A 115,343-nucleotide genomic window follows, 5' to 3' on the forward strand; every position below is an offset into this window, starting at 1 on the left:
GACGCTGACCGGCACCGGGCCGGTCGACCGCGCAGGTGCCGGCCACCTTGCGCCGGCGGGCCTGCGGGTCGACCGGCGGGCGGTGACCCGCAGGACCCTCCGACGCCTCAGCCGGCCTGGGCCGGCCGCCAGGCCGGGTCACGGCCGGTCAGACCGACGAGCCGGTCGAGCAGTGGCGCGTCCGACGGCACCGGCACCGCCGCGGCGAACAGCCGCGGATCGCCCGCCGGGTTCTGCGCCACCATCGTCTCCACCCAGGCGTAGGCCGGCTTCACCAGCTCCGGATCGAACGACACGGTCTGTCCGGTGGCGACGGCGAGGTCCCACGCGTGCACGATCACCTCGTCGAGCGCCACGATGCCGGCCACCTCGCCCGGCAGGTCGACGCCCCCGGCCCGGGTCATCCCGGTCCAGGCCGCCTCGGCCCGCCACGCCTGGGCCATCTCGGCCAGCCTGGCCGGCACCCCGGTCCGCCAGTCCGGGCCGAGGTTGGCGGCACTGGCGCGCGGGCCACCCTCCAGTGGCGTCTTGGCCGCCGCCATGGTGAAACCGAGCGCCAGCCCACCCACGTGATCGACGAGGTCACCGACGGTCATCTCCGGACAGGGCGTGGGGCCGGACAACTGGTCGTCGCGGATCGCCGCGACGACGCGGGACAGGACGGTGGTGGCGGGTTCCAGGTCGAGCATGGTGCCTCCGATCGACACAGATGATGTTGTCGATTATGGACGCACATCCGCGTTCCGGGGCCCGGCCGACTGCACGGTGCTATCCGGTGACGCTGGCCGCGCCACCGTTGGTGTCGCTCATGATCACGTTGAGGTGGATCGGCCCGGAGTGGTACCCCGAGTAGTTGACGACGGTGAGGGACCAGGGCACCTCGCCGGCGGCGCACGACGTGGACGTCGACCCGCTGGCGAACACCAACGGGTCGTACTGCACCGTGAACGCGGCGACGGTCGCCTGGGCGGTCGGCGCGGAGCAGAGCACCGTGCCGGTCATCGTGTGCTCGTACGTGGACGACTGCCAGAAGCCGGTGAGGGTGACCTGCGCCTGGGCGGCCTGGGCCGGTGCGGCGACGGCGAGACCCGCCACCACCGGCAGCATCACGATCAGGGCGCGACGCACAGCTCGAACGATCATGGCTCGTCTCCTGACGGTCCGGACGGGAAATCCCGGCGACCCAGGGTAACCCGACGGGGTCGGCGCGCCACCCACTGTGAAGAAGGGACGGATCGACCGCCCACCCCGGTCTCCGGCGGGCCCCGGTCACCGCGGCTGCGGTGACCGGCCCCCGTCCCGGGCGGCCCCGGCACTTCCCCGCCGCCGACGTACCCGCCAGACCACCAGGGCGACCCCCAGCAGCGGCACCGCACCCGCCAGCAGCATCGGCCGCGCCAGGTCGGACCACGGCGTACCGGCATCCCGGCCCGCCGGCACGACGGCCGGCGCGGACACCGACGCGACGGCGGCCGGGGTGGCCCCGGGTAGCGGCTCACCGGGCTCGACCAGCCGGCCGACGGTGGCGTCCCGGGGCAGCGCGAAGCCCCAGTCGAGCAGCGCGGCCCCCTGCTGCCAGCCACGTAACGGCCGGGGCTCGGCGTTCAGCAGCGCCACCACCAGCCGCCGCCCATCGCGTTCGGCCGCCCCGACGTAGGTGTGCCGGGCCAGGTCGGTGAAGCCGGTCTTGCCGCCGAGCGCCCCCGGATACCGGTACACGAGCTGGTTCTCGTTCTGGATCTGGAAGCCCTTCGCCAGCCGCCCCTGGGCGGGCACCTGGGTCCGCTCGGTCAACGCGTACCGGCGGAAGGTGGGGTCGGCGAAGCAGACCCGGGCGATCAGCGCCAGGTCGTACGCGCTGGTGAACTGGCCGGGACCGTCCAGCCCGGACGGGGTCACCGCACGGGTCTGGTACGCGCCGAGCCGGCGGGCCTGCTCGTTCATCGCCCGTACCCCACCGGCCGCGCCCTGGCCACCACCGCCGAGCCGGGCCAGGGTGTTGGCGGCGTCGTTGCCGGACTGGAGCAGCAGCCCGAGCCAGAGCAGCTCCACCGGGTACCGACCGCCCTCGACCAGCCCGACGGCCGAGCTGCCCGGCTCGATGTCGAGGTCGGCGGCGGTCACCGTGACCACCTGGCGCGGGTCCAGCCTGGGCAACAGGGTGGCGGCGAGCAGCAGTTTCTGCACGCTGGCCGGGGTGCTCGGCTCGTGCGGGCCGCAGCCGCCCAACACCGCGCCGGTCTCGAGGTCCGCGACCAGCCACGAGGTGGCGGTCAGCGCCGGGGGTGCCGGTACGCCGGGCGGCACGACCAGGCCCGCCGTGGCCAGCGCCGGCCCACCCACCGCGCGTTCGTCGGGACCGACCACCGGCGGTGCCGGGCGGGGTGGCCGGGACACGTCCGGGGCGGGTGTCGTCGGGCACGGCACGACGGTGGCGACCGACCGCGCCGGCGGTGTTGGGGTGGGTCCGGCCACGGCCGGGGCGGACCCGGCCATGAACCGCGCCGGCGGGGCGGCCCCGGCGACGGCCGGGGCGGGCGCGGCAGCGGCCAGGACGACGACGCAGGCGGCCAGGGTGCGGCGGGGTGCCGGTCCGGTCATGTCCCGGACGGTACCGGCAGGGCCGCCCCGGCACCCGGACGACACCCGGCGGACGGGCGGCCACCAGCTCATCGGCTATGTTGGCGCGGCCGTGGGCGCAGACGAAGGGAGCAGACGATGAACGGGGAGCCTTCCCGTCGGATGGCCGAGGAGCGGGACGCCGCCGATCCGCTGGCCGGACTGCGCGACCGGTTCGTGATCGCCGAACCGGACCTGATCTACCTGGACGGCAACTCGCTGGGGCGGCTGCCGGCGGCCACCCCCGACCACCTGGCCCGGGTGGTGCGGCAGGAGTGGGGCACCGACCTGGTCCGGTCCTGGTCGACCTGGATCGACTGGGGGCGACGGCTGGGCGACACGCTCGCCGCGCACGTGCTCGGCGCCCGCCCCGGTGAGGTGGTGGTCTCCGACTCGACCTCGGTGAACCTGTACAAGCTGGCCGCCGCCGCGCTGGACGCCCGGCCGGGGCGGCGCACGATCCTGGTCGACGCCGAGGAGTTCCCCACCGACCGGTACCTGCTCCAGGGGCTCGCCGAGCAGCGCGGCCTCACCCTGCGGACGCTCCCGTCGGATCTCGACGAGGGGCTGACCGTCACCGACGTCCGGGACGCCCTGGACGGGGACGTGGCGCTGGTGGTGCTCTCCGCCGTCTCGTACCGCTCGGGCAGCCTGCTCGATCTGGGCGCGGTGACCGCCGCGGCCCGGGAGGCCGGGGCGTACGTGCTGTGGGACCTGTCGCACGCGGCCGGCTCGGTGCCGGTGGAGCTGGCCGCCAACGGGGTGGACCTGGCCGTCGGCTGCACCTACAAGTACCTCAACGGCGGGCCGGGCGCGCCGGCCTTCCTGTACGTGCGGCGGGAGTTGCAGGGCGGGCTGCGCCAGCCGATCCAGGGCTGGTTCGGCCAGCGTGACCAGTTCCGGATGGGGCCGAGGTACGAGCCGGCGCCGGACGTCGACCGGTTCCTGGTCGGCACCCCGCCGATCCTCTCCCTGGCGGCCCTGGAACCGGCCCTGGCGGTGTTCGCCGAGGCCGGCATCGACCGGCTGCGCGCCAAGGGCATGGCGCTCGGTGAGCTGATGGTCGACCTCGCCGACGCCTGGCTCACCCCGCTCGGCTTCACGCTGGCCTCGCCGCGTGACCCGCGCCGGCGGGGCAGCCACGTCTCGCTGGCCCATCCGGACGCGTTGCGGATCTCCCGGGCGCTGATCAGCGAGGCGGGGGTGGTGGGTGACTTCCGGACCCCGGACCGGCTGCGGCTCGGCCCGGCACCGCTGTACACCCGGTTCGTCGACGTGTGGGACGCCCTGGACCGGCTCCGCGACCTGGTGGCGCGCGGGGTGCACGAGCAGCTGCCGGTGGCGTCGCCCCGGGTGACCTGACCGGCGACGGAACCCGCCGACCTGCGACGCCACCCGGCTGACCTGCGGCGATGCCCGCCCGGCCGGCAGCGACACCCGTTCGTCCGAGGCCGCCCGGTCGATCGACCGGGCGGCCTTCCCATGCCCGCACGGCCCCGTTCTGACTTTTGTCATGAGTACCCGTGCGCCACGCACCCGGCGTCGTGACTAAGCGCACTGGAGCCGACACTGTCCCGTCAACGAGACTCATTGCATCGCCGGGAACGAGGGAACCGGCCCGGGACGCGGGAGGGGGTCAGACGATGGACGAGCGCTACGACAGCTACTGCGCCGCCGACCGGACGTTCTACGACTCGCTCGGCAACGCCACCGACGGGCTCACCTTCGTCAGCGGGCGGCCCGCCCCGGCCGGTTGGTCTGCCGAGCCGACCGGCGACTGGATGATCTACGCCCCGGAGGGCGGCACGCTGCCGCAGCAGGGCTGGAAGATCCACGTCTCGGCCGGCGTCGGCAACGCCGAGCGGGTGCTCGACGCGGTGTGGGACTACTGCGTACCCCGGGGGCTGGCGTTCAAGTTCCTGCGCAGCCCGCGCATCGTGCTGCTGCGCAACTCCAAGTACGCCTCCCGGGCGGCGAGCGGCAAGTTCGTCACCGTCTACCCCCGGGACGAGGCGGAGCTGGAGCTGGCCTGCAAGGAGCTCGACGAGCTGCTCGCCGGCGAGACCGGCCCGTACATCCTCAGTGACCTGCGCTACGGCGCCGGCCCGGTGTACGTCCGCTACGGCGGCTTCGCCGCCCGCTACTGCCTCTCCGCCGACGGCCAGACCGTACCGGCCATCGCCGACGACACCGGCACCCTGGTGCCGGACCGGCGGGACCCGGTCTTCCACGTGCCGGCCTGGGTGACGCTGCCCGACTTCCTCGCCCCGCACCTGGCAGCCCGGAACGCGACCAGCACCACCGACCTGCCGTACCGCATCGAGAAGGTGATCCACTTCTCCAACGGTGGTGGCCTCTACGTGGGCCGGGACACCCGGACCGACACCCCGGTGGTGCTCAAGGAGGCGCGGCCGTTCGCCGGCCTGGACTCCGACGGCGTCGACGCGGTCGCCCGGCTGGAGCGAGAGGCGGACATCCTGCGCCGCCTCGCCGACCTGCCGCAGGTGCCCCGGGTGCACGACGAGTTCACCCTCGGCGAGCACCGGTTCCTGGCCCTGGAGTTCATCGAGGGACGCGCGCTCAACAAGGTGCTGGTCGACCGGTACCCGCTGATCGACGCCGACACCGGCGAGACCGAACGGGCGGCGTACGCCCGCTGGGCGCAGGACGTCTACGCCCAGGTCGAGGCCACCGTGTCGGCCATCCACGAACGCGGCATCGTCTACGGCGACCTGCACCTGTTCAACATCATGGTGCGCCCGGACGACCGGGTCGCCCTGGTCGACTTCGAGGTGTCCGCCCCCGAGGCGGAGGGCCACCGGCCCGGCCTGCGCAACCAGGGCTTCGCCGCCCCGCGCGGGGTCACCGGCACGGCGGTCGACCGGTACGCCCTGGCCTGCCTGCGGCTGGCGCTGTTCCTGCCGCTGACCCAGTTGGTCCGGCTCTCCCCGGCGAAGGCGGCCCACCTGGCCGACATCATCACGGAGAACTTTCCGGTCCCCCGCTCCTTCCTGGAGCCGGCGGTCCAGGAGATCACGAACGCGGCGACCCCGGAGAGGAATGGGGCGGGGTCGTCGGGACGGAAGGCGGCCGGGTCCGGCCCGGTCACCGGTGACGCACCTGACGGTGGCCCACTGCCGGACCTCGCCGCCGACCCCTGGCCCGCCGTCCGGGACCAGCTCGCCAGGGCCATCCTGGCCAGCGCCACCCCGGGCCGCGACGACCGGCTGTACCCCGGTGACATCGAGCAGTTCCGCAGCGGCGGGCTCAACCTCGCCCACGGCGCGGCCGGCGTGCTGCACGCCCTGGCGGCGACCGGCGCGCAGGTCCCCGCCGACCACCAGGAGTGGCTGGTCCGCCGGGCGAAGAACCCGCCGTCCGGGACGCGACTGGGCTTCTACGACGGCCTGCACGGGGTGGCGTACGCGCTGGAGCGGCTCGGCCGCCGGGCCGACGCGCTCGACGTGCTCGACATCTGCCTCCGGCAGCCGATGGACGGGCTGGACCACAGCCTGCGCAGCGGCCTGGCCGGGATCGCGCTCAACCTGGCCGACCTGGCCGGTCGCACCGGTGAGAGCAGCCTGCTCGACGCCGCGCTGAAGGCCGCCGACCGGGTGGTCGACCAGCTCGCCGACGACCCCGGCCCGGACCTCAGCGGTGGCCCCCACCCGTACGCGGGGCTGCTGCGGGGCCGCAGCGGACCGGCCCTGCTGCTGGTGCGGCTGTACGAGCTGACCGGCGACCCGACGCTGCTGGCGCACGCCGGCACGGCCCTGCGGCAGGACCTGCGCCGCTGCGTGGTGCGCCCCAACGGTGCGCTCGAGGTGAACGAGGGCTGGCGCACCATGCCCTACCTGGGGCAGGGCGGCGTCGGGATCGGCCTGGTCGTCGACCAGTACCTCGCCCACCGCGCCGACGAGGGCTTCGCCCGGGCCAGCGCGGCGGCGTACCGGGCCGCCCGGTCCCCGATGTACGTACAGACCGGGCTGTTCGCCGGTCGGGCGGGCATCGTCGCGTACCTCGCGGCGACGGCCCGTACCCCCGAACAGCGGCGGGACCTGCAAGCCCAGGTCGGCCGGCTGGTCTGGCACGCGATGCCGTACGCCGACGGGGTGGCCTTCCCCGGCGAGCAGTTGCTGCGGCTGTCGATGGACCTGGGCACCGGCACCGCCGGGGTGCTGTTCGCCCTGGGCGCCGCCCGGCACGACCAGCCGCCGACGCTGCCCTTCCTCGCGCCGCTGGCCGGCGCATCGAGACTCCCCCGTTTCCCGGGGGCGATCCACCACACCGACACCCCAGAAGGAGGTGAATAGACATGGCGCTCCTCGACCTCCAGGGCCTCGAGATGGCTCCGGCCGACCGTACCGGCGGCACGAGCGGGGCGAGCCTGCTGCTCTGCGGCGACAGCTCGCTCTCCCTCACCACCTGCAACTGAGCAGGGCACTAAGCGAGCCCCGGGCGGGTAGACGTACCCGCCCGGGGCGCACGCGTGTCGGGAGGACGAATGGGGACGCGACCCAGCGGGGACCGGCTGCTGCGCCGCTCGGTACGGCTCGGCGGCGGGTGGACCGCCACCCTGGTCGGGGTCGCGCTGCTCGGGTCCACCGCCGAACTCCTCCTCCCCGCCGCCCTCGGGCTGGCCGTCGACGCCGCCCTCGGCAGCGGATCCCGCTGGTGGCCGGTGGCCGCCTGCGCCCTGGTGGCGCTGCTGATCGTCACCGACACCCTCACCGACCTGGCGACCGGCTACGGCGCGGCCCGGGCCACCGCCCGGCTCCGCGGCCACCTGCTGCGCCACCTGTTCCGGCTGGACGTCCGGCAGACCCGCCGGCACACCGTCGGTGACCTGGTCGCCCGGCTGGTCGCCCAGGCCGCCGACGCCGGTCAGGCCGGCAACGCCGTGGTCCTCGGCCTGATCGCGGTGCTCCCACCGTTGGGCAGCGTCGTCGCGCTCACCATCCTGGAACCGGTCCTCGGGGTCACCCTGCTCGCCGGACTGGCTCTGCTCGCCGTACTGATGCGGGCCTTCGTCACGGACGCCTCCGCCGCGACCACCGCGTACCAGCGGGTCCTCGGCGGGATCGCCGGCCGGCTGGTCGAGTCGCTCAGCGGGGCCCGGACCATCGCCGCCGCCGCCACCGCCGACCGGGAACGCGACCGGGTACTCGCCCCGCTGCCCGAACTGGCCGGGCACGGCCGACGGACCTGGGTGTTGCTGGCCCAGGCCGGCGCGCGGACCGCCGCAGTGGCCCCACTGCTGAACCTGGCCGTGATCGCGGTCGGCGGGTACGCCCTGACCGTCGGCTGGCTCACCCCGGGTGAACTCGTGGCCGCCGTCCGGTACGCGGCCCTCGGCGCCGGCCTGGGCGCGGCGGTGGCCGCCCTGAACCGGCTGGTCCGCAGCCGGGCCGGGGCGCAACGGGTCGCCGACCTGCTGGACCTGCCGGTGACCCCGGACGGCGACCGGCGGCTCCCCCGGGGCTGGGGCGCGGTGAGCCTGCGCGGGGTGTGCGTCCGCGCCGACGACGGCCGGACCATCCTGGACCGGATCGACCTGGACGTGCCGGCAGGCGGCACCCTGGCCGTGGTCGGGGCGTCCGGGTCGGGCAAGTCCACCCTGGCGGCGGTGGCCGGTCGGCTGCATGATCCGGATGACGGTGAGGTGCTGCTGGACGGGGTGCCGCTGCACCGGATCGCCCCGGCGGAGCTGCGCCGCGCGGTCGGGTACGCCTTCGAACGGCCGGTGCTGGTCGGCGCGACCGTGCACGAGGCGGTCGGCCTCGCCCTGCCCGTGGAGGTGGCCCGCCCACCCGACGACGCCCCGGCCTCCGCGCCGGTCCTCGCGGCGACCCGGGCCGCGGCGGTCGCCGACTGCGTGGCCCGGCTGCCCGACGGCTTCCGTACCCCGCTGGACCGGGCCCCGCTCTCCGGTGGCGAGGCGCAGCGGCTGGGCCTGGCCCGGGCGTTCGTCGCCGAACGGCTGCTGGTGCTGGACGACGCCACGTCCAGCCTGGACACCGCCACCGAGCACCGGATCACCCAGGCGGTGACCGGCCACAGCGGTGGACGTACCCGGCTGGTCGTCACCCACCGGGCGGCGACGGCGGCAACGGCCGACCTGGTCGCCTGGCTCGACGATGGACGACTGCGCGCGCTCGCACCGCACCGCCGGCTGTGGGCGGACCCGGCCTACCGGGCGGTCTTCCTGGCCGGGGACGGGACGCGGTGAGCGGGCCGGTCCGCTCCTCCCCGGTCCGCTCCCCCACCGTCGACGGGCCGCCGGCCGACGGCCCACCTGTCGAGGAGCCACCAGTCGACGGGCAGGCGGTCGGGGAGCCGCCGGTCGGGGTACGGCGGGAGACCTGGCGGGCGCTGCGCGCCCGACGCTCGGCGCTGGTCCGGTTGGCCGGTTGGTCGGTCGCCGAGTCGCTGCCGGCGCTGCTCTCCGGGTACCTGGTCGCCCGCGCGGTCGACCAGGGTTTCCTGGCCGGCCGGTTCGTGCCGGGGCTGGCCTGGCTCGGCCTGCTCGCGGGTACCGTGCTGGTCGGCGCGGCGGCCACCGGCCGGGTGTACCGGGCGCTCGGCGCGGTGGTCGAACCGTTCCGCGACGAACTCGCCACCCGGGTGGTGTCCGGCGCGCTGCACGCGGCGACCAGGGGTGGGGGGCGGACGCAGCGCGCCGCGGTGGCCCGCCTCACCCAGCAGGTGGAGGTGGTCCGGGACACCTTCGGTGGCCTGCTGATGGTGGTCCGCGGCTTCCTCTTCGCGGCCGTCTCGGCGCTGGTCGGCCTGCTCGCCCTGGCCCCGGTGGTGGCCGCCCTGGTCGCCGGGCCGCTGCTGGTCGGTCTGCTGGTCTTCGTCGCCGGACTGCCGGCGATGGTGACCCACCAGCGCCGGTACGTGCGGGCCGGTGAGACGCTCGGCGAGTCGGCGGCCACCGCGCTGGCCGGACACCGCGACGTGCTCGCCTGCCGGGCCCGGGACCGGGTGGTCGCCGAGGTGGACGCCCGGGTCGCGGCGCAGGCCGCCGCCGAACGGACGGTGGCCCGGTTGACCGCGCTGCGCAGCCTCAGTCTCGGCCTGGGCGGCTGGGCGCCGTTGGCGGTGCTGCTGCTCGCGACGGGGTGGCTGGTGGACCGGGGGGTGAGCACCGGCGCGGTGCTCGGGGCGTTGATCTACGTCTCGACCGGGCTGCAACCGGCGCTGCGCGCCCTGGTGCAGGGGGTCGGCGGCGGCGGGCTGCGCTACGTGGTGACCCTGGAGCGGATCCTGCGCACCAGCCCGTCGTCGACCGCCCCGCCGCCCCGCGACCGGGACCACCCGACCGCCCCACCACCAACCCCGGCCCGGCCGACCATCCCAGCGCCAGCTCGGGACCGGCTGGTCGCGCCGGGCGGGCCCGCGGCGGCGGTCCGGGTCCGGGACCTGACCTTCCGGTACGGGCCGCAGGCCCGGCCGGTGGTGGCGGACTTCTCGCTGACCCTGGCCCCCGGCGAGCACCTCGCGGTGGTCGGCCCGAGTGGAGCCGGCAAGTCCACCCTGGCCGCGCTGGTCGCCGGGCTGGCCCGCCCGGAGGCGGGCACCGTGGAGATCGCCGACACGCCGGTGGGCAGCCGGTCGGCCGACGAGTTGGCGCGGCTCCGAGTGCTGGTGCCCCAGGAGGCGTACGTGTTCACCGCTTCCCTCGCCGACAACCTGCGTTACCTGCGCCCGGACGCGGACGACGCAACCCTGGACGCGGCCCTGGACCTGCTGGGCGCCCGGCCGCTGGCCGACCGGCTGGGTGGGCTCGCCGCACCGGTGGAGCCGGCGGTCCTCTCCGCCGGGGAGCGGCAGGTGATCGCCGCGGTACGGGCCTGGTTGGCCACCGCCCCGCTGGTGATCCTGGACGAGGCGACCTGTCACCTGGACCCGCGCGCCGAGGCGGTGGTCGAGGAGGCGTTCGCCCGCCGGCCCGGCACCCTGATCGTCGTGGCGCACCGGATCACCTCCGCGGTACGGGCCGACCGGGTGCTCGTGATCGACGGGGAACGCCCCCTTCTCGGTGACCACCGGGGCCTGCTGAGCAGGTCCGCGACCTACCGGGAGCTGGTCGGGTACTGGGATGAGGTGCCACCCCCGGTCCCGGCCAGCTCCTGAGCGGTCAGATCCAGCCGGCGTCCCGGGCGACCCGCACCGCCTCGACCCGGGTCCGGGCGCCGGTCTTGCGGCTGATCCGGCCCAGGTGGTTGCGGACGGTGCCCGGGGAGAGCCCGAGCGAGCCGGCCACCTCGGCGACCGTCGCCCCGGCGGCGGTCAGTTCCAGGATCTCGGTCTCCCGGCCGGTCAACGGGCTGTTCGCGTTGAACGCGGCGAGCACCAGTTCGACGTCGACCACCGTCTCGCCCCGGGCGAGACGGCGGACGCTGTCCACCACCCGGTGCGGCGACACGTCGTTGGCGAGGACACCGACCGTCCGCCGACCGGTGAGCATGTCGTGCAGCCCGCGGACCCGAGGCCGGTCGACGAGCAGCAGCATCGGACAGGGGCCGACGGCGCCGGGTCCGTGCCCGGCGATCAGGTCGAGGTCGACCACGGCCACGTCAGGCAGTCGCGCCCAGAGCATCTGCTGGACCTCGTCACCACGGTCCACCTCGGCGACCACGCTGATGTCGTGCTCCGCGGCCAGCACCATGGCCAGTGCGCCGCGGATCAGGGTGCCGTCGAGGGCGAGCAGGGTGCGAATCACGTATGTCCTCCCGAATGAAGGCCAACCGGAAAGGTCGAGTTAACACAGAATTACGCGCATGTAACGCGCCGCAGGCAGGGTGCACCGTCCATCCACAGTGGATTCGAAACCAGCACGCCCCCCGGCAGGATCGCCATCCCTCCCGATCGGACACTACAGGGTCATCCGATCGGTTGGAACCATCGTCCATTCAGATGACCGAGGGTACGACCGATCGGACATCAGGGACGCTTGCCACCCCTCGTACCAACCACCCGAACAGCTCGGGAAACACCCACCGGGGGATGGTCCACGCAGGCCGACCATCCCCGGCACGTCCACCCCGGACGCCGGTCCGGCACCAGGTCTACAACCACCCGTCGCGTTGGGCGTGGCGAATGGCCTCCACCCGGTTACGGGCTCCGGTCTTGCGCAGGATCGCCGACAGGTGGTTCCGCACCGTCCCGTGGGCGAGGAAGAGCCGCCGCGCGATCTCCTTCAGCGGCAGCCCCTCGGACGCCGCCCGCAGCACCTCCAGTTCGCGTGGGGTGAGCGGGCAGGTCGGTGGACGCAGCACGGCCACGGCCGCCACCGGGTCGATCACCCGTTCTCCGGCGGCCAGCGAACGGACCATCCGGATCAGGTCCTCCAGGGGACCGTCCTTGCCGATGAAGCCCCGCGCCCCGGCCGCGAGCGCCGCCTCCAGCACCGACGGGCTCCACCGGTAGCTCATCGCCAGGACGGCCGCCATGGGCGCGTGGACGGCGATCTCCTCGATCACGTCGAGCACGCCGGGCGACTTCGGGGCCAGATCCAGCACCACCACGTCCGGCTGGTGGCGACGCACCACCGCCGGCAACTCACCGACGTCCGCGACATCGGCGATGACCTCCATGTCCTCCTCGACCGCCAACACGGCGCACAGCGCGCCACGCAGCAGACCCATCTCCTCAACCACAACAACGCGGATCACCACGTACTCTCCGATCTCGGGTACGCGTCGCATCGGCCACCGCACCGACTCCGGGCTACGGAGGGCGGGGCCGGGGCGCACGCGAAGGGGTACGGCCCTCGAGGGCCACGGCGCGTCCGAACGGACGGTCGGGGCCCGGGTGGCCCGTCGCCCGCCCGGGACGGCTCGATGACGAACCGGGGCCGGTCGACGGGGTGGGCGTACTCAGCCGGGGCGGACGGTCACCGCAGGAGATCGGCCCCGCACGGGAACGAGGGACGCTTCCGTGGCGGCGGCTTGGCCGGGCGACGACGTCCCGTCCGTCTCCGGTGGCAGGGCCTGCCCGGGACGGGCACCACTGTCGGCGGTGGCCCGGTCCTCGGCCGGACCGGTCGGGCCGACCGGACGAGGGCCGGGACCGTCGGTCGAGATCGGCGCGGAGCGACCCGTGGGCGCGGTGGACGGCACCGCCGGACACAGCGACCCGGCAGTCGACGTCGACACCGCGGCCGACGTCGGGTGCCGTGGAACGGCGACAGCCATCGTGCTCAGCGGCGGCGACCCGGTCACCGGCACGGCCACCGGGCCGACCACCGGCGCCACGGGCACCAGCGGGCCCTGCTCCACCGGCAGTGGCGTGACCACCGGTGGCGGCGTGACCTGAGGCGGCACCGGCGACCCGGTGGGCGGCGCCGGGGAGAGCACGTCCCCGGGCAGCCCGAGGATCGGCGCGAGCACGGCGTCGACGAGCGGGGGCAGCACCCCGAGAACAGGCCGCAGCACGCCGTCCACGATCACGTCGACGAGACCCGGCAGCAGGGGCGGCAGCCCGCCGGGACCGGGTGGGCCCGCAGGTGGCAGGGCATCGACCAGGCCCGGACGGGTCAGCGGCAGTTCCACCGGCGGGACCGGCCAGCCGCTGTCCGGCCGGAGATCGGGCAGGAGGCCGCTGTCCGGCCGGAGATCGGGCAGGAGGCCGCTGTCCGGCCGGAGATCGGGCAGGAGAGGCACGGTCGGTGCCCGGGGCACGGTGGGCGACGCGGGAGGCTGAGTCGGCGTCGGCACGCCGGGCCCGATGGGCTCGACCGGCCGGGGAGCGCCGTCGTCCGGCGCAGCCGGCGGGCCGACCGGGGCCGACGGCTCGGCCGGAACCGACGGCTCGGCGGGGGGCTTCGGATCAGCGGGGGCCGGCGGGCCGACTGGGGCCGGCGGCTCGGCCGGAGCCGGCGGATCGGCGGGGAGCTGCGGGTTCCCGGGGGCCGGCACGCCGTCCGGATCCGGGCGGGACGGGAGGACCCGGTCGAGCCCCGCCACCACCTTCGGCACCAGGCCGTCCGGACGAGGTCGGGCCGGTCGGGCCGCGTCGGACCGGCCCGGGATACGCACCGGTCCGGCTTCCGCCGGACGCTCCGCGCCCCTGGCCCAGTCGGCCGGCGGGCGACGCGAGGCGGCCGACCGGTCGGCACGCCGGGGCTCGCTGGCGGCAGGCCGGGGCTCGGACGGAAACGGCGTCGACCGGTCGCCGGGCGCGGTCGGGTCCGGATCGCCCTGGCCCCGGACGTCCACCCGATCGACCAGGCCGGTGACCCGTGCCAGGCCCCGACTCCGCTCGCCGGCGTCGGCGTGGGCCGGCTCACCGCCGAGAAGCACGCTGCTCAGCAGCACCGCACCGGCCACGGCCACGAGGAACCCGACCCAGCGGACGAGCCGGAGCGGCACCGCCCGGCCGGGCAGGGCCACGCTCCCCGGCGACGGGGTCGACGTGCGGGTGGTTGCGGAACGGTGCAACGGGGATGGCCCTTCCGGCGGGAACGTCGGCACATCCTAACTTCGTGATCGGCCGGTCGCACTCGGCAAGGTTGCCGGTGACGGATAGCCGACCGGAGACTTCCCCGCCGGCCGGGCCGGCCGGCCGGGCGATGGAATCCGGTTTCGCCCACCCCGACAGGTTGCCGTCGCCGCAGGTCAGCCCGATGTCGGACGGCTCACATCGGACAGCGCGGACGGTTCGCCCGGGAGGCAGCACCGTCCACTGTGTCGAACCGGCGACCTCGCGGCCGGGACGGTCGGGTGCCGGCCTCCGGGGCGGGAGACCGGCACGGTCGGCAGGGATGCGAGCGGTTGCGCCGCAGGCCGGTTCAGCTACCGCCCCGGGCCCGCACGGCGGCGGCGACCACCTCGGCGACGTGCGACTCGGTGGCCTCCTTGTCGACGCCGAGACCGGTGAGCACCCCGGAACCGCCCTCCTGTTCGAGCAGGGCGAGCAGGATGTGCTCGGTGCCGATGTAGTTGTGCCCCAGCCGGAGCGCCTCCCGGAAGGTCAGCTCCAGCGCCTTCTTCGCCTCGGCGTTGTACGGGATGAGACTGGGCACGTCCGGCACCGCCGGCGGCAGCGTCGCGGCCACCGTCTGCCGGACGGCGTCCAGGGTGACGCCCTGCGCGACGATCGCCTGAGCGGCCACCGCGTCCGGCTCGGCGAGCAGGCCGAGCACCAGGTGCTCCGGACCGATCTGCGGGTTGCCGGCGGCGCTGGCCTCGTTGTGCGCGGCCATCACCACGTTGCGGGCCCGCGGGGTGAACCGGTTGAACCCCTCGCTCGGGTCCAGCGTGCTCTCGCCTCCCTTCGGGACGAAGCGCTTCTGCGCGGCCTGTTTGCTGACCCCCATGCTCCGGCCGATCTCGGTCCACGACGCGCCGGAGCGCCGGGCCTGGTCGACGAAGTGGCCGATCAGGTGGTCGGCGAGGTCCCCGAGGTGGTCGGCCGCGACCACGGCGCTGGAGAGCTGGTCGAGGGCGTCGCTGTGCACTTTCTTGATCGCCTCGATCAGGTCGTCGAGGCGGATGGGGTTGGGCGTCTTGCCGGGATCCGTCATGCGTCAACCATAGGTTGACGACCCGCTTCCGTCAACTCAAGGTTGACGAAATGCTCGAGTGTGCCGCGAGAATCAGGGGTGGCGCAGGCCGTCCCGGTGTGACACGTTCGGGCGCGGAGATCCGCGACGGGACGGGAGGCGTACACGTGTCGCTGCTGTCGGGGCTGACCCGGTCGCCGGACGCGCATCCGGACCTGGTCCGGGTGGGTGACCGCACCATGTCCGGCGAAACGCTGCTGCGGTGCGCCACCGCCGTCGCCGACCGGCTGGCCGGCGCGCCCCGGGTCGCGGTGGAGGCCACCGCCAGCCTGGAGACCGTGGTCGCGGTGGTGGGCGGGCTGCTGGCCGGAGTGGCCGTGGTGCCCGTACCCCCCGACTCGGGGCCCCGGGAACGCGCGCACATCTACCGCGACTCCGGCGTACCCGCCCTGCTCGCGCCGGCCGGCACGCCGGTCGACCCGGACGGGCCGCCGGTCGTCCCGGTCGACCTGGCCGACCGCTCCGACACCACGTACCCGGAACCGGACGACGACCGCCCGGCCCTGGTGCTCTACACCAGCGGTACCACCGGCGCGCCCAAGGGCGCGGTCATCGGGCGGAGCGCGGTCGCGGCCTGCCTCGACGCGCTCGCCGACGCCTGGGCCTGGACCCCGGACGACCTGCTGGTACACGGCCTGCCGCTGTTCCACGTGCACGGGCTGGTGCTCGGCGTGCTCGGCCCGCTCCGGCTCGGCGGCCGGCTGCACCACGTGCAACGCCCCGACCCGGTCCGGTACGCGGGCGCGGGCGGCTCCCTCTACTTCGGCGTACCGACGGTCTGGCAGCGGGTCGGCGCGAACCCGGCCGCCGCGCGGGCGCTGCGCGGGGCCCGGCTGCTCGTCTCCGGCAGCGCCGGTCTGCCGGCGGCGGTCTTCGACCAGCTGCACGCGCTGACCTCGCACCGGATCGTCGAGCGGTACGGCATGACCGAAACCCTGATCACCGTCAGCACCCGCGCCGACGGCCCCCGCCGCCCCGGCACCGTCGGGCACCCGCTGCGTGACGTACGGACCCGGCTGGTCGACGAGACCGGCGCGGACGTGCCGGCCGACGGATCCTCCCTCGGCGAGCTGCTGGTCAGCGGGCCCGGCCTGTTCCAGGGATACCTCAACCGACCGGACGCCGACGCGGCCAGCCGGACGGCCGACGGCTGGTTCCGCACCGGCGACGTGGCCACCGTCGACCCGGACGGCTGGCACCGGATCGTCGGGCGGGCCTCCACCGACCTGATCAAGAGCGGCGGGTACCGGATCGGCGCCGGCGAGGTCGAGGACGCCCTGCTCGCCCATCCCGGCGTCACGGAGGCCGCCGTGGTCGGCACCCCGCATCCGGACCTCGGCCAGCAGGTCACCGCGTACGTGGTCGCCGACGGGGTGACCGGCGCGGAGCTGATCGACTTCGTGGCCCGGCAGCTCGCCGTGCACAAACGGCCCCGTCAGGTGCACCTGGTGGACGGGCTGCCCCGTACCCCGCTCGGCAAGGTGCAGAAGTCACGGCTCACCGGCTGACCGCACCCCCGGCCGGGGCGACCGGTTCGGCGTGCCGGGTTGCCGGACGGCCGCTGTCAGCCGGGTCCGGCCGGGTAGGCCCGGGTCTCGGCGGCCTTGACCGCGGCCCAGACCGGCTGGCCGGGGCTGAGCCGCAGCTGCGCGGCGGCAGCCGGGGTGACGTCGGCAGCCACCGGCAGCGGACCGTCGAGCCGTACCCGCAGGTTGTCGCCGTGGCGCTGGATGCCGACGACGGTGGCCGGCCAGGTGTTGCGGGGGCTGCCCTCCGGCCGGCTCGGGTGCAGCGCCACCGCGGCCGGCGGGAACGCGACGAAGGCGTCCCCGGCCACCCGGTCGACGGTGGTCAGGGTGAACGCGTCGCCGATCCGTACCTGATGCCCGCTGGCCTGCCCCCGGTGCAGGTTGAGCCCGACCAGCCGGGCGACGTAGTCGGTGCGGGGGCGGGCGGTCACCGTCACCGCGTCCCCCTCCTGCACCACCTGCCCACCCTCCACGATGACCAGCCGGTCGGCCAGCACCAACGCGTCCAGCGGATCATGGGTGACCAGCAGCGTCGGGCCCGGGTGCGCGGCCAGGTGACGCTGGAGTTCGGCCCGGGTGTCCAGCCGGGTCCGCGCGTCCAACGCGGCGAGCGGCTCGTCGAGCAGCAGCGCCACCGGCCGTACCGCCAGCGCGCGGGCCAACGCGACCCGTTGCGCCTGCCCGCCGGAGAGCTGCCGGGGACGGCGGTCGGCGTACCCGGCCAGCCCGACCCGGGCCAGCCAGTCCCGGGCCGAGGCGCGGGCGGCCCGCCGGTCCAGGCCCTGCCGCCGCAGCCCGAACGCCACGTTGTCCACCGCGCTCAGGTGCGGGAAGAGCAGATAGTCCTGGAAGACCACGCCGATGCGGCGGCGCTCCGGCGGTGTCCACACCCGCCCGGCGGGCCGGTCGACGTCCCGCCCGTCCAGGGTGACGTGCCCGTCGGTGAGGGCCTGCAACCCGGCCAGCGTACGCAGCGCGGTGGTCTTGCCCGCGCCGTTCGGGCCGAGCAGCGCGACCACCTCCCCGGCGGCGACCCGTAGCCGCACGTCGAGCCGGAAGGTTCCCCGGTCGACGACCAGGTGCGCGTCCAACGACGGTCCGGTCGCCGGCCGGGGGCCCGACGGGGACGGGCCGGTCGCCGATTGGGACTGTCCGGTCACGGACGGGGACGCGCCGGAATCCGGCTGGGACGGGTCGGTCATGAGCTGGTGATCCAGCGGTCGCGCAGCGCGGCGAGGATGGTGACCGAGACGGCGAGCAGGACGACACTGAGCACGATGGCGGCCTCCAGGTCGGTCTCCAGGGCCAGGTAGACGGCGAGCGGCATGGTCTGGGTGGTGCCCGGATAGTTGCCGGCGAAGGTGATCGTCGCGCCGAACTCGCCGAGCGCCCGCGCCCAGCAGAGCACCGCGCCGGCGGTCACCCCGGGCGCGACCAGCGGCAGCGTGACGTGCGTGAAGGTGGTCCAGCGACCGGCGCCCAGGGTGGCGGCGGCCTCCTCGTAGCGGCGGTCCGCGCCCCGCAGCGCCCCCTCCACGGCGATGACCAGGAACGGCATCGCCACGAACGCCTCGGCCAGCACCACCCCGGCGGTGGTGAACGGCAACGTGATCCCGAAGGTGGCGTCCAGCCAGCCGCCGAGCAGTCCACGCCGGCCGAAGACCAGCAGCAGCGCCACCCCGCCCACCACCGGCGGCAGCACCAGCGGCACGGTGACCAGGGCGCGGAGCACCCGCCGGCCGGGGAACTCCACCCGGGCCAACACCCAGGCCAGCGGCACCCCGAGCAGCAGGCAGAGCCCGGTCGCCAGGGTCGCCGACACCAGCGACAACCGCAGCGCGGTGAGCACCGCCGGCTCGGCGAGCCGCTGCGGCAACTCCGTCCAGGGAGTCCGGACCAGCAGCCCGACCAGCGGTGACACCAGGAAGAGCAGGCCCAGCACGGCCGGTACCAGCAGCGCGACCGGAACCCGCCGGCCGGGTGCCCGCACCTACGGGACCTGGAAGCCGGCGGCGGTGAGCGCCGCCCGTCCCCGCGCGGACCGGACGTGCTCGACGAACGCGCGGGCACCCGACGGGTTCGGCGCGTCGGCGAGCACGACCACCGGATAGTCGTTGACCGCGCCGGCCGACTCGGGGAACTCGACCCCCTGCACGGTGTCGGTACTGCCCACGTCGGTGCGGTACACCAGTGCGGCGTCCACCTCGCCCAGCGTCACCTTGGACAGCGCGCCCCGGACGTCCTGCTCCAGGGTGACCGGGGTGAGCGGCACGCCGGCGGCGTCGAGCGCGGTGCGGGCCGCCGCCCCGCAGGGCACCTGCTCGGCGCAGAGCGCCACCTTCACCCCGGGTTTCACCAGATCGGCCAGACCGGCCACGCCGGCCGGGTTGCCCTTCGGCACGGCGATGACGAGCTGGTTGCGAGCGAAGACGACCGGCTCGCCGTCGCCGTGGCCGGCGTCGGTGACGGTACGCATCGGGGCCGGCGCGGCCGAGGCGAACACGTCGGCCGGCGCGCCCTGGACGATCTGGTTCGCCAGCGCCGAACTGCCGGCGAAGGTCAGCCGTACCGTCGTGCCGGGACGGTCCCGTTCGAACTCCTCGGCCAGCGTGGTGAAGACGTCGGTCAGCGATGCCGCCGCGAACACGGTCACCGTGTCGTCGGCGTCGTCGGCCGGACCACCGCCGCACCCGGCCAGCAGCGTCACCGCCACCAGCCCGGCCAGCATTCCGCGCATCCTCACGAGCCCGCCCTCCCCCGCGCGGTCGAGGCGCGCTCCACCACCACCGTGGTCGACTTGATCACGGCCACCGCCACCGAGCCGACCCGCAGGTCCAGCTCGTCGACCGCCTCCCGGCTCATCAACGACACGATCCGGAACGGGCCGGCCTGGATGTCGACCTGCGCCATCACCGTGTCCGTGGTGACCGCGGTGACGATGCCGCGCAGCCGGTTACGGGCCGAGGAGAACTCGGCGCGCTCGTCCGGCTCGGCGGCCTGGGCGCGCACGAACGCCGCCAGCACGACGCCGTCGATCACCCGGTGGCCGTGCTCGTCGCGCGCGGCGGGCAGCCGACCGCCGTCCACCCAGCGGCGCACGGTGTCGGCGCTCACGCCGAGCAGCCCGGCCGCCTCCCCGATCCGGAAGCTCGTCACCGGGCCACTCTAACGCTCGCAACAGCCACCGTTAAGACCCGTTTCCCATGGCGGACGACGCACTTTCAGTCACACAAGGCTCGCAGATGCGCGAACGACAGCCCACCGAGGTTCCCGTGAAGCCGGCCCCGCCTCCGGCTCGCCCCGGCACCATGAGGTGGTGTGCCGACTGCCAGGAGGAGGACGCCATGAGCACAGGGGACCCGTTGATCGACGCCACGGTCAACGACGTCGTGTCGACGGCACAGCACCGGGACGAGCTACGGAACTGGCTCGACGGACTTCCCGGGGACGGCCGCCAAGCACTGAGCCTCGATCCGGACCGGCTGCGGGATGCGCTGACCGAGCATCTGCGGGCCCACCCCGAGCAACGGGCGGATCTCGCCGCGCTCGTCGGCAGGCCCAGCGACCCTGACAACTCCACCGAAGACCGCGAGGAAGGGCTGGTGTCCGGCGAGGCCGCAGTCTCGACGTCGGCCTCCGACCGCATCCTGCCCAGTGGCATGTCGTCGGCGCCCCACGGACCTGCCAGCTCCGTCCCTGGCCTCGGATCTGGTAGCTGACGTTGGACCCGAGCGATGACCAGGACGCTGCCATCCGCACCCCGGACTATCTGGCGGATGAGATCGTCGGCCTGATCGGGGTCATCACCCGGCTCATGCTGTTCGGTTTCCTGCTCGCCCTCGCGGTCATCGCCGAGCGGGCCTTCCGCCAGGCCGGCGGAAATGTGGCGGTGGCTCAGCTGACCGTCCCCGTCACCTGGGCTTTTACTCCCTTCGTTCTGCTGACATGTGCACACTACGTTTACGCCGCCTCGCTGCTGCGGAGCATCCGCGAGTATCGCGACCGGGAGTCGGAGCCAGAGAAGCGAAACGGCCTGTTTCGTCGGGTGAGCAGCCAGACGGGTGTGTTCACGCTGGGCCTCCGCCCGGCACAACCAGACAAGGGCAGACGCGTCTACCAGAGAAGCTTCAAGGATCCGTCGATGGGGCTCGAGGTAAGCGGGGCGATACTTCTTGCCGGCGCTACGATCCCATGGCACCTCACCCCACCCGGCACACTGACGCTGGCGTCCGGTTGGCCGTCCTGGCTGGCATGGGCCGCTGCCGCTGTGACGGTCGTCCTCAACTGGCTGCTCGTGTCGACCTGGGTCGCCCGGCTGTCAGAGATCGTCACTTTGCCACCGGCATGCTCCAGCCCTCGCCCCTACCGGTCGTGAACCGCCCTGGCCCTTTGACGCGCCAGCAAAGCTCGCAGGTACGACGGTTCACTCCCGCCCGGCGACAGCCACGGTGACCTCCGGAATGAGCGGGGTACCGGCCGCGTCGAGCGGAAGCACCACGACGCTGTCCACCCCGGGTGGCGGGACGGGCACCAGGGACGTCCCTGCGTCGACCAACCCGCGTACGGTTCCGCCCGTCGACCGGACCAGGATCGACCGGGCACCGACCGCCGGCACCCGGACCACCAGGCCGCCGAGGATCTCGGTGGCGTCGTACCGGTCGCCGCCGCCCCCGGCGCCGACCCCCGCCTCGGTCCGGCCCGACCGCCGCTGCTCGACGTACCACCCGGACGTGCCGGTCCACAGCCGCAACTCGCGGTCGTCCGCCAGCGTCAGCGTGCTGGTCAGCCGGTACCCGTCGGGCGGCTGCCAGGCCCGCGCCGGGGCGTCCGGCGGGTCCGGAACGGCGAGGACCACCGCGAGGAGCAGCAACCCGACCGCCAGCAGCCCGAAGGCACGCCCGACGAGCGATCGGACATCGACTTCCATCGCCCTATCCTGGCACCGTGCTGCCCGCCGACCGAAGCCGATGGCAGGGGCAGCCGGGAAGCTGCCGAAGGAATGTCGACTCCGGAGTTCACGGAGGTGACTCCGTTCGCCTCTTCAGTAGGACGACACGCGACGATCCCTGAACGAGCGGAGTGCAGCAGTGGACGTGACGGCCTGGGGGTGGATCGGCCTGGCGGTGCTCGCCAAGGCCGGCACGGTGACGGCACTGTGGATCCGGCTCCGCTGGCGGGTACGCCAGGAGCAGGCCCACGGCGAGACCCTGGTGGCATTGGCGGCGGCGCTGCCCGCCGGAGGTCAGGTACGTGACCGGCGGGCCGACGGGTCCGGTTGGACGCTGACCGTCCCGGCCGGGCAGGAGGTGAACCGTCGTGGTTGAGCGCACCAGCGCATCAGCCCGGGACACCGACGACCGGTCGGCACCCCCGGTCGGGCAGCGGCGGGACGCCCTGCCAGCGGAGACGGTCGCGGCGTTCAGCGCCTTCTACCGGGACGAGGTGGGGAAGCTGGTCGCGTTCCTGGTGTGGCAGGGCGCATCGGTGGCCGACGCGGCCGACGTCGCCCAGGAGACCATGCGACGCGCCCTGGAACAGTGGGTCACCATCCACCGTCCCGGCCCGTGGACCCGGCGGGTCGCCTCCCGGGAGTACGCCCGGCGGGTGGCCGGACTGCCGGAGGTGCCCGCCGACGACCTGACCGACCGGAACCCGCTGCTGCGCGCCCCCGCCTCCGAGATCGCCGCCTGGGAGGCCCGGCAGGAGGAGCTTCGCCTGCTCGGCCACCTGCCCGGCCGGCAACGGCAGGTGATGGCCTGGACGTTGGAGGGCTACCAGCCAGCCGAGATAGCCGAGCAGTTACGGATGACCCCGGAGGCGGTCCGCAGCAGCCTACGGAAGGCGCGACGGACGCTGGCCGCCGTGTGGCGCGAGGAGTCGGGCCGGCCATGACCGGCGGGGGAGGAAACATGCACCAGGACATGCCGGCGGTCGACACCACGTTCCGTAGGCTGGAACAGCAGGTCACGCCCCTGATCGACGTCGAGGCCGGGCTACGTGACCTGCTGCTCCCGGCCCGGTACGCCGAACTGGCCGGTGCGATGGCCCACGAACTCGACACCGAAGCCGGCCTCGCCGACCTGCTCGAATCCAGCCCGTCCGACGGTCCGACGCCCACGGTCGCCCACCGGGCTCATGCTGCCCGTAGCGTCCCCACCTCACGCCGGGACGGGAGTGGACGCGCGGGCGACCACGCGGATCGGGTCACCATGGTCGTCAGGGAAGTCCGGCTCGTGGCCCAGCAGTTCCGTCAACTCAGCGGGATGGCCCGGCGAGTACTCGGCGGAAGCGGCGTCGCGGACCGCCAGTCGACCCGGCTGGACCTGGCAGGCCGCTCCCTGGCCCGCCTGGCAGACCGGGTCGAACTGCGGTCGATCTCCCAGAAGGAGATCGCGAACACCTTGAACGACGTGAAGCAGGCGCTGAAGCTGCTCCCGACAAGCCGTCGCAGCACCATGGGGATCAACCCGGAGGCACTGCGGTATCACGCGGACATTCTCGATGTGGCCAGGCAGGTCGACGCCCTGGCACCGAGGATCACCCGCCTCTTCGACAGCGCAACGGACTCCGTCGGCACCAACCGTTGAGGAGTCACATCGCACCACCACCTGTCCCCGGCAGCGCCACCAGAGCACAGTGACGTCGGAGCGTAGTCGCGGGTGTACCGTCCGAACCGGAGGTGAGCGAGGTATGCCGAAGAAGGCCGACACGATCGGTGCCCGGATCCGGTACTGGCGTCTGCGCCGCAACGGAATGACCCAGGCGGTCCTGGCCGGGCTGGCTGGAGTCAGCCAGTCCTACGTCTCGCAGGTCGAGTCCGGCCGCAAGACCATCGACCGCCGCTCCACACTGGTCGCCATCGCCGCCGCCCTCCAGGTCACCGTGGCCGACCTGCTCGGCCAGGGCGCGGAGCCCGGCGACCCGGCCCGCGACAACGCCGCCGAAGCGGTCCCGGCGATCTGGTCCGCTCTCATCGAGATCGAAGACGGCGAACGCCGGCCGTCGACGCGTGCACCCGCCGACCTGGCCGCCGGCATCACCCGTAGCGATCAGCTACGGACGGACTCCCACTACCCGGCGATGGCCCGGCTGCTTCCCGGGCTGCTGGTCGAGGCAGCCGCCGTCGGCGGTACCACGCTCGCCCGGGTGGCGTACCAGGCGTCGACCTGCCTACGGCATCTCGGGTACCGGCACCTGGCGCTCAACGCCGCCCGGATCGCGGTCGCCGCCGCCGAGGACGCCGAGGATGCGGCCTGGCTCGGAGCGTCCCGTTTCGCGTACACCCAGAGCCTCCCGATCGAGTCCGCCTCGCTCGCGGCGCGGGCCGCCGACCGGTCGGTGGCGGCGCTCCAGGCCGACGCCGGGGACGAACGGGTCCGGCAGATGCTCGGTCAGCTCCATCTGTCGGCGGCGCTGACCTCGACCGTGAGCGGTCGACCCGACCTCGGCCGCGACCACCTCGCCGAAGCAGCCCGCGAGGCGGCCACGCTCGGCGACCCCCAGGACGGTGCCGGCTTCAACGGATGCGGATTCGGGCCGACCAACGTAAAGCTGTGGGAGATGTCGATCGCCGCCGAGCTGGGCGACTCCGGGCGGGTGATCGAGGTGTCCCGGACCGTCCGACCTCGGGCTCTCGTCGCGTCGATTCGCCATCAGTCGTACTGGCTCGACCTCGGCCGCGCGCTGGCGGACAGCGGACAACGGGACGCCGAGGCGTTGGCCGCCTTCGTCCAGGCTGAACGGGCGGCACCGGCACCGTTCGCGCTCAACCCACTCGCCCGGGACGCGATCGTCGCGATGGTGCGCCGCGCCAAGCGCCGCGCCGTTCCCGACGAGCTGCGCGCACTGGCCGGCCGGATGAGCATCAACCTGGCCACATAGCCGCAGGCAATCACTTCATCACCCAAAGGCCCTACCGTCCGTTCGAGCGGAAGGTGGAATGCCTTCCTCGGGGCTGGGCGTGGGGTGTCGATCCGTCACGGATCGGCTGGCGCGCCCCCGGCGACAGAGGTAAGAGATGGGTGAACAGCACGACGCCGTACGGCGAAGCCGGGGTGAGCAGATCGAGGCGGCAGAACACGAGGCCGCGAAACAGCGGCTGCTGGAGCTGGCCGAGACGGAACGCATACCGGTGGAGGAAACCACCCGGGCGGTGCCGGACCGACGGTGGCGGCGTGGTCTCGGGTGAGCTGCCCGTGGGGCGTCGGGTGGCGACGGCGCTCGGTCTGACCCGGTGACCGGGCCGTTCCTGTCCCCCGCGCAGCTCCGTAACCGGCTGACCCTGGCTGCCCGCCGGGTGCTGCGCACCCACCGGACGGCCCCGGACGGGCGGTGCCGGGTCTGCCGGGTGCCGGACTGTCCGGCGGCGGTGGCCGCCCGCGACCGCCTCGGGCGGGCCGACCCGTCCGGGGAGGCCACCGAGCACCGGCAGTAGCGTGGTGCCAGGTAATTGCCAGCCGGAGGGAGCTTGCGGTGTCGGACGTCGACGCGCTGGTCGGTGCCGCGCTCGCGGCGGCCCGTGGCAGCGACGTGCGGCAGGCGGAACGGCAGCTCGACCGGCTGGTGGTCGACGATCCGGCGGCGGTGGACGCGGCGCTGTTCGGGCGGCTGGTCCGCGCGGTCGGCCGGCTCTGGCCGCGCGGCTGGCAGCCGGTCGACGTGGCCCGGATCGTCACCCGGCGGGCCGGCGTGCGGCCGGGCCGGCTGCTGGCCGACGTGCTCGCCGCCGACCGGCGCGACCACGGCAACGTGCCGGCCTGGTGGGACGAGCAGCTGCGCGGCCTGGACGCCGCGGTCTGGTGGGACGACGACGCCGGTCACCTGGCCGGCTGGGCGGCCCGGGAACGCCTGGACCGGGTGACCGCGCTGCGTGAGGTGGTCGAGGTGCTGGCGGTCCTGGAGTCGTTGCCGCCGGTAGCGGTGCTGCGGCCACCGCCGGGAGCCGCCGCCCCGGCCCCCGCCGGCCCGAGCGGGTCACGGATGCTGGACCGGGTCCGGGCGTTGCTGGCGAAGGCGGAGTCGACGTCGTACCCGGCCGAGGCGGAGGCGCTGACCGGCAAGGCGCAGGAGCTGATGGCCCGGCACAGCATCGACCAGGCCCTGCTGGCCGCCGGCCCGGCCGACCAGCCGGGCGGTGTTCGGCTCGGCACCGACGCCCCGTACGCGGGGGCGAAGGCGCTGCTGGTGCAGGAGGTCGCGGCGGCGAACCGGTGCGAGTCGGTCTGGTCCGACGATCTGGGGTTCACCACCGTGCTGGGTTTCCCGGCCGACCTGGAAGCCGTCGAGGTGCTCTACACGTCGCTGCTGGTGCAGGCCACCTCGGCGATGCTGCGCGGCCGGGCCGAACGCCGCCGGGCGAGCAGCCGGCGTACCCGCGAGTACGACGAGTCGTTCCTCAACGCGTTCGCCCTGCGCATCGGTGAGCGGCTGCGGGCGGCCACCGAGCGGACCAGCCGGGAGGCGGCCCGCGCCGAGGGCGGCGACCGGTTGCTCCCGGTGCTCGCCACCCGCTCCGACGCGGTCCGGCAGCGGGTGGAGACGCTGTTTCCCGGGGTGACCCGGGGGCGGCTGACCATCCGGGACGCCGAGGGCTGGACCTCCGGCACCGCCGCCGCCGACCGGGCCACCCTGGCCCCGGGCGGTCGACCGGCCCGGCCGGTACGCGGGAGCGGTCGACGGTCCGGGCCGTCGCGGTGAACCCGGCCGGAGCCGTTCGGTGAGCCGGTGCCGGGCGGGGACGGCAACCGCCCCCGCCCGACGGCTCAGTGTGCCGCGCCGATACCGGCGGCCTCCTCGCGGGCCCGACGCTCGTCGCCGCTGATGGTGTGCAGCGGCTTCTCCTTGATGAACAGCACGGCGATCAGGGCGAGGAACGCGATCGGCGCGCCCACCAGGAACAGGTCGGCGGTGGCGGTGCCGTAGATGTCGGCCACGATCGACCGGACCGGTTCGGGCAGGGTGGTGATGTCGGGTACCTCGGTGGAGCCGCCGCCCCCGGCGGCCGCCGGGCCGAACTTCTCGGTCATCAGGGAGGTGATCCGGTTCGCCAGGACCGCACCGAGGGCACTCACCCCGATCGCGCCGCCCATACTGCGGAAGAAGGTCAGCGCGGAGGTGGCCGCCCCGAGTTCGTGGGCGGGTACGTCGTTCTGCGCGGCGAGGACCAGGTTCTGCATGAGCATGCCGACGCCGACGCCGAGCACCGCCATGTACACCGACAGCAGGATGATGTTGGTGTGGGCGTCGATGGTGCCCAGCAGCGCCATCCCGACGGTCATCGTGCCGGCCCCGCCGACCAGGTACATCTTCCACCGGCCGTACTTGGTGATGAGCTGACCGGCGACGGTCGACGAGATCAGCAACCCGAAGATCATCGGGAGGCTCATCAGGCCGGCCACGGTGGGCGACTTGCCCAGCGCGATCTGGAAGTACTGCGACAGGAAGACCGAGCCGCCGAACATCGCCACACCGACCAGGACGCTGGCGATGGTGGCGAGCGACACCGTCCGGTTGCGGAACAGGTCCAGCGGGATGATCGGCTCGGCCGCCCGCGACTCCACGTACACGGCCGCGCCGAGCAGCGCCAGGCCGCCCAGCACCATCAGGGCGGTCCAGCCGGACGCCCAGGCGAACTTGTTGCCGGCCAGCGAGGACCAGACCAGCACCGTGGAGACGCCGGTGGTGATCAGGGCGGCACCGGCCCAGTCGATGCGGACCTGGCGGCGGACCACCGGCAGGTGCAGGGTCCGCTGGAGCAGCACGATCGACAGCAGGCTGAACGGCACGCCGATCAGGAAGCACCAGCGCCAGCCCAGCCAGGAGGTGTCGACCAGGACGCCGCCGATGAGCGGGCCGGCGACGGTGCCGACACCGAAGACCGCGCCGAAGATGCCCGCGTACCGGCCCATCTCGCGGGGCGGGATCATCGCCGCCATGACGATGGTGGCCAGGGCGGTCATCCCGCCGGCCCCGATGCCCTGTACGACCCGGCTGACCAGCAGCACCTCGACGTTCGGGGTGAGCCCGGCGATCAGCGAACCGACCACGAACAGGCCGAGGGAGAGCTGGATCAGCAGCTTGCGGCTGTACAGGTCGGCCATCTTGCCCCACAGCGGCACGGTCGCCGTCATGGCCAGCAGTTCGGTGGTGACGATCCAGGTGTAGACGGTCTGGCTGCCGTTGAGGTCGGCGATGATGCGCGGCAGCGCGTTACCCACGACCGTGGAGGCCAGGATCGACACGAACAGGCCGACCATCAGGCCGGAGAGGGCCTGGAGCACCTCGCGGCGGGACATCCGCCCGGCGACGACGTCGGACACGCCGGCGGGCGGCGCGGAAGCCTTCATGAGTTCCCCCAGTCAGATTGCGGAAGAAAGGTCCCCGGGTCGGACAACGCCGGGGGCGGTGCCGGTGTCACGTACCGGCGGGTGGTGGTGGCAGGCCGGCGGCGAGCGCGGCGAACGCCTCGTCGACCAGGTCGGTGAGGGCGCGGGTGCCGCCGCTGCGGACCCACTGGCCCATGCTGACGCGCAGCGCCGCACCGGCGACGGCGGAGACGAGCGCCGGGTGGTCGTGGTCGGGGGGCAGGCCGAGCCGGGTGGCGAGGGCGGCGGCGATGGCCCGTTCGTTCTGGGCGCCGCCGCTGACCAGGCGGGGCAGCAGGGTCGGGTGGCACTCGACCACCCGCATCCGGAGGACCCACAGGTCATGGTGGGCCTGCATCTCGTCGAGCACCTCGGCCAGCGCGGTGCGCAGCGCCGCGAGCGGCGGAACCTGCGGGGGTACGGCGGCCAGCCGCGTCACGATCCGACCGCCGTCGACCAGTTGGTCGCCGATGATCGCCTCGTCCTTGCTGGGGAAGTAGTTGAAGAAGGTACGGGGCGAGACGCCGGCCGCCTCGCTGATCTCGTCCACGGTGACGTGGTCGAGCCCTCGCTCGGCGACCATCCGTAACGCGGTCAGGCTCAGTGTCGCCCGGGTCTGCCGTTTGCGGCGGTCCCGACGCCCCTCGGTGGTCACGGCATGACGGTACGAGCAAAGTTGCAGAGCCTGCAACTTAGTTGTTGCGGTGTGACCGGGATCCCATCCCGGGCGCGCCGCCCCCTCCCGACCGGGACCCGGCCGTCAGCGTTTGCGGGCCACCCCGGACCAGTAGTAGACCGCCTCCGGGTCGGCCGGCGGGTCACCCTCGGGCCGCCAGGCCGGCACCGGCACGATCCCCGGCTCGACCAGGTCCCACCCCTCGAAGAAGCGCGCCACCTCGGCCCTGGTGCGCGGCACCAACGTCATCCCGTTGCCGGTCGCGGCGGCCACCGCCGAGGCGACCGCCTCCGGGTTGAAGTCCGGCGTCGGATGGGTGATCGCCAGGTAGCTGCCGGAGGGCAGCGCGTCGGTCAGCACCCGGATCCGGCCCACCGGGTCGTCGGCGTCACCGAGCAGCATGAGGATCGCGATCAGGGTCAACGCCACCGGCCGGTCCAGGTCGAGCGTGCCGCCCCGGGCCACCTCGGCCAGGATCCGTTCCGGATGCCGCAGATCGGCGTGGATGTACTCGCTGCGCCCCTCGGGGTGGCTGATCATCAGGGCCCGGGCGTGCGCCAGCACGATCGGGTCGTTGTCGACGTACACCACCCGGGTCTCCGGGGCGACCGCCTGGGCCACCTCGTGCAGGTTCGGCCGGGTGGGGATGCCGGTGCCGACGTCCAGGAACTGCCGGACTCCGGCCTGGGTGACCAGGTAGCGGGCCATCCGGTGGACGAAGCGGCGGTTCTCCGCGGCCATCATCCGGAGCGTCGGGATGGCCTCCAGCATCGCCGCGCCGGTGGCCCGGTCGACGGCGAAGTTGTCCTTCCCGCCGAGCCACCAGTCGTAGATCCGGGCGGAGTGCGGAACCGAGGTGTCCACCCCGGACGGCGCCGACTCCGCCCGGCCTCCGGCGTCAATACCCGACACACTCGCCTCCCCGGGGATGACCTGACTGACACAGGCAGACTAGAGGATCCCTCACGATCGGCTCCGTCCCGATCGGACCCGCCGCGCCGGTGCCGGCGGGGACGACGCCGACCGCCACGGTGTCGTACCGGTCTCCTACAGTTCCGCCCGTGCCAGTTGATCGTTGGTCCACCGCGCAGGTGCTCGCCCTCGCCCCCGACCCCGCCGCCGTCAAGGGCGCCCGCAGTGTCGGCGGCGCCGCCAAGTGGTCGGCGTCCGGGCTGACCGGCGAGGTGCTGTGGGGGCTGTGCAAGGGCAGCGGCAAGAACCCGTACCAGGTCTGCGTCGACCTGGCCGGTCCCGCGTACCGCTGTTCCTGCCCGAGCCGGAAATTTCCCTGTAAACACGCCCTTGGGCTGCTGCTGCTCTGGGCCGAGACCGGGGCCGGCGACGCGACCGCGCCGGACTGGGTGAACGAGTGGCAGGCCGGGCGGGTGGCCCGCGCCACGCGGGCCACGACGCCCCGGTCCACCACCGGGCCGGCCGACCCGGCCGCTGCCGCCAAGCGGGCCGAGCAACGCGCCACCCGGGTCACCGCCGGCCTGGACGAGCTGCGGCGCTGGCTCGACGACCAGGTGGACCAGGGCCTGGCCGGCACCGAACGGACCGGGCACCAGCCCTTCGAGGCGATGGCCGCCCGCCTGGTCGACGCCCAGGCCCCGACCGTGGCCGGCGCGGTACGCCGGCTCGGCCGCGGCGTCGGGGTCGGCCCGCACTGGGCCGACCGGATCCTCGGCGAGCTGGGCCTGATCCGGCTGCTGGTGACCGCCCACGACCGGCTCGACGCGCTCCCCGCCGACCTGGCCGCCACCGTGCGCGCCCGGGTCGGCTACCCGACCGGCAACGAGGAGGTGCTGGCCACCCCGCGGGTACGGGACCGCTGGCAGGTGCTCGGTCAGGTGGAGAGCAGCGACGACAAGGTCACCACCCGACGGATCTGGCTGCGCGGGGCCCGGAGCGGACGGTTCGCCCTGCTGCTCGCCTTCGCCGCGCCCGGTCAGGCATTCCCCGCCGACGTGGTGCCGGGCACCGAGGTCGACGCGGATCTCTGCTTCTATCCGGGCGCGTTGCCGCTCCGGGCGGTGATCGCCGAACGGCACGGCACCCCGGGTCCGCTGGCCGCACCGACCGGCGCGACCGACGTGCGCGCCGCCCTGGCCGGGTACGCTGCCGCGCTCGCCGCCGAACCCTGGCGGGAGACCGTGCCGGTGCTGCTGGGTGGGGTCGTCCCCACTGGCGACGGGCACCTGGTCGACCCGGCGGGCGACGGGTTGCCGCTGGTCGCCCGCCACGACGAGCCGTGGTGGCTGCTGGCCGCCTGCGGTGGTCGTCCGGTCGACGTGGCCGGCGAGCTGGGGCCGGCCGGGCTGCGTCCGCTGGCCGCCTGGGCGGACGGGTGCTACCTGCCGGCCGCGCCGGGCGCTCCGGTCGGCACCCGGGGTCGGCACCGCCCCGAGCTGCCCACCGAGCTGCTCTCCGCCGCCCTGGTCGGTACGGCCCGCCGCCCGTGGTCCGGTCCGACCACGGTGTCCGGTCGGGCCATCGGCGTCGGCGGGGACGGCGGCGCGGGCACGGTGCTGGAGGCCGCCGCCGTGGCGGTGACGTACCGGCGGGCCGGGACGGCACCGGCGGCCGGGCTCCGTCCGGTGCCGGCCGCGCCGGCCGAGTCGACGCCGCCGTTGCCGGCCGCGCCGGCGGCCCGGTTGCGCCTGCTGCTCGCCGAGGGGGCCGCCCCCGGCGGCGCGCAGACCCAGCAGGATCTGCTCGCCGAGTGGCTGCGCCTGGCCGACCGGCACGGCGGCCTGGTCCCTCCGGACACCCTGCCGGCGCTGCTGGACGCCGGCCGGCGCAGCCGCGCGCTGCGGCCCCTGCTGAACCGGCTCGGTGGTCGGCGCGGACGGTGGCTGGCCGGCCTCCGGTCGGACTGGGGCTACCTGTGGGACGAGGCCCCGACCGGGGACACCCTGCCGGCCGACGGCACCGACGAGGACTGGACCACGGGCACGGCCGCCGAGCGGCTGGCCCACCTGGCCCGGCTGCGGGCCCGCGACCCGCGGGCCGCCCGGGAGCTGCTGGCTGCCGGTTTCGCCCAGGAGAACGCCACCGACCGGGCCCGGTTCGTGGCCGCCCTCGAGGTGGGCCTCTCCCCCGCCGACGAACCCTTCCTCGAACGGGCCCTCGACGACCGACGCAAGGAGGTCCGGGAGACCGCCCTGGACCTGCTCCGACGGCTGCCCGACCCGGCGTTGCGCCGTCGGATGGCGGAACGCGCCCTGGCCTGCGTCCGGCCGGACGGCGACGGGCTCGCCGTCGTACCGCCCCGGGAGTGCGACCCGGCGATGCGCCGCGACGGCGTGGACCCCCAGCCGCCCCGGGGTGTCGGGGTCGGGGCCTGGCTGGTGGAGGAGGTCCTGGCCCACACGCCGCTGTCGACCTGGACCGTCCTGCTCGGCCGGTCGCCGGCGCAGGTGGTGGCGGTTCCGGCGCGCGACGACTGGGGGCCGGTCCTGCGTCGGGGCTGGGCCCGGGCCGCCGCCGGGGAACGCGACCCCGCCTGGGCGGACGCGCTGGTCGGGGTGGCCGGCCCGACCGGTCGGCAGCGCGACCAGTTGCCGGACGCGTTGCTCTGGCCGCTCTACGAGGTCCTGCCCGCCGGACAGCTCGGTGAGCTGATCGCCGACGCCCTCCAAGGCGACCCGAACCGGGCCAACCGGCTGCTGCGGCTCCATCCCGGTGACTGGTCGGCGAACCTGACCGGCACCGTCGTCGACGCGATCGAGAGCCGGGCCCGGCGGACGGACAACCACTGGCACCTGACCGAGCTGTGCCGGCTCACCGCCGTCCCCGCGTCCCCCGCCCTGGCCGACCGGGTCGGCCGGCTCGCCGAGGAGCTGGAGCGCGACGGCGCCGGCCCGACCGCGGTCCGCGCCGTCGCGCAACTGGCCGCCGTCCTCGCTTTCCGTTCCGAGATGCACAAGGAGTTCCGTTGACCGCGCTACGACCCCACGCCGAGCAGCAGTACGCCGACGAGCTGGCCGGGCTGGCCGCCACCGACGACCGGCCCCGTCCGCCCGGCTGGCGGCTCTCGCCGCAGGCGGTGGTGACCTACCTGCTCGGCGACGGTGCCAAGATCACCCCGAAGTACGTCGGGCCCCGCCGGCTGATGGAGATCGCCGTGGCGACCCTGGCCACCGACCGCGCGCTGCTGCTGCTCGGCGTGCCGGGCACCGCCAAGACCTGGGTCTCCGAGCACCTCGCCGCCGCGATCAGCGGCGACTCGACGCTGCTGGTGCAGGGCACCGCGGGCACCGCCGAGGAGGCCATCCGGTACGGCTGGAACTACGCCCGGCTGCTCGCCGAGGGCCCGTCCCCGGCGGCGCTGGTGGCCAGCCCGGTGATGCGGGCGATGGAGACCGGCACGATCGCCCGGGTGGAGGAGCTGACCCGGGTCCCGTCGGACGTGCAGGACGCGCTGATTACCGTGCTGTCCGAGAAGACCCTGCCGGTGCCGGAGCTGAACACCGAGGTGCAGGCGCAGCGCGGTTTCAACATCATCGCCACCGCCAACGACCGGGACCGGGGCGTCAACGAGTTGTCCAGCGCGCTGCGCCGCCGGTTCAACACGGTGGTGCTGCCGGTGCCCGCCTCCGCCGAGGAGGAGGTCGACATCGTCACCCGGCGGGTGGCGCAGCTCGGCCGCTCGCTCGACCTGCCCGAGGTGCCGGCCGCGGTGGAGGAGATCCGTCGGGTGGTGACCGTGTTCCGGGAGCTGCGCACCGGGCTGACCGAGGACGGCCGGACCAAACTGAAGTCGCCCACCGGCACGCTCTCCACCGCCGAGGCGATCTCGGTGGTCACCAACGGCATGGCCCTGGCGGCGCACTTCGGTGACGGGGTGCTGCGCCCCGGGGACGTGGCCGCCGGCATCGTCGGTGCGGTGATCAAGGATCCGGTCTCCGACGCCGTGGTGTGGCGGGAGTACCTGGAAACCGTGGTCCGCGAACGCGAGGACTGGCGGGCCTTCTACCGGGCAGCCCGCGATGCCTGAGCAGCTCTACGGCATCCGCCACCACGGTCCCGGCTCCGCCCGGGCCGTGGTGGCGGCCCTGGCCGAGCAGCGCCCCGACATCCTGCTGGTCGAGGGGCCACCGGAGGCCGACGAGCTGCTCCGCTGGGCGGCCGACGACCGGCTCGAACCGCCGGTCGCCCTGCTCGGGTACGCCACCGACGATCCCCGCCGGGCCGGGTTCTGGCCGTTCGCCGTCTTCTCCCCCGAGTGGCAGGCGATCCGGTGGGCGGTCCGGCACGACGTGCCGGTGCGGTTCTTCGACCTGCCGTACGCGTACCGGGTCGGCGCGTCCGACGCGACGCCGGGGGCGAACCCGGAGCCGGGGTCCGACACGACGCCCGGGCCAGGGTCCGGCGCGACCCCAGGGCCCGACGCGACGCCGGGGTCCGGTCCGGGGCCGCTGGCGGAATCCGGGCCGGCGGCCGGACCCGGGCCGGACGGGTCCGCTCCGAGCGCCGGGCCGGGACCCGGGGACGCGTCCCCGCCGGACGACGCAACCGGCCCCCGGCACCGCCCGGTCGACCCGATCGGGGAGCTGGCCGCGGCGGCCGGCTACGACGACCCCGAACGATGGTGGGAGGACGTCGTCGAGCACCGGGGAGCGCCGGCGTTCCCGGCCATCGCCGAGGCGATGGCCGCGATCCGCGAAGGAGCCGACGAGGACCCGGACGACCTGCTCCGTGAGGCGCACATGCGGACGGTGCTGCGGCAGGTGCGCCGCAGCCACGACAACATCGCGGTGGTCTGCGGCGCCTGGCACGTGCCGGCGCTGACCCGGAAGGTGCCGGCCAGTGCCGACGCCGCGCTGCTCAAGGGCCGCCGCAAGACCAAGGTCACCTTCACCTGGGTGCCCTGGACGTACGGACGGCTGGCCTCCTGGCAGGGGTACGCCGCCGGGGTCCGCTCCCCGGGCTGGTACCACCACCTGTTCACCTCGGTCGACGAGGTGGTGCCCCGGTGGCTGGTCGCCGCCGCCGGCGTGCTGCGCGACGAGGGGGTGCCCGCGTCGTCCGCGCACGTCATCGAGGCCACCCGGCTGGCCGAGACGCTGGCCACGCTGCGGGGACGGCCGCTGGCCGGGCTGACCGAACTCACCGACGCCAGCGCGGCGGTGCTCTGCGAGGGCGACCCGCTGCGCCTGGCGCTGATCGACCGTCGGCTGGTCGTCGGCGAGCGGCTCGGCGGCGTACCGGAGGACATGCCGGCGGTGCCGCTGGCCCGCGACCTGGCCGCGCAGCAGAAGAGCCTGCGGCTCAAGCCGGAGGCGCTGGAACGCGAGGTGGATCTGGACCTGCGCCGGGACACCGACCTGGGCCGCAGCCGGCTGTTGCACCGGCTGCGGGTGCTGGGGGTGCCGTGGGGTGAGCCGGACGGCCGGCGACGCGGTTCCGGCACCTTCCGCGAGCAGTGGCGGCTGCGCTGGCAGCCGGAGTTCGCGGTGCGGCTGGTCGAGGCGAGCGCCCACGGCACGACGGTGGTCTCCGCCGCCACCGCCGCGGTGGCCGCCGCGGCCCGGGAGTCCGGCAGCCTCGCCGAGGTCACCGCCCTGGTCGAGGTCTGTCTGCTGGCCGACCTCGGGGACGCCTATCCCCCGGTGCTGCGGGCCCTGGACACCCGGGCTGCCCTCGACGCCGACGTGGCGCACCTGATGGCGGCGGTGCCGGCGCTGGCCCGCACCCTCCGCTACGGCGACGTGCGGCGCAGTGAGCTGGGTGGGCTGGCCACGGTGACCGCCGGGTTGCTGGCCCGGATCCGCGCCGGCCTGCCGGCCGCGGTGGGCGGACTGTCCGACGACGCCGCCCGGACCCTGCGCGGGCACGTGGACGCGGTGCACGCCGCGGTCAACCTGCTCGACGACGACGCCGGCCGCGAGCGCTGGCTGGACACGCTCGTCTCGCTCGCCGACCGGGACGACCTGCACGGGCTGCTCGCCGGCCGGCTGGTGCGGCTGCTGTACGACGCCGGTCGGCTGGAACGCGCCGAGGTGCGGCGACGGATGGGGCTGCCCCTGACCGCCGGGGTCGCGCCGGCCGACGGTGCCGCCTGGGTGGAGGGTTTCCTCGGTGGCGGCGGTCTGCTGCTGGTGCACGACGACGCCCTGCTGTCGCTGGTGGACGAGTGGCTGGCGGGCATTCCCGCCGACTCGTTCACCGAGGTCCTGCCCCTGCTGCGGCGGACCTTCGGCGGGTTCGCCGCCGGTGAACGCCGGGCCATCGGTGACCGGGTGGCCGGTACCGACCGGACGGCCGCCCCGACGGTCGCCGCCGATCTCGACCACGACCGGGCGGCGGCGGTCCTACCCACGCTCGGCATCCTGCTCGGACGGGAGATTCGATGACCACCTCCACTCCGACCGGTCCCGGCCTGGACGGGTCGTCCCGACGGGCCGACGAGGCCGCCGAACGGGAGCGGCTGCGCCGGTGGCGGCTGGTGCTCGGCGGAGCCGCCGAGGGTGCCTGCGGTGGCGTCACCGGGAGCGACGCCGCGATGGACGGGGCGCTGGCCGCCCTCTACGACGGTGCCGACGAGGGTGGCGGGTCCCGCCGCTCGGCCGGGCTCGGCGGTTCGGCGCCCCGGGTGGCGCGCTGGCTGGGCGACATCCGCGAGTACTTCCCGTCGACGGTCGTGCAGGTGATGCAGGCCGACGCGATCGAGCGGCTCAACCTCACCCGGCTGCTGCTGGAGCCGGAGATGCTCGCCGCGGTCGAGCCGGACGTGCACCTGGTGGGCACCCTGCTGTCGCTCAACCGGGTGATGCCGGACCAGACCAAGGACGCCGCCCGCCAGGTGGTGCGCCGGGTGGTGGAGGAGCTGGAACGGCGGATCGCCCAGCAGACCCGGGCGGCGGTGACCGGTGCGTTGAACCGGGCCACCCGGATCAACCGGCCCCGGCACGCCGACATCGACTGGGACCGGACGATCCGTGCCAACCTCAAGCACTACCAGCCGGAGTACCGCACGGTGGTACCCGAACGGCTGGTCGGGTACGGGCGACGCACCACGGCGGTGCAGCGGGACGTGGTGCTCTGCGTCGACCAGTCCGGCTCGATGGCCGCGTCGGTGGTCTACTCCGGGGTGTTCGCCGCGGTGCTGGCCTCGATGCGGTCGCTGCGTACCTCGCTGGTGGTCTTCGACACCGCGGTGGTGGACCTGACCGACCAGCTCAGCGACCCGGTGGAGGTGCTGTTCGGCACCCAACTCGGCGGCGGCACCGACATCAACCGGGCGATCGCCTACAGCCAGCAGTTGATCACCCGGCCCCGGGACAGCATCTTCGTGCTGATCAGTGACCTGTACGAGGGTGGGGTACGGGAGCAGATGCTGCGCCGGGTGGCGGAGCTGACCGCTGCCGGGGTCCAGGTGGTCGTCCTGCTGGCGCTCTCCGACGAGGGTGCTCCGGCGTACGACCGGGAGAACGCCGCCGCGCTGGCCGCCCTCGGGGTGCCGGCCTTCGCCTGTACGCCGGACGCCTTCCCGGATCTGATGGCGGCGGCCATCGAGCGTAGGGACCTGGTGGCCTTCGCGGAGCGCTTCGCCGACCGCTGACCCCTCCGGTGGGACCGTCCGCCGTGCCGACCCGGCCCGCCCCGGTCCGGTCACCGCCGGTCCGGGGCGGTGGACCGGGGCGGTGGACCGGGGCGGTGGGCCGGGGCGGTGGGCCGGGGCGGTGGGCCGGGCCGGTGGGCCGGGCCGGTGGGCCGGGCCGGTGGGCCGGGCCGGTGGGCCGGGCCGGTGGGCCGGGCCGGTCAGTGGGCCGGGCCGGTCAGTGGGCCGGGCCGGCGGAGGGTTCGCCGGGCGGGGCCGGCGGGACGGTCCGGAACACCGGCAGTGAGCGGACCGCACCCAGGTAGGGCGTCCCCTCGGTGTAGCCGGTGCCCGGGGCCTCACCGAGCATCCGGACCGCCAGCCGGTGGTGGGTACGCCGCCAGGTGGTCAGCGCCGCGGCGAACCCGCCCATCCGGTCGGCGACCAGCGTCCGCGCCGCCGGGGTGAGCAGGCCGCCGTCCACCGCCCGACGGTACGCCTGGTCCAGGGTCGCCTGCCCACCCAGCACCTGCCGCCGGACCTCCGGCACGGACCGGTAGGCGGCACTGCCGAGACGGTCCGGGTCGGGGGTGCGGCAGAGCGACTCCACCAGCTTGTAGCTGTGCGACTGGATCGCGCTGGCCCCCTCGGTGTAGGCGCGGAAGGTACGGAACGACTCCGGTTGCATGGTGGCGAGCAGGGAGAAGAGCGGCCCCGCCTCGGTCAGCGCCTCGGTCGCCCGGACCAGGTGGCCGGTGGCCAGGGCGGCGGATCCGCCGGCCAGCGCGGTACGGGCCGCCCGCAGCAGGACGACCAGCAACGCGAAGGTGGACTCGTACATCTGGAGCACCCGGATGAAGAGGTACTCGTCGTGGATGACGTACACCGGCAGCATGGACAGCCGCAGGTCGAGCCGTTCCGCGTCGGTGACCTCCACCGCGGCGCGAAGGTCGTCCGCCGCCGCCAGCGGATCGGTCACGGTGACCCTGCGGTCCGGGTGGCAGCGGGCCAGCGCCGGACGGGCGGCACGTACCGCCAACCGGAGTCGCTTGGCGAGTCGCGCCCGGTCGGGTCGCTGCACCGGCAGCAGGTCGGTGGCTCCCGAGTGCGCGGCCAACTCGAACTGGATCAGGTCGACCAGCAGGTGCAACAGGCGTCGGTCCCGGTCCCGCGCGGCCTCGTCGGGGGCCGCCCCGGTCGGCGCAGCCAGGATCGGGAGGGCGAGGTAGGTGTGGTAGTCGTAGCAGCCGTCCCATTTGTCCAGGGCGATGTCCAGGAACCGCCGTAACCGGAGCAACCCCGGACCGGACCCCACCGGCAGTTTCGCGCGGGCATGGTCGAGCGCGGCCAACACGTCCTTGGTAACGAAATGTTTACCGACCCGGAGATATTCGGCGACCACCGCCGGGTATGGGAATTCGGCCGGATCGGCTGGACCGGACAACCAGCATTCCACATCGCGCACGAACGTCACCTCGTAATCGACCACGGGCCGATTCAGCCCGCCGGGGCAAGGACCACCGCAATCCACTCCGGCGGTCCGGACACGCACCAGCCACACATCGGTAAGGAAGCATCGCTGCCGCTGGCGGACAGGAACCGCCCGGCTGCTCAGCACCGAATCCCTTCTGCGACAGGTTCGGCCTGGACCGGACCGCACTGAGCTGAACGTCCACCGAAGCAGAGAAATCACGGCCCGAGAGTCGGGCATCCAACGAGCAGACAACATACCGAGCCGCACATCGGTGCGCAAGAACGTCAATCGAAAGGCCGGCGAATAAGTCCGTTATGAATGCTTCGGACTCGCCGTGGTATCACGATTCGCCGCCAATGTCCTGTCAGGACCATCCGGCGTGGATTGACCTCGGGGCACGACCCGGCGCGAGGGGGCCAGCCGACGAGCTGGCGACGACCGCCGGACCCGTGACGGCCGAGTGGACGTGTGCCGGCCGGGCGCACAGCCGCCGGACGCGCGACCGGCGGACGAACAGCCGCCGGACGAGTGACCGGCGGGCGGATGGCGGCCGGGCGGCCGCGCAGCAGGTCAGTGCGGCGCGGCGCAGCAGGTCAGCGCGGCGCGGCGCAGCAGGTCAGCGCGGCGCGGCGCAGCAGGTCAGCGCGGCGCAGCAGGTCAGCGCGGCGCGGCAGGTTGGCGTGGCAGGTCAGCGGCGCAGCAGGTCGGCGTGCGCGGCGCGCAGCCGGGCCAGCGTCGGGTCGCCGCTCAGGACGCCCCGGCGGTCGAGTTCGGCCCAGACCTCGGCCAGAGCGTCGGTGACCGTCCGCAGTTCGGCGGCGTGCCGCTCGGCACCGCGCCGGTGCAGGTCGTCGAGGCGGCGGGCCCAACCGGCGCTGACCGCCGCGAGCCGTTCCGCGTCGGCGCGGGCCTGCGCGGCGGACCGGGCGGCGGCGGCCGGCACGATCGCGGCGACCGGTCGGGGATCTCCGTCGCGGGTGAGCACGGTGACGGTGTCGGTCAGCTCGGCCATCGCGACGAGCTGGGTCAGCCGGGTACGGGCCTCGCGCAGGGGCAGGGTACGCGGCTGGTCGTGGGGGTGAGCCAGGGCGGGAACAGCCATACCGACATGGTGCAACCGGGGTACGACATCTAACGCCGTGACTGGGTCCGGCACCGGCGGAACCGGTCCCGTTTGGGCGGGGGCGATCGCGGAAAGACTGACCGGCATGAACTGGGCACGTCGAGCCGTACCCGCGGTCACCGCCGCCGTGGCGGCGCTGGCCGCACGCGACCTGTTGCAGCGCGACCACGCGCTGCTGCGCAACTTCCCGCTCCTCGGGCACGCCCGCTACCTGCTGGAATCGATCGGGCCGGAGCTGCGGCAGTACATCGTGGCGGGCAACAACGAGGAGCGGCCCTTCACCCGCGACCAGCGGCGCTGGGTGTACGCCTCGGCGAAGAAGCAGAACAACTACTTCGGGTTCGGCACCGACAACGACATCGAGTACACCCCGGGTTATCCGATCATCAAACACCGGACCTTCGGTCGGGCCGTCCCGCCGTCGACCCCGACTGCCGGACACGACGTGTGGCTGCCCTGCGCCAAGGTGCTCGGGGCGGCCCGGGGGCGGGCGAAGGCGTTCCGCCCCGACTCGGTGGTGAACATCTCCGGGATGAGTTTCGGCTCGCTGTCCGGCAACGCCGTCGCAGCGCTCAACGAGGGCGCGGCCCTGGCCGGTTGTCTGCACAACACCGGCGAGGGTGGCCTGTCGCCGTACCACCGCCGGGGCGGTGAGCTGGTCTTCCAGCTCGGCACCGCGTACTTCGGTTGCCGGGACGAGCACGGCCGGTTCAGCCTGGACCGGCTCAAGGACCAGGTGGCGGGCGCGCCGGTACGGGCGCTGGAGATCAAACTGAGTCAGGGGGCCAAGCCCAGCCTCGGCGGGCTGTTGCCGGCGGCCAAGGTGTCGGCGGAGATCGCCGCGACCCGGGGCATCCCGGAGGGGCGGGACTGCGTCAGCCCGTCCCGGCACGCCGAGTTCTCCGACTGCGACAGCCTGCTGGACTGGGTCGAGCTGCTCGCCGCCGAGACGGGACTGCCGGTCGGGATCAAGTCCGCGGTCGGCGACCTGGACTTCTGGGAGGAGCTGGCCGACCTGATGCGGGACACCGGCCGTGGGGTCGACTTCGTCACGGTCGACGGGGGTGAGGCGGGCACCGGGGCCGCGCCGCTGATCTTCACCGACTCGGTCTCGCTCCCCTTCCAGCAGGGCTTCGCCCGGGTCTACCGGACGTTCGCCGAGCGCGGCCTGCACGAGCGGGTCGTCTTCGTCGGGGCGGGCAAGCTGGGGCTGCCGGACAACGCGATCGTGGCCTTCGCGCTCGGCTGCGACATGGTGAACGTCGGCCGGGAGGCCATGCTGGCGATCGGCTGCATCCAGGCGCAGAAGTGCCACACCGACACCTGTCCCACCGGCGTCGCCACCCAGAACGCCTGGCTGGCCCGGGGGCTGGACCCGGCCCGCAAGGCGGTACGGGCCGCGAACTACCTGGGTACGCTGCGCCGGGACCTGATGAAGGTGGCCGAAGCCTGCGGGGTGGAGCATCCGGGGTTGATCGAGTCCGGGGCGGTGGAGCTGCTCGACGGCCGGACCTCCGCCACTCCGCTGCCCGAGGTTTACGGGTACCGGCCGGAGTGGGGGCTCCCGTCGGCGGCCGACCGGGCGGAGATCGTCCGGCTGATGACGGCGGAGGTGCCGCAGGGCGGCAGCGCACCGCCGTCAGCCACCGCGCAGCACTGAACCGCGCCCCCGTCAGCGGGAGGGCGCGCGCCGGAAGCGCGCGGGGTGTGCCGGGAGCGCGCGCAGCTGGCCGGGGTGGGCGGGCCGCCCACCCCGGCACAGGGTCAGCTCGCCTGCAACGTCACGTCGTCGACGACGAAGCTGGTCTGCAGGGACGCGTCCTCGGTGGCGGTGAAGGTCAGGGTGACGGTCTGCCCGGCGTACCCGGCCACGTCGAAGGTGCGCGCGACGTAGCTGCTGCCGGCGTTCAGGTTCGAGTACGTCGCCAGCGTCGCGCCCCCGATCTGCACGGTGAGCCGGTCGTACACCCGGGTGCTGGTGGTCTCGGCGGTGTCGATCCGCAGGTGGAAGGTGAGCGGGTAGCTGGCGCAGCCGGCCGGCAGGGTCAGCGTCTGGGACAGCGTCTCCGTGCTGGTGCCGCCGTTGCCGCCCAGCCACGCCTTGTACGACCCGGTGCGGGCCGGCCGGGACGTCGAGCTGGTGATCACCCCGGTGGTGCCGGTCCACGGGGTGGTGCCGGTCTCGAAGGAGCTGTTGCCGACGAGCTGTCCGCCGGCGCAGGTGCCGGGGGTGCCGCTGCCCACCGCGAGCTGCCAGATGGCGTACGCGACGCCGTCGGCGGACCGGTCGAGGTGGGTCGCGCTGACGTTGCTGGTGGTGTCGCAGGCCCGGTGGTAGCAGGGGTCGTACGAGGAACCGGCGGTGCCGCCCCACTTGGCGGCCTGGGTGCTGCTCTTGCGGGCGCTGGCCCCGGCGGCGTACCCGGAGGTGGGGATGCCGGCCTGCTGGAACGGGTAGTCGTCGGAGCGGCCCTGGCCCTCGACGTTCTCCTCCGGTTGGATGCCGAGCGAGTCCCAGTACGCCTTGAGCGGCGCGGCGGTGGTGGAGGTGATCCGGTTGATGAAGTATCCGCCGTTGGTGGAGCCGACCATGTCGAAGTTGTAGTACCCCTTGAGGTAGCCGCGCTGGGTGGCGCTGAGCGAGTTGACGTAGAACTCCGAGCCGTTGAGGCCCTGCTCCTCGTCGGTCCACCAGGCGAACCGCACCCGCTTGGTCATGGTCGCCGGCCGCTGCGCGGCGAGGACCAGCGCGTTCTCCAACAGGACCGCCGAGCCGGAGCCGTTGTCGTTGATGCCGGGCCCGGCGGAGACGCCGTCGAGGTGGGCGCCGAACATGACCACCTGGTCGGTGGGGCCGGCCGGCCACTCGGCGATCAGGTTGTTCGACCGGTACACGCAGCTGGTGCAGGTCTGTTCGGTGACCGTGTAGCCGGCCGCCTGGAGCTTGCCCTTCACGTACGCGACGGAGGCGGTGTGGCCGGCGGACCCGGCGCGGCGGTGGCCGCCGTTGCTGGTGGCGATGGTCTGGAACTGGGTCAGGTGGGCCTGCACGTTCGCCACGGCGATGTCCGGGGCGGCGAGGACGGCGGGTGGGGCCGGAGCGGCGGTCCGTGCCGGCGGGGACGCGACGGTCGGCGGCGCGGCGGGGATCGTCGTGATCGCGGCGCCGACGACGAGCGCGACGGCCGCGCCCAGCGTTCTGCCTCTCATGGGCCCTCCCGGGTGCGTTGGTGACCAAACACTTACATGCATCAATCTCTCGGTCAATCGGCGGTACGGTCGGTCCGACACCCGCCTCCGGTGCGGCACCGGCCCCGCCGGCCCGGCCTACACTGGCGGCATGGGGTGCACGGGGTGACCGGTCGGACCGCGCCGTCGGCAGCGCACCGGCACGTCTGCTGGCGCTACGACGACCACGCCGCCCTGCACGCCGAGGCCCACCGTTTCCTCGCCGCCGGGCTCGCCGCCGGCGAGCAGGTCTGGTACGTCGCGCCCGGATCGGACCCGTTCGGCGAGCGACTCCGCGCCGACGCCGTGTTCCGGGACGCGCTGGGCCGCGACGCCGTCCGGCTGGTGGCCATCGAGTCGGCGTACGGCGCCGACGAGGTCATCGACCCGGTCACCCAGGTACGCGCCTACGCGGCGGCCACCGAGGCCGCCCTGGCCGCCGGGCACACCGGCCTGCGGGTAGTCGCCGACGCCACGCCGCTGGTCCGCACCCCGGCGCAGCTCGACGCGTTCGCCCGGTACGAACACCTGGTCGACCGGTACCTCAGCGCCGCGCCGATGTCGGCGATGTGCGCCTACGACCGCCGGGTCCTGGGCGACCGGGCCGTCGCGGAACTGGCCTGCCTGCACCCGGAGACCAACGTCGACGACATCCTCTTCCGGCTGCACGCCGGTGCGGCGGGAGACGCCCGCCCGGTGCTCGCCGGCGAGCTGGACGCCTCCAACCACGACCTGTTCCGGACCGCGCTGCGCCGGGCCGCGCCACCCGCGGTCGACGGCCGGCTCGTGGTGCAGGCGACCGACCTGAGCTTCGTCGACCACCGCTGCCTCATCCACCTGCGCGAGCACGCCCGCTCCCGGGGAATGGACGCCGTCCTGCTGCGCACCTCCCGGTCGGCCGCCGCACGGCTGGCCGAACTGCTCAACCTGCCCGGCGTACAGGTGGAGGTGGTCCGGTGAGGCCCGGCCCCGGCGCCGGCCACCGCGGCCACATCCACGAGGCGGTCTGCTACGACTCCGACGACGAACTGCTCGCCGTGGTGCTGCCCTTCCTGCTCGGCGGGGCGGCGGCGGGTGAGCCGACCATCGTCTCGTTCGGGGACCGGCACGCCGCGCTGATCCGGTCGGCGCTGCCGGCCGGCGCGGCGGTGGAGTTCCTCTCCGGCGGGGCCGTCTACGCCCGGCCGGCCGCCGCGATCCGGGCGTACCGGCAACTCCTCGCCCGGCACGTCGCCGCCGGTGCCCGGCAGGTCCGTGTCCTGGGCGAGCTGCCCCCGGCCAGCCTGGGCCCGACCTGGGACTGGTGGGCCCGGTACGAGTCGGCCGTCAACCACGCGTACGACGACTTTCCGGTCTGGACCATGTGCGCGTACGACCGCCGGATCACCCCGGCCCCGGTGCTCGCCGACGTGCTGCGGACCCACCCCCGGCTGGCGCTGCCGGACGGCCGGCACGTGGTGAGCGAGGCGTACGTCGATCCGTTGGTCTACCTGACCGAGCCCCGGCCGGTGCTGCCGGACCCGATCCAGCACACCCCACCGGTGACGGACCTGACCGGGCCGACCGCCGCGACGGCCCGCGCCGCCATCGGCCTCGCCGACCGGGGCCACCTGCCGGCCGACGACGTCGAGGACCTGGTGGTGGCGGTGAGCGAGGCGGTGACCAACGCGGTGCGGCACGGACGTCCACCCGTCCGGTTCCGGCTGTGGAGCGGCCCGGACCGGATCGTCGCCGCGATCAGCGACGGTGGCGACGGGCCGAAGGACCCGTTCGCCGGCCTGCTCCCCGCCGGCACCGGCGCGGCCGGCGGGCTCGGCCTCTGGATCGTCCACCAGTCCTGCAACCACGTGACGATGCACCGGGACGCCGACGGCTTCACCATCCGGCTGACCGCCGGCAACCCGCACACCACCGCCTGACGCCGCCGTCGGACACCCGACAGCACACCGGGTACCCGTACTCAGGACCGCCGGCGGCGGGCCGGGTGCACTGGACCGCATGAGCCAGTCGCCCCCGACCCGCCACTGGGCCATCGTCGTCGCCCTGCTGACCGTCCTCTGGTTGGTGGCCGCGCTGCTGCTGCTCGGGTGGCTCGTCGCCATCGGCCTCGAAGGCTGGGCCGACCGGCACGGCGACGACGCGGCCCGGGCCCGGGAGATCGGTCGGCGTGGCAGCGCGGTGCTGCTGTCGCTCTACCTGACGGTGGCCGGCGGTCCGGTCGTGGTCGCCGTCGTGGCGTTCGCCGGGCGGCTCGTCCGCACCGCGACGGTCTACCTGTCCCTGGCTCTCGTCCTCGGCGCGGGCGGGCTGCCGATCGGGGCGGACGCCGCCCGGGACCTGAGGCCGCCGCCCCCGCCGGTCCCGGCCGGACCGGGCGGCTGCCAGGAACACAGTGGCGGCGACACCCGCTGTCCCGGGGGCTGACGGCCCGGATCCCGGGCGGCGGGCGTGGGCGTGTCGGACGGTTCTGCCATCATCGTCTGCGATGACCGCCGTCCCGCCCGCCCCGCCGACCGCGCCCGTGCGCGGCGCGACCCTGGAGGCGGTGCTGGAACGGGTCACCTACGTCAACGAGGAGACCGGCTACACCATCGCCCGGGTGGCGACCGACCGCTCCGGCACCGACCTGCTCACCGTGGTCGGGGCGCTGCCCGGCGTGCAGCCGGGGGAACGGCTGCGACTGGTCGGCCGCTGGGGGTCGCACCCGAAGTACGGCCGGCAGTTCGAGGTGCACAGCTGTACCAGCGTGCTGCCCGCCACCGTGCAGGGCATCGAACGCTACCTCGGCTCCGGCCTGATCAAGGGGATCGGGCCGAAGATGGCCGCCCGGATCGTGGCCGCGTTCGGCGCGGACACCCTCGAGGTCATCGAGAACGAGCCGGGTCGGCTGATCGAGGTGCACGGCCTGGGCCGCAAGCGCACCGCGGCGATCGGCGCGGCCTGGCAGGAGCAGAAGGCCATCAAGGAGGTGATGGTCTTCCTCCAGGGGGTGGGCGTCTCCACCTCGCACGCCGTGCGCATCTACAAGCAGTACGCCGACAGCGCGATCTCGGTGGTGCGGCACGAGCCGTACCGGCTGGCCGCCGACATCTGGGGCATCGGCTTCAAGACCGCCGACAGCATCGCCCAGGCGGTGGGCATCCCGCACGACAGCCCGCAGCGGGTGCAGGCCGGCATCCGGTACACGCTCTCCGAGGCCGCCGACAACGGTCACTGTTACCTGCCCGAGCCGAACCTGATCGCCGACGCCGCCGGCATCCTGGGCGTGCCGGCGACGCTGGTCGCCGAGTGCCTGACCACGCTGGCCGCCGAGGAGGGGGTGGTGCGGGAGCCGGTACCGAACCCGAGCAGCGGGGACGGCAGCATCCCGGCGGTGTACCTGGTGCCCTTCCACCGCGCCGAGTCGGCGCTGGCCGCCAGCCTGGTGCGGCTGCTGCGGGAGCCGGCCGACCGGATGCCGGCCTTCGCGTCGGTGGACTGGGTGCGGGCGCTGGCCTGGCTGCGCCGGCGTACCGGGGCCGAGCTGGCCGAGGAGCAGGAGCAGGCGGTACGCCTGGCGCTCACCGCGAAGGTGGCGGTGCTGACCGGTGGCCCCGGCTGCGGCAAGTCGTTCACCGTCCGGTCGGTCATCGAGCTGGCGGCGGCGAAGCAGGCGAAGATCCTGCTGGCCGCGCCGACCGGGCGGGCCGCCAAGCGGCTCACCGAGCTGACCGGACAGCCGGCCACCACCGTGCACCGGTTGCTCCAGTTGCGTCCCGGCGGGGACGCCACCTTCGACCGGGACAATCCGGTCGACGCCGACCTGGTGGTGGTGGACGAGGCGTCCATGCTGGACCTGATCCTGGCGAACAAGCTGGTCAAGGCGGTGCCGCCCGGGGCGCACCTGCTGCTGGTCGGGGACGTGGACCAGTTGCCCTCGGTGGGCGCGGGCGAGGTGCTACGGGACGTGCTGGCGGCGGAGACGGTGCCGAGGGTCCGGTTGACCCGGATCTTCCGGCAGGCGCAGGAGTCGGGTGTGGTGGTCAACGCGCACCGGATCAACGCCGGTCAGCCGCCCGCGCTGGACGGGTACCCGGACTTCTTCCTGTTCCCCAGCGACGAGCCGGAGGTCACCGCGGAGCAGGTGGTGGACATCGTGGCGAAGCGGATCCCCCGCCGGTTCGGCCTGCACCCGCGCGACATCCAGGTGCTCACCCCGATGCACCGGGGCCCGGCCGGCGCGGGCAACCTGAACGCGCTGCTGCAACAGGCGCTCGCCCCGCACCGGGAGGGCGCGCCGGAACGCCGGCACGGGTCGCGGGTGTTCCGGGTCGGCGACAAGGTGATCCAGATCCGCAACAACTACGAGAAGGGCAGTGCCGGGGTCTTCAACGGCACGGTCGGCATGGTCACCGCGATCGACCTGGACGAGCAGACGCTGACCGTCCGCACCGACGAGGACGAGGACATCGGGTACGACTTCCACGAGCTGGACGAGTTGCAGCACGCGTACGCGATCACGGTGCACCGGTCGCAGGGCAGCGAGTATCCGGCGGTGGTGGTGCCGGTGACCCTGGGGTCGTACCTGATGTTGCAGCGCAACCTGCTCTACACCGCCGTCACCCGGGCCCGGAAGCTGGTCGTGCTGGCCGGTTCCCGCAAGGCCATCGCCATCGCGGTACGGACGGCCGGCACGGGCCGGCGGCACACCGCGCTGACGCACCGGATCACCGGCGGGCGGCCGCCACGTCCCTGAGCCGGGTCACTCCGCCGGGTCGGCGGCCAGCCGGCGCAGCACCCGGTCGGCGAACCGTTCCAGGGTGCGCAGCTCGTCCCGGTCGAGCTGGTCGAGGAAGAGGTCCCGCACGGTCGCGACGTGCCCGGGTGCGGCGGCCTCGAGGGCGGCCCGACCGGCGGCGGTGATCGCGACGAACGCGCCCCGGGCGTCGCTGGGGCACTCCTGGCGTTCGACCAGGCCCCGGCGGGACATCCGGCTGAGGTGGTGGGAGAGGCGGCTCTGTTCCCACTCCAGCCTTTCCTGAAGGGCGAACGGACGCAGCCGGCCCTCCGGCACCTCGGTGAGCTGGACCAGGACCCCGTAGTCGGCGAGGGAGAGGCCCGAGTCGCGTTGCAGCTGCCGGCCGAGGTGGGCGTTGAGTCGGGCCTGCATCTGCACGTAGGACCGCCAGGCCCGCTGTTCGTCGTCGTCGAGCCATCGTGTCATGAGTCCACCGTACCAGTGATGGATGACACATCATGTGTGGAATGGATGACGGGTCATATAGGTTGTGGCAGTCGTCAATGACACATCATCGAGCCAGTGACCTCCAGGAGGACACCATGAGCACCCAGACCCCCACCGCCGACCTCGCCCAGCTCACCGGCACCTACGTGCTCGACCCCAGCCACACGCGCATCGGGTTCGTCGCCCGGCACGCGATGGTCACCAAGGTGCGCGGCGCGTTCAACGAGTTCGAGGGCACGGTGAACTTCGACGGGACCAACCCCGCCGCCACCGCGGTGACCGTCACCATCAAGGCGGCCAGCATCGACACCCGCAACGCCCAGCGCGACGAGCACCTGCGCAGCAACGACTTCCTCGCCATGGACGAGTACCCGGAGATCACCTTCGTCTCCACCGCGTTCCGGCAGACCGGCGACGACACCTTCGACCTGGTCGGCGACCTGACCGTCCGGGGCGTCACCCACCCGGTGACCATCCCGTTCACGTACGAGGGCTCGGCCGCCGACCCGTTCGGCAACCTGCGGGTCGGCTTCGAGGGCGCGGTCACCATCAACCGCAAGGACTACGGGGTCACCTGGAACGCCGCCCTCGAGACCGGTGGCGTGCTGGTGAGCGACAAGGTCGTCCTGGAGTTCGAGATCTCCGCGATCAAGCAGTCCTGAACCGTGCGGCGCGCCGCCCGTCGGCGGCGCGCCCCCGCTCCCCCAGTCAGCCGCAGTTGCGGAAAGGACACCACCGTGAGCACCCTGCTGACTCCCCGCGTCGACATCCGCCGGTCCGCCGACCGCTTCGCCACCAAGATCGCCTGGCTGGACTCGAAGCACTCGTTCTCCTTCGGCCACCACTACGACCAGGACAACACCCACCACGGGCTGCTCCTGGTCAACAACGACGACGTCGTCCGGCCGGGCACCGGTTTCGACACCCACCCGCACCGGGACATGGAGATCGTCACCTGGGTGCTGCAGGGCTCCCTGGTCCACCAGGACTCCACCGGCCACTCCGGGATCATCTACCCCGGCCTGGCCCAGCGGATGACCGCCGGACGCGGCATCCTGCACTCGGAGAAGAACGACTCCTGGCGGCTGGAGGGTGAGAAGCACACCGACCCGGTGCACTTCGTCCAGATGTGGGTGGTGCCGGACGAGGCCCGGGTCACCCCCGGCTACGAGCAGCTCGAGATCGACGCCGAACTGCTCGGCGGCGGACTGGTGCCGGTCGCCTCGGGCATGGACAAGCACGACGGCGAAGCCGCCATCCGGATCCGCAACCGGCACGCCGGCCTGTACGCCGCCCGGTTGCAGCCCGGTGGAAGCGTGACCCTGCCCGACGCGCCGTTCGTCCACCTCTTCGTGGCCCGGGGCGCGGTGGACCTGGAGGGCTCCGGCCCGCTGGGCACCGGGGACGCGGTCCGCTTCACCGCCACCGGCGGGCAGCGGGTCACCGCCACCGAGCCGGCCGAGATCCTGGTCTGGGAGATGCACGCCACCATCGCCGGCTGACGCCGACCCGACACACCCACCCGACCCCCGCGGCGGACCGGTTCCGCCCGGGGGTCGGGTCCGACGGCAAGGAAGCACGATGACACACCGCAGGACGGCCGACACCGCGCACCCGCTGCACCCGCTGCTCGCCGAGCGGTGGAGTCCCCGCAGCTTCGACCCGGAGCACGGCCTCGACCACGCCGACCTGACCCCGCTGCTGGAGGCGGCCCGCTGGGCCCCGTCGGCGAACAACAGCCAGCCGTGGCGGTTCCTGGTCACCCGACGCGGCACCGACGACTTCGTCCGGCTGTACGACACGCTCTCCGCGGGCAACCAGGTGTGGGCCGGCGCGGCGAGCGCCCTGCTGCTGGTGGCGGCGGAGACCGTCGACGGCGACGGACGGGCCCGCTCGCACGCGCTCTACGACACCGGTCAGGCCGTCGCTCACCTGGTCGTGCAGGCCCAGGCGCACGGGCTGGTCACCCACCAGATGGGTGGCTTCGACGCCGGGGCGGTCCGGGCGGCGTTCGACCTGCCCGACCAGGTCACCCCGGTCGTCGTGCTCGCCGTCGGTCAGGTGGCCGCCGCCGACCGGCTGCCCGCCCCGTTGGCCGCCCGGGAGGAGGCGCCCCGGAGCCGGCTGCCGCTGGATTCCCTGCTTCTGCCGGTCTCCGTCCAGGTCTGAGCCACCGGGCCGGTCCGGGCCAGGCCGCCCCGCCGGGCGGGCCGCTGCCGTCCGAGGCGGACCGACCCGCTGCCGTCTCCGACCCGCTGCCGTCCGACCCGACCCGGGTCGTTGTCCGACGGGCCGGCCGTCAGGCCCGCAGGTACTGCCGTGGCACGGCGTCGGTCAGCCAGACCCCGTTGGCGCTGCGGTAGAAGACGAACCCGTCACGACTCATCGCCGCGGCGTCGATGGTCAGCACCACCACCGCACCGCCCCGGCGCGCGCCGACCCGGCGGGCGGTCGCCACGTCCGGGGACAGGTGGACGTGGTGCCGGTCGCCGCGGTGCAGGCCGGTCGCCAGGATCGACGCCAGGGCCGCCGCGCCCGTGCCGTGGTGCAGCAGCGCCGGCGGCTCGGCGGCGGCCAGCCCCAGGTCCACCGGGATCGAGTGCCCCTGGCTGGCCCGGATCCGGTCCGCCCCGTCGGGGCCCCGCTCGACGGCGAAGCGCTGCTTGTCGTCGCCGGCCACCACCGCGTCCAGCGTCGCCCGGTCGATCCGCAGCCCGGCGAGGACCTGCTCGACCGGAACCCAGCCGGCCCGGTCGGGGGTGAGACCGAAACGGTCGGGCCGGTGCCGCAGCGCCAGGGACATCCGCTTGCTCACCCGTACCCGGTCACGATGATCCACTGTGGGATTGTCACCCGGCGCCCCCACGCCGGCCCACCGGTTTTCGGGGGCGGCGTGGGGGCGCCGTCGGTGGCCGTCCCCGACCGGACCGGCTGCCACCGGCCCGGACGCACCGCCGCGACCAGGGGCGATGCGACGTACGTCGCGTTAGCCGGCGCGCCGGCGGGGGTAGTGGCGACCACCAGACCCGGACCGTCCGGTGTTCGCGGACCGGGCGCGCGGCCGCTCGCTCGGGAAGAGGTGCGGTCGGTGCGAGGTTGGTGGGGGTCGGCTGTCGGACGGCTGCGCCGGGACTGGACCCAGGTGCTGGAGGCGGTGCTGGCCGCGACCCTGGCGTGGGTCGTCGCCGCCTGGGTGATCGGGCACCCCGACCCGTTCTTCGCGCCGACCGCCGCCCTGATCGTCCTCGGTGAGGCCCGGGGACGCCGGATCCGGCAGACCGTGGAGGTGCTGCTCGGTGTGGCCGCCGGGGTGCTGGTCGCCGACGTGGTGGCGCAGGCCCTCGGGCCGGGCGCCCCGACGATGTTCCTCGTCCTGCTGCTGACCGTCGGCATCATGGTGACCATCGGCGCCAGCAGCACGCTGGTGGTGCAGGCGGCGATCTCCGCGCTCTACGTCGTGGTGGTCAGCCCGCCGACGGAGACCCTGGTCCCGTTCCGGTTCCTCGACGCGCTGATCGGTGGGGTGGTCGCGCTCGCCGTCAGCCAGCTCGTGGTGGCCCGCGATCCGCTCGCCCCGCTGGTCGCCGAGGCCCGGCAGACCTTCATCGAGCTGGCCGTGCTGCTGGACCGGATCGACGACGCGCTGGCCCGGTGCGACGAGGACGCGGCCCGCGCGGCCCTGGACCGGGCGCGCGAGCTGGACGGCTGCGTGGATCGGCTGCGGGAGGCGGTGCGGGCCTGCGGCGAGGCGCTGCGCTTCCGGGTCCGGATGCGCCGGCACGTCCACCAGGTACGGGAGGTCGAGGCGACCGCCCGCCAGCTCGACTACGCGGTCCGCAACATCCGGGTGCTGGCCCGCGCCGGGGTGACCCTGAGCCGGTGTCAGCCGACGGCCCCACCGGAGCTGGGGGCGGCGATCCGGGCACTCGCGGACGCGGTCCGGGCCGCCGGTGACGCGCTGGCCACCGACCTGACCGGCTGCGACGACTGTGACCGGCACGTCGCGCGCGCCGAGACCGCCGCGCTGGAGGCGGTCCGGATCGGCGCACGGTTGCTGGCGGCGGAACCGGCGCTGCCCCTCATCATGATCGTCGGACAGATCCGGTCGACCGCCATCGATCTGCTGCGCGGTCTGGGGCAGGACGACGCGGCCGTGCTCGGCCGGGTGGACGAGGTGGCCGGTCTCCCCTCCGTCTGAGGCGGCTCGCCGCCGGTGTCCGGCCTCACCTGCCACGGAGCAGCCGGGCGGGCTAGATTGAAACACCGTTCCAATCTAGGAGGCCTGATGGTGCCCCGGTCCTGGCTCTACGTTCCCGGCCACTCCACCCGGATGCTCGGCAAGGCCGCCGGTGTCGGCGCCGACGCGATCATCGCGGACCTGGAGGACGCGGTGCCGGCGGCGCAGCGGCCGACCGCCCGCGCGGTGGTCGCCGACTGGTTGGACGCCGGTGCCGCCGGTGCCGCCGACGCCTGGGTCCGGGTCTCGCCGGACGCGTTGGAGCAGGACGTGGCGGCGGCGGTCCGCCCCGGCCTGACCGGCGTGGTGGTGGCGAAGGTGGACGGGCCGGCCCTGCTGACCCACCTGGACGCCCTGATCACCGCCCTGGAGGCCGAGCGTGGGCTACCGGCCGGGCGGATCGCCGTCTCACCGCGGGTGGAGTCGGCACGCGGGCTGCGGCGGATCGACGCCATCGCCGCCGCGCCCCGGGTGCTGCTGCTGGGTCTCGGCGAGGCGGACCTGAGCGCCGACCTGGGCCTGCGGCCCGGCCCGGACGGGTTGGAGCTGCTGCCGGCCCGGTTCGAGGCGGTCGCCGCCTCGGCCGCCGCCGGGTTGGCCGCACCGGTCGGCCCGGCCACTGTCGACTACCGGGACACCGAGCGCCTGCGGGCCGGCACCGCCGCGCTGCGACGGCTCGGCTTCTCCGGGCGGACGGCGATCCACCCTGCCCAGGTGCCGGTGATCAACGAGGTCTTCACGCCGACCGCCGAGGAGGTGGCCGAGGCCGAGCGGATCATCGCCGCGTACGCCGACGGGGGCGGCGGGGCGGCGGCGGTGAGCGGCACCGGGACGATGGTGGACGAGGCCGTCGCCCGCTCGGCCCGCGCGGTACTGGCCCGTGCCCGCCGCTGAACGATCCCCGTTCTGTTCCACTGCACGGATCGGTGTTGCGCTCAGCGGTCCGGGAGGCTTAGCCTGTGCCCACCGGCTAGGAGGTGGCCCCATGACATTTGACCTGCTCATCGCCAACGCGCGGGTGGTACGCCCCGGCGCGGACGAGCCCGTCGACGCGTCCATCGCGGTCGACGGCGGCCGGATCGTCGACGTCGGACCGGACCTCTCCCCCGCCGACGCCCGCGAGGTGGTCGACGCCGCAGGCCGGCTGGCCTTCCCCGGCGCGGTGGACGGGCACCAGCACTGGGGGATCTACAACCCCCTCGACATCGACACCGCCAGCGAGTCGCGGGCCTCGGCCCAGGGCGGCGTCACCACCGGTCTGACGTACATGCGGACCGGGCAGTACTACCTGAACCGGGGCGGCAGCTACGCCGAGTTCTTCCCCGAGGTGCTGCGCCTGGCCGAGGGCCGGGCCTACGTCGACTACGCCTTCCACCTCGCCCCGATGCAGGCGGGCCACATCGACGAACTCGGGATGCTGGTCGACGAGTTCGGGGTCAGCTCGTTCAAGATCTTCATGTTCTACGGCTCGCACGGCCTGCACGGACGCTCCGCCGACCAGGCGTCGTTCCTGATGACCCCGCCCGGCGAGCGGTACGACCTGGCGCACTTCGAGTTCGTCATGCGCGGCGTGCAGCGGATCCGGGAACAGCGGCCCGACCTGGCCGACGGGATCAGCCTGTCGCTGCACTGCGAGACCGCCGAGATCATGGCCGCGTACACGAAGCTGGTGGAGGAGGCCGGGGAGCTGAAGGGGCTGGCCGCGTACAGCGCGTCCCGGCCGGCGCACTCCGAGGGGCTGGCCATCACCATCGCCTCCTACCTGGCCCACGAGACCGGCCTGCCGGCGATCAACCTGCTGCACCTTTCCGGCGAGAAGGCGATCGAGTCCGCGCTGCGGATGGCCGCCGCGTTCCCGCACGTGGACTTCCGCCGCGAGGTCACCATCGGCCACCTGATCGCCACCTACGACACCGCGGCCGGACTCGGAGGCAAGGTCAACCCGCCGCTGCGCGCCGAGTCCGACCGGCAGGCGCTCTGGCGGGCGGTGCTGGCCGGACAGGTCGACTGGGTGGTCTCCGACCACGCCTGCTGCCGCGACGAGGCGAAGTTCGGCACCGACCGGGACGACGTCTTCCTGGCGAAGTCCGGATTCGGCGGCGCCGAGTACCTGCTCCCCGCCCTGATCACCGAGGGCCGGCGACAGGGGCTGCCGCTGGGCCGGGTCGCCGACCTGGTCTGCGCCAACCCCGCTAAGCGGTACGGGCTGTGGCCGCGCAAGGGGGACCTGGCGGTGGGCTTCGACGCGGACGTCGTCCTGGTCGACCCGGACCGCACCTGGACGGTGACGGCGGAGGCGAGCGAGTCCACCCAGGAGTACACCCCGTTCGAGGGTTTCGAGCTGACCGCCCGGGTGGACGACGTGTGGCTGCGCGGGCAGCGCATCCTGCGCGACGGCGCGGTGGTCGGCACCCCGCGCGGCGAGTACCTGCGCCGTCCGGTCGGCCGGTAGGTCCCACCTCGCCGGCCCGGCTGCCGGACGCTGCGCGTCGGACACCCGCCGAGGTCTGGGCACGTGCCGGGACCACCAGTCCCCGTCGGCGAGGTGACCGACCACCTCAGGTCACGCTCCGACCATGCCGTCACGAGTGACGAGCCGCAGTCACGGTGGGTAGCGTCATGCCGAAAACCGCATCGCGCCTCGTGTCCCTTGCTCTGCACCCAGATCCGCGCCAACCATGCTGGGCAGGCTTCATGCCGGATCGACGGACCTGGGCACGGAGAGCGTCCGGTCACCGAACGTGCCTGGCGCGCAAAAGGGTGCAGAGCAAAGGACGCGGCGGAACCGGCGGCGGTCGGGCGTTGCCACGACCGGCCCGGCTGTCCGGCGGGCCGGCCTGTTCAGGTGTCCGCCGCGCCCGCCGGTTCAGCTGCCCGGCATGCCAGCCGGCCCAACTGTCCGGCATGCCGGCCGGTTCAGGAGGTGGCGTGCCGGCCGGTTCAGGAGGTGGCGTGCCGGCCGGTTCAGGAGGTGGCGTGCCGGCCGGTTCAGGAGGTGGCGTGCCGGCCGGCGAGGTAGCCGAGACCGAGGGCGGCGAGCAGGCCGTTGCCGGCGAGGTAGCCGTCCGCCCCGTGACCGGAGATGCCCACCGCCGCGCCGCCGGCCGCGTACAGTCCCGGCACCGGCTGCCCGCCGCGCAGCACCCGGGCGTGCCGGTCCACCCGCAGGCCACCCTGGGTGTGGAAGAGCGCGCCGGTGACCCGGACCGCCGCGTACGGCGGACGCAACGGCCCGCCCCAGGTGGTCCGGCCGAACGCGTCCGGCGCGGCCCCGGTGGCCGCCGCGTCCGCGTCGGCCAGGGTGGCCGCCAAGACGTCGGCCGGCGCGCCCAGCACGGTCGCCAGCGCCTCGACGTCGTCGGCCCAGCGGACCGCCCCAGCGGCCAGCACGTCCTGGTAGTCCTTGAACGCCCGGCAGGCGTCGTGGACGCGCCGGTCGTAGACCACCCAGGCCCGCCCGCCCGGCCGGGACAGCACCGGGACGGCGTACTCGGAGTAGCCGACCGTCTCGTCACCGAACCGCCGCCCGGTGACGTCGACGAGGAACCCGCCGTGCATGACCGTCGCCCAGGTGAGCAGGATGGCGTCCGGCACGGCCAGCGAGCCGTGCCCCTGGTAGGCGTCGAGGTGACCGGTGTCCAGCCCGAGCCGCTCGGCCAGCCGCAGCGCGTCCCCCCGGGACGCCTCCCCACCGTGGTAGACGCCGTCGGCGATCTCCGGCAGGTACCGGCGGACCAGCTCGGCGTCGGCGGCGAACCCGTTGGTGGCGAGCACCACCACCGGCGTGGACAGCTCCTCCCGGCTGCCGTCCGGGCGTTCCAGCACCGCGCCCCGGACCGCGCCGGCGTCGTCGGTGCGCACGTCGACCAGCCGGGCCGGGACGACCAGGTGCAGGTCGTCCCGGTCGGCGGCGGCGTCGAGCAGGGCGCGGTGCAGGGTCGCGCCGGACCGGTCGGGCACGCTGTGGCAGCGCAGCGCGGAATGGCCCGGGTACCGGAAGTCGGTGACCAGGTCGAGGGGTACCCCGCAGTCGTCGGCCAGCCAGGTCACCAGCTCGGGGGCGACCGTGGTGAGCGCGCCGGCCACCACCGGGTCGGCGGTGTCGTGGGTCTTGGCCCGGATGTCGGCGAGGAAGCGGCCGGGTGAGTCCTCGACACCGGCCGCCCGCTGCCAGCGGCTGCCGGCGGCCGGGATCATCGAGGTGCTCATCGCGGTGTTGCTGCCCTGCCGGAACGTCTCCCGGGCCTCGGCGAGCACGACGGTGCGGCCGGGTCGGGCGGCGGCCAGCGCGGCGGCAAGCCCGGCCGCGCCGGCCCCGGCGACGAGCACGTCGCAGTCGGTCATGACCCGGCCGTCCCCGGCGGCACGCTGGTGTCCAGGCCGTAGAAGCGGGCCGCGTTGCGCCAGAGGATCTTCTCCCGCGCCGCCGCGTCCAGGAAGTCGGCGGTACGGATCCAGTTCGCCGCGCCGCCCGGGTGGTCCCAGGCGAACGGGTGGTCGGTGCCGATGGTGAGCTGGTCCACCCCGACCCGTTCGATCACCAGTTCCAGGGCGCGTACGTCGTGGACGAGCACGTCGTAGAACAGGTTGCCGGCGGCGAGGTACTCGCTGGGCGGGCGGGCCATGGTCCGCTGCGCCGAGGAGATCATGTGCCAGCGGTGGTCGAACCGGCCCAGCGAGTGGATCGCGATGCCGCCGCCGTGGGTGAAGCACATCCGGAAGTCGGGGTGCCGGTCCAACAGCCCGGAGTGGATCACCGTCATCAGCCCGATGCTCGCCTCGACGGGCGCAGCGAACGAACTCTCGAAGTAGTACCGGCCGAGCCGGTCCCCCGCGCCGAGCTTGTCGAAGAACGCCGGGTGCACGTTGGCGGTCACCCCGGCCTCGGCCATCGCCTCCAGCACCGGCAGGATCTGCGGGTCGTCGAGGTTGCGGCCGTTGACCGCCGGGGTGAGCACGAAGTGCCGCAGCCCCAACTCCTTGACCGCGTGGTCGAGGACGGCCAGGGCGGCGTCCCGGTCCTGCAACGGCAGCTGCGCCAGCCCCCGGTAGGTGTCCGGGGCGGCGGCCTCCAGCTCGGCCAGCTCGGTGTTGAGTTCCCGGCAGAAGGCCGCGCCCCGGGCCGCGTCCAGGTGGTAGTTGAACAGGAAACCGGCCACCTGGACGGCCTCGAAGCCGATGCCCTGCTGCTGGGCGCGGGCGGCGAGCCGGGCCGTCGGGTCGGCCAGGTCCACCTCGGGCGGGGCGAAGTTGAGCACGGTACGCCCCAGCGCGAACGCCCGCCGGCCGTCGGCCTCGGTGACCGGCCGCCAGCCGTACCAGTCCCGACCGGCCCGACCGGCGGCGAGCAGCCCGCGGGGCCAGAAGTGGGTGTGCGTGTCGATCGCCGGAACCCCGGCGGTGTCGATGGCCGGGGTGCCGGCGGGGGCGATGGCCGGGGCCCCGGCGGAGGAGGCGTCGCCGGGGCCCGGAGCTGAGGTGACGGTCATGCCGTCTTCACGATCTTCCCGTCCTGGACCAGGATCTCGCCGTCCACCTCCACGGTCGGGGTGAGCAGCAGCAGGTCGACGTGGATCGGGGCCTTGACCGTGCCGCCGACCACGCTGTTGCCGAGGGCGAAGTGGACCGTGCCGACCTGCTTCTTGTCCTCGGTGATGTTGCCGAGGAAGCGGGCCGCCGGGTTGGTGCCGATGGAGATCTCGCCGAGGTTGTCGCCGTTCTCCACCCCGTCGATCATGCGGCGCAGGTCGTCGGCCTGGTCACCGCCCTCGATCTTGACCGCGCGTCCCTGGTCGAAGTGGACCCGGATCGGTTCGCGCAGCTTGCCGAGCTGGTGCGCGGAACCGTCGGCGACCAGGACGCCCTGCCCGGTGCCGGTGGCCGGGGCGCTCCACGCCTCGCCGCTGGGGTAGCTGGAGATCTGGCCGGGCTCGCGGGCGAAGGACGCGCCCACCCCGCAGGTGACCCCCTCCAGGCTGGCGGTGAGGTCGGAACCCTGCTGCGAGGTGACCCGGATCCGGGAGCCGGCGGTGATCGCGTCGGCCAGCGGCTTGGTGATCCGGTACACCTCCTCGTAGTCGGCGATGCCCGCGCCGCCGGTCAGCTCGGCCCGGGTCACCCCGGTCATCACGATCGCCCGCGCGCCCCGGTTGAGGGCCTGCTTCAGTTCGGGGGTGAAGCTCAGCGCGGTCGAGGTCGGCGAGATGATCACGTCCGCGCCGGCCAGCGCGGCGGCCACGATCCGGTTGGCCGGTTCGCCGGCCCTGGCACGGGCGGGCTGGACCAGCAGGGTGCCCTCGGCCCCGGCGGCGGCGACCGCCGCGAGGAGCGCGTCGACGACCGCGTGGTCGGAGTTGTGGTCGGCGGCGATGGCGACCAGTTCCCCGGGCCGGACGGCCAGGGAGGTGTTGACGATGGTGTCGGCGGCCTTGGCGACTCCGATGGCGGCCCAGTCGGTCATCAGTGGTCCTCTCGCAGCAGGGTGGCGCCGGCCTTGGTGGTCCAGCCGCGCTGGAAGCTGTACGCCTCGACGATCTCCAGGGGCTGGAAGCCGTCGAGGTCCTCGTTGATCGCGTCGGTGAAGATCTCCACGCCGCCGGTGCCCTTCCAGGCGTCGATGGTGGTGGCCCGGTCCAGGTCGAGGGCGAACAGTTGCCGCTGGTCGGGCACCTGCGGGCTGGGCGACGGGATGTGCCGGTAGGTGTAGACGCGGTGCCCGTGCGAGGGCACCGCGTCGTCGTCGATCTTCTCGGTGAGCTGGATGTCCACGTTGAAGATCCGCCGGCCGAACCGGTCGACGGTGCCGCGCATCCGGGTGCCGGGGCCGACCGGCCCGAACGCCGGGTTCGCCGGCTGGATCTTGGTCTTGTGGATGACGCCCTGCTTCTTGGCGAAGCCCATGAAGTGGCCGAAGACCACCGACCAGTCCTCGCTGACGTAGATGTAGGCGCTGAACCGGCCGGGCTGTCCCTGGTAGGTGCAGTACAGGCCGAGAATGCCCTCCTGGTACTGCGACCACTGCGGTTCGGTCCACGCCTGGTCGGGGTGACTGTCGCTGACCTTGACCATGTCGGCGACGTAGGCGTAGGCCAGGGCGTCCGGGTGCAGGTCGAGGCCGTCGGGCAGGTAGGCGCGGGCCTTGTCCGGGTCGACCCGGTAGACGACCTGGATGGCGTCGGCGCTGATGTGGTGCGGGGGGTCGTCGACGAGCGCCGCCCGGCCGGACGGGGACAGGGGATTGCCGAACCCTCGGAGCGTGGCCATCGCATTCCTTCCACTCAGCGAAACGGCGTTCCACAAAACGTAGGCGGGTCCGTCGAACCGTGTCAAGGGGCCGGACGGCCGCCGTGACCAGCGGATCCGTCCACGCTCAGCCGGCCCGGCCGACCGCCCGCCGGGCCCCGTCGAGGAACGCGGTGGCGTTCTCCCGGACCACCATGTCCTTCTCCCGACTGGTCAGGAAGGGCTGGTCGGCGATCCAGCGCACCGCCCCGACCTCGGGGATGTCCCCGCCGTACGGGTGGTCGGTACCGATCACCACCCGGTCCGAGCCGACCCGCTCGACCAGCAGTTGCAGGGCCCGCTCGTCGTGCACCAGGCAGTCGTAGTGGAACCGGCGCAGGTACCGGTCCGGCGCCTCGGCCAGCAGGCCACTGTCGCGTCCCTGCAGGTAGCGCAGGTTGAGCCGGCCGATCCCGTACGGCAGCCAGCCGCCCCCGTGCGAGCAGCAGATCCGGGCGTCCGGGTGCCGGTCCAGCAGCCCCGAGTAGATCAGCGAGGCCAGCGCCAGCCCGGCCTCCAGGGGTACGCCCACCGAGTTGTCGAACATGTGCCGGCAGGTGCGCTCCCGCCCGGCCCGGGTGTACCAGTTGGCGTGGATGACGATCGCCGCCCCGGCGGCGAGCACCTGCTCGAGGATGCCGACCACCTTCGGGTCGTCCAGGTTGGCGTCCTCGACGTTGGTGCCGATGCTGAACGCGTACAGGCCGAGGTCCTTGACCGCGTGGTCGAGCACCCGCAGCGACGCGTCGTGGTCCTGCAACGGCAGCAGGCCGAGGCCGGTGAAGGTGCCGTCGGAGGAGGCCTGCGCGTCGGCCAGGTCCGCGTTGACGTCCCGGCAGTACGCCTCGGCCTCGGCGGGCGGGAGTTCGTACCCCCAGAGGAAGACCGGGACCATGGCCGCCTCGCGGACGATGCCCTCGGCGGCCCGGCGTTCCCGGCGGGCGACCAGGTCGGTGGAGTATATGTCGACGGGGGCCGGGGCGTCCCGGTCCCCGGCCACGATCCGGGGTGTGGCGGCGGTGAGGTCGGCGTCCCAGGCGTGCCAGCGCCGGCCCGCCCGGACGGCCGACGCGAACTCCCGGGGCCACCAGTGACTGTGCAGATCCACGGCCCGACCAGGTCGATGCATGACGCGCACCCCTCTTGTTCCGGTTGATGAAACGGTGTTTCATAAGGTAGCGCAGCCGACGGGGGCGGGACAGGCCGACCGACTCAGGACGTGACAGATGGATCTGACATACGGAAGCGACGTGATGGTGGCGCTCCTCCAGCGCCTCGGCATCCGGTACGTGGCGGCGAACCCCGGCGCCTCGTTCCGGGGCCTGCACGACTCCCTGACCACCAGCGGCAGCCCTGAGCTGATCTCGGCGCTGCACGAGGGCGTCGCCGTGGCCATCGCCCACGGCTACGCCAAGGCGTCCGGCGAGGTGATGGCCGCCGCCGTGCACAACCTGGTCGGCCTCCAACAGGCCGTGATGGCGACCTTCAACGCGTACGCCGACCACGCGCCGGTGCTGGTGCTCGGCGGCTCAGGGCCGGCCGACCAGGCCCGCCGCCGCCCGTGGATCGACTGGGTACACACCGCCAACCTGCAGGGGCAGGCCGTCCGGGACGTGGTCAAGTGGGACACCGAACCCACCTCGGTGGCCGCCCTGCCCGACCTGATGCTCCGCGCCCACCAGCTCGCCGTGGCCCAACCGCCCGGCCCCACCTACGTCGCCCTCGACGCGCTGATGCAGGAGTCCCCCGCCCCCGAGATCGACCTCGGCGACTGGGGACCGGCCCCGCTCGCCCCGCCGACCGCCCCGCTGGACCGCATCGAGGCCGTCGCCGACCTGCTCGTCGCGGCCGAGTCCCCGGTCATCCTCGCCGACTTCGTCGGCCGGAGCCGGGCCGGCTTCGACGCGCTGCGCCGGCTCGCCGAGACCCTCGCCGTACCCGTGGTGGACCTCGGCAGCCGGCACAACTTCCCCACCGGGCACTGGGCCGACTGCACCCAGGACCGGGCCGGCCGGCTCGCCGACGCCGACCTGATCCTCGCGCTGGACTGCCGGGACGTGCGCTGGGCGACGTCCCAGGTGGACAACGACCGGCGCGGCTACCGGATGCTCACCCGGCCCGGCACGAAACTCGCCGTGATCACCCTCAACGACCTGAAACACAACGGCTTCCTCGACCTGGAACCGCCGATCCGGGCCGACGAGTACCTGGTCGCCGACACCGCCGTGGCGCTGCCCGTCCTCGCCGACCTGGTCGCCGAGCGGGTCGGCCGCCGGGCCGACGCCGTCGCCGCCCGCCGGGAATGGCTGACCGGCCACACCGCCGCGCTGCGCGCCGCCGAAGGACCACCGCCCGAGTCCCCGCACGGCGGCATCACCGAGGGCGTCCTCTCCGCCGCCACCTACGACGCGGTCCGCGACGGCCCCTGGCAGATCGGCTTCACCATGTTCCGGGGCTGGCCCCGGCGCACCTGGGACATGGTCGACTACAACTGCCACCTGGGCGGCTCCGGCGCGGGCGGCCTCGGCTTCGGCATCGGCGGCTCGATCGGCGCGGCCCTGCACCACCGCGACGACGACACCGTGGTGGTCGACCTGCAACCCGACGGCGACCTGCTCTACACCCCGCAGGCGCTCTGGACCGCCGCCCACCACGGGCTCCCGCTGCTGGTCGTGGTGGTCGACAACCGCAGCTACGGCGCGGACTGGCTGCACCAGCGCCGGGTCGTGCAGAAGCGCGGCGGCGACCTGGACCGGGCCCGGCACGGCATGGACCTGACCGGGCCGAACGTCGACCACGCCGGAATGGCCCGCGCCCAGGGCGTCGAGGCGTTCACCGTCACCGACCGCGACGCGTTGGCGCCCACCCTCGCCGAGGCGGTCAAGGGCGTCCGCGAGGGACGTCCCGTCCTGGTCGACGTGGTCGTCGACCTGCCGGAGGTGTGATCCGATGCCGGTGCACGCCCCGGTCGGCTTCGCCGACGTCCTCGCCGCCGAACCACCCGTGTACACCGCCGGAGTCTGGGACGGGCTCAGCGCCACCCTGGCCGCCACCGCCGGGTTCCGCTGCCTGTTCGTCTCCGGGTTCGCCGTGTCCGCCTCGCTCGGCCTGCCCGACGCCGACCTCTACACCCGCGCCGACATGACCCGCGCGGTCGCCGTCGCCGCCCGGGCCAGCGGCCTGCCGGTCATCGCCGACCTGGACACCGGCTGGGGCAACGCGGTCAACGCGTACCACGCCGCCCGCGACTTCGAGCAGGCCGGCGCGGCGGCGCTGATGCTGGAGGACCAGATCTCCCCCAAACCGGGGCCGCTGAGCGAACAGGCCGGGGTCAGCCTGGTGCCCCGGGACGAGGCGGCGGCGAAGGTACGCGCCTGCGTCGACGCCCGCACCCGGGCCGCCGTGGTCGCCCGGACCAACGCCGACACCGTCGACGAGGTGCTGCGGCGCGCCGAGGCGTACGCGGCGGCCGGGGCGGACGTGGTCTTCCCGATGCGCCACGACGAGACGTTCCCGTTCGAGGCGTGGGCCGCCACCCGGGACGCCTGCGGCCGACCACTGGCCGCCGCGGTCGCCCCCGGCAGCTGGCTGGAACGGGAACTCACCCCCGCCATCGCCCGGGAACTCGGCATCGCCGTGGTCATCTACGGCCTCCAGGGGGTGCTCGCCACCGCCCGCGCGCTCACCGACGCGTACACCGACCTGCTCGGTCCGGAACCCGGCGTGGTCGCCGCCCGGGGCGTACCGCTGCGCGCGTTCACGCAGCTCATCGGCTACGACGAGGTGACCCGGCTCCGCCACCGGTACCTGGGCACCCCCGCCGTCCCGTCCGCGCCCGCCGAGCCGACCGGACCGGACGGGACGACCGCACTGAACGGACGCGAGGCCGACCCCACCACCGGGCAGGCCACCGATCCCACCACCGGCCGGGGCGACACGTGACCGCGTCCAACGGCACCGGCCGTACCGTCCTCGCCGCCGCGCACGCGCTGATCGCCCCGCTGACCGAGGCACAGGTCGCCGCGATCCGCGCCGCCGCCGCACCCGACCCGGTGGTGGTCGCCCGGGATCCGGCCACCCAGCTCCGGTACGCCCCCGGCGCGGCCGTTCTCTTCGGTGACATCCAGCCGGAGGTGCTCGACGCCGCACCGAACCTGCGCTGGGTGCAGTCGGTCGGCGCGGGTGTCGACCGGATCGCCGCGCACCTGGCCGGCCGGGACGTCCGGTTGGTCTCCGCCAAGGGCGGGATCGTCGGCGCCCACCTGGCCGAACACGCGTTCGCCCTGCTGCTCGCCCTCACCCGGGGCGTGGCGGCGGTGCTGCGGGAACCGGACTGGACCGACGCGTACCGGATCGCGGTACGGGCGACGCAGTGGGAGTTCACCGATCGGACCATGCTGGTGGTGGGCCTCGGTGGGGCCGGCCGGGCGGTCGCCCGCCGGGCCCGGGGCTTCGAGTTCGCGCGGATCGTCGCGGTCGAGCCGGAGCACGTCGACCCCGGCCCGGACGTGGACCTGCTGGTCACCCCGGACCGGCTGGACGAGGTGCTGCCCACCGCCGACGTGGTGATGCTCACCGTGCCGCTCACCCCGGCCACTCGGAACCTGCTGGACGCCACCCGGATCGCCGCGATGAAACCCGGTGCGATCCTGGTCAACGTCAGCCGGGGCGACCTGGTCGACGAGCCGGCGCTGCGTGCCGCGCTGGTCGACGGGCGGCTCGGCGGGGCCGGGCTGGACGTGGTGGCCCGGGAACCGCTCGCCCCCGACGACCCGTTGTGGCGGCTGCCCAACGTGGTGGTCACCCCGCACATCGCCGGCGGTTCGCCGCGCCGGGCCGAACGGGTGGTCGACCAGTTCTGCGAGAACCTCCGCCGCTGGCGCGCCGGCCAACCCCTCCTCGGCGAATACAACCCCACCCGCGGCTACTAACCCCCTCCCCCACTGTCCCCCGCCCCGTCCCCCCTCCCCATCGTCCCGCCCCGTTGATCATGAAGTTGTTGTTCCCCGCACGGCGTGTCGCGGACAACAACTTCATGGTCAACAGGCGCGGGGGTGGTGGGTGGTGGGGTGGTTAGGGTGGTGGGGTGTTCGAGGGTGTGGGAGAAGTCGATGGGGGCGGGACCGGGGACGGGTCGGGGGGCGGGGCGCGGTCGGTGTCGGCGGCGTTGCCGTCCACGGTGCGGGGGCTGCTCGCGGGGGCGCGGGAGCGTGGGGTGCTGCTGTTCGGGCTGACCCCGCCCCGGCGCAGCGCCAGCCCGGAGCAGGTCGAGGAGATCGCCCGGGTCACCCTGGCCCGGTTGACGCCGCTGGACGTGGACGCGCTGGTGCTCTACGACATCGACGACGAGAGCGACCGCAACCCGGACGAGCGGCCCTTCCCGTACCTGCCGACCATGGACCCGGCGGTGTTCCACGCCGAGCACCTCACCGGCTGGCACCGGCCCACCGTGATCTACCGGTGCGTCGGCAAGTACCGCGATTCGGAGTTGCGGGACTGGCTGGAGGCGACCGACCCGGACCGGGTGGCGACGGTCTTCGTCGGCGCGTCCTCCGGCAGCAAGCTGGTGCACACCGTCCTGTCCCGGGCGCACGCCCTGCGCCGGGACACCCGACCCGAGCTGGCCCTGGGCGGGGTCGCCATCCCCGAGCGGCACACCCGGGGAGGTGACGAGCACCTGCGGCTGCTGGCCAAGCAGGAGCGCGGCTGCGGGTTCTTCGTCACCCAGGTCGTCTACGACGTGGACGCCACCAAGAGCCTGGTGTCGGACTACCACTACACCTGCCGGGAACGCGGGATCGAGCCCCAGCCGATCGTCTTCACGCTCTCGGTCTGCGGTTCGTTGAAGACGTTGTCGTTCCTGAAGTGGTTGGGGGTGGCCGTGCCGCGCTGGTTGGAGAACGCGCTACGGCACGCCGAGGACCCGCTGACCGAGTCGTACGAGCAGTGCCTGGCCAACGCCCGCGAGCTGGCGGCCTTCTGCCGGCGGCTCGGGGTGCCCTTCGGGTTCAACGTGGAGAGCGTGTCGATCCGCAAGGTCGAGATCGACGCGTCGGTCGCTCTGGTCGGCCGGCTCCGTCCGCTGCTACCGGGGTGAAATGGTCACTGTGACCGCGCAGCGAGCCAGGTGAGCGCGGAGCGGGCGTGGTGCAGTACGGAGATGTGCCCGTCCTCGGGGTACAGGCGCAGCTCGGCCCCTGGGCAGTGCCGGGCCAGCCAGCGGCCGTGGTCGCTGGGCACGACCCGGTCGGCACCGCCGTACAGCAGGAGCACCGGCGCGGTGATCCGGCCCGGGTCGCACCCCCACGGGGCGACGTAGCCGAGGTCGTCGTCGATCAGCCCGTCGGGGCCGCCGGCCAGGGCCGGGCCGACGACCTGGTGGAACCAGCCCCACTCCCCTTCCAGGGCGGCCCAGTCCGCCGCCACGAAGCCGGGGTCGCCGTCGGTCGACGCCGCCTCGTGCGCCTCCTTGGCGGCGCGACCCGCTGCGGCGGCCCGCAGGTTCGCCTCCCCGACGGGTGACATGCCGGCGAACCAGTCCAGCCCGGTCGCGGTGAAGGGGGCGAGCGCGGCCCCGGCTACGACGGCGCTCACCCGGTCGGGCCGCAGCGCCGCGCAGGCCAGGGCGAAGCTGCCGCCACCGGAGTGACCCATGACGGCGAACCGGTCGACACCGAGCGCGTCGGCGGCCCGGGTCACGTCGACGGCGACCGAGGCTAGGCTGCGTCCCGGGTGGGCGGTGGAGCCGCCGTAACCGGGGCGGTCGCAGGAGAGCCAGCGCACGGACGGGCCGGTGGCGGACACCAGCGGTGCCGGTGGCACGCCGATGTTCGGCGTGCCGTGGTGCCAGAAGACGGCCGGGCCGTCCCCGCCGCTGTCGTAGACCCGCAGCGTCCGCCCGTCCGGCAGGGTGACGTCCCGGTGTTCCACCATGTCCGGGCACGCTACCCGCACCCACCGACAAGACGGTGGCGACAGGCACCCTCTCAGCAGCCGGACAGCACGGGCCGGACGGCGGGTAGGCCGAGCGGACCGGACAGCACGGCGGCGGGCACGCTCAGCAGCCGGACAGGACGGTGGCGGCGGGGCGGACGGTGCCGACGGCGTGCGCCAGGGTGGCCAGGGTGGCCCGCTGTACCTCCTCCGCCGACAGTTCGAAGCCGGCGGCGGTGACCGGGAGCGCGGCGGTCAGGTCGGCGACCACCAGCACGTCGAGGTCCCGGGCACGGGCGTCCTGGGCGGTGGCCTGGACGCAGATGTTGGTGGTGACCCCGGTGAGCACCACCCGGTCCGCGCCCAGGGTGCGCAGCACCACGTCCAGGTCGGTGCCGTAGAACGCCGACTGGCGGGGCTTGACCACCCGGATCTCGTCGTCGCGCGCGCCGAGGCCGGGGTGCAGGTCGGCGGCGGGTGACCGGAACAGGTCGTCGACCGTAGCGCCGTACGCGGCGGTGGTGGCGGTACCCATCGACACGCCGGGGCGCAGCTCGCGGGTCACCCAGACCAGCGGTACGTCCCGGGCGCGGGCCGCCCCGGCGAACCGGGCGATCCGGTCGACCAGCCCGGCGGCGTCCGGGACGGCCAGCGGTCCGGTGACGTACTTGCGTTGCACGTCGATGACGATCAGGGCGTCGCCGGGACCGAGGGGACGCACGGCTCCTCCTTGCGGGTCGTCGGGCGGTCCCGGTACCGGCCGAGGTCGGTCTCCGGGTCGAGCACCGCGTCGAGGAGCTGCCGGGTGTACGCCGCCGACGGCCGCTGGTAGATCGCGTCGACCTGGTCCAGTTCGACGATCTTCCCGGTGGACATCACCGCCACCCGGTCGGAGATGTACGCCACCGCGGCCAGGTCGTGCCCGATGAACAGGTACGTCAGGCCGAGCCGGGCCTGGAGGTCGCGCAGCAGGTTGAGGATCTGCGCCTGGATGGACAGGTCCAGGGCGGCGACCGGTTCGTCCAGCACCACCAGCGCGGGTTCCAGGGCGAGCGCGCGGGCGATGGCGACCCGCTGGGCCTGTCCGCCGGAGAGCTGGTGCGGGAAGCGTCCGGCGTAGTCGCCGTCCAGTCCGACCAGGTCGAGCAGTTCGGTGACCCGGTCCCGCCGTTCGGCTTTGGACCCGCGTTTGTGCACCAGCAGCGGCTCGTCGACGATCTGCCCGATGGTCATCCGGGGGTCCATCGAGGAGTACGGGTCCTGGAAGACCACCTGGAGGTCGCGGCGGACGTCCCGCATGGCCTTGCCGGAGAGCCGGGCGATGTCGACGCCGCCGATGACCACCCGGCCGGAGGTGGGGGCGAGCAGCCCGGACATGATCATCGCGGTGGTGGACTTGCCGGAGCCGGACTCCCCCACCAGGCCGAGGGTGGTGCCCTTGGGAATGGTGAAGGAGACGTCGTCGACCGCCCGCAGTACCCGGGCCTTGCGGCCGGAGCCGAGCGGGTACTCCTTGACCAGGTTCTCGACCACCACGAACGGTTCCGGGTCGGCGGTGCGGGCGTCGACCAGCGGTTCGCCGCCGTCGCGCCAGTAGCCGAGGTCACCGTCGGCGGTCAGCCGGTCGGTCCAGTGGCAGGCCGCGACCTGGCCGGCGCCGGTGGGTTGCAGGAGCGGCAGTTCCTCCGCGCAGCGGTCGGTGGCGAACCGGCACCGGGGGTGGAAGGAGCAGCCGGCCGGCAGCCGGGCCGCGTTGGGCGGCGCGCCGGGGATGGCGGTCAGCGTGGACCGCAGCCGGCGCAGCCGGGGCAGCGAGCCGAGCAGCGCGGCGGTGTACGGGTGGCCGGGCTGGTGCAGCACCTGCTCGGCGGTGCCGTACTCGACGACCCGGCCGGCGTACATGACGGCGACCCGGTCGGCGACGGCCGCCGCCACCCCGATGTCGTGGGTGATCAGGACGACCCCCATCGACAACCGGTCCCGCAGTTCGATCATGGTCTCCAGCACCGCGCCCCGGACGCTGGTGTCCAGCGCGGTGGTCGGCTCGTCGGCGAGGAAGAGCGGCGGGTCCAGGGCGATCGCCATGGCGATCATGACGCGCTGGCGCATGCCGCCGGAAAGTTCGTGCGGGTACTGCTTGGCCCGGCGGGGCGGATCGTCGATCCGGACCACGCCGAGCAGGTCGACGGCCCGCGCCCAGGCGTCCTTCGCCGACGCGCCCCGGTGCACCCGCAGGATCTCGGCGATCTGGTCGCCGACGGTGAAGCTGGGGTCCAGCGAGCTCATCGGGTCCTGGAAGACCATGCCGTAGTTCTCGGCGCAGAACCGGCGCAGTTGCGCGCCACGCAGGCCGAGCACGTCGCGGCCCTGGAAGCGGACCCGGCCGGCGGTGTAACCGTTGGCCGGCAGCAGCCCGGCGACGGCGTGCAGCGAGACGCTCTTGCCGGAACCGGACTCGCCGAGCACCACCAGGGTCTCGCCCTGGCGTACCGACCAGGTGGCTCCCCGGACGGCGTGCACCGGCCCCCGGGGGGTGTCGAAGGTGACGTCGAGTCCCTCGACCTCGAGCAGCGGTACGGCGTCAGCGCCGGCCATGCGGATCCCACCTCTCACTCAGCCAGTCGCCGACGACGTTGACGCTCAACACGACCAGGGTGATGGCGACGCCGGGGACCAGCGGGATCCACCAGGCGGTGTCGAGGTAGCCGCGGCTGGCGCTCAGCATCCCGCCCCAGGTGGCGGTGGGCGGTGGCACCCCGAGTCCGAGGAAGCTGAGCGAACTCTCGATGACGATGGACCGGGCCACCACGAACGTCCAGACGACGATGAGCGGGCCGGCGATGTTGGGCAGCACGTGCCGGGCGAGGATGCCGGCACCCCGGCGGCCGATGGCGACGGCCGCCCGGAAGTAGTCGGTGGAGACCACGTTGAGGGTCTTGGCGTGGGCGAGCCGGGTGAACGGCACCCACTCCCAGAGCACCAGCACGATGATCAGCACCGACAGTTTGGCGCCGAAGACGGCGACCACGGCGAGCGCGACGATGAGGAACGGGAACGCGGTGAGGATGTCGACCGTCCGCATGATCACCGACTCGACGATGCCCCGGTAGTAGCCGGCGACGATGCCGAGCACGGTGCCGAGCAGGCCGGCGAAGGTGGCCGCGACGAAACCGACGGTGAAGCTGACCCGGCCGCCGTAGATGGCGCGGCTGAGCAGGTCCCGGCCGAGTTCGTCGGTACCGAGCAGGTGCGCGCCCTCGCCGCCGAACAGTGACGGTGCGGCGAGCCGGTTGAGCAGGGACTGCTCGTTCGGGTCGTACGGGGCGATGGCCGGGGCGAAGACGGCGGCCAGGATGCCGACCACCAGGAAACCGAGCGCGATCCGGGCGCCGAAGTGTCTCGGCAGCAGGCGTCGGCGACGCCGACGTGGCGCGGGGACGACCTCGGCGGCGGGTTCGGCCCCGCCCGGGGAGGGGACGGTCAGCAGTGTGCTCATCGGGTCACCAACTGCGCCTTGAGTCGGGGGTCGACCACCTGGTAGAGCAGGTCGACGATGAAGTTGATCAGCACGACGAGCACGCCGATGACGAACACGCCCGCCTGGAGCACCGGGTAGTCCCGGGCGGTGACCGACTCGACCATCAGCCGGCCCAGTCCGGGCCAGGAGAAGACCGACTCGACCACCACCGAACCGGCGATGAACTGGCCGAGTTCCAGGCCGACGAGGGAGAGCATGGGCACGGTCACGTTGCGCAGGATGTGCCGGTAGCGGATCCGCCGGGTGCTGTAGCCGAGCGAGTTCGCCGTCCGCACGTAGCCCTTGCTGAGTTCCTCCAGGGTGTACGCCTGCACCAGCCGCATCTGTCGGGCGCAGATGAAGGCGGCGAGGGTGACGGCCGGGAGGATCAGGCTCATCACCCCCTCCCCGCCGAAGCTGGGCAGCCAGCCCAGGGTGACCGCGAAGATCATGATGAGCACGAGACCGAGCACGAAGTTCGGCACGCTCTGCCCGAGAATGGCGAGGCCGTTGACGGCCCGGCCGAGGAGCCCGTCCCGGTGCACGGCACCGAGCACCCCGGCCGGTACGCCGAGTCCGACCGCGATGAGCATCGCGATGGTGGTCAGCAGCGCCGACGCCGGCAACCGGTCCAGTACCAGCGCCATCGCGTCGCTGCGGTACTGGTACGAGTCGCCGAAGTCGAGCACCAGCAGGTCGCCGAGGAACCGTACGTACTGGACCAGCACCGGTTCGTTCAGCCCGAGGTTGCTGCGGATGGCCGCCAGGGTCTCCGGGTCCGCGTCCGCCCCGGCGATCGCCGCCGCCGGGTCACCGGAGATACGGACCAGGAAGAAGACCAGGCTGGACAGTCCGAGGATGACCAGGACCAGCTGGAGGAGCCGCTGTCGCAGAAGCTTCGTCACGGTCGGACCCCGTCTAGTCCTTCACCTTGGTGATCAGCTCCCAGGCCGGGTTGCCCGCCTGGTCCACCTTGAAGTCCCGGATCTTGTCGGAGCTGGCCCAGATGTCCGGCATGGTCATCACCGCCACCGACGGGACGTCCTCCTTGTAGATCTTCGACAGCTCGCAGAACGCCTGCTGCCGCTCCGGGGTGCCCTCCTCGGCCGACCGCAGCTTGCCGAACCACTCGTCGTACTTCGGGTTGGTGTAGCCGATGTTGTGCTGGGGGTACCCGGTGACCAGCCGCTCCAGCTGCACCGAGGCGTCCACGAACGGCGAGCTGCTCATGCCCCAGGCGAAGAAGTCGGCCCGCTCGGTGCGGTTGTAGTACACGTCGAGGTAGTTGGAGAACTCCATCGGGACGATCTCCACCGACTCGACCGCGTCCAGCTTGTTGACCATCTCGCCGATCGCCTGGGCCAGCAGGGTGTCGTTGAGGATGAAGCCCTGCGAGGTCTGGAACTTCAGCTTGAGGCCGGAGACCCCGGCGTCGGCCATCAGCTTGTTGGCCGCGGCCAGGTCGTACGGATACCGGGTGACGTCCTGGCAGTAGCCGGACATGAAGCTGGGTGCCAACTGGCCCTGGCCGACCTGCCCCTTGCCGCCCATCACGCCCTGCACCAGCGCGTCCAGGTCGAGGGACATCGCGATGGCCTGCCGGACCCGCACGTCGGTCAGCGGACCTTCGTCGGTGAACAGGTCCACCACGTACGTCCGGGGCTCGACCGCGTCGTAGAGGGTGAAGGCCCCGGACTCCAGGGACTTGATGGCGTCGATCGGGACCTTGGTGATGATGTCGACGTCACCGGCGCGCAGGGCGGCCACCCGGGCCGCGTCCTCCGGGATCGCCTTGAAGGTGATCGAGGCCGGCAGCGCCTTGCCCTGGCCGGAGTTGGGGTTCGGCACCAGCACGAGTTCCTTGCCGGGGACGAACTTCTCCACCATGAACGCGCCGGTGCCGATCGGCTTGACGTTGAACGCCTTCGCGCCCACCTGCGCGTGCTCCTTGGGCGGGACGATCGGCATCGCGCCGAGCAGCCGGGGCAGGATCGCCTCCGGGGCGCTCATGGTGAACCGGATGGTGGTGTCGTTGACCGCTTCGACCTCTTTGATGATGCCGAGCTTGCCGCGGATGCTCGCCTCGTTCTTCGGGTCGAGCATGAACTTGGTGCTGTAGACCACGGCGGCGGCGTCGACCGGTTCGCCGTTGGCGAACTTGAGGTCCTTGCGGAGGACGAACTCCCAGGTCAGGTCGTTGACGCGGGTCCACGACTCGGCGACGCCGGGCACCACCTTGGCGCCCTCGCCGAGGGTGTCGACCCGGGTCAGCAGCGACCAGACCGGGTACGCGTAGAAGGAACGTGGCGGGGAGGTGGCGGAGAACGCGTCGAGGTCGGGGTTGATCACCCCGACCCCGACGACGATGTCCGCCCCGGCCGCCCCCGGGGAGGTGTTCGCCTCCACCTCACTGTCCCCGTTGGACGAACTACAGGCAGTAGCCAGGAGGGCCACCACCCCGACCAGAGCAGAAACCTTCAGGGCTCTGAACCGGCCGAGAACTCCCGTCTTCGGACTCATCCCGGCACCCCTCTCCCAAGTGATTCGCACATCGATCCGCTTAGCGGAACAGCGTTTCTCCACACTAGGACCGGCTTCTCCGCAGTGTCAACGGCCCTGACGTGCCGTTATAGACCCGTGCTCGGGTTTACGGTACGTTCGGCGAAACATCGTTCCGCTGAATGGACCGCTTGTGGCGTCTTCCCCTCCGCTCGGTACCGGCGGGCTGCTCACCGTCACCGCCCTGTCCGCCGTCGGCGCCACCGGTTACGGAACGCTCGCCCCGGCGATGGCGGAACTCGCCGCCGCGTACCAGGTCTCGGAACCCGCCGTCGGGCTCCTCCAGGGTGTGATCGCGGTGCCGGGCATCGCGCTGACCGTGGCCCTGGGCGGCCTCTCCGACCGGCTCGGTCGCGGCCGGGTGGCGCTCGGCTGCCTGCTGCTGTTCACCGTCGCCGGCACCGCCTGCGCGCTGGTCGACTCGTTCGGCACGGCCGTCGCGCTCCGGGCGGTACAGGGAATCGGCTTCGCCGGCCTGCTGACCATTCCGCCGACCGTGATCGGCGAGGCGCTCACCGGCGCGGCCCGGCAACGCGGCCTGGCCGTCAACACCTTCGTGCTGACCGCCGCCTCCACCGTCGGCCCGGTGGCCGGCGGCGCGGTGGCCAGCCTCGGCGACCCGCGCCGCGCGTTCTGGCTCTACGCGCTGGGCGCGCTGCTGGTGCCGGGGACGATCCGGGTACTCGGGCTCGGCCCCGGGCGGCCGGCGACGCGCGGCGAACGCTCCGCCCGGCTGGTGGCCGACCTACGTCGGGCCGGCGCGCTCCGCACGGTGGTCGGCGCGCTGACCCTCACCACGGTCGTCATCGGCCTGATGACCGCGGCGACCGCGGCGATGCTCCCGCTGGCCCTGGACCGGGTCTTCGACGTGCCCCTGGCCGGCCGGGGCCTGCTCGTCGGGCTCAGCAACGTGGGCAGCCTCGCCGCCTCGGCGGCCCTGGCGGTGCTCGCCGGCCGGACCGCCGACCGGCAGGCCGCCCAGGTCGGGCTCGGGTTGTGCGCGACGGCCCTGCTGCTGACCGCCGCCGCCCCGGCGGTGTGGGTGGTCGCGGTCGCCGTGGTGCTCCTCGGCGTCGGGGTCGGCTGCGCGTACAACGCCTCCGTGCACGCCGTGTCCCGGCAGCCGGTCGACGGCCGGGGCATGCTGATCGGCGCCTGGTCGGCGTCGTCCCGGCTCGGCCAGGCCACCGGCCCGGCCGTGGGCGCGGTGCTGGTCGGCCTGGTCGGCCCGATGGCCGCGTTCGGGGTCGGTGGTGTCGCCGCCGCGGTCGCGGTGGTCGTCCTCGCCGTGGTGGGCCGCCGGCGGCGGTGAACCCCCGCCGGCCCGGGGAGGGCCGACCCCGGCGGCTCAGGGCGGGCCTACCCCGCCGGCGCGGAGCGACTGCGCCGGTCGGGCCGTAGCCACGCGGGACGAGGTCAGTCGGTGAGGCCGTACAGGCGCAGGGCGTTGTCGCGCAGCACGGCGGTGGCCGACTCCGGTCGCAGGCCCAGCTCGGCGAACTCCGTCATGGCCCGTTCCGGGTCGATCACCGGGTAGTCGGTACCGAAGAGCACCTTCTCCCGGCCGAAGGTGTTCATGAAGTGCACCAGGCTGGCCGGCCAGTGCTTCGGGGCGTACGCGTCGACCCCGATGTACACGTTGGGGTGCTTGTACGCGACCGCGATCATCTCCTCGGTCCACGGCCAGCCGATGTGGATGCCCACCAGCTTCAACTCGGGGAACTCGCAGGCCACCGTGTCGAGGGTGATCGGCCGGCCGACGCTGCGCAGCGGCCGGGCGTCGTCGTACCGCAGGCAGTGGCCGACCTGGAGCTGGATCGGCACGTCCAGCTCGGCGCACTTGGCGTAGATCGGGTAGTAGCGCCGGTGGTCCGGGGGCAGCCCGAACCAGTGCGGGTACGAGTGCGCGCCGACGAACCCGTACTCGGTGACCGCCCGTTCCAGGTGCCGCAGCTCGGCCATGCCGGCGGTCGGGTCCAGCCCGACCAGGCCACTGAACCGGTCCGGGTGCGCGGCGACCAGCTCGGCGACCGTCTCGACCTGGAGGTGGAAGCTGTTGACGTCGGTGGCCGGGCCGAGCTTCGCGGCGATCAGGAAGGACCGGTCGATGCCGGCCCGGTCCATCTTCGCCAGGTACTCCTCGATCGTCGTGCCGGGCAGCCGGTCCCCGGCACCGATCTTGCGACCGAGGAAGTCCTTCGACCAGGCCGGCCGGGCGGCCACGATCTCGGGGGTGTACGGGTTCACGACCACGTCGATGGCACCGGTACGCACTGTCACGACCTTTCCAGAGCAGCTACGGGGTCGGCGACGTCAGCCGGCCTGGCGGCGGTCGACGAGGCGACGGGGTTTGGCGTCGGCCAGCGGGTCGTAGATGTCGTCCACGCCGACCACCCGGACCTCGGGGGTGAGGTGGGTCAGGTCGCGGATCCGCGCCCGGACCGCCGGGACCAGCGTGTCGGCGTCCGCGCCGGCGACCGGGGCGAACTCCACCACCACGCCGTCGCCGGAGAGTTCGTCACCCGGACGCCGGTGGTCGAGGACCACCCGGTACTCGGCGACGCCGGCCAGGTCGACCAGGGCGTCCCCGAGCACGGTCAGGTTGACCAGGGTGCCGTTGACCTTGACCAGGTCCTTGGTCCGCACCGGCTGGGAGACGATCCGCTCGGCGGTCCGCCCGCAGGCGCAACGCTGCCGGGTCAACCGGACGATGTCGCCGACGGCGTACCGGAGGAAGGCGGTGCCCCGGGCCCGCAGGTGGGTGATCAGCAGCAGGCCGGGCTCCCCGTCGGGCACCGGCTCCCCGGTGGCCGCGTCGACGGTCTCCAGGTGGATCAGGTCCGGGGTGGGGTTGTGCCAGCCCGGCCCCTCCCCGCACTCGATCATCGACCAGCCCTCGGTGGAGCCGTACCGGTTGGCGATCCGGGCCGTCTCCGCGCCCACCGCGCGCAGCCGGGCCCGCAGGTCGTCGAGGCCGGCGGCGCTGGTCGCCTCGCCGGTGACGAAACACCAACGGACGGTGGGCAGTCGCAGTCCGCGTTCGGCGGCCCGGATCAGCACCCGGCGGACGAACCCGGACACCCCCCAGAGCACGGTCGCGCCGTGCGCCACCACCAGGTCGATCGCCTCGTCGAGGCGGCGGTGCACCGGCCAGTCCGGCGACGGGCGGCCGGTGTGGCCCTGCAGGATCGTCGCGCCGATCGCCGCCGCCGTCCGGTCGGCGCGGATCCGGGCGCCCATCGGGAACGGGGTGAGCGGGAACAGGTTCGCGATCACCTCGTCGGCGCCGAGGCCGAGCAGCCGGGCGCAGCGCCGGGCGTGCAGCAGGTACCCCCAGTCGTCGCTGGTGGTGACGTAGAGCGGGGCGGGCGCGCCGCTGGTGGTGCCGGTGGTGTAGATGACGTACGCCAGGGTGCGTTCGGCGACCGGCAGGTCGGCCGGGGCGGTCAGCCGGAAGGATTCGGGGTCGCCGAGGAAGTCCTGTTTGCCGGTGACCGGCAGCCGGGGCAGGTCGGCGACCCCGCGTACCCGTTCCGGGTCGACGCCGGTGCGCGCGAAGAGCCGGCGGTAGTGCGGGTGGTGCCGGGCCAGCAGCCGGACCTGCGCGGCGACCAGCGGGTCACGCAGCCGGTCCACCTCGTCGGGGTCCGCGTAGAGCAGCGAGTCGCCCGATAGGTCGAGCGCGGATGGCACCGACACCGCCGTTCCCTCCCGTGGGGCCGTCCGGCCCCACCGCCGGGGCGTCACTCCGTGGAGCGTTGCCCGATGATCTCCGACTCCCGGTGGCCCAGCAGGGCCGAGAGCCGTCGTACGCCGTCCAGCAGCGCGCCCGCCGCCTCGTCGATCTTCGGTTCGAAGCGGCGCAGCGGGCCGCACACGCTGATCGCCGCGATCGGCTTGCCGCGGTGGTCGAAGACCGGGGCGGCCACCGAGGCGGCGTCGGCCTGCCGCTCCCCCAGCGACCGGGCGTACCCGCGCTCGCGGATCCGGTCCAGGTCCGCGCGGAGCTGCTCGGGGGTGGTGATGGTGCTGTCGGTGAGCCGCTCGAACGGCCCGGTGGCCAGGTACGCGTCCTGCTCCTCGGGGTCGAGGAAGGCCAGCAGCGCCTTCGACGACGAGCCGGCGTGCAGCGGGTACGGGTGGCCGAGCCGCACCGACATGCGGATGTCGGTGGGCGGGGTCTCCTGGTCGATGTAGACCCGGGTCCAGCCGCTGCGGATGGAGAGCGTGGAGGTCTCCCGGGTGGCGGTGACCAGCTCGTGCAGGATCGGCTGGGCCATCCGGCGTACGTCGATGCCGTCGAGGTAGGTCAGGCCGAGCTTGAGCGCCGCGGGGCCGAGCGCGTACCGGCGGGTCTGCGGCTCGATCTGGATGTAGTCCTTCTCCAGCAGGGTCGACAGGATCCGGTGCACGACGGCCTTGGAGAGCCCCAGCGCCTTGGATATCTCGGTGACCCCGAGGGTGGACTCCCGGCGCTCGGTGAAGAGGGTGAGCACCTCCATCGCACGACCCACGGTGAGAATGGTCTTGCTGGTCTCGCTCACTGACAGTCCTTCCGCTGCGGCGTCCGACCGCGTCGGCACGAGACGCGGCGAACGAGATCGTACGCCGACAGCGGCGTCGTTCCTCACAGCGGAATACCGTTTTCGGACATCAGCGGGTCGAGCAGGTCGTCCACCGAGGCGGCGTCGGGCAGCGTCCGGGCGGCCTGGGCGATCGCGGTCACCCGCTCCGGGGGCAGCACCCGGCCGGCGTTGTCGCGGAACTTGCCGGCGACCTCGTCGTCGGTGAGCGGGCGCTGCGATCCGCCCCGGTTGGCGAGCACCGCCTCCTCGAGGAGCCGGCCGTCGGTGGTGCGGACCCGCAGCACGGCCGGGAACTGGTGCGGGAAGATCGCGTCGCAGCGCGGGTCGGCGACCACGGTGACCCGGCTCATCAGGTCCCGCCGGGCCGGGTCGCGGGCCAGTTCGTCGGTGAAGTCGTCCAGGCCGAGACCGAGACCGCCGCCGCCGAGCAGGGCCGCCGCGATGGTGTACGGACCGGAGAACTGCGCCTGGTAGCCGGTCTCCGGGGCCTGCTTGACGTCGAGCGGCTCGCCGATGGTCCGGACGGTGGCGGTGGGTACGGCCAGCTCGACGCTCGCCACGTCGGCGGGGCGCAGGCCGGCCGCGCGCAGCGCCAGCGCCGCGTCGATGCCGGCGTGGGTGAAGTGGTTCGCCGGGTACGGCTTGAAGAAGATCCCCGGCACCTCCCACCGCTGTCCCAGCCCGTCGATGACCGCCCCGGCGTCGAACTCGCCGCCGAGGAACGCCTGGAAGAAGCCGAAGCGGCCCTCCAGCAGGGTCGCCGGGCCGGTGATCCCGCGCTGGGCGAGCTGCGCCGCGTACACCCCGGCGTGCGCGGCCCAGCCGCAGTGCATCCGTTTCACGGTGCCGCCGGTGCGGTTGCCCTCGATGATCCCGGACGCCATGCTGGCGGCGATGCCCATCGCGTGCAGCACGCCGTCGGCCCCGAGACCGAGCAGCTTGCCGGCGGCGGCGGCCGAGCCGAGCGCCCCGCACATCGAGGTGGCGTGCTGGCCCCGTTCGAAGTAGCGGTTCGCCCCGGTGGCGGCGTCGTACCCGGCCATCCCGACCCGGACGCAGATCTCCAGGCCGACCGCGATGGCGGCGGTGACCTCCGCGCCGGTGGCCCGGGTCTGCTCGGCGACAGCGAGGGCCGCCGGGACCACGCTGGCGCTGGGGTGCAGCACCGACGGCAGGTGGGTGTCGTCGTAGTCGAGGGAGTGGGCGAGCACGCCGTGCGCGAACGCCGCCTCGCTGGCCGGCACCCGCTGCCGCAGCCCGATCACCCGGGCGTCGGGCCGGCCGCCCCGCTCGGCGACCAGGTCGAGCACGGCGACGCTGGTGGGCAGGGTGGTGGCGGCGACCGCGATACCCAGCACGTCCAGCACCCGCTGGGCGACGCTGCGCACCACCGGTTCGGGCAGCGGCTCGCCGGTCGGGCCGTACGTCACGGCGAAGTCGGCGAGCTGCCCGCCCAGGGTGGCCGTGACCGGTGTGGCGGTCATCCGGACACCACCACGGCGAGCGGGCGGACCGGGCTGCCGGTCGCGCCGACGATGTTCAGGTGGGCCAGCACCAGGGTGAACTCCCACACCCCGGCCTCGGCGAGTTCCTCCAGGGCCATCGCCTCGATGAGGTTGATGCCGTGTTCGGCGAGCAGCACCCGGTGCGCGGGCAGCAGGGCGTGTCCGCTGCCGGCGGCGAGCCGTTCGAACGCGATGGTGTCCGCGCCGGCCACCCGGACGCCCCGGGCGGCGATCCAGCGGGCCCCGTCCTCGCCGACCCCGGGTACCCCGGTGGCGTGCCCGATGTACGCCTCCCGGTCGTCGTACCGGCGGCCCCAGCCGCTGCGGACCAGGACCACGTCGCCCGGACCGACCGGGGTGCCCTGCCGGGCGACGGTGGCGTCCAGGTCGGCGGGGGTGATCTCGTACGCCGGGTCGAGGGCGGGCACGCCGAGCGCGGCCGGCACGTCGAGCAGCACCCCGCGCCCCACCAGCGGGGGCAGTTCGTCGATCGCGCCGGTGGTGAAGCCGCCGCCGGTCTGCGCGCGCATCGCGTCGGAGCCGTCGTGCAGCCGACCGTCGACGGAGACGTGCGCGAGGGCGTCGATGTGCGTGCCGACGTGGGTGCCCAGCGAGATCAGGTCGTTGGCGGCGGACATCCCGTCGGCCCGGTAGCTGTCCCCGTGCCGGCGGGGCAGGGTGTGCCAGAACGGCGGGTGGTTCGGCGACTGGGGCATGCCGATGCGCAACGGCCGGCCCAGGTCGAAGACCCGGACCCCGGCCGCGACGGCGGCGAGCAGGACGTCGCCCCGCCGCTCGCTCGGGATGGTCTCCACGGTCATCGCAGCACTCCCCGGTCTCGCAGCGCGGCGAGTCGGTCCGCGCTGATGCCCAGTTCCCCGCCGAGCACCTCGTCGGTGTCGGCGCCCACGTCCCGTCCGGTGAAACGGATCTCACCGGGGGTGGCGCTCATCCGGAACAGCACGTTCTGCATCCGGATGTGGCCCAGGTCCGGGTCGGGGACCTGGGTGATCATGTCCAGCGCCTGGACCTGCGGGTCGGCCAGGAGTTCGTCCGGCGCGTACACCGGGGCCACGGCGGCCCCGGCGGCGGTGAACGACTCGATCACGTCGTCCCGGGTCCGCTCGCCGATCCAGCCGGCCACGTACCCGTCGAGCAGGTCGGCGTGCCGGGCCCGGCCGGCGCCGGTGGCGAACCACTCCTCGGCGATCACCTCGGGGTGCCCGACCAGGGTCAGCACCCGTTCGGCGATGGAGTTCGCCGAGGTGGAGATGGCCACCCAGTGCCCGTCGGAGGTCTGGTACGTGTTGCGCGGCGCGTTGTTCAGCGACCGGTTGCCGGTGCGCTGCTGGACCACGCCGAGCTGGTCGACGTAGATCACGCTCGGCCCGACCGCCGTCATGATCGGTTCCAGGATGTCCAGGTCGATCTCCTGGCCGGTGCCGTCGCCGGTGGCCCGCGCGTAGAGGGCGGTCAGCACCGCCGTCGCGCCGGTGATCCCGGCGATCGAGTCGGCCAGCCCGAAGGCGGGCAGCATCGGCGGCCCGTCCGGCATCCCGGTGAGGTGGGCGAAGCCGCTCATCGACTCGGCGAGGGTGCCGAACCCGGGCCGGGCGGCGTACGGGCCGGTCTGCCCGAAGCCGGTGACCCGCAGCAGGACCAGCCCGGGGTTGAGCGCCCGCAGGTCCGCCCAGCCCAGGCCCCAGCGTTCCAGGGTGCCGGGGCGGAAGTTCTCCACCACCACGTCGGCGGTGCGGACCAGTTCCCGGAAGATCTCCTGACCCTCCGGGTCGCCGAGGTAGAGCCCGACGGTCCGCTTGTTCCGGCCGATCATCTTCCACCAGAGACCGACGCCGTTCTTGCTGAGGCCGTGGCCCCGCATGCCGTCACCGTGCCGCGGGTGCTCGATCTTGATCACGTCGGCGCCGAAGTCGCCGAGGATCTGGCAGGTCAACGGACCCGCCAGGATCGTCGACACGTCGAGCACCCGGACCCCTTCGAGCGCCCGTCGGCTCCGCGACTCCTGCCCGCCCACTCGGTCCCACTTCCGTCGTCCGAAGCCGTTCCGTTGATAGGAACGGCGTTCCTCGAACGGTACCGAGTGACGGACCCGCTGGTCAAGGAGATGGAACAGCGGTCAGCCAGGCGGAACAGCGGTCAGCGGCGGAGGTCACGCAGGTACCGGGCGAACTTCTCCAGCCCGTCGATGTTGCGCGGGCTGGAGATCCCCTCGTTGTAGTCGAGGACGAAGAACCGGTCGTTGACCACGGCCGGCAGGTTCCTCGTGGTCGGGAACGACCGGAGGAAGGCGATCTTCTCCGCCGCCGGCTTGTCGCCGTAGTCGAGGATCACGATGACCTCCGGCTGGGCCTGCACCACGGCCTCCCAGCTCACCTGGGTCCACCGGGCGTCCAGGTCGGCGAAGATGTTCCGGCCCCCGGCGAAGGAGATGATGTCGGTCGGCGGCACCTGCCGACCGGCGGTGAACGGCTGGTCGGTGCCGGAGTCGTAGAGGAACACCGGCAGCCGCTCCGCCGGGGCCTGGGCCGTCACGGCGGCCACCCGCTGCCGGTAGCCGCGGACCAGGTCCGCGGCCCGGTCCGGCACCCCGAAGATCCGGCCGAGCCGCTCCAGGTCGGTGTAGAGCCCCTCGAACGGGGCGACCCGCTCCGGGAAGCCCGGATAGTTGAAGCAGGACTCGGTGTGCAGGAAGCTCTGGATGCCGAGGGAGTCGAGGATCTCCGGGGTGATGCCGCGCTTGTCACTGAAGCCGGAGTTCCAGCCGGCCACCACCAGGTCCGCCCGCTCGTGCACGACCAGTTCCTTGTTGAGCAGGTCGTCGCTGAGGAACGTCACCCGGGCGTACTCGGCGGCCCAGGGCGAGCCGGTCACCGGCGGGTTGGCCGGCGGCATCACGTACCCGTGCACGTGCGCGGTCAGGCCGAGCGCGAACAGCTTGTCGGCGCTGCCGCCCTCGTAGACGACGGCCCGCTTCGGGGTGGTGTACTCCACCTGCTCGCCGCAGCGCGGCACGGTGACCGTGCCGGCCCCGGCACCGGCGTCGGTCACCTCCGCGCCGCAGGCGGTGAGCAGCAGGACGGCGGTCAGGCCGGCAGCCAGAGCGGCCCGGCTGGACGGGTGGAAGGTCACAGTCGTTTCTCCGTATCGGGGGTCGGGAATCGGGGCAGGTCAGACCCGGGGCAGGACGGGGCAGGGTGCGGGGGTCAGGGCAGGTCGGGCGGGGTGCGCAGGGAGTAGAGGAGCTGCGGGTCGCCGGTGAGCGGGTGGGCGACCACCGTGGCGGCCACCCCGAAGACGTCCCGGATCAGCTCCGGGGTGAGCACCTCCCACGGGGTGCCGACGGCGACCAACGCGCCGTGCGCCAGCACGCCGATCCGGTCGCAGGTGGCGGCGGCCAGGTTCAGGTCGTGCAGCACCACCAGTACGGTGACCTCGGTGCCCCGCAGCAGGGACAGCAGCTCGATCTGGTGCCGTACGTCGAGGTGGTTGGTCGGTTCGTCGAGCACCAGCAGTTCGGGTTCCTGGACCAGCGCGCGGGCCACCAGGACCCGCTGCCGTTCCCCGCCGGAGAGGCCGAGCACGCCCCGGTCGGCGAGGTGGTCGACGCCGAGCCGGGCCATCGCCGCCGCGCAGAGCTCCCGTTCGCGCGGGCTGAGGGCCCGGTTGCCGCGCAGGTGCGGGGCGCGCCCGAGGGCCACCACCTCGGCGACGGTGAAGTCCAGGTCGGTGCCGCCGTCCTGGGTGAGCGCGGCGACCGTGCGGGCGCTGTCCCGCAGCGCCAGCGTGGCGAGATCGGCCCCGCCGACGCGGACCACCCCCCGGGTCGGCCGCAGCGCCCGGTAGACGCAGCGCAGCGCGGTGGACTTGCCGGAGCCGTTCGGCCCGACCAGACCCACCGTCTCGCCCCGGCCGACGGTGAGGCACAGGTCGTGGACGAGCCGCCGGCCGTCCAGGGTGACGGTCACGGCGTCCAGGTGCAGGTCCATGGTCACCGCCCGCCGAACAGGTAGGCCCGCCGGCGCATCAGGGCGATGAAGACCGGCACCCCGACCAGGGCGGTGATCACGCCGAGGGGAAGTTCCCGGGGTGCCACCACGGTCCGGGACAGCAGGTCGACCCAGACCATGAACAGCGCCCCGGCCAGGGGGGTGACGGCGAGGACCCGGGCGTGGGTGGCGCCGACCACGATCCGGACCAGGTGCGGCAGTACCAGCCCGACGAAGGCGATCGCCCCGCTGACCGCGACCACCGCCCCGGTGACCAGCGCGGTGAGGACGAACAGCCCGGTGCGGGTCCGGCCGCTGTCGACGCCGAGGCTGGCGGCCGTCTCGTCGCCGAAGGTCAGCACGTCAAGCGTCCGGCTGTGGCGGTGCAGCAGGACGACCCCGACGAGGACCACCACGGCGACCGGCGGCAGCGTCCCCCAGGTGGCCGCGCCGAACCCGCCCATCGACCAGAACAGCAGGGTGGCGGTCGCCTCGCTGTCCGGGGAGAGGTACACGATCACCGCCATCATGGACTGGAAGCCGAACGACAGCACCACCCCGGTGAGCACCAGCCGCAGCGGGGTGAGTCCGGCCCGGCTCCGGGCGGCCAGGAAGACCAGCGCGGTGGCGACGAGCGCGCCGACGAACGCCCCGACCGAGACGGCGTAGCCGCCGGCCGCGGCGAGCCCACCGGTCACGGTGACCGCGACCGCGCCGACCGACGCGCCGGAGGACACCCCCAGCACGTACGGGTCGGCGAGCGCGTTGCGTACCAGGGCCTGCACCGCGACCCCGACCGCGCCGAGGCCGGCGCCGACGCAGGCGGCGAGGAGCACCCGGGGGGTACGGATCTGCCAGACGATCTGGTAGCGGGTCACCTCGTCGGCGGTGATGGTGCCGCCGGTGAGCCCGGCCCAGAGGTAGCGGGCGGTGTCGGCGGGCGGCACCGGGGCCGCGCCCGACCCGATCACCACCAGCACCGAACCGGCCAGCGCGACCAGCAGGACGGGCACCACCAGCGCCGGGGTGGCCCACCCGCGGCCGGGCGCGGCCCCGGGGCGGTCCTGGCGGCGGGTCGGGCCGCCCGGCGCGACGCCGGCCGGGGACGGGAGTTGACGCGGGAGCACCCGACCACTCCGATCATGAGTTCTCACCGGCGGCGGGCCGTCCCGGTCGCACCCGGACCGGCGGTCCCGGGGCCGGCGGCCGCGTCGTCCCGGGACCGTGTCGGGGTCGGGGTCGGGGTCGGGGTCGGTGCCGGGGTCGGGCGGGAGAAGTCCCGTGCCCCGGGCACCCGGGCGGCCAGCACCGGCGCCACAAGACACACCAGGGCGCAGCACCCGAGGACGACCGGCGCGCCGAACGCGTCGGCCGCCGGGGCGACGAGCGCCAGACCGACCGGGGCCAGGCCGTAGGAGAGCAGGAAGTCCAGGCTGGAGACCCGGGCCAGCCGGTCCGGGTGCACCTCCCGTTGGATGGCGGTGAACCAGGGGACGTTGAACAGTTCGATGCCGACCCCGGCCAGCACGTACGCCGTCACCAGCACCACCGCCGGCACGTCGAGGAGCAGGCTCAGCGGCGCGAAGGCGTAGGCGGCCAACCCGGCCAGCGCGCCCCAGCCCCGGGCCGCCGGCTGCCACCGGGCCACCAGCACCGCCCCGGCCAGGGCTCCCACCGCGTACCCGGTCAGCACCGCGGCCAGCACCGCCTCGGTGCCGTACCGGTCCCGGCTGACCAGCGGCAGCAGCACGCCGGTAGCGGAGTAGCCGGTGGCGATGACGGCGGTGAGCGCCCCCAGCCCACCCAGGAACCAGGGGTGCCGGCGCGCCTCGCGGAGCCCGTCGGTGAACTCGGCGACGAAACCGGCCCGGGATGCCCGGCCGACCGGCGTGGCCCGCTCCGACGTGGCCCGCTCCGGCGTGGTTCGTTCCGCCTGGTCGTGCCCTGGCGTCGCCCGCCCCGGCCGTCCCCGGCCCGGCGGTGGGACCAGGGCGGCCAGCAGCCAGAGCACGCCGATGCCGAACAGCAGCGACCCCACCTCGACGACGGTGGCGAGCAGGGCCACCAGGGCCGGGGCGACCAGGGTGGTCACCCGTACCGCCAGGGTGATGGCCGCGTTGGCCCGCTGCCGACGGTCCTCGGTCACCACTTCCGCGGTGAGCGCCTGGAAGGCGGGGCGGCACGCCCCCTGCCCCGCGCCCATCACCGCGGCGGCCAGCGCCATCACCACCGTCGACCGTCCCATCGCGACGGCCAGCACCGGGCTCGCCGACGCGGCGGCCAGGCCGGACCAGAGCACCACCCGGCGACGGGAGAGCCGGTCGGCGAGCACGCCGCCCACCGGCACGGCGACGAGGAAACCGACGGTCCGGGCGGCCAGCACCAGACCGAGCCCGACCCCGGAGAGCCGACGGTCGAGCACGGCCAGCCCCAACACGAAGGGCAACGCCCAGGTGCCCAGGCCCGAGGCCGTGGTGCCCGTCCACAGGCGCAGGAACGCGGGGTCCCGCAGCACCGCCCGTCGTCCGGTGGACGCCGGGCCGGGGGACACCGAGATTGCTGTCACGAACCGTCGCTCCTTCGTCGTACGCCGGAACCCGGGCACACCGGGCCGGCCACACCTCTCCCGCCGGCGCACCGAGACACGCTCGGTGACCGGTAGGACGCCGACCGGAAGCCTACATGACAACGGTTGTCATAGTCTTCAACCCCCCGACCAGCCCGTCGCGGGTCGGGACCGGAGGATGTCGGGTGTTGACCGCAATGAAAACCATTCCTATGATTCCCCATCGTGCACGCATCGTGACCCACAGTCGAGCCCGTCCGGCCGCGCGTCGGCGGACGACACCACACCAGGGAGCCGCATGGACCACACGACGACCGGACCGTCCCTTCTCGACGAGCTGCCACCACCCCTGCCGGCGGACCGGATCATCGCCCTCAACCAGCCCCGGGGCGACCTGCACACCGAACGCCGGTACGAGTGGAACGGCTGGGAGTTCGACGTACCGCCGGGAGTGTTCCTGCCCGGCGGTACCAGCCGGATGGTCCACGAACGACTTCTCGACGGCCGGATCCCGGTCGCCGGCCGGCGGTACGGCGCGATGGGCGTCGGCCTCGGCGTCGAGACGGTGGCCGCCGCGCACGCCGGTGCCGCCGAGATCTACGCGGTCGACGTCCACCCGCAGAGCGTGGCCACGGCGCAACGGCACCACCGGCGGCTCGCCGGCCACACCCCCGCGAGATTCGTCCCGGTGGTGGCGGACCTGTTCGACGGCTTCCCGGACGGGGTCCGGCTGGACGTGGTCACCTTCAACCCGCCCGCGGTCAGCCAGACCGTCAGCGACGATCCCGACGTGGTCCGCAACGTCTGCCGGGGCGCGCCCCTGCTGGCCGCCTTCTTCCGGCAACTCGCCGGCCGGGACGTGCTGGCCGCCGACGGTGAGGTGTTCCTCGTCGTCTCCAACACCGCCGACCTGCCGACGATCGTGCGACACGCGCTCGACGCCGGGCTGACCCCCACCGTCGACCACGTGCACGACTGGCAGGACGGCGTGTTCACGTACCTGTTCCGGATCCGGCCCGGGGCGGACGCGTGACCGCGCCACGCTGGACCGACCTGGGGCACCTGGTCGACGACGTGCTGGCCGGCCGGCTCGGCCCGGACCCGGCGACCACCGTCGCCACCAGCGTCTTCTGGCTGCACCACGGGACCCGCCTCGCCACCGGTGACACCACCTACCGCAACCAGTACGTCCTGGCGCGGTCGGGTCGGTCGTTCGGGGCCTGCGCGGTGGAGGCCGGCGAGGTCGACCCGGGGATCTGCGCGGACGCCTCCGGCCGGTCGCTGGCCGCCCTGATCACCGAGGGGCCGCCCGCCCTGCGGCTCGCCGCACTCGACGCCTACCTGGCCGAGCTACGGCCGCACCGGGACGCCACCGAGGCCGAACGGGTGACCCTGCCGGCCGGCCCGCCGCAGGTACGCGCCCGGGCCCGCGACGCGGCCGTCGCCGGGCTGCTCGACGTCGCGCCCGGGGCGAAGGTCGCCCTGATCGGCGTGGTCAACCCGCTGGTCGCGGCGATCCGGGACCGGGGCGCGGTCTGTCTGCCCTGCGATCTGCACCTGCGCACCACCCAGTGGGGCGAGCCGGTCAGCGACTCGGCGGCCGAGGTGCTCGCCGCCGCCGACGCGGTCGTGGCGACCGGGATGACCCTGGGCAACGGGTCGTTCGACCAGATCCTGCGGCACTGCCGGGACCGGTCCGTGCCGCTGGTCGTGTACGCGCAGACCGGCAGCGCGGTGGCGCGCGCCTTCCTGGGGGCCGGGGTGACCGCGCTGTCCGCCGAGCCCTTCCCGTTCTCCCAGTTCAGCGCCGACCCGACCGTGCTGTACCGGTACCGGGCCCCGGTGCCCCGCCCCGCCGATCCGCCGACCCGGCCCGCCGCGGCGACCCGATCCGACGCGGCGGGACCGGTGCCGGCCGGGCCGGCCCGCGACACCGACGGCCCGTCGTGACCGGCCCGGTCGGCACCGCGACCCGCCACCGGCGCGACGGCGGCCGGACCACCGGGTCCAGCGGGTTCGACGGGCCGGTCGGGGTCGGGCACGCGCCCTGCCACCACGGCGAGATCCTCCAGGGCGTCTTTCTCGACGCCGACGGACAGCCCTGCCGTGGGCTGGTCACCCTGCCGGTGCCCGGGACGGGCAGCACCGCCGCGTTCGTCCGCCGGCCGGGCAGCCCCGCCAACCGGCTGTCGGTCTGGCCCGCCGACCGGGACAAGGCGCGCCGGGCCGCCGCCATCGCGGTGGCCGAGTGCGCGGACCGGACCGGCGATCCGCCCTGCGGCGGCCGGCTCCGGGTACACGGCGACGTGCCGATCGGCATCGGCATGGGCTCCTCCACCAGCGACGTCATCGCGGCGGTCCGGGCGGTCGCGGCCAGTTTCGGGGTCCGGCTGCCGCCCGAGGTGGTGGCCCGGATCGCCGTCCGGGCGGAACGGGCCTGCGACCCGTTGATGCTGGACGGCACCGCGGCCCTGTTCGCCTCCCGGGAGGCCCGGGTACTGGAGGAGTTCGGCCGGCCACTGCCCGCCGTCGTGGTGCTCTCCTGCACCACCGGCGGCGGCCGGCCGGTGGACACCCTGACGCTACCCACCCAGCCCCGCCGGGAGGTCCCGGCGTACGAGGAGCTGCGGGCGGCCCTGCGGCAGGCGGTCGCCGCCGCCGACCTCGGGCTGCTCGGCCAGGTCAGCACCGAGAGCGCCCGACGCAACCAGGCGCTGCTGGCCAAGCCGGAACTGGACCTGCTGGAACGGGTCGCGGCCGGTAGCGGGGCGGTCGGCGTACAGGTCGCGCACAGCGGCAACGTCGCCGGACTGCTCTTCGACCCGGCCGCGCCCGACCTGCCCGACCGGCTGCGCCGGGCCGCCCGACGCCTGGCGGCGCGGGGCCTGCCGGTGGGCCGGACCTTCGAGATCTGAGCCGGGAGGCGGACACACCGTGTACGACCACATCGCCGACGCCATGGGTGAGCCGGACCTGATCCGGGTCGACGACGGACTGTTCTGTCTACGGTTCGAGACGATGAAGATCGTCTCCGCGCTGGCCGCCGTGCGGAGCCTGCTCGACCAGGGGGTGATCCGGCCGGGCGACACCCTGCTGGACAGCTCCAGCGGCATCTACGCGTACGCGCTCGCGCTGGCCTGCCACCGGTACGGCCTGCGCTGCCGGATCGTCGGCTCGACCACCGTCGACCCGACGCTGCGCGCCCAACTCGCCGTGCTCGGGGCCCGACTCGACCAGATGGCCCCCTCGGACAGTCTCCGGCTCGACCAGAACCGCCGGGTCGCGCGGATCCGGGAGATCCTCGCCGCGCACCCGGAGTACCACTGGATGCGCCAGTACCACGACCGGATCCACTACCAGGGCTACCGGGCGGTCGCCGACCGGATCCGCCGGGACCTGGACACCCGGGACCTGACCGTGGTGGGTGGGGTCGGTTCGGGGGCGTCCACCGGCGCGCTCGCCCGGTACCTGCGGCAGCACTCACCGGCGGTACGCCTGGTCGGGCTGCAACCGTTCGGCAGCATCACCTTCGGCGCCGGACACGTCGCCGACCCGGACATCATCATCGCCGGGATCGGCAGCTCGATCCCGTTCGACAACGTGGACCACGGGTCGTACGACACGATCCACTGGGTGGGTTTCGAGGCTGCCCGCACGGGCAGCGTGGACCTGCTGCGCCGGCACGCCGTCTTCGCCGGGCTCTCCACCGGGGCCGCCTACCTGGCCGCCCGCTGGGAGCGCGGGCACGGCGGGAACGGCCCGGTGCTGTTCGTCGCCGCCGACACCGGCCACCGGTACGTCGAGGCGGTGTTCGCCCGGCACGAGGAGGTACCGGACCTGGCCGAGCTGGCGCCCCGGCAGGTCGACGCCCTGGACGACCTGGGCCTGCCCTGGTCGCGGATGGCGTGGGGACGGCGGCCGGCACCGTCGGAGGTCACCGCCGGGACGTACGGCGCCGACCCGCCGGGACACCGGCCGGCCGCGTGACCCAGGCGGGCCGGGACACCGGCGGGCCGGCCACCCCGCGGTGTCCGTCCGGTCGTCCCGGCGGACGGACACCGCGCCGACCGGCCGTCAACAGGCGGTGGGTGGCACGTCGGCCGGCGGAACGGTCCGGAAGTGCACGGCACGGCCGCCGACGACCCGGAGCACCGTCAACGGCCGGCCGATCGGGGCGTGGCAGACCGCGCTGTAGCTGGTCGGCCCGACCAGTAGCGGCTCGTCCTGGAACGACTCGAGGGCGCGGGCCAGTTCCGGTCCCGTGGCGGTGCCGGCCTGGGCCACGCCCCGGGCGACGGTCTGGACGGCCAGGTAGCCGTAGAGGGCGTAGCGGGCCGAGCCGGTGAACGGCACCGTCGCGAGCAGGTCGGCCACCCCGGGCCTCGGGTCGTCGTCCGCCGTGGCGACCAGGGCGGGGTGGTAGATGTTGGTCAGGCCCGGCAGGACGGTGGACCAGGAGACGCCGTCCACCCCGGAGCCGGTGTAGACGGGCAGCTTGACCCGCGCGGCACGCACCTGCCGGATGGCGTCCACCCCGGCCCCCGGGTCGGCGCAGAGCACCAGGGCGTCCGCCCGGTCGGCCGCCCTGATCCGGTCGACCTGACCGGCGAGGGACCGCCTGAGGTCGGTGAAGGTGCCCCGGCCGGCGACGCTCCCCTCCCCGGCGAGCCGCTCCCAGGCCGTCTCGAACTCCGCGCAGAGCGCCGTCGCCGCCGGGTTGTCGGCCTCCACCAACAGGTACGGCTTGCGTGCCCGCTGCCCGTACGCCGTCTGGGCCAGCACCACCGACTCGGTCGGACCACCCTGGTACAGGTTGAAGTGCAGCGGGCCGAGGCCGCGCAGCGCGAACTGCGGTGCGTCCGAACCGCCGACGGACACCTTGTTCTCCCGCCGCGCGGCGAGCGCGGCGGGTGCTCCCAGTTCGCTGTCGGCGCTGGTCACCACCACGTCCGCGCCCCGGTTCAGCACGTCCCGGGCGGCGGCACCGACCCGGGTCGGGTCGCTGCCGTGATCGGCGGTGATCAGCTCCACCGGTCGACCGTCGATCCCCCCGACGGCGTTGATCTCCTCGATGGCCCGGCGCATCCCGGCGATCTGCTCGGTGTCGTGGACGGCGAACGCCCCCGATCGCGCCCCCACCAGCCCGATCACGATCGGCCGGGTGAACTGGCCGGCGCCGGTGGCGGGATCGTCACCGCCGGTCCGGCATCCCCCGGCCAGCAGCACGGCGACCGCCGTCAGCGCCACCGCCAGTTTCCGCACCGCTCACCTCCGCCGTCGCCGGGCGGTGGACGGCTCGGAGCCGTCGTCGGCAGCGGCACGGGCACCGTCGGGGGCGACACGGGCATGTTCCGCGTCGGGCGTGAGCCGTTCGTCGAACTCACGCTCCGCATGGACGATGACCTGGTCAGCCATGGCGGTTCTCCGGCGACGACACGCCGACCCTCGGCGGTGGTGGAACGCTATGCGCCCCACCGCCGGGCCGTCAACGACGACTTCGTCACGGCCGGGCTCGCGGTCACCGGCGGGGTGGGCCGCCGGAGCAGCCGGTCAGGCGAAGGTGCGCGCGAGGTGGCGGAGGGCGGCGTCGGTGTAGCGGCGGTCGCCGGTGTCCAGACCGAAGGCGAGGTCTTCGAGCAGGAAGCAGCGGGCCAGGAAGGCCGCCCGGTCCAGCAGCCCGGCGTCGCCCCGGGTGTCCGACCCGGCGCACACCCGGGCGGCGAACTCCGGACCGAGGTCACGGTAGAGCCGGCCGAGGTCCCGGGCGGGATCGGTCAGCGCGGCGTCGGACCAGTCGATCACCCCGGTCAGCGTGCCCCGGTCCCGTCCCACGAGCAGGTGCTCGGCACCGAGGTCGTGGTGGCAGAACACCACGGCGCTGGGCTCGGCGGGCGCCGGCGACGCCAGGAAACGTTCCACCCCCCGCCGGGCGTCCGGACTGAGCGCGGGAGCCACCCGGGGCAGGGTTTCCGCCGCCTCGGCCAGGAAGACGTCGAGGGGGTCGTCGTCGTACTCGACGAGACCGGCGACGAGCCGCTCGGGCAACCCGTGCACCGCCAGCAGGAACGCGGTGACCTGGTCGACCAGGGCCGTCGGGTCGGTGGGTGGGTCGTCGAGCAGGGAGGTGCCGGGCAGTTTCCGCACCACCAGCAGCCCGGCCCGCGGGTCGGTGGCGACGACCTCGGGCACCGGCACCGGCGACACCGAGGCGACCACCGCCAGCAGCCGGGCCTCGCGGTCCACCGCCGTCGGATCGTCGTCCGGATCCCGCTGCCGGCGGACCACGAACACACCGTCGACGTCGTACGCCTCGTGGTCGGTGCCGCCGCCCAGGGCGGTGACCGTCCCGGGTGCCCGACCGAGCAGTCGCCGCACCCCTTCGACCAGGTCCTCCACGTGTCTCCCCGTCTGCCGTCCGGCGGACCCGCCCGGCCGGCCGGAGCCCCACCGCCCCACCCGGGGTACCGGGGTGGGCCGGGCTCCCGCCGCGCGGGTCCCGCACGCATGGTGCCAGCACCGGGCGGTTCGCGCCCGCCCGGTTCACCGTCCGGGCGGTACCGCCTCGCCGGACGACGGTGCGGCCAGCTCAGCGGACGGCGGTACCGCCGGCTCGCCGGAGGGTGGTGCGGTGACCTCGCCGGACGGCGGTTCCGCCGGCTCGCCGGAGGGTGGTGCGGCCGCCGGGGGCGGTGCCGCCGACGGGGCTGTCGGGACCCGGGGGCGGACCGTCCAGGCCAGGGCCAGGCAGCCGCCGACCAGGGTCAGCACCATGCCGACGCCGAACCCGCCCAGGTTGGAGGTGAGCCAGGAGACCAGCGCCAGGATGATCGCCACGATCGCGTAGAAGACCCGTTGCGCCGGGGTGACCAGCAGCAGCACACCGCAGGTCAGCAGCACCACCGGCACGAAGTAGCCGGCCAGGCCCTGGAGACCGACGTGCAGGACGACCGGCAGGGGCGCCCACACCGAGGCCAGGATCTCGGCCCCACCGAGCACGACCAGGAGGCCGCCCCAGAAGGGCCGGGTCCGCCGCCAACGCCGGAACCGTCCCGGGCGGGCGGGTGTCGTACCGGAGCCGGGCCGCGCGGCGGCCATCGTCAGCAACCCTCCGACGCGAAGCTCATCCGCAGGTTCGGCAGGGTGAAGGCGGCGGCCGTGGTGGCCCAGTTCTGCTGCCGGACGTCCTCGATGACGACGGTGTCCGACTGCTGGGCGAAGATGCCGATCCCGCCCCGGACGCCGGGGACGCGGTCGAGGGTGCTGGCGTCCACGCCGACCTCGATGTTGCCGAAGTCCGCGTGACCGGCGATGCTCTCCGAGTCCACCACCAGGGTGCGCGCCTTCACCGGTTTCCCGGCGTTGCCGGCGGTGATCTTCAGGACCATTCCGCCCATGTCGACGCTCTGGCACAGGTTGGTCAGCTCGGCCCGGTCGATGGCCGAGACGATCACCACCACCTGTCCCCCGGTGTCCCCCTCGTTGGGGCTGCCCTCGACCATGTGGTCCAGCGCGGCGAACTGCTCGAAGCCGGTGCCGGTGAGCCGGTCGGCGGTCACCGTGAACGGCAGGCCGGAGATGGAGAACTGCGCCGCCAGGACGCCCTGCGCGGTGAGCAGCACCATGGCCGCGCTGAGCGCCCCGGTGCCGAGCAGCGCCGGAAAGAAGCGACGCCATCGCACGCGGCCCTCCTCCGCACCGGCGGTGGTTTCCTGCGTGGTATCGACAGACGACATGACCGACTCCCTTGATCACATGCACTGTGCGGGGGTTGTCAACGGTGGTGACGGCACCGGTCCGCTGGAAGTTACCGCCGGGTACGGTATGGGGTCAAGGAATCCGCCGGCCACCGTGCACCGATGTGAAAACAGGCAAAAACCTCGATCAATTGACCACAAAACGGTTTCTTGACGGCATCACCCCGACGGGCTTATAACTTCGACAACATTCGTCAACCGTCGTCATGACACCGCTTCGCCTCGGCCAAGGGAGTGCCGCATGGTCCTCGACGCGGACGACCGGAGCGGGTTCGACGACCGACCCGGAGGGCAGGTGCCGCGGCCCCGCCGCGCCATCCCACCCACCCGGCTCCCCCACTGAACGACGCGCGCCGCCCGCCGCCGGTCCGTCCCGACCGGCGCCGGGCCGGCTCCGTCGTGCCCGTCCACCCGTGCCCCCGGCCGAACCGGAACCCGGCCGGGCGGTGGACGCCACCCGAGAAGGGAGGGCACGCCCGGCACCACCACCGGCACCACACCACACCCTGGGAGAAGCCATGCGCAGGTACGTGTACCTCGCCGTCACCACCGTGACGGCACTGCTCACGGTGCTCGCCACCGGCGGACCGGCCGCCGCCGCGGGCAACGTGCTCACCTACGGCAGCACGGGCGGCACCGCCGTCGGCGTCGGGCAGACCCTGAACGCGGGTCTGAAGACCGGCACCACCGCCAACCTCTACAACTCCGCCACCGGAACGACCGGTGTGCGGTGCGCCCAGTCCACCTTCGGGGCCACCGTCACCGGCAACCCGACCGCGCCCGGGACGGCCACCGAGAGCCTGGGCACGCAGACCGTCAGCAGTTGCACCAGCAACGTCGTGGGGGTGATCGGGGTCCGGGGCATCACGGTGAACAACCTGCCCTACGTGACCTCGGTGACCAGCGGGAAGGTCGTGACCATCACCGGCGGAGCGGCCGGCCCGATCGAGACGACCGCGACCCTGAGCACCCTGCTGGGCACCATCACCTGCGTCTACCGGGCCAACGGCAACAAACTCGTCGGCACGGCGAACAACGCGGACACCTCGATCACCCTGGTCAATCAACCGTTCACCAAGGTCTCCGGTCCCGGCACCTGTTTCACCACCGGGTATTTCAGCGTCACCTACGCGCCGGTGACCGGTCCGGGTGGTGCCGTCTACGTGAACTGACATCCGACATCGCCGAATCCGAGCACCGCAGATGATCCTCCGGTGGTGGTGGCCGCGTCCCCCGATCGGGCCGGCCGGAACCACCGGAGGATCGCGATCAGCCGAATGGGTCGACGGGGCTTTCCGGAGTCAAGAAGGCGTGGGCACCGACACACGGTCGGGGACGGTTTCCCGGGTCGGCGCGCACCGCCGACGGCAGCTCCACCGGACCGGCCCCCAGCGCCGCCGAGGGCTGCCTACCAGTGAGTATTCGACGCAGGCCCGTTCTTAAGCCTTGCTCACTTAGTGTTCGTGTGACTACTGTCCGCCACCATGGCTTACTTCATCTGCACGAAGGGCGATTTGGTGCTCGTGCGCCAGGGCACGCATAGCCACCAAGCCCGCCTCAAACAGGACAACCCGCGCGGTCCACTCGAGCGCCACCCGCTCCGGCGAACCGGTCACCGGCAGGGCGTCCAGATCGTGCGCCGAGAGCCGGTCCGCGGCATCCGCGTACGGCGCGAAGAACTCCATCGTGAAGCCGCTGTCCAGCTGCCGGAGAACGGCCAGGACCCGGGCCATCGCCGCCCGCGCGGTGGCGTCCGGCGGGATCCGCCAGCCCAGCGCCTCGATGAACTGGTCCACCTGGGCACGCGCCGCGCCACTTTCCATCTGCCCGCTCCCGCCCAGGTGGGCGGCGGGGAGCAGGGCCCGGATGATGACGCTGCACACGCCGTCGACGGACATCCCACGGTCGTCGACCGCGTCCAGCACCTCGCGCACCGAGGCCAGACTGAACCTGCCGATCCCGGTCAGGGTCTGGATCAGCCGCAACCTGGCGAGATGGCTCTGGTCGTACTCGGCCTGGTTCCGCGCGGTCCGCGTCCCCGGTGGGAGCAGCCCCTCGCGCAGGTAGAACTTGATGGTCGCCACCGGCAAACCGCTGCGCCGGCCTAGTTCCGAGATCCGCATCGAACTCCCGGGGGAAGGGTCGCCAGCCGTCGCCCCAGTCTGCCACAAAAGGGTACGACCGCGACCGCGACGCGCTATCACAGCGCAGCAGTGAGGACGGTCGGTAGGTCAGAATGGATAGCAGGACTGGCTAATCGATTACCGGCACCTGCGGAAGCCCTCGTTTGGCACCGTCCGAGCCCCTGTCGGCGACTACAAAGGGTAACCATCGAAGTCATTGCATATTGCACCTGGAGTCAGGGCTGGGCTAGCATCGGCTCAACATTGGGACAAAGCCATTGGTCTCAATTAACTACTTCCTTCGGAAGATGCCCGGTGAACGATGCGCGACCTGCGGGAAGCAGTGTCCCAACGGGCGGGAAGGTGGGTACCTGGAAGGGTGTTGATCGCACGTTAACTGGTCGTCGAATCGTTTCTACAAGGGGGAGGCCTTGGTGGACGCGAGCGAGAAAGCCGCCGAACGGGTAATTACTTTCATGCAGGGGAACCTGTCTGAACAATTGACGGTCGATGACATGGCCCGAGCGGCCCTGTTCAGCAAGTTCCACTTTTCCCGCATTTTCCAGCGAGTCACCGGCATTTCGCCGGGACGTTTCCTCTCCGCCCTTCGCCTGCAGCACGCGAAGAAACTGTTGACGTCCACCTCGTTGAGCGTGGCGGACGTCAGCCTGCGGGTCGGGTACGCCAGTGTCGGGACGTTCAGCTCCCGCTTCACCAGGAGCGTGGGCCTGTCCCCGACCACCTACCGGCGGCTGGGCGGTTTCACCCCCTACGTACCGGTCGAGGACAGTCAGGCGGTCGTCAGCCGACCGACCGGGGCGATCCGGGGAACGGTGGTCGCCGACCCCGACCTGCCGATGGGGCGCATCTTCCTCGGGGTCTTCCCGCAACGGATCCCCGAGGGCCGACCGGTCCAGTGCTGCATTCTCGACGGTCCGGGAGAATTCGAGCTGGACCCGGTCCCCACCGGGGTATGGCACCTGCTCGCGCACTCGGTGGCCGCGGACTCCGACGCCACCGGCGGCAGCGAGGTCACCTACGTCAGCAGTTACGGCCCGATTCTGATGCAGCGGGACAACGTCATGCACGTGGAACTACCGCTGAAGCCGATGCGGATCGTCGATCCGCCGGTGCTGCTGGCCCTGCTCGACGTCCGGCGATCCGCGCTGGAACGGGAGCGGGAGCGCAAATCGGTGGCCGCCGGCCACCGATAGCCGCACCGCCGACCCCGTTCGGGAGGGGTCACCATCGGCTGGCCCGCGCCGGCCGATGGTGACAAGGGGTTACCACGGCCCGGTACGCGTGCTCCACGCGGCGTACCGGGCCGCCGTGGCACGCCGGGCGGCCATCGGCGGGGCGCGGCCGTGACGGATTGTCGGATGCGCGACCCTCGCCGGTTAACGGTGTTTACGCACGCTGCGCTGAGCGCGCCGGGGAGGTCTTCGCCGGTCGTACCGGGACACCAGACAACCGTCTCCCGGACGTCGACGCCGGTCAAAGCACCAGCGGACACCCGGGAAACGGCCACGGTGGTGGCGGTCCGGGCCCGGCCACCAGCCGGACGGACCACCACCACCGTCCCCCGTCAGCGGACCGGCCGCACCCGCATCGGCAGACCGCCCCGCACCCGCAGCGACAGCATCGGCTCGGGCACCACCCGGTGCCCCGGCAACCCGGTCAACCGCAGGTCCCGGGAGAGCAGGGCGAGCACGAACGTCGCCTCGAGCAGGCCCAGGTGGTTGCCCACGCAGAACCTCGGCCCGGCCCCGAACGGCAGGTACGCGTACCGGGGCCGGTCGTTCGGGGCCGCCGGGTCGAACCGGTCGGGGTCGAAGCGCTCCGGCGCGGGCCAGAACGCCGGGTGCCGGTGCAGGGTGTACGAGCAGATCAGCACGTCCGCGCCGGCCGGCACGTCGTACCCGCCGACCCGGTCGGCGCCCTGGGCCTTGCGGGAGAGCATCCACACCGGCGGGTACAACCGCATGGTCTCCTCGATCACCATGTTGGTGTACCGGAGCCGGGGCAGGTCCTCGTACGTCGGCAGCCGGTCACCGAGCACCTCGACCGCCTCCGCGTGCAGCCGCTGCGCCACCTCGGGGTGCCGGTCGACCAGGTACAACGCCCAGCCCAGCGTGCTGGCGGTGGTCTCGTGCCCGGCCAGCAGCAGGGTGACCAGCTCGTCGCGCATCCGCTGCCGGCCGGCCCGCGGGTCCGGGTCGTCCCGGGTCGACTGGATGAGCCGGGACAGGGCGTCGTCGCGCCCGGTCCCCGCCCCGTCCCGGGCGACCCGGTCGGCCACCAGCCGGTCCACGATCTGTTGCAGGTCCCGCCGGGCCTGCCGGAACCGCAGCTGCTTGGGCAACGGCACCCACATCGGCACCGCGCTCATCGTGGCCAGCTCGAACATCGCCTGGTCCTGCATCGCCTCGAACGAGCCACCGATGGAGTGGAACTCGCCGAGGTCGGCGTCGAGCAGGGTCCGCCCCAGCACGCCCAGGGTCAGCGCGGTCAGCTCGTGCACCACGTCCACCGGCCGGTCGGCCGGGGTACGGCGCAGCCGGTCGACGAAACCGGCCGCCTCCTCGGCGACCACCGCCGCCTGGCCGGCGATGCGCCGCGCCTGGAACACCGGCTGCATGGTGCGCCGCTGCCGCCGCCACAGCTCGCCCTCGCTGGTCAGCAGCCCGTCACCGAGCGCCCGGCGGGCGTGCACCTGGCCGATGCCCTTGTGGTAGTTCTGCGCGTTGTCGGCCAGCACGTGCTTGGCGTGGTCGGGATGGTTGAAGAAGTAGAACGGTTTCGGCGGTGGGGCCAGCCGGACCGCGTCGCCGTAGGTCCGGGCGGCCGACGACATCAGTCCCAGCCGGTCCGCGCCGAACATCCACAGCGTCTTGAGCAGGGCCGGCCCGGTGGGGCCGGGTGGCACCCGCCGCGCCTCGGTCAGTGTCACGTCCGGACCTCGCTTCGTTCGGGGTCGACCTGCCGGAACCGGCCCCGCAGGAACAGCACCGGCTCGTCGTCGTTGTGCCGCTCGGCGGTCAGCAGCAGGCCGGTGAAGATGGTGTGGTCACCGCCGTCGTACGTCCGCCACAGGTCGCACTCGAAGCGGGCCAGCGCGCCCTGGATGAGCGGCACCCCGGTCGCCCGGCCGGGTACCCAGTCGACGGCGTCGAACTGGGCCCGGCCGAGCCCCCGCCAGCGGTTGGCGAAGTGGCGCGCGACCTGCTCCTGGTCGGCGGCCAGGATCGAGACCCCGAAGCAACCCGCGGACTCCAGGGCGGTGTGCATGATCGCCCGTCGGTCCACACAGACCAGCACCAGTGGCGGGTCGAGGGACACCGTGGTGAACGAGTTGGCCGTCATCCCGTGGGGTTCCGCACCGCCCACGGTCACCACGGTGACGCCGGTGGCGAAGGCACCGAAGATCCGCCGGAGTTGCTGGGGATCGGTCACCTCGCCGTTTGGTTCGTGGTCGCCGTTCACGTTGGTCCTCCCTCGCCCTCCGGGGCCGCACCCGCCGGAGCCGTCACCGCTACGCCCCGACCATGGCCCGGTACGGCCGCAGCGCCCGGATGAGCGGCTCGGGCACCCGGGTCGGCACCGTGCGGGTGTTCGGCCCGCGCATGCAGGCCACCCGCTGCCGGCCCCGGGCCACCACCGTCTCGCCGCCGCCGGGATCCAACCGGACGTAGTCGAAACTGAACTCGATCTGGGTCTGCGCCAGGTCCACCAGCCGCATCCGGATCGACAGCTCGTCGAAGGCGGTGATCTCGGCGAAGAACTCGCAGTCGACCTTCAGCGTGAACAGCTTCAGGTCGTTCTGCAGGTCGGCCAGCACCTCCGGGGCCAGGCCCTTGAGGAACATCTCCCGGCAACGTCCCTGCCAGCGCAGGTAGTTGACGTAGTAGACGTTGCCGACGATGTTGGTCTCCTCGAAGCCGACGGTGTGCAGGTACTCGTAGTAGTCGGCCACGGCTCAGCCCTCCTTCCGGGTGGTCAGCACCGCGAACACCACCGGCCCGGAGCCGCCGCGCAGGCTGGTCGCCAGGGTGGCGATCCGCAGCGCGCCGGAGGCGAACACCACCCAGCCGTCCCGGTCGCCGGGGAGCAGGGTGAGCGGTCCGGCGGTGGGCCGGCCCGCCTTCTGCAGCGACTCGATGGCCGTCCACACCCGGGTCGCGGCGGTGTCCGCGTCCTCGGTGTACTCCCGCTCGACCAGGCCGGCGAGCGAGTGGTGGGCGCCGAGCAGCTGCTGCCAGTCGGTCGCCGACCGGGCGGTCACCGACTCGACGTCACAGCCGAGCGGGCCGGTCGCGGCGACGCAGAGGGTGACCCCCGCGCCGTGCGCGGCGGAGATGCCCCGCTCCCCCTCGACCTGCGGCCCGCCGTCCGGGCGGTACCGCACCTTGACGGGCCCGCCGAGGGCCCGGCCGGCGGCCACCGAGGTGACCGCGCGCCGCTGCGCGGAGCCGGCCGGCTCGTCCGGGCCGTGCGGTTCGACCACCACCGCCACGTCCGCGCCGACCAGGTCGTTCAGCGACCGCTCCAGGTACGAGCCGAGCAGCGTCGGCACCCACGGCCCGGCGCCGCCCTTCTTCCGGACGGCCCGCAGGCGCAGCCCCTCCCACCGTTCCACCACCTCGCCGGCGGAGTCCCGCACGGCGATGTCGTAGACGTAGGTGTCGCCGTCGCGGCTGCGCTCGGTGGCGCAGTAGCGCAGCTCCCCCGCCGCGGCGAGCCGGTCGCCGCCGGGGTACACCCGCTCGATGCCCTGCGGCAGCAGGGTCGCGTCCGGGACGCAGACCTGGTTGCCGTGCATCAGGGCGTCCCGCATGCCCGGGTCGCCGAGCAGCAGCTCCCCGGGGAGGAAGCCGGCGAACCAGTCGTCGGCGGCGACGGCGGCCACGTCCACGTCCACGTGCCGGGCCGCGGAGCGGTGGTAGCGGCGCAGCCGCTGGAACCGGCGGCCCTGGAACAGGGTGTCGCCGTACAGGTCACGCGGCGGGTCCAGCGGCACCGCCGGCAGCCCGTCGGCGATCTGGTCCGGCGGGCCGGCCGGAACCGGGGAGTCGGTGAACCGCAGCCGGGCCCGGAAGTGCTCGGCGTCGAATCCGGTCTCCTCGCTGAAGATGACCAGGTCGACGGTGTCGTCGTCGGTGACCACCCCGGCGATGCGGATGGTCGTGCCACCGCCCGGCGGCACCACGATCGGCCGCAGGAACTCGGCCTGCTCGATGGTGGGGACGGTGGTCCGGCCGGTGAGCGCGACGGCCACCTGGGTCATCGCCTCCATGCCGAACACGGCCGGGAAGAGCAGGTTGCCGTCGAGCAGGTGGTCGTCGAGGTACAGGTCGGTGCCGGCGGCGAGCCGCGTCTCGGCGACCAGCTCCACCCCGTGGTACCGCACCAGCGGCTTGTCCACGAAGCGCAGCAGCGGCAGCTCCGGCACGTCGTACCGGACGGTGTCGATGCCCTGGGTCCGGCCGCTGATCACGATGGTCGACGGCGCGTCCGGGTCGGTGACCAGCCGCCGCATCAGCGCCACGCCCTGGTCCAGGGTGACCGGGGTGACCCCGTCCCGGGCCAGGCTCTCCACCACGGACAGCCGCTCGCCCATGCCCACACCGGACCAGACCGACCACTCCAGGCAGAGGCTGCGGCAGCCCGGGTGCTTCCGACCGAACTCGGCGGTCAGGTCGGCCAGCCAGTCGTTGGCGGTGGCGTAGTGCGCCTCGCCCCGCAGGCCGGCCCGGCCGATGATGCTGCCGAAGGTGACCAGCAGCTTCAGCCGGTCCGGGTCGACCGCGGCCAGCACGGCGCGCAGCCCGCCGATCTTCGGGGCGAAGGTGCGCCGGAACGCGGCCATGTCCAGCCCGGTCAGGGCGGCCGGCTCGTTGCGCCCGGCCCCGTGCAGGACCGCGGTGACCGGGCCGAGTGCCGTGGTGACCTCCTCGACGGCCCGGCGGACCGCGTCGGCGTCGGTGACGTCGGCGCGGGCGTAGTGCACCGCCACCCCGCTGTCGGCCATCCGGCGCAGGTTGCGCGCCAGTTCCTCGTCGTCGGCCGGGTCGGAGCGGCCGAGCACGGCCAGCCGTACCCCGGTCTCCTCCGCCACGGCCAGCGCGCACTCGGCGGTGATGCCCTTGCCGCCGCCGGTGACCAGCAGCACGTCGTCGCCGCCGAGCGGCTGGTCGGTCCGGGCGGCCCGCACCGGCATCGGTCGCAGGGTGGGCACCCGGCGGACCCCGTCGGCGTCGTAGTGCACCTCGGTGAACTCGGTCGTCGCGGTGACCTCGGCGACCACCCGGTCGACCGCCTCGGCGGTCATCGGCGCGTGCACCACGGTCACCCGGGTGCCGGGCGCCTCCAACCGGAGCGTCTTGGCCAGGCCGGCCGCGCCCCGTCCCGGCTGGAACAGCACGAACCGGGTACGCGGGCCGGCGCCCAGCGCGGTACGCGCGCCGAGCAGCGCCAGTTCCAGGTGCTCCTCCTGGCAGTCCGCCGGCAGGCAGACCAGCACGCCGGCACCGACGCCGCTCTGTTCCAGCCGCTGCCGCAGCCGGCCGGCGAACGGGTGGTCGTCGGGGGCGTACACCTGCCAGCGGCCGTTGCCCTCGTCGCCGGCGCGGGTGGTCAGGGGTTCCTCGTCGAGGTCGACGGAGAACGCCCGTGACCACGCCGCCGCGCCGGTGACCACCGGGTTGGCGGTGGTCTCGCCGGGGTGCGCGGTCGCCGCCAGCTCGTCGAGGGCCCGGGCCAGTTCCCGGACGGTCGCGGTGGCGAAGTTGGTCGGGGTGCTCGACGCGGGGATGCCCCGGCGGGAGGCGGCCTGGTTGACCACCTGACCGACGGTGATCGAGCTGAGGTGCAGGTCGTCGAGGAGCCGGCTGTCGTCGCGCACCATCTCCAGCGGCAGCTCGGCCCGCTCGGCGGCGAGCATCCGCAGCATCTCCAGGGTGCTGGTGCCGTCCGCGACCGGTTCCGCCGGGGCGTCCGTCGCGGTGGCCGTCGCGCCCGTGGCGGGCCGGACGGCCTCCCGGACGTTCACCTCGGGGGCCTGCTCGCAGGGGCTGGCGAAGAAGGTGAACTGCCGGCCGACCTGCAACGGCCGGACCAGCCGACCGTGGAAGAGCCCGGTGTGCACGTCCGACACCCCGACCGCGTACGCCGCCGCGACCACCCGCAGCAGCCCGGCGAGGGACTCGTCGTCGGTGTCCAGGGCCACCGCCGGGACCTCGGTCATCGCGCCGGCCAGCCCGCTGAGCACCCGGCCGGGCCCGACCTCGACGAACAGGTCGATGTCCTTGGCGGCCACCGCGACCGCCTGGGCGAACAGCACTGCGTCGGTGATCTGGCGGTGCAGCAGCGCCGGGACGTCGGTGTCGGCGGGCAGCACCTCGCCGGTGACCGTGGACACCACCGGGCGGCCGACCTGGCCGAACGTCTCCGTGGCCAGCCGCTCGCCGAACGCCGCCGCGGCCGGGGCGACCAGCGGCGAGTGGAAGGCGTGCGACACCGCGATCCGGGTCGCGCCGAGACCGGCGTTCTGGGCGGTGGCGCAGAAGTCCTCCACCGCGTCCACCGGCCCGGCTACCACCGTCTGCTGCGGCCCGTTGTAGCCGGCGACGACCAGCGGCGTGCCGCTGATCATCCCGGCGACCGTCTCCGGGGAGGCGGCGATGCTGGCCATGGTGCCGGACGCGCTGTGCTCGGCCATGGTCTGACCGCGCACCCCGGCCACCCGCAGCAGGGTGTCCCGGTCGATGGCGCCGGCCCAGTGCAGCGCGGACAGCTCGCCGAGGCTGTGGCCGACCGCGACGGTGGCCTCCAGCCCCAGGTTGCTCAGGGCGGCCAGCCCGGCGACCGAGCCGGTGACGATGCGCGGCTGCGCGACGTGGGTGGCGACCATGTCGCCGGAGGTCGGCAGCGCGGCGCGCTGGTAGACCTCGTCGACCTCGGCGAACCGGCGGCGCAGCGCGCCGCCGCTGGTGCCCCGGCCGGAGCCCTGGCCGGGGAAGAGGAACCCGACCCGACCCGGCCCGCTGACGTGGTTGAGGAAGCAGCGCCCGTCGGAGGAGAAGAGGCGGGTCTCCCCCGCGTCGAGCGCGTCCGCCACCCGCTGGAGCTGACGCTCCGCGTCCTCCGGGGAGGACACCACCACGGCGGCCCGGTAGGGCAGGTCGCGCAGCTCGCCGTGCAGCGTCGCGGCCAGGTCCGACAGCTGGGCGTACGCCACGCTCGGCACGAAGTCGAGCAGGCGCTGGACCCGGTCGCGCAGGTCGGTCGCGGAGAGGGCGTCGAACAGCAGCAGCTCGACGTCCTGCTTGGACGACGCCAGCGCCCGGGTCCGGCTGTCCAGGGTGGACCGCCGCCGGGGCTTGCGCTTCTCCAGCACCACGTGGGTGTTGATGCCGCCGAAGCCCATCGCGGTGATGCCGGCGCGCACCGGCACGTCGGTCGGCCACTCCTCGGCCTTGGCCAGCGCCCGCAGCGGCGCGTCGGCCTCGGTGAGCAGTTCGTGCGGGTCGACGCAGCCGATGGCCGGGGGCAGCACCTCGTGGTGCACGGCCATCGCCGCCTTGATCAGGCCGGCGACGCCGGCCGCCGCCTTGGTGTGGCCGATCATGCCCTTGATGGAGCCGACCGCGGCCGGTCGGGCCGTCGCGTCGGCGTCGTTCCGGGCCAGCGACAGCGCCTTCAGCTCGGTGGCGTCGCCGACCGGGGTGCCGGTGCCGTGCCCCTCGAACAGGCCGACCGTCTCGATGCCGAAACCGGCCCGCTCGTACGCCCGGCGCAGCGCCAGCCGGTAGCCGCTGATCTCGGGCCGGGTGATGCCGCCCTTGCCGTCGGAGGAGATGCCCCAGCCGGCGATGGTGGCGTAGATCCGGTGCCCGGCCTCGACCGCGTCCCGTTCGCGCATCAGCACGATCATGCCGCAGCCCTCGCCGGGCCAGAACCCGTTGGAGTTGCGGTCGTACACCCGCATCTCGGCCCGGGCCAGCGCGCCGGTCTTGGCGAAGCCGACGATCTCGAACGGGTCGATGGACAGGTCGACGCCACCGGCGACGGCCACGTCGACGTCCCCGTCCATCAGGGACTTGCAGGCGGTGGCGACGGAGAGCAGCGACGAGGAGCAGGCCCCGTCGACGGTGTACCCGCCGCCCTTGAGGTCGAAGTGGTTGCAGATCCGCCCGGCGATGGTGTTCGACAGGCCGCCGGCGAGGGTGTCCTCGTCGATGGCCGGGAACGGCATCTTGTACCGGGTCTCGAAGTCGGCCAGGAACGCGCTGAGCTGGTCGTCGTTCCAGTCCTGCTCCTTGAGCGCGGCGGCCACCATCCGCCGCACGTACGGCCAGCGCAGCCGCATCTGGTTGGCCCGGGAGAACTCGCCGGTCAGGCTGTTGCCGACGATGACGCAGGTCCGGTCCCGGGGCAGGCCCTCGGCCATCGGGAAGCCGGCGTCGGCGAGCGCGGCGGCGGCCACGTCCAGGGCCAGCCAGTGGGTCAGGTCGGTGGAGCGGTAGGTGCTGCCGGCCACCTTGTAGGCGATCCGGTCGAACTCGTAGCCCTCGATGACGGCGGCGTTGCGGGCGTAGAACCGGTCCGGGGCGGCCGGGTCGGCGTCCCAGTAGTCCTCCAGCCGCATCCGCACGTCCGGCAGGCGACGGAAGGCCCGCCGCCCGGCCAGCGCGTTCTCCCAGAGTTCCCGGGGGGACACCGCGTCCGGGTACCGGCACGCCATCCCCACCATCGCGATCCTGGTCATGCGGGCACCGCCTCCTTGCCACCGGCGACCGCGCCGTTGACCGACGGCGCGGGCGCCCCGCCCACCGGCACGGGCTCGGTGGGCTCCCGTTCGGCGGCCTCACGGTCGGCGACCGCGCGGGCGGCGGCCTCCCGCTCCAGGCGCGCCTTCTCGACGAAGTGCAGACCCCACAGGAAGCCACCCCGGATCAGGCAGACGATCGCGGTGGCGAAGAAGATGCCGTACGCGATGCTGAAGCCGGTCAGCAGGGCGTAGACGATGGCCACGCCGGAGCCGAAGGCGAACTGGGCGGCCGGCCGGGAGGGGGTGGTGCCCGGGTCGGTGACCATGTAGTTGGTGAACAGGACGAACGCCGTACCGGTCATCATCGCCAGCGCGCCGGGGATGGAGACGTCGAGGATGACGCCCCGGATGACCGCCTGGAGGGCGAAGGTGAGCAGCCAGCCCATGATGAGCCACATCCGGCCGGTCAGCTTGCCGTTGATCATGGTACCGCCGATGATGATCAGCATCGGCAGGGCCCAGTCCAGCACGCCGGTGAGGTGCTCGGTGAAGTGGTACGGCGGGGCGATGCTGGCCCACGGGTACATCACCAGGATCACCGCGATGCCGAAGTTCGACGGGTTCATGTAGTGCCGCATCCGGCCCTTGAGCGGGGCCTGGAGCAGCCACTTGCCGCCGACGGCGACACAGACGCCGAAGATCAGCACCAGGATCTGGTCGTTGACGTAGATCAGCATGTTCATGGCGAGGCTGGTGATGTGCGCCGGGTAGAGGAACTCCATGAGTCCCCGGAAACCGTTGCCGAGGAAGCGGGGTCGCCGCCCCTCGGCGTGCGCGCCGATGATCTCCAGCACGATCTCCACCGTGTAACCGGTGGCGAGCGCCACGAACGGCCACAGCCAGGGCTGCTCGAAGCCGAGGATGACGTACCCGACGATGTTGAAGACCGAGATGGAGATCGCGAAGTTCCGCAACGCCTTGATGACCTTGGGGTTGTGACGCGGCGCGGCGATCGTGGTCGCAGCCATGTCGGTCACCTTTCCTGAGCCTGCGAGTCGAGCTGGAGCGAGTGCCAGCCCGGGGACAACTGAAGGGTTTGCTCACGCATCTGACCGGTCCGGTCGCGCCAGCAGATCCAGACCTCGACCGGGCCGGTGACCTCGGGGCCGAGGCCGATGTGCACCTCGTTGCTGCGCTTGCCGGAGTGGCCGCCGCCGCCGTCGACCCGGCTGACGAACTTCCGGCCGTCCGAGGTGGTCACCCGGACCTGCGCGCCGACCACCGGGGAGCCGACGGTCGCGCCCTCGATCGGGGCGTGGGTCAGCTTGAGGCCGACGAACGCGCCCGGCTTCGGGCTGTCGTTGTGGTAGAAGACCGGCTCGTCCCACTGGCGGGCCACCGCGAAGTCGAGGCGGCCGTCGCCGTCGGCGTCACCGGTGGCGATGCCCCGGGTCGGGACCGGGATGTCCAGGCCCAGCTCACCGGCGAGGTCGACGTACCGGCCGTCGTCGCCCTTGGCGAAGAAGTGCAGCCGCTGGCTGCCGCCGATGTCGTCACCGGAGGTCAGGTGCGGCCACCACAGCGGGTTGCGCAGCAGGTCGTCGTTGGAGGTGGCCAGCTCCTGCAGCTGCGGCCAGCGGTTGACGTCGCCCTTGACGAACCCGGTCGCCTGGGTCACCACCAGCTCGCCGCTGTTGTTGTAGTCGGCCATCTTCACGTCCCAGCCCCACCCGGACCAGGCCAGCCCCCACGGCGCGCTCTTGTCGGTGAAGGGCGCCTTGCCGTCGGCGAACTGCCGGCGCACGTCCTCGTGGTTCTTGCCGTCGTTGACGAACGCGAAGTGGCTCTCCTCGATGCCGAAGCTGGTGGTGATGTTGCTGACGTACATGTCGTAGAGGCCGTCGCGGTCGAGGTCACCGAAGTCGACGCCCATGCCCTTGAAGGAGTCCATGCCGACCCGCTTCGACTTCGGCGTCCAGGCCCGGCCCCGGGCGCTCTCCACCACCTCGAACGAGATCTTCCCCGGCTTCGAGGTGTTGTGCAGCAGCCGGTCGGGGCCGAAGTCGTTGCCCACGTACAGCTCGGGGAGCATGTCCCCGTCGAGGTCGTTGGCGCCCGCGGCCAGCGCCCAGCCCTTCGACACGTCGCGCGGCAGCACGTTGTCCACCTTCTTGAAGGTGACCGTCGGCTCCGCGCCGGCGGTGCCACCGGCGAAGCAGAAGAAGTAGTCCTCGCCGCCGTTGAACGCCTGCGACATCGAGTGGTTCATCTCCACGCCGCCGTTGATCGAGTCGTCGAGCACCGGCCCGTGCGGGAAGTAGTTGCCGACGAAGATGTCCAGGTGACCGTCGCCGTCGAAGTCGTCGATGGCGACCGCGTTGGTGTTCCACTGCGGCTCGGTGTACGTGGTGGTGTCCCCCGGCACCAGCTCGTACGGCCGGAACGCGGCCATCGACAGGGTGGTCGCGCCGGCGCGGGCCAGGTAGATGATCGGCGTCCGGCCCCACAGGTAGACCAGCAGGTCCATCCGGCCGTCCTCGTTGAAGTCGCCCGGCGCGCAGCCCATCGGGGCCATCACGTCGTTCATCGGCAACGGGTCCGGGTTCAGCGCGAACGGGACGTACCGGTCGGCGCCCGGTCCGGGGGTCGGGGTGACCATCACCCGGTCGGTACGCGGGTCGGTGACGCAGAGGTCGTTGGCGAGACCGTCGCCGTCGATGTCGTTCATCGCGATTCCGGACCCCACCGAGGAGATCCAGGCGTCGATGTTGCGGTACCGCTGGTTGACTTTCCGGATGGTCTGCTGTGGAGCGCCGCCGGGCAACGCGATGGCCATCGGGCTGAAGGCGTACCCGTCCGCCATGCTCTCCCGTTCGTCCGCCGACGCGCTGGGCAGACGGGACACGAAGAACATACTCACGACGAGGGCGAGAGCGACGACTCCGGCCAGGTGCCGACGCAGCCAGCCAATTGTCATTGCCATGTGCTAGTTCCTCCCGATGGCCACGAATTCCCGGGCGACCTGCTGTCGCCAGATCTCGTACGCCGGTAGCTGGTCACCGTCCGGCCCGTCCGGACGAGTCGTTTCGGCCAGGGTGGCCGCGGCGGTGGCCGTCATCCCGCAGAAGACGCGGGTGGCCACCTCGGTGTGCGGGACGAGCAGGCCGGCCCGGATCCGGGCCTCGGCGGCGAAGGCGCTGGCCTGGGCGACGAACGGCCGGTGTTCACCGGCGCGCTGCCAGAAGGTCTGCAACTCCGCCTCGTCGGCGCCGCCCGCGTACGTGGCGGCCAGCCCGGCGCCGCTGTAGAGGTCCTGGTGGCGCTCCGGGTCGAACCCGTCGATCGCGTCGGCCACCCGTACGGCGTCGGTGCCGTACACGAACCACATCGCCCGCCCGATGCCCTGGTCGATCGCCCGCTGCACGTAGGACTGCGGGCCACCGCCGTGCCAGGTGAACGACGGGTCCCGGTACTGGTCGTACACGTACCGGGCGGTCTTGAAGTACGCCTGGTGGAACCCGTAGCCGTCCAGCGCGAGCCAGCGCAGCGTCGGGTCGGGCAGGACGAGCCGCTGCCACCGGAACCGGGGTACCCGGGCCATCGCCCAGCCGATCCCCACGTACGCCATGTAGATGTGCCGGTCGCCCGGCCCGGCCAGGAAGCGGGGGCTGTTGTCCCGCCGCCACAGCGACAGCCCGTCGATGACCGCGTAGGCCATCGCCGCGCCCTCGTACGCGAAGCCCCGGAATCTCGGCTGCAACGCGTCGATCCGCCGTTCGGCAATGCTCTGGTCCTTCGCTTCCGCCGCGATGGCGTACCCGGCGAGAAACGATTTTCCGACGGTTTCCAGAATGTCCCGCGCCACCTGGTTCTTGACGTGGAAGCCACGGACGTCGAGGCGCGTCTCGGAGACGTCCGGCGTGATGATACGGCGCCTGAGCGTGCGCCAACGATCAGACAAAGCGCCTCCAGGAGAAGAGAGCCCAACAACGGCCTGTGTGCCTTGACAAATACTGTCAGCCGCCTGGGGTAAAGTCTTCTTCGCGCGTGCGAAGGGGACCGGTCAGCAGCCCACAAAAAGGCGTCGGCCTGCCCAGACAATGGATCAGGCCGACGCATGGGAACAACCGCGCGACGATCATCCGCAATTAATCATGTGCGGTGGCCCGTCAATGACGGGCGGCCAGGCAGTACTCGCGGATCCGCTGCCGCCAGGTCTCGTACGGCGGCACGCCCTCGCGCGGGCGCAGGTCCACCGCGACGTCGTCGGCGAGCGCGGCGGCGGCGGCCACCTCCATGCCGAGCAGCGCGTCGGCGGCCACGGCGGTGTGCTCGGGCACCAGGCCGCTGAAGGTGCGGGCCTTGACCGCGAACACCGCGCCCTGGGCCAGGTCGCCCCGGTGCTCGCCGGCGGCCACCGGCAGCCCGGCCAGCTCGGCCGCGCCACAGCCGCCGGCGAAGACGGCGGCCAGCCCGACGCCGCTCCACAGGTCGGCGTGCCGTTCGCTGGCGAACCGGCGTACCGCGGCCTCGACGTCGGCCACCCGGGCCCCGTGGATGAACCACAGCGCCCGCCCGATGCCCTGGTCGACGGCGCGCGGGAAGTAGTCGGCGTGGCCCTGCCACGGGTACGGCGCGAGCCGCTCCTGGGCGTCCACGTACCGGGGGGTGTCGAAGTAGGCCTTGTCGAAGCCGTAGCCGTCGACCGCCAGCCAGGTCATCGTCGGGTGGTACGGCACACCGGGCAGATCCGGCACCACGGTGCGCCACAGCACCCGGGGCAGCCGGGCCATCGCGAACCCGATGCCGATGTAGGCGAGGAAGATGTGCGGCCGGCCCGGCCCGAGCAGCAGGTCCCGGGTGCGTACCCCCCGGCCGCCGCGCATCGCGTCGAGCACCGTGCACGCCATCGTGGCGCCCTCGTAGGCGAACCCGCGCAGGGCGGGCGCCACCAGTTCCAGCCGGCGTTCCAGCTCCCACTGGTCCCGGGCGTCGATGCCCCACTCGAACCCGCAGACCACCGACTGCGGGACGGCCTCCAGCTCACGGGCCGCCGCCGAGTCCGGCTGCGGGAAGCCCCGCCGGGCGAAGCCGACCTCCGCCAGTGAGGGGGCCAGCACCAGCCGGCGCAACGAGCCCAGAACGGTCGACATGCGGTCCTCCGATGGTCGGTGCCGGTAGGGACGGTCCGTCCCCCTTGCGGACCGGAGGGGGACCGTTCGTGCGGTCGGTGGCCGGGGCGGGCACCGGCCGGGGTACGGGGTGCGGAACGGGCGGTCATCCGCCGGCCGGGTGCGGGGCGGGCGGGGTGGCCGCCGGCCGGGGGTCGGTCGGCAGGTGCAGCGCGCCGACCTGGCGGGCCGCGACGAGGCTGGCCCAGCCGACCGCCTCGACGAGTTGCCGGTCCCCCGGGTGGTGCCGGCGGAACTCCGCCACCACCTCCTCGTCCACCTGGTAGGAGGCGAACGCGGTCAGCAGGGCCAGCCGCCCGGCCGCCCGGTCCGGCTCGGACAGGTGGTCGACCAGGTCCTCGCACCACTGTCGACTCAGGCCGGTCTCCTCGCCCCGCCAGCGTCCCAGGCGTCGCCGCACGACCGCGCGGACCTCCGGGGACAGCGCCCGCTCACCGGCCGCCTCCAGCGCCGCGTAGGCGCGCGCCGTCGCCTGGGCCACCGCCTCGTTGCCGACCGCCCAGCCCGCGTCGGCGGGCAGCTCGGCGGGCGGCAGCAGCGACACCGAACGCCCGGCCGGATGCGACTCGCGCAGGGTACGGCCGAGCAGGCGGCCGATGCCGTGCTTGACCCGCCGCCGGGCGGCCGGCGTCAACCGGGGCGGCACCAGGAAGCTGGACAGGAAGACGTTCACCATCCGGGTCAGGTAGTGGAAGCTGACCACCACGCCCACCAGCTCGGCGCGTTCGGCGGCGGTGAGGGTCAGGTCCACCGGCGCGTCCGGCAGGTGGGCGTTGCGGGCCCAGCCGGCGAGCGCCCGGATCCGCGGGTCGGCGACGTTCTCCACCCGGTCGGCGACGATCGCCTCCGCGTCGTCGGCGTCGGCGTCGGCGTACATCCCGGCGCTGTGCATGTCGACGCAGTAGGGGCAGATGGTGCTCACCGAGACGGCGGCGGCGACGGCCTCCTTCGCCATCCGGTCGACCGCTCCCCCGGTCATCAGTGGTTCCCGCATCAGCATCCAGTAGGCGGCGAGCGCTTCCGGTGCCGGCGAGTGCAGCAGCAACGGTGGCGTGACCAGTCGCATCTCCTCGGCCGCCTGGGCGTAGACGTCGGCGACGACACCCCCGGCGTCCGCCGGTGGGACCGGCGTGACGTACTTGACCTGGCGCTGGACGACCGACGATACGACCCGGCTGGCGAGCACGTCCGCCTCCCTGGTTGAGGTGGTTCGGATCCCGGGCGGTCGCGTCACGTCCGGGTTGCCCCGGCGGTACGACGTCGACGGGGCCCGACGTCACGCCCGGTCGGTGCACCACCGCGACGTGACAGTTGCCAGCATTGCTCCCGGTCCGACGTGGAACGAACTTCGAGATTGCGCACCCCCGCCCCGGACGGGCGGCCGGGTTCCCGGCCGGGCGAACGGGGCACGCGGCGAGAAGTGCCGGCCTCACAAGCCATCGATAATCGCCGAAGGGTTGCGGGGTGAGGAGGAGCTGATGACCGTTCTGGTGACCGGTGGCACCGGGTTCGTCGGGTCGCACACGGTGGCCGCGCTGCGGCGGGCCGGGCGACCGGTCCGGCTGCTCGTCCGGGATCCGGCCCGGGTCGCCCCGGCGCTCGCGCCACTCGGGGTGGACCCCGACGGCGTCGAGGTCGTGTCCGGTGACGTCACCGATCCGGCGGCCGTCGCGGCGGCGGTACGCGGCTGCGCCGCGGTGCTGCACGCCGCCTCGGTCTACAGCTTCGACCCGCGCGCGCACGCCCGGATGCGGGCGGTGAACGTCCGGGGCACCGAGGTGGTGCTCGACGCCGCCCGGTCCGCCGGGGTGGGCCAGATCGGGTACGTCTCCACCTTCGGCGCGTTGCTGCCGGCCGACCACGACCCGGTGACCCCGGTGTCCCCGGTGGGCCGGCCCCGGGAGACGTACCTGGCGACCAAGGCGGACGCGGAACGGGTGGCCCGCCGGCACCAGGACGAGGGCGCGCCGCTGGTCGTCACCTACCCGGTCGCCACGCTCGGCCCGCACGACCCGTACCTGGGCGACCAGACGGCCCGGCTACGCAACCTGCTGCGCGGGCTGATGCCGATCTGGCCGACCGGCGGGTTCCCGGTCGGCGACGTGCGCGACCTGGCCCGGCTGCACGCCGAGGTGCTGCGCCCCGGTCACGGTCCCGGCCGGTTCCTCGGCCCCGGCCGGTACGTCAGCACCCGGGAGTACGTCCGTACCGTGCGGCAGGTGACCGGGCGGCCGCTGCCGACCGTCCACCTGCCGGCCGGGGCGATGCTGCCGGTCGGCCGGTTGGCCGACCTGGCGCAGCGGGTGCTCCCGGTGGACCTGCCGGCCCAGTACGGGGCGATCTACACCTGCCGGGTGTCCCGGGGGGTGGACACCACCGCCACCGACCGGCTACTGGGCGCGCCGGCCAGGCCGTTCGAGCAGACCGTGGCGGACACCGTGCGGTGGCTCGCCGGGGCCGGTCACCTCAGCCGGCGGCGGGCGGGGCGAGCGGCTGCTCGGGAGGCGTGACGGTCCGGCCGCCGGGCCAGGACCGGGCACCGATCCGGCGGGCGGCGGCCAGGCTGGCCCACGAGGTCAGCGCGACCAGCCCGGCGTCGTCCAGCCCACCGGCCCGGACCTGGGCGACCAGCGAGTCGTCCACCTGGTACGAGGCCATCGCGGTGAGCAGGGCCAGGGTGGCCGCCGGCCGGTCGGCCTCGGGCAGCGTGGCGACCAGCGGCCGGACCCAGGCCCGGCTCGGTCCGGTCGGCTGGCCGTCCCACCGGTCCAGTTCGGCCTCGACCAGGGCGCGTACCGGCGCGCCCAGCACCCGGGCCCCGGCCCGGTCGATGGTGGCGTACGCCCGGGCGAAGCCGTCCGCCAGCGACGCGTTCCCCCGGGCCCAGTCCAGATCGCCGGGGGCGGGGGTGGCCGGCGGCAGCCGGTCGGCGGCCGCGCCGGGCGGCCGGACCAGGGCGACGGTGTGCCGGACGGTCAGCCGCAGCAGCTTCAGCAGCCAGGCCCGGACGGTGGGCGGCGCGAACGACGGCAGCGGGGAGTCGGTGAGGAAGATGTTCACCATCCGGTTGATGTAGTGGAAGGTGACCACCACACCGACGAGTTCCGGGGTGTGTTCCGGCGGGAAGGGCGGGTCACCGGCCGGGTCGCGGTCGGGTACCCGCCGCGCCCACCGGGTCAGCTCCCGCACCACCGGGTCGGTGACCGCGTCGGCCCGGCCGGTGGTGACCGCCGCCGCCTCCCCGGCTCCGGCCAGGGCGTGCAGGGCCGAGCCGTGCACCTCCACGCAGTAGGGGCAGCTGTTGGCGAGCGACACCGCCGCCGCGACCGCCTCCTTGGCGGCCCGGTCGACCCGCCCGCCGGCCACCAGCGACTCCCGCAGCATCACCCAGCAGGCGGCGAGCAGGGCGGGATCGGGCGAGTGCAGGACGACCGGCGGGGCGAGCACGCCGAACTCCCCCTCGACCTGCCGGTAGATCTCGGCCACCGGCCCCCGGGCGGCGCCGGGACGGACCGGGGTCACGTGCCGGACGTCGACCAGTGACCGGCGGACCGCCGTTCTGAGCAACCAGGATCGCACGCTCCACTCCCTCGTGTCGGACGAACGCAGACCGAACCAATCATTCATTCGAAGAACGTCGATCTATACCGGGATGATCCCTAGAATGACCCAATGCACTACCGTCTGAGCTCGGTACAGGCCTGTTCGATCGCCCGCGCCCTCGACGTCATCGGTGAACGGTGGACGCTGCTCATCGTCCGGGACGCGCTGCTGGGAATCACCCGCTTCGACGGCTTCCTGCGCAGTCTCGGCATCTCCCGCAACATCCTCGCCGACCGGTTGAACACCCTGGTCGGAGCCGGGGTCCTCGACCGGGTGCCCTACCAGGACCGGCCCCTGCGGCACGAGTACCACCTCACCGACCGGGGCCGCGAACTCGTCCCGGTGGTGCTGGCCCTGATGCAGTGGGGCGACCGGCACCTCGCCGGCTCGGCCGGGCCGCCGCGCCTCGCCGAACACGAGGACTGCGGCGGCCCGGCCCGCGCCGAGGTGACCTGCGCCGACTGCGCGCGGCCGCTGGCGCCGACCGAGGTGACCACCCGGTTCTCGCCCCGGTACCTCGCCGCGAAGCGGCTGGCGGCGGCCACCGACCGGCCCGCCGGCCCGCCCGACTGACCCCCGGCCCGCCGGCTGGTCCCCGGCACCGCCGACCGGCCGTCGCCGGGTGCGCCGACCGGCCGCGTCCACGGTGGGTCGTCCCCGCCGGTGGGCCGGCCGGTCAGCGCCGGGTGGAGCCGGTGACCAGCGGAAGCACGCCACGGCGGCCGGCGGTCGAACCGTCCGGTGCGGGTGCCCCGTACCGGACCGCCACCCCGCGCTCCTGCGCGGCCCGGACGATCCCCGGCACCGCCCGCTCGGCGAGCGCGGCGATCGTCATCGCCGGGTTCACGGTCAACGCGCCCGGCACGGCGGAGCCGTCGGTGACGAAGATCCCCGGGTGGTCGCGCAGCTCGTGCCGGTCGTCCAGCGCCGAGGTCGCCGGGTCGTCCCCGATCCGGCAGGAGGCCAGCGGGTGCACCGTGTACGCGCCGACCACCTCGTTGGTCCACGGCATCACCCGGGACAGGCCGTCACGTTCCAGGATGTCCTTCACCGCGGCGTCGGACTCCGCCCAGCCGTGCAGGGTGTTCTTCGTCGGCGTGTAGCTCAGCGCGCCCCGGCCCAGCATCTGCTGCGACAGCCGCATCGAGTTGCCGGTCTCCGGCGGCGGGCCGAAGACGCCCTCGTTGTCGTCCTCGCTCATGGTGAAGACGGTCAGCCAGGACCGCCAGCGCCGCAGCAGCTCCTTCTTCTCCCGGCCGAACCAGGTCGGCCCGACGGCGTCCGGCACCTGGGCCAGGATGGTGCCGAAGCCCGGCGGGAAGTAGAGCTGCTCCAGCGAGAAGCGGCTGTACTCCGGCA

Annotated in this window: 100 protein-coding genes (1 of these 100 running past the window's edge); 43 read left to right on the plus strand and 57 right to left on the minus strand. The window is 73.7% G+C overall.

Annotation, left to right across the window (positions count from 1 at the left end; translation table 11 throughout):
* Positions 1-107 precede the first annotated feature (107 nt).
* The 3 genes from PVK37_RS22555 to PVK37_RS22565 all read right to left on the minus strand — a co-directional run bounded on the left by PVK37_RS22555 (position 108) and on the right by PVK37_RS22565 (position 2,496).
* Positions 108-689, minus strand: a complete 582-nt coding sequence (locus PVK37_RS22555; RefSeq protein WP_275029656.1) for a TIGR03086 family metal-binding protein — start codon at positions 687-689, stop codon at positions 108-110.
* 79 nt (positions 690-768) lie between these two features.
* Positions 769-1,143, minus strand: coding sequence for a hypothetical protein (locus PVK37_RS22560; RefSeq protein ID WP_275029657.1), 375 nt, complete (start codon positions 1,141-1,143; stop codon positions 769-771).
* A gap of 126 nt (positions 1,144-1,269) precedes the next feature.
* On the minus strand, positions 1,270-2,496 hold the full coding sequence (locus PVK37_RS22565) for a D-alanyl-D-alanine carboxypeptidase family protein (protein ID WP_423791105.1): 1,227 nt from the start codon (positions 2,494-2,496) through the stop codon (positions 1,270-1,272).
* A gap of 222 nt (positions 2,497-2,718) precedes the next feature.
* Between PVK37_RS22565 and kynU the strand changes: the two genes are divergently transcribed.
* The 5 genes from kynU to PVK37_RS22590 all read left to right on the plus strand — a co-directional run bounded on the left by kynU (position 2,719) and on the right by PVK37_RS22590 (position 10,758).
* Positions 2,719-3,981 carry a kynureninase gene (kynU, locus tag PVK37_RS22570; protein WP_275029659.1) on the plus strand — a complete coding sequence of 421 codons (1,263 nt, stop codon included), beginning with the start codon at positions 2,719-2,721 and terminating at the stop codon, positions 3,979-3,981.
* A gap of 281 nt (positions 3,982-4,262) precedes the next feature.
* Positions 4,263-6,932 (plus strand): class III lanthionine synthetase LanKC, encoded by a 2,670-nt coding sequence (gene lanKC / locus PVK37_RS22575; protein ID WP_275029660.1) that lies wholly within the window; start codon positions 4,263-4,265, stop codon positions 6,930-6,932.
* Positions 6,933-6,934: 2 nt separating this feature from the next.
* Entirely contained in the window at positions 6,935-7,054 is a 120-nt protein-coding gene (locus tag PVK37_RS22580; RefSeq protein ID WP_275029661.1) for a SapB/AmfS family lanthipeptide, read from the plus strand.
* A 69-nt stretch (positions 7,055-7,123) separates the two neighbouring features.
* Positions 7,124-8,848 carry an ATP-binding cassette domain-containing protein gene (locus PVK37_RS22585; RefSeq protein WP_275029662.1) on the plus strand — a complete coding sequence of 575 codons (1,725 nt, stop codon included), beginning with the start codon at positions 7,124-7,126 and terminating at the stop codon, positions 8,846-8,848.
* Entirely contained in the window at positions 8,845-10,758 is a 1,914-nt protein-coding gene (locus PVK37_RS22590) for an ATP-binding cassette domain-containing protein (protein WP_275029663.1), read from the plus strand. The genes PVK37_RS22585 and PVK37_RS22590 overlap by 4 nt, the downstream gene beginning before the upstream one ends.
* A gap of 4 nt (positions 10,759-10,762) precedes the next feature.
* On the opposite strand, the gene PVK37_RS22595 is transcribed toward PVK37_RS22590, so the two are convergent.
* The 4 genes from PVK37_RS22595 to PVK37_RS22610 all read right to left on the minus strand — a co-directional run bounded on the left by PVK37_RS22595 (position 10,763) and on the right by PVK37_RS22610 (position 15,151).
* A complete protein-coding gene (locus tag PVK37_RS22595; protein ID WP_275029664.1) occupies positions 10,763-11,347 on the minus strand; it encodes a response regulator transcription factor in 585 nt (194 codons plus the stop codon).
* A gap of 346 nt (positions 11,348-11,693) precedes the next feature.
* Positions 11,694-12,332 carry a response regulator transcription factor gene (locus PVK37_RS22600; RefSeq protein ID WP_275029666.1) on the minus strand — a complete coding sequence of 213 codons (639 nt, stop codon included), beginning with the start codon at positions 12,330-12,332 and terminating at the stop codon, positions 11,694-11,696.
* A 171-nt stretch (positions 12,333-12,503) separates the two neighbouring features.
* The gene (locus PVK37_RS22605; protein WP_275029668.1) at positions 12,504-14,066 is read right to left on the minus strand and encodes a hypothetical protein; all 1,563 of its coding nucleotides are present in this window, start codon (positions 14,064-14,066) and stop codon (positions 12,504-12,506) included.
* A gap of 350 nt (positions 14,067-14,416) precedes the next feature.
* Positions 14,417-15,151, minus strand: coding sequence for a Clp protease N-terminal domain-containing protein (locus PVK37_RS22610; RefSeq protein WP_275029670.1), 735 nt, complete (start codon positions 15,149-15,151; stop codon positions 14,417-14,419).
* Between the two features lie 146 nt (positions 15,152-15,297).
* Between PVK37_RS22610 and PVK37_RS22615 the strand changes: the two genes are divergently transcribed.
* Entirely contained in the window at positions 15,298-16,698 is a 1,401-nt protein-coding gene (locus PVK37_RS22615; RefSeq protein WP_275029672.1) for an acyl-CoA synthetase, read from the plus strand.
* Positions 16,699-16,754: 56 nt separating this feature from the next.
* Here the strand turns inward: PVK37_RS22615 and PVK37_RS22620 are convergent, their stop codons facing one another.
* From PVK37_RS22620 to PVK37_RS22635, 4 genes are all read right to left on the minus strand, one after another.
* Positions 16,755-17,810 (minus strand): ABC transporter ATP-binding protein, encoded by a 1,056-nt coding sequence (locus PVK37_RS22620; protein ID WP_275029673.1) that lies wholly within the window; start codon positions 17,808-17,810, stop codon positions 16,755-16,757.
* Positions 17,811-17,917: 107 nt separating this feature from the next.
* On the minus strand, positions 17,918-18,709 hold the full coding sequence (locus tag PVK37_RS22625; RefSeq protein WP_275029675.1) for an ABC transporter permease: 792 nt from the start codon (positions 18,707-18,709) through the stop codon (positions 17,918-17,920).
* Positions 18,710-19,462 carry a molybdate ABC transporter substrate-binding protein gene (gene modA, locus PVK37_RS22630; RefSeq protein ID WP_275029677.1) on the minus strand — a complete coding sequence of 251 codons (753 nt, stop codon included), beginning with the start codon at positions 19,460-19,462 and terminating at the stop codon, positions 18,710-18,712.
* Complete coding sequence (locus PVK37_RS22635; protein WP_275029678.1) at positions 19,459-19,875, minus strand: TOBE domain-containing protein; 417 nt, start codon at positions 19,873-19,875, stop codon at positions 19,459-19,461. Before PVK37_RS22635 ends, modA begins: the two co-directional genes overlap by 4 nt.
* Before the next feature lie 188 nt (positions 19,876-20,063).
* On the opposite strand from PVK37_RS22635, the gene PVK37_RS22640 reads away from it, so the two are divergent.
* Positions 20,064-20,438, plus strand: coding sequence for a hypothetical protein (locus PVK37_RS22640; protein WP_275029679.1), 375 nt, complete (start codon positions 20,064-20,066; stop codon positions 20,436-20,438).
* Between the two features lie 2 nt (positions 20,439-20,440).
* A complete protein-coding gene (locus PVK37_RS22645; RefSeq protein ID WP_275029680.1) occupies positions 20,441-21,094 on the plus strand; it encodes a hypothetical protein in 654 nt (217 codons plus the stop codon).
* A 48-nt stretch (positions 21,095-21,142) separates the two neighbouring features.
* On the opposite strand, the gene PVK37_RS22650 is transcribed toward PVK37_RS22645, so the two are convergent.
* The gene (locus tag PVK37_RS22650) at positions 21,143-21,646 is read right to left on the minus strand and encodes a hypothetical protein (RefSeq protein WP_275029681.1); all 504 of its coding nucleotides are present in this window, start codon (positions 21,644-21,646) and stop codon (positions 21,143-21,145) included.
* Positions 21,647-21,812: 166 nt separating this feature from the next.
* On the opposite strand from PVK37_RS22650, the gene PVK37_RS22655 reads away from it, so the two are divergent.
* From PVK37_RS22655 to PVK37_RS22685, 7 genes are all read left to right on the plus strand, one after another.
* Positions 21,813-22,043, plus strand: a complete 231-nt coding sequence (locus tag PVK37_RS22655; RefSeq protein WP_275029682.1) for a hypothetical protein — start codon at positions 21,813-21,815, stop codon at positions 22,041-22,043.
* Positions 22,036-22,611, plus strand: coding sequence for an RNA polymerase sigma factor (locus PVK37_RS22660; protein ID WP_275029683.1), 576 nt, complete (start codon positions 22,036-22,038; stop codon positions 22,609-22,611). The genes PVK37_RS22655 and PVK37_RS22660 overlap by 8 nt, the downstream gene beginning before the upstream one ends.
* Positions 22,612-22,628: 17 nt before the next feature.
* Complete coding sequence (locus PVK37_RS22665; RefSeq protein WP_275029684.1) at positions 22,629-23,306, plus strand: hypothetical protein; 678 nt, start codon at positions 22,629-22,631, stop codon at positions 23,304-23,306.
* Between the two features lie 103 nt (positions 23,307-23,409).
* Positions 23,410-24,600 carry a helix-turn-helix domain-containing protein gene (locus PVK37_RS22670; RefSeq protein WP_275029686.1) on the plus strand — a complete coding sequence of 397 codons (1,191 nt, stop codon included), beginning with the start codon at positions 23,410-23,412 and terminating at the stop codon, positions 24,598-24,600.
* A 136-nt stretch (positions 24,601-24,736) separates the two neighbouring features.
* A complete protein-coding gene (locus tag PVK37_RS22675) occupies positions 24,737-24,907 on the plus strand; it encodes a hypothetical protein (protein WP_275029687.1) in 171 nt (56 codons plus the stop codon).
* Between the two features lie 45 nt (positions 24,908-24,952).
* Positions 24,953-25,153 carry a hypothetical protein gene (locus tag PVK37_RS22680; RefSeq protein ID WP_275029688.1) on the plus strand — a complete coding sequence of 67 codons (201 nt, stop codon included), beginning with the start codon at positions 24,953-24,955 and terminating at the stop codon, positions 25,151-25,153.
* 38 nt (positions 25,154-25,191) lie between these two features.
* Positions 25,192-26,415: a DUF2786 domain-containing protein gene (locus tag PVK37_RS22685; RefSeq protein WP_275029690.1), complete on the plus strand. Its 1,224-nt coding sequence runs from the start codon at positions 25,192-25,194 to the stop codon at positions 26,413-26,415.
* 65 nt (positions 26,416-26,480) lie between these two features.
* Here PVK37_RS22685 and PVK37_RS22690 read toward each other — a convergent pair whose 3' ends face one another.
* From PVK37_RS22690 to PVK37_RS22700, 3 genes are all read right to left on the minus strand, one after another.
* On the minus strand, positions 26,481-28,064 hold the full coding sequence (locus PVK37_RS22690; protein ID WP_275029691.1) for an MDR family MFS transporter: 1,584 nt from the start codon (positions 28,062-28,064) through the stop codon (positions 26,481-26,483).
* A gap of 67 nt (positions 28,065-28,131) precedes the next feature.
* A complete protein-coding gene (locus tag PVK37_RS22695; RefSeq protein ID WP_275029693.1) occupies positions 28,132-28,737 on the minus strand; it encodes an acyl-CoA-like ligand-binding transcription factor in 606 nt (201 codons plus the stop codon).
* Between the two features lie 105 nt (positions 28,738-28,842).
* Complete coding sequence (locus PVK37_RS22700; RefSeq protein ID WP_423790830.1) at positions 28,843-29,670, minus strand: SAM-dependent methyltransferase; 828 nt, start codon at positions 29,668-29,670, stop codon at positions 28,843-28,845.
* A gap of 149 nt (positions 29,671-29,819) precedes the next feature.
* On the opposite strand from PVK37_RS22700, the gene PVK37_RS22705 reads away from it, so the two are divergent.
* Genes PVK37_RS22705 through PVK37_RS22720 form a run of 4 tightly spaced genes read left to right on the plus strand, consistent with a single transcriptional unit; the run spans position 29,820 to position 37,324 of the window.
* Complete coding sequence (locus tag PVK37_RS22705; protein WP_275029695.1) at positions 29,820-32,699, plus strand: SWIM zinc finger family protein; 2,880 nt, start codon at positions 29,820-29,822, stop codon at positions 32,697-32,699.
* Positions 32,696-33,757 (plus strand): ATP-binding protein, encoded by a 1,062-nt coding sequence (locus PVK37_RS22710; protein WP_275029697.1) that lies wholly within the window; start codon positions 32,696-32,698, stop codon positions 33,755-33,757. Before PVK37_RS22705 ends, PVK37_RS22710 begins: the two co-directional genes overlap by 4 nt.
* Positions 33,750-36,116 carry a DUF5682 family protein gene (locus tag PVK37_RS22715; protein ID WP_275029698.1) on the plus strand — a complete coding sequence of 789 codons (2,367 nt, stop codon included), beginning with the start codon at positions 33,750-33,752 and terminating at the stop codon, positions 36,114-36,116. The genes PVK37_RS22710 and PVK37_RS22715 overlap by 8 nt, the downstream gene beginning before the upstream one ends.
* Positions 36,113-37,324 (plus strand): VWA domain-containing protein, encoded by a 1,212-nt coding sequence (locus tag PVK37_RS22720; RefSeq protein WP_275029699.1) that lies wholly within the window; start codon positions 36,113-36,115, stop codon positions 37,322-37,324. The genes PVK37_RS22715 and PVK37_RS22720 overlap by 4 nt, the downstream gene beginning before the upstream one ends.
* 217 nt (positions 37,325-37,541) lie before the next feature.
* On the opposite strand, the gene PVK37_RS22725 is transcribed toward PVK37_RS22720, so the two are convergent.
* Together PVK37_RS22725 and PVK37_RS22730 are read right to left on the minus strand one after the other, a co-directional pair.
* Entirely contained in the window at positions 37,542-38,777 is a 1,236-nt protein-coding gene (locus PVK37_RS22725) for a tryptophan 2,3-dioxygenase family protein (RefSeq protein ID WP_341483456.1), read from the minus strand.
* A gap of 688 nt (positions 38,778-39,465) precedes the next feature.
* On the minus strand, positions 39,466-39,879 hold the full coding sequence (locus tag PVK37_RS22730) for a type II toxin-antitoxin system Phd/YefM family antitoxin (protein ID WP_275029701.1): 414 nt from the start codon (positions 39,877-39,879) through the stop codon (positions 39,466-39,468).
* Between the two features lie 106 nt (positions 39,880-39,985).
* Here PVK37_RS22730 and PVK37_RS22735 point away from each other — a divergent pair, with 106 nt between their 5' ends.
* The gene (locus PVK37_RS22735; RefSeq protein WP_275029702.1) at positions 39,986-41,560 is read left to right on the plus strand and encodes an FMN-binding glutamate synthase family protein; all 1,575 of its coding nucleotides are present in this window, start codon (positions 39,986-39,988) and stop codon (positions 41,558-41,560) included.
* A 104-nt stretch (positions 41,561-41,664) separates the two neighbouring features.
* Here the strand turns inward: PVK37_RS22735 and PVK37_RS22740 are convergent, their stop codons facing one another.
* Positions 41,665-43,110 carry a M28 family metallopeptidase gene (locus PVK37_RS22740; RefSeq protein WP_275029703.1) on the minus strand — a complete coding sequence of 482 codons (1,446 nt, stop codon included), beginning with the start codon at positions 43,108-43,110 and terminating at the stop codon, positions 41,665-41,667.
* 144 nt (positions 43,111-43,254) lie between these two features.
* On the opposite strand from PVK37_RS22740, the gene PVK37_RS22745 reads away from it, so the two are divergent.
* From PVK37_RS22745 to recD2, 4 genes are all read left to right on the plus strand, one after another.
* Positions 43,255-44,088 carry an MEDS domain-containing protein gene (locus tag PVK37_RS22745; RefSeq protein ID WP_275029705.1) on the plus strand — a complete coding sequence of 278 codons (834 nt, stop codon included), beginning with the start codon at positions 43,255-43,257 and terminating at the stop codon, positions 44,086-44,088.
* Positions 44,085-45,047: a sensor histidine kinase gene (locus tag PVK37_RS22750; RefSeq protein WP_275029706.1), complete on the plus strand. Its 963-nt coding sequence runs from the start codon at positions 44,085-44,087 to the stop codon at positions 45,045-45,047. Before PVK37_RS22745 ends, PVK37_RS22750 begins: the two co-directional genes overlap by 4 nt.
* 79 nt (positions 45,048-45,126) lie before the next feature.
* Entirely contained in the window at positions 45,127-45,552 is a 426-nt protein-coding gene (locus tag PVK37_RS22755; protein WP_275029707.1) for a hypothetical protein, read from the plus strand.
* 61 nt (positions 45,553-45,613) lie between these two features.
* Positions 45,614-47,863: an SF1B family DNA helicase RecD2 gene (gene recD2, locus PVK37_RS22760; protein WP_275029708.1), complete on the plus strand. Its 2,250-nt coding sequence runs from the start codon at positions 45,614-45,616 to the stop codon at positions 47,861-47,863.
* A gap of 6 nt (positions 47,864-47,869) precedes the next feature.
* On the opposite strand, the gene PVK37_RS22765 is transcribed toward recD2, so the two are convergent.
* Positions 47,870-48,331, minus strand: a complete 462-nt coding sequence (locus PVK37_RS22765) for a MarR family winged helix-turn-helix transcriptional regulator (RefSeq protein ID WP_275029709.1) — start codon at positions 48,329-48,331, stop codon at positions 47,870-47,872.
* Positions 48,332-48,447: 116 nt separating this feature from the next.
* Here PVK37_RS22765 and PVK37_RS22770 point away from each other — a divergent pair, with 116 nt between their 5' ends.
* The 3 genes from PVK37_RS22770 to PVK37_RS22780 all read left to right on the plus strand — a co-directional run bounded on the left by PVK37_RS22770 (position 48,448) and on the right by PVK37_RS22780 (position 50,521).
* On the plus strand, positions 48,448-49,014 hold the full coding sequence (locus PVK37_RS22770; protein ID WP_275029711.1) for a YceI family protein: 567 nt from the start codon (positions 48,448-48,450) through the stop codon (positions 49,012-49,014).
* Between the two features lie 75 nt (positions 49,015-49,089).
* A complete protein-coding gene (locus PVK37_RS22775) occupies positions 49,090-49,854 on the plus strand; it encodes a pirin family protein (protein ID WP_275029713.1) in 765 nt (254 codons plus the stop codon).
* A 79-nt stretch (positions 49,855-49,933) separates the two neighbouring features.
* On the plus strand, positions 49,934-50,521 hold the full coding sequence (locus PVK37_RS22780; RefSeq protein ID WP_275029714.1) for a nitroreductase family protein: 588 nt from the start codon (positions 49,934-49,936) through the stop codon (positions 50,519-50,521).
* Positions 50,522-50,651: 130 nt separating this feature from the next.
* Here PVK37_RS22780 and PVK37_RS22785 read toward each other — a convergent pair whose 3' ends face one another.
* Complete coding sequence (locus tag PVK37_RS22785) at positions 50,652-51,191, minus strand: RNA 2'-phosphotransferase (RefSeq protein ID WP_275029715.1); 540 nt, start codon at positions 51,189-51,191, stop codon at positions 50,652-50,654.
* A 249-nt stretch (positions 51,192-51,440) separates the two neighbouring features.
* On the opposite strand from PVK37_RS22785, the gene PVK37_RS22790 reads away from it, so the two are divergent.
* From PVK37_RS22790 to PVK37_RS22800, 3 genes are all read left to right on the plus strand, one after another.
* A complete protein-coding gene (locus tag PVK37_RS22790) occupies positions 51,441-52,550 on the plus strand; it encodes an FUSC family protein (RefSeq protein ID WP_275029716.1) in 1,110 nt (369 codons plus the stop codon).
* Positions 52,551-52,637: 87 nt separating this feature from the next.
* Positions 52,638-53,483, plus strand: coding sequence for an HpcH/HpaI aldolase/citrate lyase family protein (locus PVK37_RS22795; RefSeq protein WP_275029718.1), 846 nt, complete (start codon positions 52,638-52,640; stop codon positions 53,481-53,483).
* A gap of 91 nt (positions 53,484-53,574) precedes the next feature.
* On the plus strand, positions 53,575-55,041 hold the full coding sequence (locus PVK37_RS22800) for a dihydroorotase (protein ID WP_275029719.1): 1,467 nt from the start codon (positions 53,575-53,577) through the stop codon (positions 55,039-55,041).
* 536 nt (positions 55,042-55,577) lie between these two features.
* On the opposite strand, the gene PVK37_RS22805 is transcribed toward PVK37_RS22800, so the two are convergent.
* The 5 genes from PVK37_RS22805 to PVK37_RS22825 form a co-directional block, all read right to left on the minus strand.
* Positions 55,578-56,933: an FAD-dependent oxidoreductase gene (locus tag PVK37_RS22805; protein ID WP_275029720.1), complete on the minus strand. Its 1,356-nt coding sequence runs from the start codon at positions 56,931-56,933 to the stop codon at positions 55,578-55,580.
* Entirely contained in the window at positions 56,930-58,078 is a 1,149-nt protein-coding gene (locus tag PVK37_RS22810) for an amidohydrolase family protein (protein WP_275029722.1), read from the minus strand. Before PVK37_RS22810 ends, PVK37_RS22805 begins: the two co-directional genes overlap by 4 nt.
* A complete protein-coding gene (locus PVK37_RS22815) occupies positions 58,075-59,049 on the minus strand; it encodes an aminopeptidase (protein ID WP_275029723.1) in 975 nt (324 codons plus the stop codon). Before PVK37_RS22815 ends, PVK37_RS22810 begins: the two co-directional genes overlap by 4 nt.
* Complete coding sequence (locus tag PVK37_RS22820; protein ID WP_275029724.1) at positions 59,049-59,852, minus strand: acetoacetate decarboxylase family protein; 804 nt, start codon at positions 59,850-59,852, stop codon at positions 59,049-59,051. The genes PVK37_RS22815 and PVK37_RS22820 overlap by 1 nt, the downstream gene beginning before the upstream one ends.
* A gap of 106 nt (positions 59,853-59,958) precedes the next feature.
* On the minus strand, positions 59,959-60,999 hold the full coding sequence (locus tag PVK37_RS22825; RefSeq protein WP_275029725.1) for an amidohydrolase family protein: 1,041 nt from the start codon (positions 60,997-60,999) through the stop codon (positions 59,959-59,961).
* A gap of 97 nt (positions 61,000-61,096) precedes the next feature.
* On the opposite strand from PVK37_RS22825, the gene PVK37_RS22830 reads away from it, so the two are divergent.
* The 4 genes from PVK37_RS22830 to PVK37_RS22845 all read left to right on the plus strand — a co-directional run bounded on the left by PVK37_RS22830 (position 61,097) and on the right by PVK37_RS22845 (position 65,967).
* Complete coding sequence (locus PVK37_RS22830; RefSeq protein ID WP_275029726.1) at positions 61,097-62,815, plus strand: thiamine pyrophosphate-binding protein; 1,719 nt, start codon at positions 61,097-61,099, stop codon at positions 62,813-62,815.
* A 4-nt stretch (positions 62,816-62,819) separates the two neighbouring features.
* The gene (locus tag PVK37_RS22835; RefSeq protein WP_275029727.1) at positions 62,820-63,812 is read left to right on the plus strand and encodes an isocitrate lyase/PEP mutase family protein; all 993 of its coding nucleotides are present in this window, start codon (positions 62,820-62,822) and stop codon (positions 63,810-63,812) included.
* The gene (locus tag PVK37_RS22840) at positions 63,809-64,801 is read left to right on the plus strand and encodes a D-2-hydroxyacid dehydrogenase (protein ID WP_275029728.1); all 993 of its coding nucleotides are present in this window, start codon (positions 63,809-63,811) and stop codon (positions 64,799-64,801) included. Before PVK37_RS22835 ends, PVK37_RS22840 begins: the two co-directional genes overlap by 4 nt.
* Before the next feature lie 224 nt (positions 64,802-65,025).
* Positions 65,026-65,967: a methylenetetrahydrofolate reductase gene (locus tag PVK37_RS22845; protein WP_275029729.1), complete on the plus strand. Its 942-nt coding sequence runs from the start codon at positions 65,026-65,028 to the stop codon at positions 65,965-65,967.
* Positions 65,968-65,972: 5 nt separating this feature from the next.
* On the opposite strand, the gene PVK37_RS22850 is transcribed toward PVK37_RS22845, so the two are convergent.
* The 6 genes from PVK37_RS22850 to PVK37_RS22875 form a co-directional block, all read right to left on the minus strand.
* A complete protein-coding gene (locus tag PVK37_RS22850) occupies positions 65,973-66,803 on the minus strand; it encodes an alpha/beta fold hydrolase (RefSeq protein ID WP_275029731.1) in 831 nt (276 codons plus the stop codon).
* Between the two features lie 124 nt (positions 66,804-66,927).
* A complete protein-coding gene (locus PVK37_RS22855; RefSeq protein ID WP_275029733.1) occupies positions 66,928-67,524 on the minus strand; it encodes a cysteine hydrolase family protein in 597 nt (198 codons plus the stop codon).
* Positions 67,494-69,398, minus strand: a complete 1,905-nt coding sequence (locus PVK37_RS22860) for a dipeptide ABC transporter ATP-binding protein (RefSeq protein WP_275029734.1) — start codon at positions 69,396-69,398, stop codon at positions 67,494-67,496. Before PVK37_RS22860 ends, PVK37_RS22855 begins: the two co-directional genes overlap by 31 nt.
* Complete coding sequence (locus PVK37_RS22865; protein WP_275029736.1) at positions 69,385-70,299, minus strand: ABC transporter permease; 915 nt, start codon at positions 70,297-70,299, stop codon at positions 69,385-69,387. The genes PVK37_RS22860 and PVK37_RS22865 overlap by 14 nt, the downstream gene beginning before the upstream one ends.
* The gene (locus PVK37_RS22870) at positions 70,296-71,225 is read right to left on the minus strand and encodes an ABC transporter permease (protein WP_275029737.1); all 930 of its coding nucleotides are present in this window, start codon (positions 71,223-71,225) and stop codon (positions 70,296-70,298) included. Before PVK37_RS22870 ends, PVK37_RS22865 begins: the two co-directional genes overlap by 4 nt.
* A 13-nt stretch (positions 71,226-71,238) precedes the next feature.
* Complete coding sequence (locus tag PVK37_RS22875) at positions 71,239-72,840, minus strand: ABC transporter substrate-binding protein (RefSeq protein ID WP_275029738.1); 1,602 nt, start codon at positions 72,838-72,840, stop codon at positions 71,239-71,241.
* 172 nt (positions 72,841-73,012) lie between these two features.
* Between PVK37_RS22875 and PVK37_RS22880 the strand changes: the two genes are divergently transcribed.
* The gene (locus PVK37_RS22880; protein WP_275029739.1) at positions 73,013-74,191 is read left to right on the plus strand and encodes an MFS transporter; all 1,179 of its coding nucleotides are present in this window, start codon (positions 73,013-73,015) and stop codon (positions 74,189-74,191) included.
* Between the two features lie 104 nt (positions 74,192-74,295).
* On the opposite strand, the gene PVK37_RS22885 is transcribed toward PVK37_RS22880, so the two are convergent.
* The 10 genes from PVK37_RS22885 to PVK37_RS22930 form a co-directional block, all read right to left on the minus strand.
* A complete protein-coding gene (locus PVK37_RS22885) occupies positions 74,296-75,159 on the minus strand; it encodes an amidohydrolase family protein (protein ID WP_275029740.1) in 864 nt (287 codons plus the stop codon).
* 33 nt (positions 75,160-75,192) lie between these two features.
* Positions 75,193-76,578, minus strand: a complete 1,386-nt coding sequence (locus tag PVK37_RS22890) for a phenylacetate--CoA ligase family protein (RefSeq protein WP_275029741.1) — start codon at positions 76,576-76,578, stop codon at positions 75,193-75,195.
* Positions 76,579-76,622: 44 nt separating this feature from the next.
* The gene (locus tag PVK37_RS22895) at positions 76,623-77,423 is read right to left on the minus strand and encodes an IclR family transcriptional regulator (protein ID WP_275029742.1); all 801 of its coding nucleotides are present in this window, start codon (positions 77,421-77,423) and stop codon (positions 76,623-76,625) included.
* An 83-nt stretch (positions 77,424-77,506) separates the two neighbouring features.
* Complete coding sequence (locus tag PVK37_RS22900; protein WP_275029743.1) at positions 77,507-78,949, minus strand: MmgE/PrpD family protein; 1,443 nt, start codon at positions 78,947-78,949, stop codon at positions 77,507-77,509.
* Positions 78,946-79,791: a cyclase family protein gene (locus PVK37_RS22905; protein ID WP_275029744.1), complete on the minus strand. Its 846-nt coding sequence runs from the start codon at positions 79,789-79,791 to the stop codon at positions 78,946-78,948. Before PVK37_RS22905 ends, PVK37_RS22900 begins: the two co-directional genes overlap by 4 nt.
* Positions 79,788-81,005 (minus strand): CaiB/BaiF CoA transferase family protein, encoded by a 1,218-nt coding sequence (locus PVK37_RS22910; RefSeq protein ID WP_275029746.1) that lies wholly within the window; start codon positions 81,003-81,005, stop codon positions 79,788-79,790. The genes PVK37_RS22905 and PVK37_RS22910 overlap by 4 nt, the downstream gene beginning before the upstream one ends.
* A gap of 122 nt (positions 81,006-81,127) precedes the next feature.
* Positions 81,128-82,120 carry an ABC transporter substrate-binding protein gene (locus PVK37_RS22915; protein WP_275029748.1) on the minus strand — a complete coding sequence of 331 codons (993 nt, stop codon included), beginning with the start codon at positions 82,118-82,120 and terminating at the stop codon, positions 81,128-81,130.
* Positions 82,121-82,194: 74 nt separating this feature from the next.
* Entirely contained in the window at positions 82,195-82,977 is a 783-nt protein-coding gene (locus PVK37_RS22920) for an ABC transporter ATP-binding protein (protein ID WP_275029749.1), read from the minus strand.
* 2 nt (positions 82,978-82,979) lie between these two features.
* On the minus strand, positions 82,980-84,104 hold the full coding sequence (locus PVK37_RS22925) for a FecCD family ABC transporter permease (RefSeq protein ID WP_275029750.1): 1,125 nt from the start codon (positions 84,102-84,104) through the stop codon (positions 82,980-82,982).
* A 23-nt stretch (positions 84,105-84,127) separates the two neighbouring features.
* On the minus strand, positions 84,128-85,543 hold the full coding sequence (locus PVK37_RS22930) for an MFS transporter (RefSeq protein ID WP_275029752.1): 1,416 nt from the start codon (positions 85,541-85,543) through the stop codon (positions 84,128-84,130).
* Between the two features lie 298 nt (positions 85,544-85,841).
* Here PVK37_RS22930 and PVK37_RS22935 point away from each other — a divergent pair, with 298 nt between their 5' ends.
* Genes PVK37_RS22935 through PVK37_RS22950 form a run of 4 tightly spaced genes read left to right on the plus strand, consistent with a single transcriptional unit; the run spans position 85,842 to position 89,530 of the window.
* Positions 85,842-86,576, plus strand: a complete 735-nt coding sequence (locus tag PVK37_RS22935) for a class I SAM-dependent methyltransferase (protein ID WP_275029754.1) — start codon at positions 85,842-85,844, stop codon at positions 86,574-86,576.
* Positions 86,573-87,493, plus strand: a complete 921-nt coding sequence (locus tag PVK37_RS22940) for a Rossmann-like domain-containing protein (RefSeq protein ID WP_275029755.1) — start codon at positions 86,573-86,575, stop codon at positions 87,491-87,493. The genes PVK37_RS22935 and PVK37_RS22940 overlap by 4 nt, the downstream gene beginning before the upstream one ends.
* Positions 87,490-88,458: a GHMP family kinase ATP-binding protein gene (locus PVK37_RS22945; RefSeq protein ID WP_275029756.1), complete on the plus strand. Its 969-nt coding sequence runs from the start codon at positions 87,490-87,492 to the stop codon at positions 88,456-88,458. Before PVK37_RS22940 ends, PVK37_RS22945 begins: the two co-directional genes overlap by 4 nt.
* 19 nt (positions 88,459-88,477) lie before the next feature.
* A complete protein-coding gene (locus PVK37_RS22950) occupies positions 88,478-89,530 on the plus strand; it encodes a pyridoxal-phosphate dependent enzyme (RefSeq protein WP_275029757.1) in 1,053 nt (350 codons plus the stop codon).
* An 87-nt stretch (positions 89,531-89,617) separates the two neighbouring features.
* Here the strand turns inward: PVK37_RS22950 and PVK37_RS22955 are convergent, their stop codons facing one another.
* The 4 genes from PVK37_RS22955 to PVK37_RS22970 form a co-directional block, all read right to left on the minus strand.
* Positions 89,618-90,805: an ABC transporter substrate-binding protein gene (locus PVK37_RS22955; protein ID WP_275029758.1), complete on the minus strand. Its 1,188-nt coding sequence runs from the start codon at positions 90,803-90,805 to the stop codon at positions 89,618-89,620.
* Between the two features lie 288 nt (positions 90,806-91,093).
* Complete coding sequence (locus tag PVK37_RS22960) at positions 91,094-91,939, minus strand: phosphotransferase family protein (protein WP_275029759.1); 846 nt, start codon at positions 91,937-91,939, stop codon at positions 91,094-91,096.
* Between the two features lie 144 nt (positions 91,940-92,083).
* Positions 92,084-92,638 (minus strand): DUF6114 domain-containing protein, encoded by a 555-nt coding sequence (locus PVK37_RS22965; RefSeq protein WP_275029760.1) that lies wholly within the window; start codon positions 92,636-92,638, stop codon positions 92,084-92,086.
* Positions 92,639-92,640: 2 nt separating this feature from the next.
* On the minus strand, positions 92,641-93,222 hold the full coding sequence (locus tag PVK37_RS22970; protein ID WP_275029761.1) for a DUF6230 family protein: 582 nt from the start codon (positions 93,220-93,222) through the stop codon (positions 92,641-92,643).
* Positions 93,223-93,815: 593 nt separating this feature from the next.
* Here PVK37_RS22970 and PVK37_RS22975 point away from each other — a divergent pair.
* On the plus strand, positions 93,816-94,469 hold the full coding sequence (locus tag PVK37_RS22975; RefSeq protein WP_275029762.1) for a Tat pathway signal sequence domain protein: 654 nt from the start codon (positions 93,816-93,818) through the stop codon (positions 94,467-94,469).
* A 297-nt stretch (positions 94,470-94,766) separates the two neighbouring features.
* Here PVK37_RS22975 and PVK37_RS22980 read toward each other — a convergent pair whose 3' ends face one another.
* Positions 94,767-95,420: a MerR family transcriptional regulator gene (locus PVK37_RS22980; protein WP_275029763.1), complete on the minus strand. Its 654-nt coding sequence runs from the start codon at positions 95,418-95,420 to the stop codon at positions 94,767-94,769.
* A 476-nt stretch (positions 95,421-95,896) separates the two neighbouring features.
* On the opposite strand from PVK37_RS22980, the gene PVK37_RS22985 reads away from it, so the two are divergent.
* On the plus strand, positions 95,897-96,634 hold the full coding sequence (locus tag PVK37_RS22985; RefSeq protein WP_423791106.1) for a helix-turn-helix domain-containing protein: 738 nt from the start codon (positions 95,897-95,899) through the stop codon (positions 96,632-96,634).
* A gap of 371 nt (positions 96,635-97,005) precedes the next feature.
* Here the strand turns inward: PVK37_RS22985 and PVK37_RS22990 are convergent, their stop codons facing one another.
* The 9 genes from PVK37_RS22990 to PVK37_RS23030 all read right to left on the minus strand — a co-directional run bounded on the left by PVK37_RS22990 (position 97,006) and on the right by PVK37_RS23030 (position 111,567).
* Positions 97,006-98,370 carry a cytochrome P450 gene (locus PVK37_RS22990; protein ID WP_275029765.1) on the minus strand — a complete coding sequence of 455 codons (1,365 nt, stop codon included), beginning with the start codon at positions 98,368-98,370 and terminating at the stop codon, positions 97,006-97,008.
* Positions 98,367-98,903, minus strand: coding sequence for a flavin reductase family protein (locus PVK37_RS22995; RefSeq protein WP_275029766.1), 537 nt, complete (start codon positions 98,901-98,903; stop codon positions 98,367-98,369). Before PVK37_RS22995 ends, PVK37_RS22990 begins: the two co-directional genes overlap by 4 nt.
* Positions 98,904-98,952: 49 nt before the next feature.
* The gene (locus PVK37_RS23000) at positions 98,953-99,393 is read right to left on the minus strand and encodes an acyl-CoA thioesterase (RefSeq protein ID WP_275029767.1); all 441 of its coding nucleotides are present in this window, start codon (positions 99,391-99,393) and stop codon (positions 98,953-98,955) included.
* Positions 99,394-99,396: 3 nt separating this feature from the next.
* Positions 99,397-105,186, minus strand: coding sequence for a type I polyketide synthase (locus PVK37_RS23005; RefSeq protein ID WP_275029768.1), 5,790 nt, complete (start codon positions 105,184-105,186; stop codon positions 99,397-99,399).
* Positions 105,183-106,217 (minus strand): enediyne biosynthesis protein, encoded by a 1,035-nt coding sequence (locus tag PVK37_RS23010; RefSeq protein ID WP_275029770.1) that lies wholly within the window; start codon positions 106,215-106,217, stop codon positions 105,183-105,185. The genes PVK37_RS23005 and PVK37_RS23010 overlap by 4 nt, the downstream gene beginning before the upstream one ends.
* A 5-nt stretch (positions 106,218-106,222) precedes the next feature.
* Positions 106,223-108,172: a CRTAC1 family protein gene (locus PVK37_RS23015; RefSeq protein ID WP_275029772.1), complete on the minus strand. Its 1,950-nt coding sequence runs from the start codon at positions 108,170-108,172 to the stop codon at positions 106,223-106,225.
* Between the two features lie 3 nt (positions 108,173-108,175).
* On the minus strand, positions 108,176-109,150 hold the full coding sequence (locus PVK37_RS23020; protein WP_275029774.1) for a DUF1702 family protein: 975 nt from the start codon (positions 109,148-109,150) through the stop codon (positions 108,176-108,178).
* Positions 109,151-109,358: 208 nt separating this feature from the next.
* A complete protein-coding gene (locus tag PVK37_RS23025) occupies positions 109,359-110,342 on the minus strand; it encodes a DUF1702 family protein (protein WP_275029776.1) in 984 nt (327 codons plus the stop codon).
* 124 nt (positions 110,343-110,466) lie between these two features.
* Positions 110,467-111,567, minus strand: coding sequence for a carboxymuconolactone decarboxylase family protein (locus tag PVK37_RS23030; protein ID WP_275029778.1), 1,101 nt, complete (start codon positions 111,565-111,567; stop codon positions 110,467-110,469).
* Positions 111,568-111,859: 292 nt separating this feature from the next.
* On the opposite strand from PVK37_RS23030, the gene PVK37_RS23035 reads away from it, so the two are divergent.
* A complete protein-coding gene (locus PVK37_RS23035; protein WP_275029780.1) occupies positions 111,860-112,891 on the plus strand; it encodes an NAD-dependent epimerase/dehydratase family protein in 1,032 nt (343 codons plus the stop codon).
* On the opposite strand, the gene PVK37_RS23040 is transcribed toward PVK37_RS23035, so the two are convergent.
* Positions 112,848-113,960: a carboxymuconolactone decarboxylase family protein gene (locus PVK37_RS23040; RefSeq protein WP_275029781.1), complete on the minus strand. Its 1,113-nt coding sequence runs from the start codon at positions 113,958-113,960 to the stop codon at positions 112,848-112,850. The genes PVK37_RS23035 and PVK37_RS23040 overlap by 44 nt on opposite strands.
* Before the next feature lie 93 nt (positions 113,961-114,053).
* Between PVK37_RS23040 and PVK37_RS23045 the strand changes: the two genes are divergently transcribed.
* Positions 114,054-114,557, plus strand: coding sequence for a winged helix-turn-helix transcriptional regulator (locus tag PVK37_RS23045; protein WP_275029782.1), 504 nt, complete (start codon positions 114,054-114,056; stop codon positions 114,555-114,557).
* Positions 114,558-114,660: 103 nt separating this feature from the next.
* On the opposite strand, the gene PVK37_RS23050 is transcribed toward PVK37_RS23045, so the two are convergent.
* Positions 114,661-115,343, minus strand: the end of a protein-coding gene (locus PVK37_RS23050; RefSeq protein WP_275029783.1) for an FAD-dependent oxidoreductase. 973 nt of this gene lie beyond the right edge of the window; only the last 683 of its 1,656 coding nucleotides appear in the window; its start codon lies beyond the right edge, outside the window — the gene reads right to left on this strand; its stop codon occupies positions 114,661-114,663.

The sequence above is a fragment of the Micromonospora cathayae genome (assembly GCF_028993575.1).
Lineage (GTDB): Bacteria > Actinomycetota > Actinomycetes > Mycobacteriales > Micromonosporaceae > Micromonospora > Micromonospora cathayae.

What these genes read in the sequence shown, in the direction of transcription:
- recD2 (WP_275029708.1), top strand. Translation starts at nt 45,614, where the DNA reads ATGACCGCCGTCCCGCCCGCCCCGCCGACCGCGCCCGTGCGCGGCGCG.
- PVK37_RS22810 (WP_275029722.1), bottom strand. Translation starts at nt 58,078, where the DNA reads ATGACCGTCACCTCAGCTCCGGGCCCCGGCGACGCCTCCTCCGCCGGG.
- PVK37_RS22920 (WP_275029749.1), bottom strand. Translation starts at nt 82,977, where the DNA reads ATGGACCTGCACCTGGACGCCGTGACCGTCACCCTGGACGGCCGGCGG.
- PVK37_RS22755 (WP_275029707.1), top strand. Translation starts at nt 45,127, where the DNA reads ATGAGCCAGTCGCCCCCGACCCGCCACTGGGCCATCGTCGTCGCCCTG.
- PVK37_RS22585 (WP_275029662.1), top strand. Translation starts at nt 7,124, where the DNA reads ATGGGGACGCGACCCAGCGGGGACCGGCTGCTGCGCCGCTCGGTACGG.
- PVK37_RS22735 (WP_275029702.1), top strand. Translation starts at nt 39,986, where the DNA reads ATGAACTGGGCACGTCGAGCCGTACCCGCGGTCACCGCCGCCGTGGCG.
- PVK37_RS22980 (WP_275029763.1), bottom strand. Translation starts at nt 95,420, where the DNA reads ATGCGGATCTCGGAACTAGGCCGGCGCAGCGGTTTGCCGGTGGCGACC.
- PVK37_RS22715 (WP_275029698.1), top strand. Translation starts at nt 33,750, where the DNA reads ATGCCTGAGCAGCTCTACGGCATCCGCCACCACGGTCCCGGCTCCGCC.
- PVK37_RS22600 (WP_275029666.1), bottom strand. Translation starts at nt 12,332, where the DNA reads ATGCGACGCGTACCCGAGATCGGAGAGTACGTGGTGATCCGCGTTGTT.
- PVK37_RS22820 (WP_275029724.1), bottom strand. Translation starts at nt 59,852, where the DNA reads ATGGCCACGCTCCGAGGGTTCGGCAATCCCCTGTCCCCGTCCGGCCGG.
- PVK37_RS22835 (WP_275029727.1), top strand. Translation starts at nt 62,820, where the DNA reads ATGCCGGTGCACGCCCCGGTCGGCTTCGCCGACGTCCTCGCCGCCGAA.
- PVK37_RS22610 (WP_275029670.1), bottom strand. Translation starts at nt 15,151, where the DNA reads ATGACGGATCCCGGCAAGACGCCCAACCCCATCCGCCTCGACGACCTG.
- PVK37_RS22825 (WP_275029725.1), bottom strand. Translation starts at nt 60,999, where the DNA reads ATGCATCGACCTGGTCGGGCCGTGGATCTGCACAGTCACTGGTGGCCC.
- PVK37_RS23005 (WP_275029768.1), bottom strand. Translation starts at nt 105,186, where the DNA reads ATGACCAGGATCGCGATGGTGGGGATGGCGTGCCGGTACCCGGACGCG.
- PVK37_RS22560 (WP_275029657.1), bottom strand. Translation starts at nt 1,143, where the DNA reads ATGATCGTTCGAGCTGTGCGTCGCGCCCTGATCGTGATGCTGCCGGTG.
- PVK37_RS22730 (WP_275029701.1), bottom strand. Translation starts at nt 39,879, where the DNA reads ATGGCTGTTCCCGCCCTGGCTCACCCCCACGACCAGCCGCGTACCCTG.
- PVK37_RS22815 (WP_275029723.1), bottom strand. Translation starts at nt 59,049, where the DNA reads ATGACCGACTGGGCCGCCATCGGAGTCGCCAAGGCCGCCGACACCATC.
- PVK37_RS22900 (WP_275029743.1), bottom strand. Translation starts at nt 78,949, where the DNA reads ATGACCGCCACACCGGTCACGGCCACCCTGGGCGGGCAGCTCGCCGAC.
- PVK37_RS22690 (WP_275029691.1), bottom strand. Translation starts at nt 28,064, where the DNA reads ATGAAGGCTTCCGCGCCGCCCGCCGGCGTGTCCGACGTCGTCGCCGGG.
- PVK37_RS22765 (WP_275029709.1), bottom strand. Translation starts at nt 48,331, where the DNA reads ATGACACGATGGCTCGACGACGACGAACAGCGGGCCTGGCGGTCCTAC.
- PVK37_RS22805 (WP_275029720.1), bottom strand. Translation starts at nt 56,933, where the DNA reads ATGACCGACTGCGACGTGCTCGTCGCCGGGGCCGGCGCGGCCGGGCTT.
- PVK37_RS22935 (WP_275029754.1), top strand. Translation starts at nt 85,842, where the DNA reads ATGGACCACACGACGACCGGACCGTCCCTTCTCGACGAGCTGCCACCA.
- PVK37_RS22975 (WP_275029762.1), top strand. Translation starts at nt 93,816, where the DNA reads ATGCGCAGGTACGTGTACCTCGCCGTCACCACCGTGACGGCACTGCTC.
- PVK37_RS22860 (WP_275029734.1), bottom strand. Translation starts at nt 69,398, where the DNA reads ATGGCCGGCGCTGACGCCGTACCGCTGCTCGAGGTCGAGGGACTCGAC.
- kynU (WP_275029659.1), top strand. Translation starts at nt 2,719, where the DNA reads ATGAACGGGGAGCCTTCCCGTCGGATGGCCGAGGAGCGGGACGCCGCC.
- PVK37_RS22650 (WP_275029681.1), bottom strand. Translation starts at nt 21,646, where the DNA reads ATGGAAGTCGATGTCCGATCGCTCGTCGGGCGTGCCTTCGGGCTGCTG.
- PVK37_RS22670 (WP_275029686.1), top strand. Translation starts at nt 23,410, where the DNA reads ATGCCGAAGAAGGCCGACACGATCGGTGCCCGGATCCGGTACTGGCGT.
- PVK37_RS22800 (WP_275029719.1), top strand. Translation starts at nt 53,575, where the DNA reads ATGACATTTGACCTGCTCATCGCCAACGCGCGGGTGGTACGCCCCGGC.
- PVK37_RS22905 (WP_275029744.1), bottom strand. Translation starts at nt 79,791, where the DNA reads ATGACCGTGGAGACCATCCCGAGCGAGCGGCGGGGCGACGTCCTGCTC.
- PVK37_RS22850 (WP_275029731.1), bottom strand. Translation starts at nt 66,803, where the DNA reads ATGGTGGAACACCGGGACGTCACCCTGCCGGACGGGCGGACGCTGCGG.
- PVK37_RS22640 (WP_275029679.1), top strand. Translation starts at nt 20,064, where the DNA reads ATGAGCACAGGGGACCCGTTGATCGACGCCACGGTCAACGACGTCGTG.
- PVK37_RS22965 (WP_275029760.1), bottom strand. Translation starts at nt 92,638, where the DNA reads ATGGCCGCCGCGCGGCCCGGCTCCGGTACGACACCCGCCCGCCCGGGA.
- PVK37_RS22770 (WP_275029711.1), top strand. Translation starts at nt 48,448, where the DNA reads ATGAGCACCCAGACCCCCACCGCCGACCTCGCCCAGCTCACCGGCACC.
- PVK37_RS23025 (WP_275029776.1), bottom strand. Translation starts at nt 110,342, where the DNA reads ATGTCGACCGTTCTGGGCTCGTTGCGCCGGCTGGTGCTGGCCCCCTCA.
- PVK37_RS22875 (WP_275029738.1), bottom strand. Translation starts at nt 72,840, where the DNA reads ATGAGTCCGAAGACGGGAGTTCTCGGCCGGTTCAGAGCCCTGAAGGTT.
- PVK37_RS22985 (WP_423791106.1), top strand. Translation starts at nt 95,897, where the DNA reads ATGCAGGGGAACCTGTCTGAACAATTGACGGTCGATGACATGGCCCGA.
- PVK37_RS22720 (WP_275029699.1), top strand. Translation starts at nt 36,113, where the DNA reads ATGACCACCTCCACTCCGACCGGTCCCGGCCTGGACGGGTCGTCCCGA.
- PVK37_RS22795 (WP_275029718.1), top strand. Translation starts at nt 52,638, where the DNA reads ATGGTGCCCCGGTCCTGGCTCTACGTTCCCGGCCACTCCACCCGGATG.
- PVK37_RS23035 (WP_275029780.1), top strand. Translation starts at nt 111,860, where the DNA reads ATGACCGTTCTGGTGACCGGTGGCACCGGGTTCGTCGGGTCGCACACG.
- PVK37_RS22580 (WP_275029661.1), top strand. Translation starts at nt 6,935, where the DNA reads ATGGCGCTCCTCGACCTCCAGGGCCTCGAGATGGCTCCGGCCGACCGT.
- PVK37_RS22830 (WP_275029726.1), top strand. Translation starts at nt 61,097, where the DNA reads ATGGATCTGACATACGGAAGCGACGTGATGGTGGCGCTCCTCCAGCGC.
- PVK37_RS22865 (WP_275029736.1), bottom strand. Translation starts at nt 70,299, where the DNA reads ATGAGCACACTGCTGACCGTCCCCTCCCCGGGCGGGGCCGAACCCGCC.
- PVK37_RS23015 (WP_275029772.1), bottom strand. Translation starts at nt 108,172, where the DNA reads ATGGCAATGACAATTGGCTGGCTGCGTCGGCACCTGGCCGGAGTCGTC.
- PVK37_RS23045 (WP_275029782.1), top strand. Translation starts at nt 114,054, where the DNA reads ATGCACTACCGTCTGAGCTCGGTACAGGCCTGTTCGATCGCCCGCGCC.
- PVK37_RS22675 (WP_275029687.1), top strand. Translation starts at nt 24,737, where the DNA reads ATGGGTGAACAGCACGACGCCGTACGGCGAAGCCGGGGTGAGCAGATC.
- PVK37_RS22665 (WP_275029684.1), top strand. Translation starts at nt 22,629, where the DNA reads ATGCACCAGGACATGCCGGCGGTCGACACCACGTTCCGTAGGCTGGAA.
- lanKC (WP_275029660.1), top strand. Translation starts at nt 4,263, where the DNA reads ATGGACGAGCGCTACGACAGCTACTGCGCCGCCGACCGGACGTTCTAC.
- PVK37_RS22555 (WP_275029656.1), bottom strand. Translation starts at nt 689, where the DNA reads ATGCTCGACCTGGAACCCGCCACCACCGTCCTGTCCCGCGTCGTCGCG.
- PVK37_RS22740 (WP_275029703.1), bottom strand. Translation starts at nt 43,110, where the DNA reads ATGAGAGGCAGAACGCTGGGCGCGGCCGTCGCGCTCGTCGTCGGCGCC.
- PVK37_RS22780 (WP_275029714.1), top strand. Translation starts at nt 49,934, where the DNA reads ATGACACACCGCAGGACGGCCGACACCGCGCACCCGCTGCACCCGCTG.
- PVK37_RS22565 (WP_423791105.1), bottom strand. Translation starts at nt 2,496, where the DNA reads ATGGCCGGGTCCGCCCCGGCCGTGGCCGGACCCACCCCAACACCGCCG.
- PVK37_RS23010 (WP_275029770.1), bottom strand. Translation starts at nt 106,217, where the DNA reads ATGGCTGCGACCACGATCGCCGCGCCGCGTCACAACCCCAAGGTCATC.